Source organism: Caballeronia sp. S22, assembly GCF_964261745.1.
In the GTDB taxonomy this organism is placed as follows: domain Bacteria; phylum Pseudomonadota; class Gammaproteobacteria; order Burkholderiales; family Burkholderiaceae; genus Caballeronia; species Caballeronia jiangsuensis.
This window is the reverse complement of sequence record NZ_OZ180040.1, coordinates 57,672-173,014: the sequence shown is the minus strand read 5'-3', so window position 1 is coordinate 173,014 and position 115,343 is coordinate 57,672. Positions and strand designations below refer to the sequence as shown.

General features: G+C 62.1%; 84 protein-coding genes and 18 pseudogenes (1 of these 102 only partly in view). 31 read left to right on the top strand and 71 right to left on the bottom strand.

The window, feature by feature from the left end:
* From ACEN42_RS39075 to ACEN42_RS39055, 5 genes and pseudogenes are all read right to left on the bottom strand, one after another.
* Nucleotides 1–875, bottom strand: a pseudogene (locus tag ACEN42_RS39075) (response regulator); its annotated part reaches 672 nt to the left of the window's first position; the annotation flags it as partial.
* 77 nt (nt 876–952) lie between these two features.
* Complete coding sequence (locus ACEN42_RS39070) at nt 953–1,315, bottom strand: hypothetical protein (protein ID WP_371884436.1); 363 nt, start codon at nt 1,313–1,315, stop codon at nt 953–955.
* Between the two features lie 70 nt (nt 1,316–1,385).
* On the bottom strand, nt 1,386–2,255 hold the full coding sequence (locus ACEN42_RS39065; protein ID WP_371884435.1) for a glucose 1-dehydrogenase: 870 nt from the start codon (nt 2,253–2,255) through the stop codon (nt 1,386–1,388).
* Nucleotides 2,256–2,557: 302 nt separating this feature from the next.
* Nucleotides 2,558–2,845, bottom strand: coding sequence for a hypothetical protein (locus ACEN42_RS39060; protein ID WP_371884434.1), 288 nt, complete (start codon nt 2,843–2,845; stop codon nt 2,558–2,560).
* A 32-nt stretch (nt 2,846–2,877) separates the two neighbouring features.
* A complete protein-coding gene (locus ACEN42_RS39055; RefSeq protein ID WP_371884433.1) occupies nt 2,878–3,087 on the bottom strand; it encodes a hypothetical protein in 210 nt (69 codons plus the stop codon).
* A 214-nt stretch (nt 3,088–3,301) separates the two neighbouring features.
* On the opposite strand from ACEN42_RS39055, the gene ACEN42_RS39050 reads away from it, so the two are divergent.
* Together ACEN42_RS39050 and ACEN42_RS39045 are read left to right on the top strand one after the other, a co-directional pair.
* Entirely contained in the window at nt 3,302–3,436 is a 135-nt protein-coding gene (locus ACEN42_RS39050) for a hypothetical protein (protein ID WP_371884432.1), read from the top strand.
* Nucleotides 3,437–3,493: 57 nt separating this feature from the next.
* A complete protein-coding gene (locus ACEN42_RS39045) occupies nt 3,494–5,998 on the top strand; it encodes an ATP-binding cassette domain-containing protein (RefSeq protein WP_371884431.1) in 2,505 nt (834 codons plus the stop codon).
* Here the strand turns inward: ACEN42_RS39045 and ACEN42_RS39040 are convergent.
* The 9 genes from ACEN42_RS39040 to ACEN42_RS39000 all read right to left on the bottom strand — a co-directional run bounded on the left by ACEN42_RS39040 (nt 5,995) and on the right by ACEN42_RS39000 (nt 15,721).
* Nucleotides 5,995–6,975: a UDP-glucuronic acid decarboxylase family protein gene (locus tag ACEN42_RS39040; protein WP_371884430.1), complete on the bottom strand. Its 981-nt coding sequence runs from the start codon at nt 6,973–6,975 to the stop codon at nt 5,995–5,997. The genes ACEN42_RS39045 and ACEN42_RS39040 overlap by 4 nt on opposite strands.
* Before the next feature lie 27 nt (nt 6,976–7,002).
* Nucleotides 7,003–7,965, bottom strand: coding sequence for a glycosyltransferase family 4 protein (locus ACEN42_RS39035; protein WP_371884429.1), 963 nt, complete (start codon nt 7,963–7,965; stop codon nt 7,003–7,005).
* Nucleotides 7,952–9,025, bottom strand: a complete 1,074-nt coding sequence (locus ACEN42_RS39030) for a glycosyltransferase family 9 protein (RefSeq protein ID WP_371884428.1) — start codon at nt 9,023–9,025, stop codon at nt 7,952–7,954. The genes ACEN42_RS39035 and ACEN42_RS39030 overlap by 14 nt, the downstream gene beginning before the upstream one ends.
* Nucleotides 9,022–10,074, bottom strand: a complete 1,053-nt coding sequence (locus tag ACEN42_RS39025; protein ID WP_371884427.1) for a glycosyltransferase family 2 protein — start codon at nt 10,072–10,074, stop codon at nt 9,022–9,024. The genes ACEN42_RS39030 and ACEN42_RS39025 overlap by 4 nt, the downstream gene beginning before the upstream one ends.
* Entirely contained in the window at nt 10,071–11,816 is a 1,746-nt protein-coding gene (locus ACEN42_RS39020) for a carbamoyltransferase (protein WP_371884426.1), read from the bottom strand. The genes ACEN42_RS39025 and ACEN42_RS39020 overlap by 4 nt, the downstream gene beginning before the upstream one ends.
* A gap of 2 nt (nt 11,817–11,818) precedes the next feature.
* The gene (locus ACEN42_RS39015; RefSeq protein WP_371884425.1) at nt 11,819–12,994 is read right to left on the bottom strand and encodes a glycosyltransferase family 9 protein; all 1,176 of its coding nucleotides are present in this window, start codon (nt 12,992–12,994) and stop codon (nt 11,819–11,821) included.
* Nucleotides 12,991–13,590: a D-glycero-alpha-D-manno-heptose-1,7-bisphosphate 7-phosphatase gene (locus ACEN42_RS39010; protein ID WP_371884424.1), complete on the bottom strand. Its 600-nt coding sequence runs from the start codon at nt 13,588–13,590 to the stop codon at nt 12,991–12,993. The genes ACEN42_RS39015 and ACEN42_RS39010 overlap by 4 nt, the downstream gene beginning before the upstream one ends.
* Nucleotides 13,587–14,870 (bottom strand): glycosyltransferase family 4 protein, encoded by a 1,284-nt coding sequence (locus tag ACEN42_RS39005; RefSeq protein WP_371884409.1) that lies wholly within the window; start codon nt 14,868–14,870, stop codon nt 13,587–13,589. The genes ACEN42_RS39010 and ACEN42_RS39005 overlap by 4 nt, the downstream gene beginning before the upstream one ends.
* A gap of 689 nt (nt 14,871–15,559) precedes the next feature.
* Nucleotides 15,560–15,721 carry a DUF1328 family protein gene (locus ACEN42_RS39000; RefSeq protein ID WP_371884423.1) on the bottom strand — a complete coding sequence of 54 codons (162 nt, stop codon included), beginning with the start codon at nt 15,719–15,721 and terminating at the stop codon, nt 15,560–15,562.
* Nucleotides 15,722–16,115: 394 nt separating this feature from the next.
* Between ACEN42_RS39000 and ACEN42_RS38995 the strand changes: the two genes are divergently transcribed.
* Nucleotides 16,116–18,356 (top strand): PfkB family carbohydrate kinase, encoded by a 2,241-nt coding sequence (locus ACEN42_RS38995; RefSeq protein ID WP_371884422.1) that lies wholly within the window; start codon nt 16,116–16,118, stop codon nt 18,354–18,356.
* Nucleotides 18,357–18,759: 403 nt separating this feature from the next.
* Here the strand turns inward: ACEN42_RS38995 and ACEN42_RS38990 are convergent, their stop codons facing one another.
* Nucleotides 18,760–18,975 carry a DUF2795 domain-containing protein gene (locus tag ACEN42_RS38990; RefSeq protein WP_371884421.1) on the bottom strand — a complete coding sequence of 72 codons (216 nt, stop codon included), beginning with the start codon at nt 18,973–18,975 and terminating at the stop codon, nt 18,760–18,762.
* A gap of 593 nt (nt 18,976–19,568) precedes the next feature.
* Between ACEN42_RS38990 and ACEN42_RS38985 the strand changes: the two genes are divergently transcribed.
* Complete coding sequence (locus ACEN42_RS38985; protein ID WP_371884420.1) at nt 19,569–20,318, top strand: SDR family oxidoreductase; 750 nt, start codon at nt 19,569–19,571, stop codon at nt 20,316–20,318.
* Between the two features lie 144 nt (nt 20,319–20,462).
* Here the strand turns inward: ACEN42_RS38985 and ACEN42_RS38980 are convergent, their stop codons facing one another.
* From ACEN42_RS38980 to ACEN42_RS38965, 4 genes are all read right to left on the bottom strand, one after another.
* Nucleotides 20,463–20,810 carry a hypothetical protein gene (locus ACEN42_RS38980; RefSeq protein ID WP_371884419.1) on the bottom strand — a complete coding sequence of 116 codons (348 nt, stop codon included), beginning with the start codon at nt 20,808–20,810 and terminating at the stop codon, nt 20,463–20,465.
* Nucleotides 20,810–21,175 carry a hypothetical protein gene (locus tag ACEN42_RS38975; RefSeq protein WP_371884418.1) on the bottom strand — a complete coding sequence of 122 codons (366 nt, stop codon included), beginning with the start codon at nt 21,173–21,175 and terminating at the stop codon, nt 20,810–20,812. The genes ACEN42_RS38980 and ACEN42_RS38975 overlap by 1 nt, the downstream gene beginning before the upstream one ends.
* A complete protein-coding gene (locus ACEN42_RS38970) occupies nt 21,172–22,392 on the bottom strand; it encodes an NRAMP family divalent metal transporter (protein ID WP_371884417.1) in 1,221 nt (406 codons plus the stop codon). The genes ACEN42_RS38975 and ACEN42_RS38970 overlap by 4 nt, the downstream gene beginning before the upstream one ends.
* Nucleotides 22,393–22,724: 332 nt before the next feature.
* Nucleotides 22,725–23,813 (bottom strand): glycosyltransferase family 9 protein, encoded by a 1,089-nt coding sequence (locus ACEN42_RS38965; RefSeq protein ID WP_371884668.1) that lies wholly within the window; start codon nt 23,811–23,813, stop codon nt 22,725–22,727.
* 1,051 nt (nt 23,814–24,864) lie between these two features.
* Between ACEN42_RS38965 and ald the strand changes: the two are divergent.
* Nucleotides 24,865–25,973, top strand: a pseudogene (gene ald, locus ACEN42_RS38960) (alanine dehydrogenase).
* Between the two features lie 171 nt (nt 25,974–26,144).
* Here ald and ACEN42_RS38955 read toward each other — a convergent pair.
* The 4 genes and pseudogenes from ACEN42_RS38955 to ACEN42_RS38940 all read right to left on the bottom strand — a co-directional run bounded on the left by ACEN42_RS38955 (nt 26,145) and on the right by ACEN42_RS38940 (nt 30,986).
* Nucleotides 26,145–26,854: pseudogene (locus ACEN42_RS38955) on the bottom strand (MgtC/SapB family protein).
* A 137-nt stretch (nt 26,855–26,991) separates the two neighbouring features.
* Nucleotides 26,992–27,471 (bottom strand): NUDIX hydrolase, encoded by a 480-nt coding sequence (locus ACEN42_RS38950; protein ID WP_371884667.1) that lies wholly within the window; start codon nt 27,469–27,471, stop codon nt 26,992–26,994.
* A gap of 486 nt (nt 27,472–27,957) precedes the next feature.
* On the bottom strand, nt 27,958–28,389 hold the full coding sequence (locus ACEN42_RS38945) for a PRC-barrel domain-containing protein (RefSeq protein ID WP_371884416.1): 432 nt from the start codon (nt 28,387–28,389) through the stop codon (nt 27,958–27,960).
* 317 nt (nt 28,390–28,706) lie between these two features.
* Nucleotides 28,707–30,986, bottom strand: coding sequence for an FdhF/YdeP family oxidoreductase (locus ACEN42_RS38940; RefSeq protein ID WP_371884415.1), 2,280 nt, complete (start codon nt 30,984–30,986; stop codon nt 28,707–28,709).
* Nucleotides 30,987–31,172: 186 nt separating this feature from the next.
* Between ACEN42_RS38940 and ACEN42_RS38935 the strand changes: the two genes are divergently transcribed.
* On the top strand, nt 31,173–31,712 hold the full coding sequence (locus ACEN42_RS38935; RefSeq protein WP_371884414.1) for a low affinity iron permease family protein: 540 nt from the start codon (nt 31,173–31,175) through the stop codon (nt 31,710–31,712).
* A 76-nt stretch (nt 31,713–31,788) separates the two neighbouring features.
* Here the strand turns inward: ACEN42_RS38935 and ACEN42_RS38930 are convergent.
* The 8 genes and pseudogenes from ACEN42_RS38930 to ACEN42_RS38895 form a co-directional block, all read right to left on the bottom strand.
* Nucleotides 31,789–33,030: pseudogene (locus ACEN42_RS38930) on the bottom strand (cytochrome c).
* Nucleotides 33,031–33,038: 8 nt separating this feature from the next.
* Nucleotides 33,039–33,359 carry a cytochrome c family protein gene (locus ACEN42_RS38925; protein ID WP_371884413.1) on the bottom strand — a complete coding sequence of 107 codons (321 nt, stop codon included), beginning with the start codon at nt 33,357–33,359 and terminating at the stop codon, nt 33,039–33,041.
* Between the two features lie 51 nt (nt 33,360–33,410).
* The gene (locus ACEN42_RS38920) at nt 33,411–33,884 is read right to left on the bottom strand and encodes a cytochrome c oxidase assembly protein (protein ID WP_371884412.1); all 474 of its coding nucleotides are present in this window, start codon (nt 33,882–33,884) and stop codon (nt 33,411–33,413) included.
* A gap of 110 nt (nt 33,885–33,994) precedes the next feature.
* Nucleotides 33,995–34,156 (bottom strand): annotated as a pseudogene (locus ACEN42_RS38915) (cytochrome c oxidase assembly protein); the annotation flags it as partial.
* Between the two features lie 173 nt (nt 34,157–34,329).
* Nucleotides 34,330–34,665: a hypothetical protein gene (locus ACEN42_RS38910; RefSeq protein ID WP_371884411.1), complete on the bottom strand. Its 336-nt coding sequence runs from the start codon at nt 34,663–34,665 to the stop codon at nt 34,330–34,332.
* Nucleotides 34,662–35,976: pseudogene (locus ACEN42_RS38905) on the bottom strand (cbb3-type cytochrome c oxidase subunit I); the annotation flags it as partial. The gene ACEN42_RS38910 and the pseudogene ACEN42_RS38905, both read right to left, overlap by 4 nt.
* Nucleotides 35,977–36,089: 113 nt before the next feature.
* Nucleotides 36,090–36,374 (bottom strand): hypothetical protein, encoded by a 285-nt coding sequence (locus ACEN42_RS38900; RefSeq protein ID WP_371884410.1) that lies wholly within the window; start codon nt 36,372–36,374, stop codon nt 36,090–36,092.
* A gap of 295 nt (nt 36,375–36,669) precedes the next feature.
* Nucleotides 36,670–37,251 (bottom strand): hemerythrin domain-containing protein, encoded by a 582-nt coding sequence (locus ACEN42_RS38895; RefSeq protein WP_371884666.1) that lies wholly within the window; start codon nt 37,249–37,251, stop codon nt 36,670–36,672.
* Nucleotides 37,252–37,592: 341 nt separating this feature from the next.
* On the opposite strand from ACEN42_RS38895, the pseudogene ACEN42_RS38890 reads away from it, so the two are divergent.
* A pseudogene (locus ACEN42_RS38890) lies at nt 37,593–38,091 on the top strand (CinA family protein).
* Nucleotides 38,092–38,145: 54 nt separating this feature from the next.
* Here the strand turns inward: ACEN42_RS38890 and ACEN42_RS38885 are convergent.
* The 3 genes from ACEN42_RS38885 to ACEN42_RS38875 form a co-directional block, all read right to left on the bottom strand.
* On the bottom strand, nt 38,146–39,429 hold the full coding sequence (locus tag ACEN42_RS38885; RefSeq protein WP_371884409.1) for a glycosyltransferase family 4 protein: 1,284 nt from the start codon (nt 39,427–39,429) through the stop codon (nt 38,146–38,148).
* A 183-nt stretch (nt 39,430–39,612) separates the two neighbouring features.
* Nucleotides 39,613–40,560: a glycosyltransferase family 2 protein gene (locus ACEN42_RS38880; protein ID WP_371884408.1), complete on the bottom strand. Its 948-nt coding sequence runs from the start codon at nt 40,558–40,560 to the stop codon at nt 39,613–39,615.
* The gene (locus tag ACEN42_RS38875) at nt 40,553–41,248 is read right to left on the bottom strand and encodes a PIG-L family deacetylase (RefSeq protein ID WP_371884407.1); all 696 of its coding nucleotides are present in this window, start codon (nt 41,246–41,248) and stop codon (nt 40,553–40,555) included. Before ACEN42_RS38875 ends, ACEN42_RS38880 begins: the two co-directional genes overlap by 8 nt.
* 954 nt (nt 41,249–42,202) lie before the next feature.
* Between ACEN42_RS38875 and ACEN42_RS38870 the strand changes: the two genes are divergently transcribed.
* Both ACEN42_RS38870 and ACEN42_RS38865 read left to right on the top strand, forming a co-directional pair.
* Complete coding sequence (locus ACEN42_RS38870; RefSeq protein WP_371884406.1) at nt 42,203–42,964, top strand: lipopolysaccharide biosynthesis protein; 762 nt, start codon at nt 42,203–42,205, stop codon at nt 42,962–42,964.
* A complete protein-coding gene (locus ACEN42_RS38865) occupies nt 42,958–43,125 on the top strand; it encodes a hypothetical protein (protein WP_371884405.1) in 168 nt (55 codons plus the stop codon). The genes ACEN42_RS38870 and ACEN42_RS38865 overlap by 7 nt, the downstream gene beginning before the upstream one ends.
* A 24-nt stretch (nt 43,126–43,149) precedes the next feature.
* Here the strand turns inward: ACEN42_RS38865 and ACEN42_RS38860 are convergent, their stop codons facing one another.
* Nucleotides 43,150–43,734 carry a ParB-like protein gene (locus tag ACEN42_RS38860; RefSeq protein ID WP_371884404.1) on the bottom strand — a complete coding sequence of 195 codons (585 nt, stop codon included), beginning with the start codon at nt 43,732–43,734 and terminating at the stop codon, nt 43,150–43,152.
* Nucleotides 43,735–43,835: 101 nt separating this feature from the next.
* Here ACEN42_RS38860 and ACEN42_RS38855 point away from each other — a divergent pair, with 101 nt between their 5' ends.
* The 3 genes from ACEN42_RS38855 to ACEN42_RS38845 all read left to right on the top strand — a co-directional run bounded on the left by ACEN42_RS38855 (nt 43,836) and on the right by ACEN42_RS38845 (nt 48,069).
* Nucleotides 43,836–45,596: a SulP family inorganic anion transporter gene (locus ACEN42_RS38855; protein ID WP_371884403.1), complete on the top strand. Its 1,761-nt coding sequence runs from the start codon at nt 43,836–43,838 to the stop codon at nt 45,594–45,596.
* 182 nt (nt 45,597–45,778) lie between these two features.
* Nucleotides 45,779–46,675 carry an alpha/beta fold hydrolase gene (locus tag ACEN42_RS38850; protein WP_371884401.1) on the top strand — a complete coding sequence of 299 codons (897 nt, stop codon included), beginning with the start codon at nt 45,779–45,781 and terminating at the stop codon, nt 46,673–46,675.
* A 2-nt stretch (nt 46,676–46,677) separates the two neighbouring features.
* Entirely contained in the window at nt 46,678–48,069 is a 1,392-nt protein-coding gene (locus ACEN42_RS38845) for a hypothetical protein (RefSeq protein WP_371884400.1), read from the top strand.
* On the opposite strand, the gene ACEN42_RS38840 is transcribed toward ACEN42_RS38845, so the two are convergent.
* Nucleotides 48,066–48,221 (bottom strand): hypothetical protein, encoded by a 156-nt coding sequence (locus ACEN42_RS38840; protein ID WP_371884701.1) that lies wholly within the window; start codon nt 48,219–48,221, stop codon nt 48,066–48,068. The genes ACEN42_RS38845 and ACEN42_RS38840 overlap by 4 nt on opposite strands.
* Nucleotides 48,222–48,558: 337 nt before the next feature.
* Here ACEN42_RS38840 and ACEN42_RS38835 point away from each other — a divergent pair.
* Nucleotides 48,559–48,743, top strand: a pseudogene (locus tag ACEN42_RS38835) (transposase); the annotation flags it as partial.
* A gap of 5 nt (nt 48,744–48,748) precedes the next feature.
* Here the strand turns inward: ACEN42_RS38835 and ACEN42_RS38830 are convergent.
* A complete protein-coding gene (locus tag ACEN42_RS38830) occupies nt 48,749–52,858 on the bottom strand; it encodes a CheR family methyltransferase (RefSeq protein WP_371884399.1) in 4,110 nt (1,369 codons plus the stop codon).
* Nucleotides 52,859–52,920: 62 nt separating this feature from the next.
* Nucleotides 52,921–53,385, bottom strand: coding sequence for a response regulator (locus ACEN42_RS38825; protein ID WP_371884398.1), 465 nt, complete (start codon nt 53,383–53,385; stop codon nt 52,921–52,923).
* 159 nt (nt 53,386–53,544) lie between these two features.
* On the opposite strand from ACEN42_RS38825, the gene ACEN42_RS38820 reads away from it, so the two are divergent.
* Together ACEN42_RS38820 and ACEN42_RS38815 are read left to right on the top strand one after the other, a co-directional pair.
* Nucleotides 53,545–54,579: a chemotaxis protein CheB gene (locus tag ACEN42_RS38820; protein WP_371884397.1), complete on the top strand. Its 1,035-nt coding sequence runs from the start codon at nt 53,545–53,547 to the stop codon at nt 54,577–54,579.
* A 236-nt stretch (nt 54,580–54,815) separates the two neighbouring features.
* Nucleotides 54,816–55,055 carry a DUF6723 family protein gene (locus ACEN42_RS38815; RefSeq protein WP_371884396.1) on the top strand — a complete coding sequence of 80 codons (240 nt, stop codon included), beginning with the start codon at nt 54,816–54,818 and terminating at the stop codon, nt 55,053–55,055.
* A 44-nt stretch (nt 55,056–55,099) separates the two neighbouring features.
* Here ACEN42_RS38815 and ACEN42_RS38810 read toward each other — a convergent pair whose 3' ends face one another.
* Nucleotides 55,100–55,384: a hypothetical protein gene (locus ACEN42_RS38810; protein WP_371884395.1), complete on the bottom strand. Its 285-nt coding sequence runs from the start codon at nt 55,382–55,384 to the stop codon at nt 55,100–55,102.
* 316 nt (nt 55,385–55,700) lie between these two features.
* The gene (locus ACEN42_RS38805) at nt 55,701–58,091 is read right to left on the bottom strand and encodes a PAS domain S-box protein (RefSeq protein ID WP_371884394.1); all 2,391 of its coding nucleotides are present in this window, start codon (nt 58,089–58,091) and stop codon (nt 55,701–55,703) included.
* A gap of 280 nt (nt 58,092–58,371) precedes the next feature.
* On the opposite strand from ACEN42_RS38805, the pseudogene ACEN42_RS38800 reads away from it, so the two are divergent.
* Nucleotides 58,372–58,578: pseudogene (locus ACEN42_RS38800) on the top strand (electron transfer flavoprotein subunit beta/FixA family protein); the annotation flags it as partial.
* 961 nt (nt 58,579–59,539) lie between these two features.
* Here ACEN42_RS38800 and ACEN42_RS38795 read toward each other — a convergent pair.
* Together ACEN42_RS38795 and ACEN42_RS38790 are read right to left on the bottom strand one after the other, a co-directional pair.
* Nucleotides 59,540–60,809: pseudogene (locus tag ACEN42_RS38795) on the bottom strand (IS256 family transposase).
* Nucleotides 60,810–61,182: 373 nt separating this feature from the next.
* Nucleotides 61,183–62,217, bottom strand: a pseudogene (locus ACEN42_RS38790) (IS110 family transposase).
* A 56-nt stretch (nt 62,218–62,273) separates the two neighbouring features.
* Between ACEN42_RS38790 and ACEN42_RS38785 the strand changes: the two are divergent.
* Nucleotides 62,274–62,615: a hypothetical protein gene (locus ACEN42_RS38785; protein WP_371884393.1), complete on the top strand. Its 342-nt coding sequence runs from the start codon at nt 62,274–62,276 to the stop codon at nt 62,613–62,615.
* 114 nt (nt 62,616–62,729) lie between these two features.
* Here the strand turns inward: ACEN42_RS38785 and ACEN42_RS38780 are convergent, their stop codons facing one another.
* Complete coding sequence (locus ACEN42_RS38780) at nt 62,730–63,113, bottom strand: hypothetical protein (RefSeq protein ID WP_371884392.1); 384 nt, start codon at nt 63,111–63,113, stop codon at nt 62,730–62,732.
* A gap of 240 nt (nt 63,114–63,353) precedes the next feature.
* Here ACEN42_RS38780 and ACEN42_RS38775 point away from each other — a divergent pair, with 240 nt between their 5' ends.
* A complete protein-coding gene (locus ACEN42_RS38775) occupies nt 63,354–63,830 on the top strand; it encodes an Hsp20/alpha crystallin family protein (protein WP_371884391.1) in 477 nt (158 codons plus the stop codon).
* Between the two features lie 12 nt (nt 63,831–63,842).
* A pseudogene (locus tag ACEN42_RS38770) lies at nt 63,843–64,248 on the top strand (Hsp20/alpha crystallin family protein).
* Nucleotides 64,249–66,145: 1,897 nt separating this feature from the next.
* Here the strand turns inward: ACEN42_RS38770 and istB are convergent.
* Nucleotides 66,146–66,997: an IS21-like element helper ATPase IstB gene (gene istB, locus ACEN42_RS38765; RefSeq protein ID WP_371880030.1), complete on the bottom strand. Its 852-nt coding sequence runs from the start codon at nt 66,995–66,997 to the stop codon at nt 66,146–66,148.
* A complete protein-coding gene (istA, locus tag ACEN42_RS38760; RefSeq protein ID WP_371880031.1) occupies nt 66,994–68,481 on the bottom strand; it encodes an IS21 family transposase in 1,488 nt (495 codons plus the stop codon). The genes istB and istA overlap by 4 nt, the downstream gene beginning before the upstream one ends.
* A gap of 402 nt (nt 68,482–68,883) precedes the next feature.
* Between istA and ACEN42_RS38755 the strand changes: the two genes are divergently transcribed.
* Nucleotides 68,884–69,450 (top strand): hypothetical protein, encoded by a 567-nt coding sequence (locus tag ACEN42_RS38755; protein WP_371884390.1) that lies wholly within the window; start codon nt 68,884–68,886, stop codon nt 69,448–69,450.
* 708 nt (nt 69,451–70,158) lie between these two features.
* Here ACEN42_RS38755 and ACEN42_RS38750 read toward each other — a convergent pair.
* The 3 genes and pseudogenes from ACEN42_RS38750 to ACEN42_RS38740 form a co-directional block, all read right to left on the bottom strand.
* Nucleotides 70,159–70,572 (bottom strand): hypothetical protein, encoded by a 414-nt coding sequence (locus ACEN42_RS38750; protein ID WP_371884389.1) that lies wholly within the window; start codon nt 70,570–70,572, stop codon nt 70,159–70,161.
* 208 nt (nt 70,573–70,780) lie between these two features.
* A pseudogene (locus ACEN42_RS38745) lies at nt 70,781–71,053 on the bottom strand (NAD(P)-dependent oxidoreductase); the annotation flags it as partial.
* A 174-nt stretch (nt 71,054–71,227) separates the two neighbouring features.
* Nucleotides 71,228–71,401 (bottom strand): hypothetical protein, encoded by a 174-nt coding sequence (locus ACEN42_RS38740; RefSeq protein ID WP_371884388.1) that lies wholly within the window; start codon nt 71,399–71,401, stop codon nt 71,228–71,230.
* Here ACEN42_RS38740 and ACEN42_RS38735 point away from each other — a divergent pair.
* Nucleotides 71,348–71,498, top strand: a pseudogene (locus tag ACEN42_RS38735) (ISNCY family transposase); the annotation flags it as partial. The gene ACEN42_RS38740 and the pseudogene ACEN42_RS38735 overlap by 54 nt on opposite strands.
* Here ACEN42_RS38735 and ACEN42_RS38730 read toward each other — a convergent pair.
* A pseudogene (locus tag ACEN42_RS38730) lies at nt 71,489–71,920 on the bottom strand (helix-turn-helix domain-containing protein); the annotation flags it as partial. The pseudogenes ACEN42_RS38735 and ACEN42_RS38730 sit on opposite strands and share 10 nt — an antisense overlap.
* Nucleotides 71,921–72,159: 239 nt before the next feature.
* Between ACEN42_RS38730 and ACEN42_RS38725 the strand changes: the two are divergent.
* Nucleotides 72,160–73,033, top strand: a pseudogene (locus ACEN42_RS38725) (ISNCY family transposase); the annotation flags it as partial.
* A 1,459-nt stretch (nt 73,034–74,492) separates the two neighbouring features.
* Here the strand turns inward: ACEN42_RS38725 and ACEN42_RS38720 are convergent.
* The 12 genes and pseudogenes from ACEN42_RS38720 to ACEN42_RS38665 form a co-directional block, all read right to left on the bottom strand.
* Nucleotides 74,493–74,861 carry a response regulator gene (locus ACEN42_RS38720; protein WP_371884387.1) on the bottom strand — a complete coding sequence of 123 codons (369 nt, stop codon included), beginning with the start codon at nt 74,859–74,861 and terminating at the stop codon, nt 74,493–74,495.
* A 9-nt stretch (nt 74,862–74,870) separates the two neighbouring features.
* Nucleotides 74,871–78,005 carry a CheR family methyltransferase gene (locus tag ACEN42_RS38715; RefSeq protein ID WP_371884386.1) on the bottom strand — a complete coding sequence of 1,045 codons (3,135 nt, stop codon included), beginning with the start codon at nt 78,003–78,005 and terminating at the stop codon, nt 74,871–74,873.
* Nucleotides 78,002–78,235, bottom strand: a complete 234-nt coding sequence (locus ACEN42_RS38710) for a type II toxin-antitoxin system ParD family antitoxin (protein ID WP_371884385.1) — start codon at nt 78,233–78,235, stop codon at nt 78,002–78,004. Before ACEN42_RS38710 ends, ACEN42_RS38715 begins: the two co-directional genes overlap by 4 nt.
* Nucleotides 78,236–78,389: 154 nt before the next feature.
* A complete protein-coding gene (locus tag ACEN42_RS38705; RefSeq protein ID WP_371884384.1) occupies nt 78,390–79,664 on the bottom strand; it encodes a beta-ketoacyl synthase in 1,275 nt (424 codons plus the stop codon).
* Entirely contained in the window at nt 79,661–79,951 is a 291-nt protein-coding gene (locus tag ACEN42_RS38700) for an acyl carrier protein (RefSeq protein WP_371884383.1), read from the bottom strand. Before ACEN42_RS38700 ends, ACEN42_RS38705 begins: the two co-directional genes overlap by 4 nt.
* 123 nt (nt 79,952–80,074) lie before the next feature.
* The gene (locus tag ACEN42_RS38695) at nt 80,075–81,331 is read right to left on the bottom strand and encodes an NAD(P)/FAD-dependent oxidoreductase (protein WP_371884382.1); all 1,257 of its coding nucleotides are present in this window, start codon (nt 81,329–81,331) and stop codon (nt 80,075–80,077) included.
* Nucleotides 81,307–82,071: a hypothetical protein gene (locus tag ACEN42_RS38690; protein WP_371884381.1), complete on the bottom strand. Its 765-nt coding sequence runs from the start codon at nt 82,069–82,071 to the stop codon at nt 81,307–81,309. Before ACEN42_RS38690 ends, ACEN42_RS38695 begins: the two co-directional genes overlap by 25 nt.
* A 37-nt stretch (nt 82,072–82,108) precedes the next feature.
* Nucleotides 82,109–83,188 carry a type III polyketide synthase gene (locus ACEN42_RS38685; RefSeq protein ID WP_371884380.1) on the bottom strand — a complete coding sequence of 360 codons (1,080 nt, stop codon included), beginning with the start codon at nt 83,186–83,188 and terminating at the stop codon, nt 82,109–82,111.
* Nucleotides 83,189–83,320: 132 nt separating this feature from the next.
* Nucleotides 83,321–85,602, bottom strand: a pseudogene (locus ACEN42_RS38680) (FdhF/YdeP family oxidoreductase).
* Nucleotides 85,603–86,360: 758 nt separating this feature from the next.
* Nucleotides 86,361–86,870: a DUF2127 domain-containing protein gene (locus ACEN42_RS38675; protein WP_371884379.1), complete on the bottom strand. Its 510-nt coding sequence runs from the start codon at nt 86,868–86,870 to the stop codon at nt 86,361–86,363.
* 533 nt (nt 86,871–87,403) lie between these two features.
* Nucleotides 87,404–87,733 (bottom strand): annotated as a pseudogene (locus tag ACEN42_RS38670) (sorbosone dehydrogenase family protein); the annotation flags it as partial.
* A gap of 751 nt (nt 87,734–88,484) precedes the next feature.
* The gene (locus ACEN42_RS38665; RefSeq protein WP_371884378.1) at nt 88,485–89,747 is read right to left on the bottom strand and encodes a putative Na+/H+ antiporter; all 1,263 of its coding nucleotides are present in this window, start codon (nt 89,745–89,747) and stop codon (nt 88,485–88,487) included.
* Between the two features lie 287 nt (nt 89,748–90,034).
* Between ACEN42_RS38665 and ACEN42_RS38660 the strand changes: the two genes are divergently transcribed.
* Complete coding sequence (locus tag ACEN42_RS38660) at nt 90,035–91,069, top strand: IS110 family transposase (protein WP_371884376.1); 1,035 nt, start codon at nt 90,035–90,037, stop codon at nt 91,067–91,069.
* A 306-nt stretch (nt 91,070–91,375) separates the two neighbouring features.
* On the opposite strand, the gene ACEN42_RS38655 is transcribed toward ACEN42_RS38660, so the two are convergent.
* Both ACEN42_RS38655 and ACEN42_RS38650 read right to left on the bottom strand, forming a co-directional pair.
* Complete coding sequence (locus tag ACEN42_RS38655) at nt 91,376–92,641, bottom strand: IS256 family transposase (protein ID WP_371884377.1); 1,266 nt, start codon at nt 92,639–92,641, stop codon at nt 91,376–91,378.
* Between the two features lie 378 nt (nt 92,642–93,019).
* The gene (locus tag ACEN42_RS38650) at nt 93,020–94,054 is read right to left on the bottom strand and encodes an IS110 family transposase (RefSeq protein WP_371884376.1); all 1,035 of its coding nucleotides are present in this window, start codon (nt 94,052–94,054) and stop codon (nt 93,020–93,022) included.
* A 1,328-nt stretch (nt 94,055–95,382) separates the two neighbouring features.
* Here ACEN42_RS38650 and ACEN42_RS38645 point away from each other — a divergent pair.
* Both ACEN42_RS38645 and ACEN42_RS38640 read left to right on the top strand, forming a co-directional pair.
* Complete coding sequence (locus tag ACEN42_RS38645) at nt 95,383–97,068, top strand: peptidoglycan D,D-transpeptidase FtsI family protein (RefSeq protein WP_371884375.1); 1,686 nt, start codon at nt 95,383–95,385, stop codon at nt 97,066–97,068.
* A 95-nt stretch (nt 97,069–97,163) separates the two neighbouring features.
* Nucleotides 97,164–97,541 (top strand): hypothetical protein, encoded by a 378-nt coding sequence (locus ACEN42_RS38640; protein WP_371884374.1) that lies wholly within the window; start codon nt 97,164–97,166, stop codon nt 97,539–97,541.
* Nucleotides 97,542–97,751: 210 nt separating this feature from the next.
* Here the strand turns inward: ACEN42_RS38640 and ACEN42_RS38635 are convergent, their stop codons facing one another.
* Genes ACEN42_RS38635 through ACEN42_RS38605 form a run of 7 tightly spaced genes read right to left on the bottom strand, consistent with a single transcriptional unit; the run spans nt 97,752 to nt 106,662 of the window.
* Nucleotides 97,752–99,530, bottom strand: coding sequence for a glycoside hydrolase family 15 protein (locus ACEN42_RS38635; RefSeq protein ID WP_371884373.1), 1,779 nt, complete (start codon nt 99,528–99,530; stop codon nt 97,752–97,754).
* Nucleotide 99,531: 1 nt separating this feature from the next.
* Nucleotides 99,532–100,524: an SDR family oxidoreductase gene (locus tag ACEN42_RS38630; RefSeq protein WP_371884372.1), complete on the bottom strand. Its 993-nt coding sequence runs from the start codon at nt 100,522–100,524 to the stop codon at nt 99,532–99,534.
* Between the two features lie 12 nt (nt 100,525–100,536).
* Nucleotides 100,537–102,183, bottom strand: a complete 1,647-nt coding sequence (locus tag ACEN42_RS38625; protein WP_371884371.1) for a GMC family oxidoreductase — start codon at nt 102,181–102,183, stop codon at nt 100,537–100,539.
* A complete protein-coding gene (locus ACEN42_RS38620; RefSeq protein WP_371884370.1) occupies nt 102,173–102,820 on the bottom strand; it encodes a gluconate 2-dehydrogenase subunit 3 family protein in 648 nt (215 codons plus the stop codon). Before ACEN42_RS38620 ends, ACEN42_RS38625 begins: the two co-directional genes overlap by 11 nt.
* Entirely contained in the window at nt 102,817–103,722 is a 906-nt protein-coding gene (locus ACEN42_RS38615) for a hypothetical protein (RefSeq protein WP_371884369.1), read from the bottom strand. The genes ACEN42_RS38620 and ACEN42_RS38615 overlap by 4 nt, the downstream gene beginning before the upstream one ends.
* Before the next feature lie 18 nt (nt 103,723–103,740).
* On the bottom strand, nt 103,741–104,847 hold the full coding sequence (locus ACEN42_RS38610) for an enolase C-terminal domain-like protein (RefSeq protein WP_371884368.1): 1,107 nt from the start codon (nt 104,845–104,847) through the stop codon (nt 103,741–103,743).
* Nucleotides 104,848–104,865: 18 nt separating this feature from the next.
* Nucleotides 104,866–106,662, bottom strand: coding sequence for a thiamine pyrophosphate-requiring protein (locus ACEN42_RS38605; RefSeq protein WP_371884367.1), 1,797 nt, complete (start codon nt 106,660–106,662; stop codon nt 104,866–104,868).
* Between the two features lie 340 nt (nt 106,663–107,002).
* Here ACEN42_RS38605 and ACEN42_RS38600 point away from each other — a divergent pair, with 340 nt between their 5' ends.
* Nucleotides 107,003–108,316: a chloride channel protein gene (locus ACEN42_RS38600; protein ID WP_371884366.1), complete on the top strand. Its 1,314-nt coding sequence runs from the start codon at nt 107,003–107,005 to the stop codon at nt 108,314–108,316.
* Between the two features lie 48 nt (nt 108,317–108,364).
* On the opposite strand, the gene ACEN42_RS38595 is transcribed toward ACEN42_RS38600, so the two are convergent.
* On the bottom strand, nt 108,365–108,793 hold the full coding sequence (locus tag ACEN42_RS38595; protein WP_371884365.1) for a MarR family winged helix-turn-helix transcriptional regulator: 429 nt from the start codon (nt 108,791–108,793) through the stop codon (nt 108,365–108,367).
* 293 nt (nt 108,794–109,086) lie between these two features.
* Here ACEN42_RS38595 and ACEN42_RS38590 point away from each other — a divergent pair, with 293 nt between their 5' ends.
* From ACEN42_RS38590 to ACEN42_RS38570, 5 genes are all read left to right on the top strand, one after another.
* Nucleotides 109,087–109,746 carry a DUF4396 domain-containing protein gene (locus tag ACEN42_RS38590; protein ID WP_371884364.1) on the top strand — a complete coding sequence of 220 codons (660 nt, stop codon included), beginning with the start codon at nt 109,087–109,089 and terminating at the stop codon, nt 109,744–109,746.
* Nucleotides 109,743–110,810, top strand: coding sequence for a cytochrome c oxidase subunit II (gene coxB, locus ACEN42_RS38585; RefSeq protein ID WP_371884363.1), 1,068 nt, complete (start codon nt 109,743–109,745; stop codon nt 110,808–110,810). Before ACEN42_RS38590 ends, coxB begins: the two co-directional genes overlap by 4 nt.
* 9 nt (nt 110,811–110,819) lie before the next feature.
* Nucleotides 110,820–113,420, top strand: a complete 2,601-nt coding sequence (gene ctaD, locus ACEN42_RS38580) for a cytochrome c oxidase subunit I (protein WP_371884362.1) — start codon at nt 110,820–110,822, stop codon at nt 113,418–113,420.
* Nucleotides 113,420–113,896: a hypothetical protein gene (locus ACEN42_RS38575; RefSeq protein WP_371884361.1), complete on the top strand. Its 477-nt coding sequence runs from the start codon at nt 113,420–113,422 to the stop codon at nt 113,894–113,896. The genes ctaD and ACEN42_RS38575 overlap by 1 nt, the downstream gene beginning before the upstream one ends.
* Nucleotides 113,897–114,023: 127 nt before the next feature.
* A complete protein-coding gene (locus ACEN42_RS38570; RefSeq protein ID WP_371884665.1) occupies nt 114,024–115,232 on the top strand; it encodes a cytochrome c in 1,209 nt (402 codons plus the stop codon).
* Nucleotides 115,233–115,343 lie beyond the last annotated feature (111 nt).

The following is a 115,343-nucleotide window of genomic DNA, read 5'->3' as shown; positions in this document are numbered from 1 at the left end:
ATCGATGTGCACGCCGCTTGCGACCACGGCCAACGCCTGCTCGGCGTCGTTGGCCTTGAGCACCGCATAACCGAGGCCAGAGAGGAGTTCGACGACGGTCGACTGGACTCTCAAATCGTCCTCCACGACGAGAATCGTCTCGTTGCCGTGCCTGAGGCTACCGCTCTCCGAGCGCCCGCCGCAGCAGGTCGTCGAACGACCGGAGCTGACGCGCAGGATTGGTAACGACCCGGAGCGAGGGGTTGCTGGCGACCGAAGGCAAGCAGCTGTGATCCAAGCTTTGGCGCCGCGGTCGACGGCGTCAATCGCATTACCAAGCCGCTCGGCGCTCCAGTGGTCGCGGCCATGCCGGCTTTCGAGCAGTTCGAGATTGCCCCGCAGCACCTGCAGAACATTGTTAAAGTCGTGCGCCACACCGTCCGTCAGTTTGCCCAGCGCTTCCATCTTTTGCGCCTGGAACAGTTCGCTTTGCGTTTGCTCAAGTAGCTCGGCTGCTCGCCGTCGCTCGGTGATATCGCGGGTGACTTTCGCAAACCCGACGACCTGGCCATCCTCGTAGACGGCGTCGATGATGACGTGCGCGAAAAAGCGGCTACCATCGCGCCGTACGCGCCAGCCTTCAGCCTCAAAACGTCCCTCGCGTCTGGCTGTCTCCAGTCCCTGAAAAGGGACACCCGCTGCTACATCGTCGGGGGTGTAAAACCGGGAAAAGTGCGAACCGATGATCTCGCGTCGGTGTATCCCTTGATCCGCCGCGCGCCTGAGTTCCAGCTCGTGACGCGCCCGTCCGGCGAAATCATGAAAACGGCATAGTCGGTCACGCCCTGAACCAGCAGGCGGAAGCTCCGTTCACTTTTGAGCACCGCGTCGTGGGCTCACGACACCGAAGCCGCGCTCGTGGTGCTGAAGACGCTCGAGGACGTGCTCGGGGCCATGTACGCGCAGCGCGCGTTCATGAAGGGCTGCATCGAGCGGTTGAGGCGCGCCGCCTGAGCGCGGGCCGGTGCGCCGCATGCGTTGCACGCGGGGCACCCACGCCGCCATACTTGAAGGCGGCGATGCGCTCGCGCATGCGGGCCGGCACGAGCGGATTCACGCTCGGCGTGCGCGCCGCGCGCACCTTGCGGCGCGGATGGCGCAGCAGCGAGGCCCGCACGTCGTTAGCGAATCGTTGCAGGGCGTCGGTCGAGCCGCTCACGCTCATGTACGCTTCCTGTCCGATTTTGCCGTCGAGCAGAACCGTCATCCCCGATTTTCGGGCCATTCTCAACATGTCGGATTTCATGATTTCATGGGCCTTGGTGCCTTCTTTCACCGCGTCGGCTCCGCCGGACCCTGCGGAGCCCTTCGTACTTTCAATTGAGCATTCGCTATGCCGCCCGGCACTAGATGATGGGCTTGCCGCCCGTCACGGCGACCGTCGCGCCCGATATGTAACTGGCCTCGTCCGACGCGAGCATCACATAGGCGGCAGCCAGCTCGGCGGGCTGGCCGGGGCGCTTCATGGGCGTCTGCTTGCCGAAGTTCTCGACACTCGATGGCGGCATCGTGGACGGTATGAGCGGTGTCCAGATCGGTCCCGGCGCCACGCAATTCGCGCGGATGCCGCGCTCGGCAAGCAACTGTGCGAGCCCGCCCGTGAAGTTCTGGATGGCGCCCTTGGTGCTTGCATATGCGATCAGGCCCGGATTCGGCGCATCGGCGTTGACGGACGTCGTGTTGACGATCGCCCCGCCGGCCTTCATGTGCGCGAGCGCCGCTTTGGTGATGCGGAACATCGCACCAATGTTGGCTGAGTAGGTCTTGTCCCATTCGTCGTCGCTGATGTCCTCGAGCTTGTCGTAAGTCGCCTGATAGGCCGCATTGTTCACCAGCACGTCGATTCGGCCGAACGTCTCGGCCGTTTTTTCGACGATCTGCCTGCAATGCGCGCGGTCGGTGATGTCGCCGGGCAGAAGCAGCGCCCGCCGTCCCGCCTGCTGGACCCAGCGCGCGGTTTCCTCGGCGTCGGCGTGCTCGTTCAGATATCCGATGGCGACATCCGCGCCTTCGCGCGCAAAGGCGATCGCCACCGCCCGGCCGATGCCGCTGTCCGCGCCCGTGATGAGCGCCACCTTGCCCGCCAGCCTGTCGCTGCCCTTGTAGCTTGATTCGCCGTGATCCGGCGGCGGGTCCATCGGGCCGGTGAATCCGGGACGATTGTCCTGCTGCTGCGGCGGCAGGGGCGGGCGAGGGTATTCTGTAGGTGCGGTCATGAGATTCTCCTGGATGACACTGCAAGGTCAGGCGGCGGTCTCGAGCACGGAACCCGCGACGGCTTCGCTCGCTCCTGGACGAGTGCTTTCATGCTCGACCGCTGCTGATTGCTGACGGGGAAAAAGACGACCGCTTGCGCGGCCACGTCATGGGTTTAGCATTGGGTGTTCCCGAAAGCCGGCAGAGTGCGCTGTCGAGCCCGGAAAGTTCGGAATCCACGCCTTCTACACGTGCCTGGACGAGTACTCACGGTTGCAGTTCAAGGACGTCGCATGTAGCGGACGCCCATGAGACCGGCGCATCATTGGCCCGGTGTCTGAAGTTCGGTCATGACCGTCTTGCGAAGCCGGTGGAGCGCCCCCAGACTGCTGATCAGATTGTTCAGCAATGTTTCGGAGTCTCCGGTGTCATGCCCGCTTTGCCGCAGCCATTGCAGGCGCAGACGCTGTTCCGTGATGCGCAGCGCGCATTCGACGATGAACTGATCGAGCCTTTCGAGTTCGGCCTGTACCTTGTAGCGCAGCATGGCGTCGCCCGCTGACGGTCGCGGCACTGGGGCTGGATTGACGGTTTCGTCCTGATTGTCCATGGTGTGATGAGCCGGAAGTTTCAGTGCGGCGCCTATGCGTTTTCCGCGAGCCGCAACGATGATGCAAGAACCTCGGCGCTGATATTGGTCAGGACGCGCGCGTGGCCGGCGATGGGCGATTCGGCCGATGCCATCGTCGGCATGACGATGTGGCTCTGGAAGGTCACTTTCGGGACGTCGGCATGCCGACGGTAGCGCTTGGAAAACCGCGCGTTCCGGAATGATCTCGACAAGGTGAACATGACCGCGTCCGCGATTCGCGCACAGCTTGGTTTAGCATACGCTGGTTGGCATCCGCCGGTTATTTTTTGACTGCGCCAGTCCGCGTGAGCCGCCGCGCGCCTGACGCCCTTTGCGAACGGAACCGGCCATGAGGACTCTGCCTGCTCCGGTCTGGCGCGAGCTTTGCTCCGGGACACGGACGCAACGCCAATATCGATCGAAGGAAAGGACCAGATGAACTGCATTTTCCGAACCGTGACGATCGCAGCGCTCGCCGTTGCCTGCATGGCGGACGCGGCGGGTGCACGGGCGCAGCAGAACGGCGCGTCGCACTCTGTCGACGCCAAGCGCAAGGACTGGAAGGAGTGACGGCGCGGGTCTCCTCCGGCAAGGTGCGCGCGGCTCGCGGTCGTTTCGGTGCCGCTGATGCTGAAGCGCGTCATCGACGAGTTCAGTCATCCGGCCGCAAGCGTCGTCTTCCCCGTCTTCCTGGTGCTCGCGTACGTGCTGATGCGCTATCTCGGCGACGTGCTGAACGAGGCGCGCGACGTGGTGTTCAGCATCGTCACGCAGCGCACGGTGGCTTCATTTACCGAGCGAACCTTCGCACATCTGCATGCGCTGGGCGCGCGTTTCCATGCGCAGCGCGAGACTGGCGCGGTGGTGCGCGACGTGCAGAAGGGCGCGGACGGCATCGGTTTTCTGCTTGGCACCTCGCTGTTCACCATCGTTCCGGTGCTGATCGAAATCGGCACCGTCGTCGCCGTGATGGTGCGCTATTACTCGCTCGAATTCATGGCGATCATCGGCGTGACCTTCGTGCTGTACTCCGTGTGGACGATCATCTTCACGCGCTATCGCATGCGCTTCCAGCGCGCGGTCAATACGCTGGAGGCGCAGTCCGACAGCCGCCTCGTCGACAGCCTGCTCAATTACGAGACCGTGAAGTTCTTCGCGAGCGAAAGAACCGAAACGCGGCGTCTCACGGGCGTGCTCGAGGAATGGGTGCATGCGCGCGTTGCCAATCAGCGCGCGCTCACGCTGCTGCACGTGGCGCAGAGCACCATCATCGCGCTGGGCATCGCTGCGGTGATGCTGCGCGCGGCGCAGCATGTGGTCGCGGGGATGATGAGCGTCGGCGATCTCGTGTTCGTCAACGCGTATATCGTGCAAGTGGTCAGTCCGCTCAGCACGCTCGGATTCGTGTTCCGAGAGACCAACGACGCGGTAGTGAACGTCGAGCGCATGTTCGGCATTCTGCTCTCGCGCGGTCGCGTGCGCGAGGACGTGGACGAGCCGCGGGCGCGGCCGCTCGTCGTCGCGGCGGGCGAGATCGAATTCGATCACGTCGAATTCGGCTACGACCCGGCGCGGCAGATCCTGCGGGATGTCGATTTCCGCGCGCATCCGGGGAAGAAGCTCGCGGTGGTCGGCGGCAGCGGCTCGGGCAAGTCGACGCTCGTGAAACTGCTTTTCAGGCTCTATCAGCCGACCGCGGGCGCGATCCGCATCGACGGACAGGACATCGCGCAAGTGACGCAGAACAGCCTGCGCGCGACCATCGGCATCGTGCCGCAGGATACCGTGCTCTTCAACGATACGATTGCCTACAACATCGGCTGCGGCCGCCTCGACGCCACGCGTGCGGAGATCCTGCAGGCCGCGCGTGCCGCGCAGATCGACGGCTTCATCGAGCGCCTGCCCGATCACAACGACACGCGCGTCGGCGAGCGCGGCGTGCGGCTCTCGGGCGGTGAGCGTCAACGCATCGCGATCGCGCGGGCGATCCTCAAGAACCCGCGCATCATCGTGTTCGACGAAGCGACGTCCGCGCTCGACACGCGTTCCGAGCGGGCCATCCAGAACGAGCTCGACCGGCTCGCGAAGGGGCGCACGTCGATCGTGATCGCGCATCGTCTGTCGACCGTCGTCGATGCGGACTGGATTCTCGTGATGGAGCACGGGCGCATCGTCGAGCAGGGACAGCACGACGAGCTGCTCGCGCGCGACGGCGTGTATGCGCGCATGTGGTCGCTGCAATGGCAGCAGGGCGAGCTGGAGCACGCGCAGCGCAAGGTGTCCGCGCAAGCGATGGGACTCCATGCGCTCGTTGCCGGGGTGGTCGATGCGTTGCATGACGAGATCTCCGCGCGCGGCGTGAACCTTTATACCGTCATCACCGAGCCGGGCCTGCGCGTCTCGGGCGATGCGAGCGTGCTGCAGCAGATCGTGGCCGAGATGTGCCGTGTGCAGATGCGCGCGACGGTGCGTGGCGAGCGGATCGAGTTGCGCGTTTTTCGCGAGAACAATCATGCGAGCCTCACGGTCATCGGACAGCGCGAAACGCCGGCCGAGCTTTCCTCGCAGCAGATGCGCCGGCTCGAAAAGGCGCTCAACGAAACGGGTGGCAGCTTCGCGGCGCGCTACGTCGACCGGCACGTCGCTTATGTGGCGACGATGCCGCTGCGTCCGGTGCTCGACGAGCCGCAAATCTCGGAGACGGCGCACCGCGACGCGCTGAAGGGCGTCACGGTGATGCTGCTCAACGATCAGGAAGAAGCCCGCGATGCGCTCGAGTCCGTGCTCGAAGCGTTCGGCGCACATGTCGTGTCATGCGCATCCGGCGATGAAGCCCTCGCGCGCCTGCATGGCCTCGCCACCGTGCAATGGCCGGATGTCCTGCTCTGCGATATCGCGCTCGGCAGCGAGCAGGACGGCTACGAAGTCCTGCGGCTCATCCGCGACCAAGAGGCGAGCCGCGGCGCGACGCTCGCCGAGCGCATGCCCGCCATCGCGCTGACGGGCCACGCGCAGGCCGAAGCGCGTACGCGTGCGCAGGCCGCCGGCTTCCAGGCACGTCTGACCAAGCCCGTGCCCGCGCCGAAGCTGATCGCGACGATCGGCGGCGTGACCGCGCGCACGTCATCCTAGACGCCGTGCGCGGCGCGCGACTCGGCCGCTTCGATGACGCCGCGAAAATGCTGTACCGTGCGCCGCAGTCCTTCGTCGAGCGGCGTCGTCGGCGCCCAGCCGAGCGCATTGCGCGCGCGCGAGATGTCCGGCTGGCGATGCCACGGGTCGTCGAGCGGCAGGGGCTTGAAGACGATCTCCGACGACGACCCCGTCAGTTCGATGATGCGCCGTGCGATCTCCAGCATCGAAAGCTCGTGCGGATTGCCGAGATTCACGGGCCCCGTGAGTTCGTCGGGCGAGTTCATGAGGCGAATGAAGGCATCGACCATGTCTTCGACATAGCAGAAGGAGCGCGTCTGCGAGCCTTCGCCATAGACGGTGATCGGCTGCCCGGACAGCGCCTGCATCATGAAGTTGGAGATCACGCGACCATCCGACGGGTGCATGCGCGGCCCGTATGTGTTGAAAATACGCGCGATCTTGATGGAAAGGCCGTGCTGCCGCCGGTAATCCATGAAGAGCGTTTCGGCGCAGCGCTTGCCTTCGTCGTAGCAGGAGCGCGGACCGATGGGATTCACGTTGCCCCAGTACGCTTCCTGCTGAGGATGCACGCGCGCGTCGCCATACACTTCGCTCGTCGATGCCTGAAGAATCCGCGCATGAACGCGCTTGGCGAGGCCGAGCATGTTGATTGCGCCGTGCACGCTCGTCTTGGTGGTCTGTACGGGATCGTGCTGATAATGAATCGGCGAGGCCGGGCACGCGAGGTTGTAGATCTCGTCGACCTCCACGTACAGCGGAAAGGTGATGTCATGGCGCATCAGCTCGAAGTTCGGGCTGTCGAGCAGATGCGCGATGTTGTCCTTCGCGCCGGTATAGAAGTTGTCGACGCATAGCACGTCGTGGCCCCGCGCGAGCAGGCGCTCGCACAGATGCGAGCCGAGAAAGCCCGCGCCGCCCGTCACCAGAATGCGCTTTCTGAAGGCTTCTTTCATGTCTTCCCGTCCCCTTGATGAGGGTTGTCAGCTGCACACGTAGTGCAAGGTTTCGTCCCAGTCACGGGCGAAGCGCGCGATGTGGAATCGCTCGAGCGCGGTGCGCCGCGCGCCCTCCCCGAGACGCCGGGCTTCGGCGGGATCGCCCAGGAGGCGTTGCATGGCGTCGATGAGCGCCTGCGTATCGGTATGGATGTAACCGCTCTCCCCATTGCGGATCACGGTGGCGAGCTCGGTCGTGGCGAGGCCGATGACCGGCATGCCGATCGTCATCGCCTCGACGACGGCGAGTCCGAGACTCGTCCAGCGGATCGGATGGAAGAAGAATCGATAGCGCGCGATGAATCCCGCAAGATCCGGATTGCCGATCTCGCCAATGCCGCCCGCCGACTCCGCATCCATGCCAACGAGATCGAGCGGCACGCGGGCGGCGGCGTGCGCGTAGACATCGGGGCTGAGCCGCCTGCCCCGCTGGCGCAGATGATTGATCACCGCGATGCCGCGTTCGAGCTCGCCGCTGTAGCGCACGCCATCGGGCACGAGCACGCCGTGCTCGATCACGCGCGTGGGCGTCTCGCCGCTGTCCCACATCAGCCGGTTGAAGTGGGTGACGTGCACGAGCAGGGTGTCGCGCTCCTGAACCCAGTGCCGTTGCTCGAACGGATTCTCCAGCGGCGGATCGTGCTCGACGTAGATGCGCGGCAGGCGCCGCTGGGCATCAGTGAGCAGAGTGAGGCGGTCGTCGTCCCATTGGCGTTTGTGCTGGAAGAGCACGACATCGAACGATTGCGATGCAACTTCGCTTGCCGGCATTTCGTGCACGTTCGCGCCGAAAGGCAACGCGCCGGCCGTGCCCGCGTAACCCGGCGGATAGCCCGGCCGCGTGACGAGATAGAAGTCGTGCGGCGCCTGGCTCAGGTAGTACAGGTAGTTGCCGTGAATGTGCCACGTGAGCACACGCAGGCGGCGCCGGGAACTAGTCGTGGGCATAGTGAAACATCTCCTCTGCGACGGTCGATTGAAGCTGGGAGAAGGCCGCATCGAGCACGGCCTCCACGCTCACATTGAGCGCGCATTCGTGGCCGTAAGGGCAGTCGCGGAATGCGCAGGGGCGGCATGCTGGCCAGTCCGCCAGCACACGATGCCGCGCATGGTCGAGCGGCGCCCAGCGGCGCGTGTCGCTCCCCGACGCGATCACGACGCTCGGCGTGCGCATGGCCGCCGCGACATGCGAGAGCCCGGTGTCGTTGCAGACGATGAGCCTTGCCCGCGCGACGAGCGCCGCCAGCGCGCCGAGCGACGTGCGCCCCGCGAGGTCGATGGCGTGCGCGCCGGCGCCGCGGAGCACGCGGGCCGTGAGCGCCGCCTCGCTCGCGCTACCGGTGACGGCGATCTGCCAGCCTGCATCCGACAGCGCGCGCGCGACCACGCCGAAGCGCTCGACGGGCCAGCGCCGCGAAGGCAGTTGCGCGCCCGGATGAACGAGCACGAGCCGCTCGCATTCGATCGCGCAGCTGTGGATCAGTGCGTTGCATTCACGCTGGTCATGTGCGGTCAACGGGATTTCGAGGCCGAGGTCGCCCGCTTCGATGCCGAGCCGTTCCATCAGCGCCGTATAGCGCGCAGGTTCGGGCAGCTCGTCCGGCCAGGGCATGAAGACCCCCCGGCGCGTCGGCTGGGTCGGCTCGACGAAGCCAGCGTTGAAACGCGCGCCCATCCCTTCGATGATGTCGTTCGCCAAGCCGCCGCTGCCATGCAGTTGAATCGCGAGATCGAAGCGCCGCTCGCGCATGGTACGCAGAAAGCCCGGCAGATGCGCATCGGTTTCTTCCTGTTCGGGGAAGCCGCTCGCGCCTGGAAATATGATCAGCTCATCGAGCAGATGCGCGTATCGCTCGACGAAGCCCGCCGCCCACGGCAGCCCCACGAGGGCAATGTGCGCCTGCGGATACGCGCGGCGCAATGCCCGCAACGCGGGCACGGCGCACAGCATATCGCCGAGCTGTAGCGCCCTGAAGACGACGATGCGTTCGATCGGCTCGATGTTCATAGGAAGAACACCCTGAATCTGAACGCGCCGCGAATGCGCCAGTAGATCGACAGATACGGGATGATCGCGGACGTACACAGCATCTCCGCGATATGCGATGGCGTGCGCGCTGTCGTCTTCAGTCGTCGCGTGGCGAACCAGATCGTCATCGCGGCCCACGCGAATGCCGCTACGGCCGCCAGGCGCAAAGCGCCTGTGGCGAGCGATACGATCGTGGCGAGGATTGCAACAAGCATCGCGTAATAGAGCAACGGCGGACGGCGCCGGATGCGCGCACGAAACAGCACGGGATGCTTCTTGAAAAGCAGGGCGTCGAACTGGCTCTTCTTCTGCTGCGAGATGCTCACGCCCCAGCGCGCGGGGCGCACGGGATGCAGCACCTTCGCATCCTCGGCACCCGCGATGACGAGTCCCGCCTTCAACAATGCGAACTGCAGATCCGAGTCCTCGCGCCATGCGGACGTGAAGCGCGCATCGAATCCGCCCGTGCGTTCGAGCGCGGCGCGCGTGACGAACGTATTCGCGGTCGCGAATTCGGCACGGGCGAGGCCGGCAGCATCGAGTTCGTAATCGGTCGGGCGCGGACCGAGCGGCACGACGATGCGGCCCGATACCGCGTCCGCACCTGCATCGAGCGCGCGCATGCCGTTCGCGAGCCATTGCGGATCGGGAATGGTGTCGTCGTCCGTAAAGGCGATGCGCCGCGCAAGCGATGCGCGCCAGCCCGCGTTACGTGCGCCCGCCGGACCCTGTGTCGCCGTGACGGGCACATAGCGGATCCGCGGCCCGTACTCCGCATGCGCTTGCGTCAGGCGCTGCACGCACGCCCTCGTCGCATCTTCGGGGCCGTCGTCGCATACGATGATCTCGTAGCGCGCCGCATCGTACGCCTGCGCGGCGAGCGCGCGCGCGCAGCGTTCGAGCATCGCGGGACGGCGATATGTCGGCACGATCACGGATACGTCCGGAATGAAATCGCCGCGTGGCGTGGTGGGCGCATCCGTCGCGCTCAGCTCGCGGTTTTCGAAAAGGCCGGCGTAGGTGCTCATGCGCGCGGCCCCGTTTTTTCGACGAGGAACGGGCCGATCACGAGCGCATCGAGCGGCGAGGTCCAGAACGATTCGAGCGCATCGCGCGGCGTGTTGACCATCGGCTCCCCGCGCGTGTTGAACGACGTGTTGACGAGCACCGGCACGCCCGTGCGCGCCTTGAACGCGGCCAGGAGGTCGTAGTAGAGCGGATGCTGCGAGCGGTTGACTGTCTGCACGCGCGCGGTGCCGTCGATATGCGTGACCGCCGGAATGCGCGACTTCATCTCGGGACGCACGTCGAACACGAAGAGCATGAAGGGCGCCACGCGCGCATCGACGAACCAGTCGCCCGCGTGCTCTTCCATCACGACCGGCGCGACGGGACGGAAATCCTCGCGATCCTTGATCTCGTTCAGGCGCGCCTGCATCGAGGCATCGACGGGCGAGGCAAGGATCGAGCGTGCGCCGAGCGCGCGCGGTCCGAACTCGGTGCGTCCCTGATACCAGCCGATGACGCGGTTCTGCGCGAGCAGATCGGCGGTTTCACTGGCGACGTCGGCAAGCCTGCGATACGGCGCGCGCGTCCATTTGAGGAACGCCTCGATCTCATCGTCGTCGAATGCCGGCCCGAGATACGCATGATCCATGCGCCACTTGCGGCTGCGATCGCCGGCCTTCGCGCGCTCCCGATAATCCGTCCAGAGCGCGGCGCCGAGCGCCGTGCCGGCATCGCCCGCTGCGGGCTGCACCCACACTTCCGCGAACGGCCCCCGATCGCGCAGGCGCGCGTTCATCACGCAGTTCAGCGCGACGCCGCCGGCCATCGCGAGATTCGGCAGGCCCGTGCGCGCATGCAGCCACTTCACCAGTTCGAGCGCGGTCTCCTCGAGCACGACCTGCAGCGAATGCGCGATGTCGAAGTGATGCTGCGTGAGCGGACCGCCACGCTCGCGCGGAGGACCGAAGCGCTCGACGAGGCGCGGCGCATCCACGGTATAGCTGCCGTCGTTGCAGTACTTCACGATCTCGCGGAACCGATCCACATACGCGGGCTTGCCGAACGATGCGAGCGCCATCACCTTGTACTCGTCCGACGAATGCAGGAAGCCGAGATAACCGGTCACGGCTTCATACAGCAGGCCTAGCGAATGCGGCAGCTCGACCTGCTTGAGCCGCATGTATTCGCCGTTCACGAACTGGCCGAGGCTGGTCGTGACGCCTTCGCCGCGTCCGTCCATCGTGAGCACGGCGGTGTCGTCGAAGGGCGCGGCGAGAAACGCGCTCGCTTCGTGACAGAGATGATGATCGACGTAATGCCATGCGAAACGCGGCGCGCGCCCGCCGCTCGCAAAGCGCCGCTTCAGATGATGCGGCGCGCCATCGAGCAGCTGTCGCTTTGCATTGACGATATAGCTGAGAAACAACGGGTCCCACGGCGACTCGGATGGGTTGCTGCTCACGTGCTCCGACGGCACGAGGGGCAGTGCGATGCTCGCCTTCGGGTCCTTGGGCATACCCGAGAAAAGCTGCGGATCGTATGAATAGGCGACGTGGTCGACGTCGGCGAGCTCGATGCCCGCTTCCTTCAAACAATAGTCGATGGCATCGAACGGAAGCTGCCATGTCGAGAACGGCACGGGACGCTTCGCATGCTTGACGTGCGTGAAGCGCTCGTCTTCAGCCGCCGCGATGACGACGCCATCCCTGACGAGCGCCGCTGCGCTGTCGTGATAGACCGCATTGATTCCCAATGTGTACATGACTAAGAGGCTCGTGTTGTCGTGTTGATGGGCGATGGTTGTGCGTTGCTCAGTTCCAGCGCGGCCGCGACGACTTGCTCAACGCCGACGCCGCGAAGGCACGCGTGATGGCCTTCCGGACATACGCTGCGATAGCACCAGCGGCAGGGCACGTCGTGAGAGAGCACGCGATGCAGGGTCTGCCACGGCATGTGCTGTGGATTCGTGAGCGCGTAGAGATCGACGACAGGCGTGCCCAGCGCCGATGCGAGATGCACCGGTCCGCTGTTGTTGGAGATGAGCAGGCGGGCGCGCTGAATGAGCGCCGCCAGCTCGCCGAGTTCGAGTGCGCCGGAGAGATCGATTGCATGAGGGCTCGGGCCGCACGCTTCGCGGCATAACGCACTCTCGCCGCGCGAGCCGGTCACGAGCATCGGCCATTGAAGCTGCTGGCCCAGATGTTCGATCGCCTGCGCGAACCGCTCGGCGGGATAGCGGCGGGATTCGGCGCTCGCGCCCGGATGCACGACGATGAACGGCGCGTTCACATCGACGTTGCGTGCGAGCAGCTTGTGCGCGAGCGTCGCCGCATCGTCGGCACGCACGGTGAAGCGCATGCGGATATCGGTGGCTTTTGCGCCGACCTGAGCGACCAGCGCGAGCTGTCGTTCGACTTCATGCCGCGTGCCGTGCTGCGGCTCCGTTTCCTGCACCCAGTCGGTCAACAGGCCATACGGATTTTCACGGCAGTGCGCGAGCCGCAGCGGCACGCCCGCGAGATGGCAGAGCATCGCGGCGGGCAGAGGATTCTGGCTGTAGACGCTGAAGATCACGGCGGCGTCGAACTTTGCCGCGGCAAGGCGTGCGCGCATGGCGAGATCGGCGAGCGCATCGATGGGTGCATCCTGCTTGACCCACGGCGCGTCGTATTCGATGACGTCGTCGATCGCATCGATGAACGGCGCCGCGGCCTTGCCCGCGCGCGATGCAAGCAAGGTCAGATGCCGTCCAGGCTGCGCTGCGCGCAACGCGTGCAGCGCGGGCGTCGTCATCAATACGTCGCCGAGATTGTCGAGCCGGATGCACAGAATGCGCTTCACATTCGGGCCCCATTCGCGGGCCTGGTTCGCTGCGCTCTTGCGCGCGTGCGCCTCGATGACGGGCGGCAGTGTCGTGGAATTGACTGGATCGCGCTTCATGCCGGGTGCTCCGTGATGCGCGCCGGCGCCTCGACGATCGCGCGCGCTGCCTCGTGCAAGTCCTTCACGACGATATCCGGCTCGCGCCCGGCGCCCGCCAGCCATTCGGTCTCGTTGCCGTTGTCCACTAGCACACTGCGGCAGCCTGCGCGATGCCCCGCTTCCACGTCGTCGAGCATGTCGCCGATGAACCAGCTTCGCGCGAGATCGATGCCGTGCTCGCGTGCTGCGCGCAGCAGCATGCCGGGCGCGGGCTTGCGGCACTCGCAGCGCCGCGTGTATGCGGGCACGATGCCTTGCGGATGATGCGGACACCAGTACACGCCCGCGAGCTCGGCGCCGGCTTCCTTTACGAGCGCACGCAGGCGCGCTTCGACCGGATCGAGCGCTTCCCGGGTGAACTTGCCGAGCGCCACGCCGCTCTGGTTGCTGATCACGAACAGCGGTACGCCAAGCCACGCGAACACGCGCAACGCGTCGAACGTGCCTGGCGCGAGACGCATCCTGCGCGGATCGACATTCCAGGGCAGGTCGTCGAGCAAGGTGCCGTCCTTGTCGATGAAGATCGCGGGGCGAAGCGATTTCATGATCGTCATAGCGAGGCTCCGCCCATCGCGATGCCCATCGTGACGCGATTGGCCGCCCGCGCTTCGTCGCCGCTCAGGCGCGCATAGACCCGCGCGAGCGTCTGCGCGACGCCGGCCCAGGTGAACATAGCGTTGGCGCGCGCGAGGCCCGCTTCGCCCATCCGCTGCGCGAGCGTCGGATCGTGCTTGAGCGCGACCAGCGCATGGGCCAGCGCCGAGGGGTCCTTGGGCGGCACCAGCAAGCCGGTTTCGCCATGCGCGACCGAATAGCGGATGCCGCCGACATCGGCGCCGATGACCGGCGTGCCGCAGGCCATCGCCTCCAGCGGCGTGATGCCGAAGGGTTCATACCACGGCGTCGTCACGAAGACATCGGCCGCGTTGTAGAAGTGTTTGAGTTCGGCGCGGCCATGCCGGCCGACGAAATGCACCTGCTGCTCGATGCCGCACTCGCGCGCGATGCCGCGCAGCCGGCCGATTTCGGGCGTGGCGATCTCATTGGGTTCGTCGGAATTGCCGCCCACCACATAGAGCTCGGCACGTTCGCCATGCGCGGCGAGGCAAACGCCCAGCGCACGCACGACGTTATCGATACCCTTGCGCGGCACCATGCGCCCCAGTTGCAGCACGATGAAGCGGTCCTGTGGCCAGCCGAGGCGCGCTCTGGCGCGTGCCTTGTCGAGCGGATGAAACTCCGTGCGGTCGAAGCCGCACGGCACGAGATCGATGCGTGGGGGGTCGGCATCGTAGAGGTGGATCAGGTCGTTCTCGTCCTGCGGGCATTCGGCGATCACCGAGTCGGATCGCCGCACGAGTTCGTCTTCGATAGCGAAGCGGGCATCGGGAAAGCCGTCCGACTCGCCCTGATGCAGGCGCCTCACGCGCCCAAGCGCATGAAAGGTGGTGACCAGCGGCACACCGAGCGCGTCCTTGATGCGCAGGCCGACGAGGCCCGACATGAAGAAGTTCGCGTGCACGATCGCATACGGGCGGATTTCCTTCTTCATGAAACCGATCATGAAATCCGCAAACGCGTCCATGTGCGGCAGAAGCTGTTCCTTGGGCAGTTGCACGGGCGGTCCTGCCGGCACGTTGATCACGCGAATGTGCTCGAAGCGCGAGACGAGCGGCAGCAGCGAGCGATCGCAGCGCGTGAAGACATCGACATCGTGACCGATGCGCACGAGCTGGCGCGCGACATTCGCCACATAGATGTTCTGTCCGCCGCTGTCGACGCCGCCCGCTATCGCCAGCGGCGAGGCGTGTTCACTGATCAAAGCGATCTTCACGAGAGCCTCCCTGTTATTTGATCCGCATGGGCGTGTACCTGGCAGCGACCGGCTGGATCAGTAACGGGAGTTCAGCATTCACCGTGCCACTCGTTGTGCCGACCGGACGAATCACGAAACGAATTGCGGTTCGTCGCGCATCGAACCAAATTTCGTTATACGTTTGTCGGTGGAGGTAGGCATATGCCAAGGCTGCGCGGCGCCGTGAGACCGGCCCGCGGTCGTCGCCGCCCGGTGATCGCCGAACGGCAACTCAGGAAGACGAAGGTATCCGCGCACCGCGAAGGCAGCCGGCCTATGCCGGCTAAAGCAGTTGTTTCCAGTGATATCACGGACAGTGCTTCGGGCGATCCGTGTCCATCTCGCCGGTCTTGTTCGCTTTTAGCAGGCCTCGCCGTGAATTACTGATCTCAGCCGTGAACCCATGACGCACCCTCTCGACCCGAGGTTCGACCGGATCAAGAAAATGTCGGCGCAAGCATGGGACATCGTCGCCCTTTCGCGTAGGGCGGATGGAACTACCGCGGCAGCCGTTAGGATCCCGATGCTGCTCGTCTCAGTCTCAGTTGCCATCGCTGGTCTCGAGCAGGATCGGCTCCCGGGTGGAAGGAAAGCATGGCTGCGAGCAACGCTGATCCCTTGCATCGAGTCGCCGTTAGCCATCCGTTTCTCGTTCTCGCTGGGCCCCCTTATCGTCGCACGAGGCCCATTATCAGCGCGACCAAGAATATGACGACAAATATAAAGAAGAGGATCTTCGCGATACCCGCGGCACCCGCGGCGATGCCGCCGAAGCCGAAAGCCGCCGCAATGATGGCAATGATGAAGAATAACAGCGCGTAATACAGCATGACGTTATCTCCACATGGGCTGGAAAAGGGACAACCGCGCGCAGGACGGCTTCGCGGCCCGCGCGGCTTCCCGAGCAATCGCCGTACCCACGGGCGATGAACGCTCGTGTTTTACCGCGGACACCGACTGAACTCGCTCTTCTCGCCGGCCGGGCGGGCCCATCGAGCCATGGTGAGCGGCGGACTGGCATCTTGGTCCCGAACGCCCTTGCCTGCCCGGCGACCTTGCTAGAGCGAGCTTTTCGGAGCAGCGCTGGAACGATGCATGCGCGGATCGCATGCATCGACAGTCCGACCGGAGAACTTACATGAGCCCGATGTGGCAGCCGAAGACGCGCGATACCGCGTCCGACCGAAGGGCCGTAGGTACGACGCAGGATTCAGGAAGCTAGACATGGCGAATCTCGTCAGCTTCGGCAGCATCAACATCGATTTTCAGATGCGCGTGGACGAAACCGAGCAGCGCGAAACGCTCCGCGCCCGCGATTTCAGCGGAATGGCGGGCGGCAAGGCGGCGAACCGCGCGTATCTGGCGCGCAAGCTCGGGCACGACGTGCGGCTCATCGGCATGGTCGGCGACGACGACTTCGCGCGCGACGCGCTTCCGCCGCTGGGTTCCATCGGCGTCGATGTATCGGCGGTGGGCATCGCGCAGGGCATGTCCACGGCGGTCTCGTTCATCGTCGTGCCGCCGGACGGCAAGAAGCGCATCACGCTCGCCGGCAATGCCAAGGAAGCATGGAGCGCGGCGCAACGCGATGCGGCCGTGCGCGCGCTCGATTCCGCGCCGCGCGACAGCATCGTCTCGGCCGACGCGGAGATCGACGCGGACGCATGCGCTGCGCTGCTCGCGGCGGCCTCGCGGCGGCGCTTGCGCATCGTGTTCGATCCGTCGCCGCCTGATCACGCGCTCGGCGAGGCGATCCGCCGTCAATGGCCCGCGCTACATGTGCTCGCGCCGAACGTGGAAGAGGCGTCGAAACTCATACGCGTGTCGACTCGGAGCGAAGGCGATGCCCTGCGCGCGGCGCGGCGTTTGTGCGAGAGCGGCATCGCGCTTGTCTGCATCAAGCTGGACAACGGCGGGTGCGCGGCGGTGGCGCAGGGTCGCGCATTCGTGGTCCGCGTGCCGAAAATCGAGCCCGTCGATACCACCGGCGCGGGCGACGCTTTCACGGGCGCTCTTTCCGTGGCGCTGGCAGAGAATCAGCCGCCTGAGGCCGCGCTGTGCTTCGCGACGGCGGCGGCGAACATCACCGTGACGCGCTGGGGATCGCAGTCGACGGCGCCCGACCGCTATGAGATCGATGCGCAGGTCCTCGACATGCGTAACGCACGCGTCCTGCGCACGCTCGTTCTGCGCGCCGACGACGCGACGACGCTCATCGAGGAAGTCCGCTACACGAGCTTCGCGAATTGCTCTACCTTCGTCATCATGTGGCGCGTCACCGCATGCGACTGGAGCGGCGAACTGGAGGTTGCCGATGGCATCGACGGTGCAGTGCGCAACGCGATCATCGAAAGGGTCCGGCGTTTCGGCGGCCGGCATATCGGAAGCGTCGTGCACCGCGACGGACCCGAGGGCATGCTGCTGCTCGAGGCGAAGCTGACCGGCGCGAGCGTCGATATCGCGCTCGCCACGCGCACGCGGATCGACGGCCAGCCACGAATCCAGATCGGAGCCGGCCACACGTGGACCGAGTCCGAGGCGTGCTTCCGGTCCTCGCGCGTGCGAGTGGAAAAGGGCGTTCCCGTGGTCATCACGAAGACCGCGAGCGTGCATACGTCGCGCGATCCGCTCGCGCCGAATCCGGCCGACGCCGCGCTCGCCACGCTGAGCCGGTGCGGCGGCGCCGATGCGATGTACCAGGCGCATCGCCGCGCCTGGCTTGCCGCCTGGCGAAGCGCTCGGGTCATCTGCGCCGACAAGCCGCTTTCGCGCGCATTGAATTTGCGCGGGTTTAAAGTCGCGCAGACGGTGACGGCGCATTCGGCGATCGAGGACCTCGGCGTGTCCGCGCGCGGCTGGCAGGAGGGCTATCACGGCCACATTTTCTGGGACGACCTGTTCGTGCTGCCGACGGCGGGCCGGACTCAGCCGGACCACGCGCTTGGACCGCTGATGTACCGCTATCGCCGCCTGAACGCGGCGCGGCTTGCGGCGCGCGACGCCGGCCACGAAGGCGCGATGTATCCGTGGCGCAGCGCCGCGACCGGCGAGGAGGAGACGCCGCGTTATCAGTTCAATCCGCTCGACGGTCACTGGCTGCGCGACGACACGCGTCTCGAGCGTCACGTCGGCGCGTCGGTGGCCTGGAACGCATGGGGCTACTATCGCGCGTCCGGCGATCAGGAGTTCTTGCGGGCTCGCGGCGTGGAGATGATCGTCGAGATCGCGCGGTTCTGGGCAAGCGCGGCCCGCTTCGACGCGACACGCGGCCGCTATGTGATTCGCGGGGTCATCGGTCCCGACGAATATCACAACGAGTATCCCGGTGTTGCCTTGCCGGGCCTCGACAACAACGCCTATACCAACGTCATGGCAATGTGGACGCTCCGGAGCGCCGGCTACGCGCTCGCGCGGCTCTCGAAGGCGGACCACGCCGCGCTCGTCTACCATCGGGCTGCGGCCTGACGAACCGCACCGCTGGTGGGCCGAGATCGCGAGGCTCCTTTACGTGCCGTTCCTCGACGTACCGCTGATACTGGTGAGTTCGGCTACCCTCGTCTGGGATCGTGCACCGAAGAGTCGAGGGATTTCTTCGATGTCGTCGGGAAGACATCGATCAGGGTGTCCCGGCAACCGGTCCGGTGTTGATCGCATCGGTGATTGTTCCCAGCCCATCTCCTCGGCGCCGGCGCACGATACGCCGACCAAAGCAGAATCAGCATCACCTGTGCCGCATCGATTGATCGATTCAGACGCAATAGCCGCTGGCACCCCGGCGAGGCGAACCCTTGATCCGGATGAGTTCGCCTCGTGGGGCCGCCCTTGCTTAAGGGTGCGGTGAAGCGGGAGCACGATCTCCGGTTCGAGTCTATTCCTGTCCGACCGCCTTGGACACTTCCGCAGGCGTCTGGAATTGCTGATCAGGTAGCGCCTCCAGCGCGGACATCACATCCTTGCTCGCGCCATGCTCGCGAGCCGTCTTCACGATCGTCTCCTTATCGGCTGGATAATCGACGCCTTTCAACGCTTTCTGCATGTCGATGAACACGCTGTTCGAACCGCCGGACGATTTGTCTTGAGCCATGGCCTTTACTCCTTCGAAGTCGGTTGCGGTCGTATGCTGCAAGCAGTCTTTGTGCCCCGGCGCCGATGTGGTCTGCCGCCCGCGCGATTGCGCTTGCTGCCCGACTGGCGCACGCGGGCGTGTCGCTCGCGGCCTGGGACGCGCGGCCCCTGCGTGCGGATGCGTCGGAAGGTATCGCCTGCCGCACCTCTTGCCATGCTGGTTCATCACGCTTTCGAATGAAGTGATGCTGGCATGCCAAGCTGTCGTGCAAGGAGAAGATTCGCTTTTATGTTGCGGATATAGCGCAGTGATCGCTTGTACATCAATACGTCGGCAGCTATAAATAGAACAATCGATTTCCGACGAATCGTGAACCAGTCGCAACAGCGGTTGACTCAGTCACGATGTGCGTGCCGTATAGCGCCGCCTGAGCACAAGCACCACTTCACAATGCAACTCTCGGGATTTTGCCGAGCTATCGAGGTTATTGTCTTTTAGACTGGAAAGACCCCGACGCGCGGCGTGGATCGATTTCCCCCGCAGCCGGTGACTAACGGAATTCGCTGCTCATTGCCGATTTTCCTTACCAAGTCAAACCACGAGAGGGCACCATGGCCCAGCAATGTTCGGCCCGATCGGAGAGCCTGAAGAATTGGGTGATCTTGGTGACGGGCGGTGGAAGCGGTCTTGGCGCCACGCTCTGCAGGCGGCTGGCGAGCGAAGGGGCTACGCTTGTGGCCGCCGATGTAAGCCGCAAGCGCGCGGAAGATACAGCAGCCAGCATCCTGCTGACGAAAGGTCGGTGTCGTCCGCTTGAACTGGACGTGACTGATGCAGCGGCCACGGAGTCTGCCATAGACGATATCGTGCGCGAATACGGCAGTATCGATGTCGTCGTCAACAGCGCGGCCATTGACGTGACGGAAGCGCTCGATACCCTGTCGGTTGCGAACTGGGACCGCGTGCTCTCGACGAATCTGCGGGGCCCGTATCTCGTCACGCGGTATGCGGTTCCTCATATGAAAGCTGCGGGCCGAGGCCACATCGTCAATGTCGTATCGACCGCATCCAAGCGCGCCTGGCCAAATGCGGCTGCATATCATGCCAGTAAATGGGGATTGCTCGGCCTGTCCCATAGCATGCATGCCGAACTACGTCCGTTTTCAATCAAGGTATCGGCTATCGTCGCAGGCGGGATGAGCACGCCCTTCTTGCTGGACCGCTTTCCGGATATCGATCGCACAACGCTGCAAGACCCAGCTAACGTTGCGGAAGTGATTTACTTCATATTGACATTGCCAGGGGAAACCGTCGTCCCTGAAGTGATGGTTCTACCAATGCGCGAAACGTCCTGGCCTTAAGGAACGTCGCAGATATAGGTCGCGGACTCTGGCGCATTGCCGCGCCGATGAACTACCAAGAGCGAGTCGCGCCGACCATTCACCTTCCATAGAGATGAGCACGAGAGCGCGTGGTTTCGATGTCCCCGAACCCATGCCGAACGGTCAGGCGTCGACGCCGCCTTTTACAGCGCTTGCGTCCCTGCATTGCGAACCGGGTTTCGAATCGTCGCATATCAACCGTGGGTGTCGCGGATCCATGATGTCGATCTGATGCCACGCGATCCGATGGCGGCGGGAATGGCATGCGCGCTGCACCGCTTCGCGCAGCAGTCGCGGAAGGAACGTTACCGCGAGGCGCTCCAGTAACGCATCGGGACCGATGTGAAACTCGCTGATCACCCAGCTGTCCCCGTGACGGACTACATCGATCGCTTCGATGCGTCCGAGCGAGACGCCGTTTCGTGATCGCACCTTGCGGCCCAGCACAAGATCAACGTTGATCTTTGTCATCAGGATGCCCCGGGGATATGCTCAACGATGCGGTCGCGGAGCCACCGCTGAGAGTTGCCCAGCGGAGTGTCGTGTACGTCCGCGTCCACCTTGATGTCGACCTCGATGCGACGAATGCGCGTCCACGGAATGCTGTACGGCTGGGCGTATCGTTCGCCACCGATCCTGACGGCCAGTCGAGCAATCCACCTCCCAGCGCGTTCGCTGATGCGCCGCGCCATCGCTACCGATCCCGTTTCGATTGCAATGACTTTCGGCGGAAGGCCCGGCTGAAGCTCGACGACAATACCGTCGGCCCGGCCCATCTTCGCCCCGTGGCGATCCACCAACTGCTTATCGAGGACATCCCGCACGAGTTCCATCATCCGCCTCCGAGTATTTGCAGCGGCAGGCTCACCGTTGCCAGCACGAAGCTGAGCGCAATGATCGCGATGACCACAGCATTCGAGATTGCGCCGTTGCGGTGACGGCCGACATAGGTCTCGTCGTTCATCAGCACGAGAAACGGAACGACCGTGAGCGGCAGGCTCATCGCAGTAAGCGCCATTGAGAACACGGTCAGCTTGAGCGGATCGACGCCGGCCGCGATCGGGATCGCGCTGATCGCAAGCGCGCACGTGTACACGAGGCAGAACGCTGGATCTTCGCGCGGTTTGAGGTTCTTGCCCCAGTTCCAGCCGAAGCCCTGCGCAAAGAAATATGCCTGTTCCAGAGCGATCTCCAAGATCGCGCCGAAGCACGCGAAGGCGAGTGAAGCGACGAACAACACGAATCCCCAGAACCCGAAAACGGCGACAAGGACCAAGGGCAAGTGCTGATAGTCGTCAACGCGTGTTATGCCGTATGCGGGAAAGACACAGGCGGCGGCGATCAGCACTGAGAGCGAAATGCCGCCGCCAAAGGCCATGCCCGCAGCCGCGATTGCCCGGTTCGCACCGAGATACCCTCGGTTCCAGCCATCCTCGACGGCGCCCGACGAATAAAACAGAAACAGTGATGGCGTAATGGACGCGCCGAGAATACTGACCGCCGTGAACCAGTAGTTGGCTGAATTGTGATGCGGTACGGTGGGCAGCACGCCCGCCAATACGTGACGCCAGTCGGGCTTGAGCAGCACGGCCGCGACAGCGAAGCTCAACGTGACGAGGCCGAGCAGCGACATGCCTTTTTCGATGAGCCCGAAGGTACTTCGCCACAGCGTGAACCATGCGAGTATCGCTACAGGCAGCGCCCACCACGGATACCTTATCCCGGTGGCCAGCTCGAGCGCCACGCTGACGCCTCCTATTTCAGCCGCGAGAACGAGCGCGTTGACGATCACCGTCGCGACAAACGGTAACAGGAAGAACTTTATGCCGAAGCGGTCGCGGATACCGTCAGCGATCGTATGATGGCTCACTGCGGCGAAGCGGCCGGCCATCTCGGAAAGAAAGATGATGCACACAGTCCCGAGGACGATCGACCAGCCCAACTGGAAGCCGAACGCGGCACCGCCCTGCGCGGCCGTCGATAGCGATCCCATCTCCAGAAAGCCGCCGACGCTCGTGACGACCCCCAGAGATATTTCGAGCAGCTTTTTCACCTTATCCGGCTCCAGTCGGGGATGACTGCACGCAAGCATCATCCATTCCCATCGGTAATCCACCCTGACATTGGACGCCCGGGCGGGAATACCCGTGTGGTCCGCATTGGTCGACATCACGATGAACAGCGTGCAGCATCCCGGCCGCCTCGCGAAAACGTCTGCGACATGCGAGGCGCTTCAGGACAGAGTCCGGTGTTAGCGGGAAATGCGGCAAAAACGCTCGCGGTTTTATTTCCGGTCAGCGCACTCCCATCGACGGATAGATCGACCCAAACAGCATCACGGAAAGTCGCACTGGCGTGCAACGCTGCCGGCGAGAGGCAGCATCATCATGAGTGTCCCAATGAGCCTCGTTCCGTGTGAGTCTCGGCTTCGTCGGTGCGCGTCTGCGCGAGACGCGTGGGATAGTCTGTCTCCTTGATGAGATCGAGCGTCGCCTCTGCGACCTCAACGGACGGTATGGCTTTCGAAGACGCATGATGTCGTGGGGCGAAGGCGGTCCGATAGCGCCACGGGCCTTCGACATCGTTAAACAGAACTCGATTTGGCGTTTGCCATGGCCCGTGCTGCTGGTTGCCGAGCGCATGCAGATCGACGACAGGCGTGCCGAGTGCCGAAGCGACGTGGACCGGCCCGCCGTTGTTCGAAACGACCACTGTCGCACGTTCGATCAGCGCGGCAAATGCGCCGAGTTCGAACGCATCCGTAAGGTCGCGGATGAAAGGCTGAACGGATGGACCGGCAGCACGGATCAGCGTCCTGACAAGCGGTGCTTCGCGGGCGGTGCCCGTGACCAACACATTCATGTGTGTCGCGCGAACGAGTTGTGCGGCCGCCTCTCCAAAGCGCTCGGCCGGATAGCGAAGCCATTCGGCGCTCGCCCCGGGATGAACGACGATGTACGGCCGGTCCAGCCTGATCTTGCGCCGCAATAAAATTGCCGCGAGCGTCCTGCGATCCAGGTCGCGCAACTGCATTCGCATGCGGGTTTCGTTCGTGACGGCGCCAATCGCGCTCACGAGCGTCAGATGCCGTTGTACTTCGTGCTGCATGCTTTCTCCCGAATCCGTCTCGCGCACCCAGTCATTGAGCAGCGCGTAAGGATTTTCGCGGCAACGCGCGAGCCGGCGGGGTATTCCGGCCAGATAGCAGAATGTCGCGGCGGGCAGTGAGTTTTGGCTGTATCCGGTAAAGATGGCGGCGGCATCGAAGTGGCGTTCTTCGAGCAGCACACGCATGGCGAGATCGGCGGGATGAGTGCGCGGCGGTCTTATATGCGCCCACGGTGCGTCGTAGCGGATTACGTCGTCGACATCGGCAAGAAAGGGCGCGAGGGCCGCGCCGGCGGCGGAGGTCAGTAGCGTCAAATGCCGATCCGGGAAAGCGTGGCGTAGCGCATGAAGCGCAGGCGTCGTCATCAGCACGTCGCTGAGGGTATCGGTGCACACACAGAGAATGCGTCGGATCTCGCCGCCCCATGGCGCCAGCGGTCTCGACGCCAGAAGGCGCGCATGCGCGCTCGTAGGCTGAGGGAGCGGTGCCAGGTCTTGCATCATGCCGCCTCCACGGACAAATGCGGTTCGGACAGCGCTCCATCGGGCCAAAGCGCGTCCATTGAGGATCGCCGCGAGCGTTCTTATCGAGCAGCGCCTGAATCCTGTCGAGAAAGACGGACCCCGTTCCGTGCGCCCGGAGGGATGAACATCGCAATGTCGCCCGGAACGAGCTACGCACGCCGTGACCAGTGCGTGCAGCGCCGCACGGTTCTCGCACGTACGGACAAGAAGCGCGGAGCATCCATTGTGCCGCCGTCTGAGGTCTGCCAAGGTGTCCCTCATCTCATAAACGGGCAAAGACACCGGGTAAGGCGTTTCCCTGATCGCACGTGTCGATTTCACGAAGCCTTTCGCTCGAGCGTCCGGCATCGCTCAAATCGGGCGGCACGCGCTACGCCAGGTCCTATCCTTCGATGGCGAAAAAAATGCCGACCTCGCGGTCGGCAGAAAAGGCCTCTGGTCTAGAGATGATGGCTTCAATTCTGTACGCAAGCCCACCCTAATGAGACAACGGCACGAAGAAGAAATCGATTTCCGTGCGCCGGCCAACCGCCGGCAGCGCCTGGCCGGTGCCTGAGCGGCGAGGGATCGAGCCGAGCGAGCTCGAGTAGTCGCTGGCGGTGTTCCAAATCCGGTCTGCACGCGCGGATGCGGCCGCCTGCTGCAAGCGATCGCGCCGTATTCCTTTCGCGGCCGGGCATGCGATGCCCACTCGACGTTGGGTTGTCCGGCGCACGGGTCCGATCTCCATCTGCGCGATAAGATTAGCGATGCGATCGCCGCCACCCTCGATGAATGGACCATTTCGCGGCTGTCGCTCGAATGGTTTCGCGTCGACATAACACCGAGAAATAAATCGTCAGGCGAGAGGCGAAGCGTGATCGCGTCAGCCGCCTGGTCACAGGAGACTGCCATGCGTATCGGCGTACCCAAGGAAGTGAAGATTCGTGAGTATCGCGTGGGCCTCACGCCCGCCAGCGTCCGCGAACTGGTTGCGCGCGGGCATGATGTCATCGTTCAAACGGACGCGGGCGACCCGATAGGTCTGACCGATGAGCAGTACCGTACTGCTGGTGCGGAGATCGTGGCCAGGCCTCGGAGATTTTCTCGTGCGCCACATGATCGTAAAGGTCAACGAGCCGCAGCCCGCCGAGCGCGAGATGTTGCGGCCCGGCCAGATCCTATACGCATATCTGCATCTCGCGCCCGACCCGGCGCAGGCCCTGGCGCTGGTGGACTCGGAGCGATCTGTATCGCATACGAGACGATCACCGGAGAGGGCGGCGGGTTGCCGCTGCTCGCGCCCATGAGCGAAGTTGCCGGACGCATGGCAGTACAGGCTGGCGCGCACTTTCTCGAGATCGCGCAGGGCGGGCGGGGCATGCTGCTCGGCGGCGTGCCGGGCGTGAAGCCGGGCCACGTCGCCGTGCTCGGCGCCGGCGTGGTGGGCACCAACGCGTTGCAGATGGCGGTCGGGATGGGCGCGCGCGTCACCGTGCTGGATAAAAACCTCGACCGTCTTCGTCAGCTCGATCTCGTGTTCGGCAACCGGATCACCACCGCGTTTTCCAACGCGCAAAGTATCGAGGATGCCGTATTCGACGCCGATCTCGTGATCGGCGGTGTCCTGATTCCGGTGCAGCCGCGCCCAAGCTCGTCACACGGCAACACATCGCGAGCATGAAGAAGGGAGCGGTGATCGTCGACGTGGCAATCGATCAAGGTGGCTGCTTCGAGACCTCTCATGCCACTACGCATGCCGATCCGGTCTATCTCGTCGATGACGTCGTGCATTACTGCGTCGCAAATATGCCGGGCGGCGTCGCGCGCACGTCGACGTTCGCACTGAATCACGCGACCATAGGCCACGCGCTCACGCTGGCTGATAAAGGCTGGAAACGCGCGATGAAGGATGACGTGCATCTGCGCCGCGGCCTCAACGTGTGCGACGGACACGTCACGCACGAGGCGGTCGCGCGCGATCTCGGATACGAGTACGTCGATCCGGAAACGCTTCTCTGAGCAGAGCCAGGCGTAGTCATCGCGTCGGACGGTCGGCACGCGGCAAGGGGGCACGCTCGTGCGCATGGCCGCGATGGACCAGACGAGGACTCTCTTCGAAGTTCTCCGGCAGCGACAAGCTGCAAGCGTGCCGAGCGGCCGTCATGCATCACAAGAACGATCGGGACATCTCTAGCGACGCGCACGAATCAACGTGCCGTTGCCTTGCTTACCGCGCCGGCATTCGGGAACGCCCGACAGTTCCGCGAGGCGCATGCAGACTGCCGCGAAATCGCCATCGCTGACGCGTGACAATGCAATGTGAATCTCGTCGAGCTCCGGGTCATCCTCGGACTGTTGAAGAACAAACTGCTTTATCCGTACCGTCCCCATGCCGAGCGCCATGTAAAGGCTTTCGAATGTCACGGTCCCGTGCTCGCCCAGCAGCTGTATGCTGCGTTGCTGCTTGACGGAGATAAACTTGCGCTCGATTGGCTTCACGCCCGCAAGTATGACAAGAATGATGATGGTCGCACCGACTGAAGCGATGTACATGCCGCCACCGACGGCCAGGTCAATGCCGGCTACGGACCAGAAACTGGCTGCGGTTGTCAGCCCTCGTACGATCTCGCCGCGTAAAAGAATCGATCCGGCGCCGAGGAAGCCAATACCGGACACCACCTGGGCGGCGACCCGGGAGGGGTCCAGCACGACGTTCTTTTGGTCGGAAACGTCCACGAAGCCAAACGCCGACACGAGCATGATCAGCGTCGAGCCCACGCACACCAGCATATGTTGCGCAGACCCGCCGCCTAGTTCAGTCGCCCCCGTTCGAACCCGATCACGCTTCCCAACACAGCGGCGAGCAGCAGGCGGCAAAGAAGTTCGATGTTGGATATCATGCTTGCCCCTTGTAAATCTGCGGCTCGCGGGTTTCGCAACAACACTATTCCACGCGACCGACGACTGCGCTTGCATTGCTCCTTCGCAATCTCCGTCTGTACGTGCGGGATCGATCTGCGGAAGAGCCGTTCGGCGCTCAGGAATCGCTGCTGCATCGATGCCAGTCGCGTAGGCGGTCGGCAGGTGGCTCATCGGGCGAGAAACGGGTGCGACAGACCGACGACGAGCCGGCTTCGTGCGAGATATCGTGAGCGTCGATCGGGCCTCGTTGAAAGAGCGGGACGCGTGCTCGTACCGGGTATTCGGCTATGCCCTTGGTCGAGACGCTCGCAGGCAGTCTTTTGACGTCGCACAGCTTGACCCATTTGCAGCACGCAGTTTCATTGGCGGGTTTCGCTTCGAGATCGGGCGATACATGCGCGCTGAATACAAAGTGCTGTGTATTGAATCCCCAGAACTGGAAAAGGTAGTCGACGCGATGCGCAGTCAGTCGCGTCTCTTCGGACAATTCGCGTACCGCGGCCTGCGACAGCGCTTCGCCCGGTTTGCGCCGGCCGCCCGGCAATGCCCATCGGCCGTTCCGTTTTGCGACAAGTAATATGCGGTCCCGTCTCATGCTTAGAACGGTTGCACGATGTTTCATTGCGCTTTCTCCACCGGATATATCGGGCTAGAGCAGTCGGCGTGCCGCGAGCCAGTCAATCTCACGAGCCGCATTTGCGCCATAGCGCATGCGCTTGCAACGGACAAAGACGGTGCGTCGGACGCGGGTCCCTTCGAAACGTCCAGACGTCGGTCACTACGATATCGGTGCGGGAGTTCCAATCGGGACTGTTTCGTCATTGCATCGCTACGTCGACCGTGCGGCATTCGATGCGCCGTATGTGCGATAGCACGGCCGCCGGTCACGGGGCGGTTTCCGAGCCTATGCGGTACCGGCTGGATGCTTCGGGCGCGGACGAGGCGGCGCGCGATGCCTGCGCAGTGCTCGCGGGCAGCGCGATGGACGCCATCGGCAAAAGCAGACAAGCCGGCCCCGACGACCCGGCTCTCATGCCGGGCCGTCGGGGCCGGTGCATACGATCAACAGAAAAGCGTGCCGCTATAGCGTGTCGCTTACGCCGCCAACACTGCGGCCCCAGTACGGATCACGGTTGTAGTAGCGGTGGATCTCCGCTCCGTACTTCTCGTCCGCCATTGCGGGCCAATGGTCCTTGTCGAATCCCGGCTCGTCCTTTATCTGCTGCGCGGTCATATCGACGTGAAAGCACTTCTCCGCGGTATCCAGCGTGAGGGCGCTCCACGGAATGGCATGCAGCTTCGTTCCCACGCCAAGAAAGCCGCCTTCGGAAAGCACTGCATAGGCGATCCGCCCGCTTCGGACGTCGAGCATGATGTCTGAAATCTTTCCGATGTCCTGGCCGTCCGAGGATCGAACCTCATCGCCGTCGAGTGTCGCTGCCGCCATGACGTCCGGTCCGGGCCCTTCTCCCACGCCGCCGCCGACGATATTCCCGCCTTGTCCTGTGTTCATCGCATCCTCCTTGATAGATGGTGACCAGTACATGCGCAACGACCGTACCCGGGGAAGCGAAGTGCGATCGCGCGTTTGGCGACATCGACCGGAAAGGACCGGGGATTGGATCGACGCTGCCCGGGTCGGATCGCGCAAGGCTTGCCGCTAAAGTCGCATACGCGCCCGTCGTTGGGCGCTCCTGCTGGCCCGATACGCTTCAGTGCCCAGCGCGACTGCCGAAACAGCGCAAGCCGCCACTCCGCGCCTATGGCAATGGCTTCGAGCGCTGTTTCGGCGCCAGCAGAAGAATGCACGTTCGTGATGTCGGTCCGACGTCAGACGATGCGCACCGGAATCGACTTCGCGCCCGGCACCTTGCTTTCCTTCGCGTGATGCCATAGCGGCAGCAGCACGTTGCATTCAGGGTAATAGCCGCCGATGCAGCCTTCCGGAATGTCATACGCCTTGATTTGCAGCCCTTCGAGGCGCCGCTCGACGCCATCGTCCGCGAGCGTCTCCAGCGTGACCTTCTGCCCTTCCCGGAGCCGGCGCTTCTCGATGTCGGCGCGGTTCATAAGAATGACCATGCGGTTACCCTTCACACCGCGGAAGCGGTCATCGAGGCTGTAGATGGTCGTGTTGAACTGGCTGTCGCTGCGCAGGGTCATGAGGCGCAGGGCGTCCGGCGTCTTCTCGGTCATGTCGGGGTCTTCACCGAGCGACTCGGGGGCGAGGAACCCCGCCTTGCCGGATTTCGTCTTCCATACGCGTTCGCGGGCCGGTAGCGGACGATGAAAACCGCCCGGCTGCCACATGCGCTCATTGAAGTCGTGGAAGATGTCGGGATAGGTTGTCGCGATCTCGTTCCTGACGATGGAATAATCGTCGCGCCAGGCGTCCCAGTCGACGGTGGAGCGCTCGCCGAGCGTCGCCTTCGCGATCCCGGCGACGATGAACGGCTCAGAGCGCGCCTTCTCGCTCGCGGGCTCGGCCACGCCGCGCGAGCCGTGCATGCAACCGGTGCTGTCTTCCATCGAGACCGCCTGCGCGCCGCTCGCCTGTCGGTCGATCTCGATCCGGCTCAGGCACGGAAGAATGTACGAGACCTCGCCGTGCACGAGATGGCTACGATTCAGCTTGATCGTCACGCTCACCGTGAGGCGCAGCCGGGACCATGCCGGCTCTGTTTGCGAACGGTCGGGAACCGAGCGCACGAGATTGCCGCCGAAATTGACCACGGCTTTCACATCGCCCTTGACCATCGCCTCGAAGGCTTCCACGGTATTCAAGCCCTTGTTGCGCGGCGGCTCGAACGAGAACTGCTTGGCGAGCTGGTCCAGCGGCGCGAGCTCCGGCTTCTCGGTGATGCCGACTGTTCGCTGGCCCTGCACGTTCGAGTGGCCGCGTATTGGCGACGGCCCCGCGCCCGGCTTGCCGATGTTGCCGCGCAGAAGCAGCAGGTTGCAGATCATGCGCACGTTCTGCACGCCGAGCCGATGCTGCGTGAGCCCCATGCCGTAGTGCGCGATGACCGCATTCGCCCTCATGTACTCGCCGGCGGCCTCCTGCAGCGCGGCGCGTGGCAGGCCGCTCACGCGCTCGATCTCGCTCCATTCGGCGTTGCGGGCGAAGCTGGCGAATTCTTCAACACCGGTCGTATGTTCCTCGATGAACGCCACGTCGATGATGCGCGCCTCGCCCTGCGCCTTCGCGCGATCGTCGGCTTCGATCACCGCCTTGCAGATGCCGAGAATGGCGGCGGTATCGCCGCCCGTTCGGAGTTGATGGTATTGCGTGCTGATCGTCGTTTCGGCCGGCGTCAGCATCTGCACGGGCGACTGCGGATTCACGAACGCGACGAGCCCCGGCTCGCGCAGCGGATTGAACGTGATGATCGGCACGCCGCGCCTGCGTGCGTCCTGCAGCTGATGCAGCATGCGCGGGCTGTTCGTGCCGACGTTCTGGCCGAAGAAGAACATGAGATCGGTCTTCTCGAAGTCGTCGAGCGTGATGGTGCCCACGCCGACGCCGATCGCCTCCTTGAGCCCGACGCTCGTGCTTTCGTGGCACATGTTGGAGCTGTCGGGCAGGTTGTTGCAGCCGTACATGCGCACGAACAGCTGGTACATGTATGAAGCTTCGAGCGAGGCGCGGCCCGACGTGTAGAAGACGACGGACTGCGGATCGAGCGCGTTCAGCTCGCGGCCGATCTCGTCGAAGGCCTGCTGCCAGCTCGTTTCGACGTACTTGTCGCTCACCGGATCGTACTTCATCGGCGCGGTGAGGCGTCCGGCGTCCTCAAGATCGTGATCGTGCCAGTTGCGCAGTTGCTTCACCGTGTGCAACTCGAAGAACTCGGGCGTCATGCGCTTGGCGGTGGTATCCCATGCGGTGGCTTTCGCGCCGCTCTCGCAGAATTCGAACGTATGAGGATCGGCGGGCTTGGCCCACGAGCAGCTCACGCAGGCGAAGCCCTCGGGCTTGTTCTGCTTGAGCAGAATCGCGCTGTCCTTGAGGGCGACCTTCTCCTTCGCGAGGATCCGGGTCACCGCTTTCAATGAGCCCCAGCCCCCGGATGCGAAGGGATAGGCCGGGCTCTTGGTGTCGTGTCTCATGAGTCGGGTCCGCGGAATAGGAAGTCGTGGTGTTTCTGCTTCAGCAAAAGCTGTTCCTTCGTCTTCGACCGTTTGCGGACATCGATGACGTATGTCCTTCGAAAACTATCGTTGATGAATTGATGACTTCCGTATCCCACAGTACGCCGACATGAACGACAAGAACCCACCCCCAATGCCGATCCCATGGACACGGTCCCGTCGACGTCGAGCCCGGGATACGCCAAGGCGCATCCGGTCACGCGCGCATTCGACGCCTTCGCGAGCACCGTCACCCGCTGGGCAGGCTCGCCGGTCGCTTTCGGGCTTTCGGTCATCGCCATCGTGATCTGGCTGTTGTGCGGCCCCGTCTTCAAATTTTCAGATGGATGGCAGCTGGTCATCAACACCGGCACGACGATCATCACGTTCCTGATGGTGTTTCTCATCCAGCAGAGCGCGAACAAGGACAGCGTCGCCGTGCATCTGAAGCTGAACGAGCTGCTTGCCTCCCACAAGCAGGCGAGCAATCAGTTGATCGGCATAGAGGACGCCACCGAAGACGAGCTGCGCCGGCTTGCCGCCGCCTATCTTCAACTCGCGGCGGAAAAAGAGCCCGATGGCGAGCCGTCGCAGGATCACGGCGCCGCGGCGGAGATCGCGCGCCGGCCCGCGAGAACCATGCGCGCAAGCAGGGCAGCGACGAAACGGCTTCGGCGAAGTGAGAACGAGTCAGCCGATCGATGAAAAGATGCTCATGGCGCTTCCGTCGGTTCGGGCTTTTCGAAGCCACACGCAGCGTGCCGGAGTCGCTTGGCACGACTCACTTATGCAGTGTGCTGCGCATCGTGGTGACGTTGTTCGTGGTAACGGGGCGCGCATCGTTGCCCCAGGACGAACGCACGTATGTGAGCACCTGCGCGATCTGCGCGTCGGTCAGGCGTCGCGCGAATGGCGGCATCGCCTGTCGCGGCGGCCCGTGGATCGTCGCGGGACTGTTTCCGCCCTCGACGACGAGCCGGATGAGCGACGTCGTGTCCTCGGCGATGACGGACGGATTGCCGGCAAGCGCCGGGAACGCATTCGGCACGCCGCGTCCGTCGGCGCGATGACACTGCGCACAGAAGCCGGCGTATATGGCCGCGCCCAGCTCGGATGGAACATCGGGCGCGCGCGTCTTTAGCCGGCCCGCCTGCGCTAGGGCGGGATCGAACGCGCCGTCCGCGGCGCCCGTGGCGGGCAGGCTCTTGAGATAGACGGCGATCGCGCGCGCGTCGTCGTCGCTCAGGTACTGCAGGCTGTCCTCGACAGTTTCGACCATGCTGCCGTAAGCGACGATGCCCGCGCCGTGGCCGGTTTTCAGAAACGAGGCGATATCGTTCGCGGAAATGCGCCCGAGCCCCGATCCGGCATCCGCGCGCAGATTCGGCGCAAACCAGTTGTCGTTGATGCCGCCCGAATTAGAAAGCTCTTCGACGATTCATCGTAGCCACGCTCATGATAGGCCATCCCTCGCGGCGTGTGGCATGAGCCGCAATGCCCGAGCGACTGCACGAGGTACGCGCCGCGGTTCCATTGCGGGCCGCGATCGGCTTGCGGCACGAACGGCCCCTTCGGCGCAAGCACCATGCGCCATATGCGCAGCGCCCAGCGCTGGTTGAAGGGAAACGGCACTTTCGTCGGCGGCGGCCGGTGCTTCACGGGCGGCACGCCGTGCATCATGTAGGCGTAGAAGGCGCGCATGTCTTCGTCGCCAATCTTCACGAAGGCGGGATACGGCATCGCGGGATAAAGCCCCATGCCGCCCGGCGCGACGCCTTCGCGCAACGCCCTCGCGAAGTCCTCGTAGCTGTATTCACCGATGCCAGTCTCCCGGTCCGGTGTGATGTTGCTGCTGACAGGCGGCGCCATTCTTCGCTGCCGTATGGCAGCCGGCGCAGTCCGCCGCTTTCGCGACATAGGCGCCCCGCGCGAGCAGTTCGGGCGAGGGGCCGGGCGATTCGGCCATGACGGCCGGGGGCCATAGGGCGGCGAGCAGGAGCCAACGCGAAACGGCACGCATCATGATCGTGGTCACTGGTGATAGAGATACGCGGCGATGTCGCGCGCGTCGATCTCGCTCACGCCGAGATCGGGCATCGCACTGCCGGGCGCGATGCGTTGCGGGAAGCGGATCCACGTCTGCAGGTTCTCCGGCGAATTGGGCAACTTGCCTGCAACATAGGCGCGCTCGCCGATATCCTGCAGCGTCGGTGGTCCGACCGTGCCGAACGCGCCTGGTGCGCCGTCGATGCGGTGGCACGCGCCGCAGCCATAGCGCTGGATTGCTTCGAGGCCGTGCTGCGGATTTTGCCGCTGGTGACGGCGTCGGACGAAGGCGGCGTGCCCGGGCACGCGGCGAGCGCGACAACCGCGAGGCACACGATTGCGACATGGCGCATCCCGTCATCCTCCGCGCGCGACCCCGGCGCCAACGCTCGACGGCGGACGCCGCGTCAGCCAGCGCGCGCCGACGATGAGCCCGCCCACCAGATACGCGAGGCCGCCCGGCACCCACATCAGGAGACTGCCGAGCTGCTGATCCTGAAGCGGGTCGAAACGGAGCGCGAGCGTCGTCTCGATGCAGGAGGGATACCAGACGCCCGGCGCGAGCGTGAGGAGTGCGCCGAGCGCGCCGGTATGGACCATCGTCGTAAAGAGCGAGAGCATCGCGTGTGCGCTGTCGCGGACCTGCGCGTTCGCGGCGCGGCCGAATATCGTCCACCAGAAGAGCAGCGCGCTCGCGAGGAAACTCGCGTGCTGCAGCGTATGAATGCCGGGACTGGCGAGCGCCGCCTCGAAGAAGCGCGGCGCGTGCCAGCACCAGAGCGCGGCGGCGTGCAAGGTCCAGGCGACCGCGGCAGCGTGAGCCAGCGCCATGGACGCCTGATCCAGCGCGAGCGCGTCGCCGCGCCGATGCGGGCGCGAGCGGTGGCGGGAAACGCCCAGAGCCAGATGGCGAGCGGCCGGCCAATCACGAGCAGCGGCGCTGCCACCAGCATGAAGATTTCATGCTGAAGCATATGGGCGGAAAAAAGCCATTCGCTCAGGGCATGCAGGGGCGACACGAGCGCGACGACGAGCGCGAGCCATCCCGCGACAAATGCGGCGAGCCGCGCCGAACGCCCCGCGCGGCCTTGCGCACCACGCATGCGTAGCCGCCGGTAACCCGCGAGATAAAGCAGCAGGCTCGCGGCCAGCACGATGACGACCCACGGCTCGAAGGTCCACGCGAGCGGCGCGGCGTCGGTGGCGCGCGACGCCGGCGCGGCCGCATGCGCATGGGCGTCGGCGCACGCGGCGAGGGCGCAGGGCAGTGCGCAGTTCAACAGGCGGACAGTAGCCATTGCGGTATCGATATCGCGATCACGGACAGTACCGACAGCACGCCGACGCCGGCCGCCACCGCCGCGACGAACGCGGCGCGTGTGGGCCGCTCCGTCATCTCGGGCGTCGGCTGCCTGGGGGGGCGGCGGGCATCCTGCCAGCGCTGCCACGCGAGCAGCGTCGCGCCCACGCAGACGAGCAAGCTCGCGGCGCTCACGCCATCGAGCACGGCGTGGCCGCCCAGCCGGCAGGCGGGCGTCACCAGCGCATAGTTGATGCTGAGGCAGCCGAGCACGATAAAGGGAGCGCCGAGCAAGGCGAGCCAGGTTTTCATATGCGCGATGCCCCATAGATGACCAGGTAGATCGGCAGCCAGCTCAAGGCGACGAAGTACCAGTAGAGCGCGTTCTCGGTGACATCGACGAGCCGCTTGCCTTCGACCGGTCCCGTGAACAGCAGCACGGCGAGCACGGCGGTATCGACGGTATCGGTGATGAGATGCGTCGTGTGCAGGCCGAGCAGCAGCCAGACGGCCGATCCATACGCGTTCGTGTACCAGCTCACGTTGAGTGCGGCGAACTCGAATCCGCGTATCGCGAGAAATGCGAGGGACGCCGCGAGACAGATCGCGAGCCACAGCGCCGCCTTCGCCCGATCGCCTCGCTCCGCCGCATTCTTCGCGAGCTGATTCGGCCACAGGCTCGCGAGCAGCACGCCCATGTTGAGCGTGCCCCAAAGCAGGCGGGGCGCGTCTGCGGCCATCGGCCAGCTCGGTGCGCGCGTGCGCAGATAGAAGTACATCATCACCGCGATGGCGAACACCGTGCCTTCGATCAGCATCAGGCCCATCGTGCTCCACCACATCAGGCTGCGATGGCTGAACGCGAAAGTCGGGAGTGCGCGGACGTCGAGCACGAGTTTCGAGGTGTCCCGATCGTCGGGACGCGGGGCGGCCATGCGTGTGCCGGCGTTCATGGCTGGCTTGCGCGCGACCGCGACCCGGTTTTCGCCGCGATTCGGCCAGAACCAGCCGATCATCGCCACCACGACCGGCGGCGACGCCCAGACGATCGCCCACGGCGTATAAATGGAGCCGATGAAGAGAATCGTGGTCGCGACGGCGCTCGCAAACGGCCAGATCGACGGCGTCGGAAGCATCGGACGATGATCGGGCTGCGCATCGAGCACGGTCGTCACGAGCACTTCGCGCGCGTCCGCGGCGAGGCTCGCAACGAAGGCCGGCTGCGCGAAGGGCTCCCACAGCGGGTCGCGGCCATGCACGACGGGCACCGCATCGAAGTTGTGCGGCGGCGGCGGAGACGGCACGCTCCATTCGAGCGTGCCCGCGCCCCATGGATCGGCACTCGCGCGCTCGTCGCTGCGCAGGCTCCTCACCACATTGATGATGAACAGGAGCACGCTCACGGCGATCACGTAGGCGCCGATCGTACCCGTGAGATTCATGCCGTCCCAGCCAAGGCCGTGCGGATAGGTCCACACGCGCCGCGGCATGCCTTCGAGGCCGAGCAGGTGCATTGGAAAGAAGGCCACGTTGAACCCGATGAAGCAGCCAGAACTGCCACTTGCCGAGCCGCTCGCCGAGCATGCGACCCGCGAACTTGGGGAACCAGTAATAGAACGCGCCCACCGGCACATGCAGCTCGTTCGCGAGCGTGAAGCCGGGCGTGCCCCCGTCCGGGAGATAGCGCGCCTGCCACCACCATTGATAGCCCGTCATCTCGATGCGCAGCGCGTCGCTCACGGGCAGCCGCGATAGCGCGCGGTCGGTGAGCACGTCGCGAGCACGAGTCCGAACAGCAGAAACGCTGACACGCCGGTCGCGGCGCTGACACGGAAGCGCACGGGAGCTTGCGCACGGCTCACGACCGGAATGTCCGCGGGCGTTGCTCGGTTCGCACGCGGGGCGGGCAGTATCGCGATGAGGCACGCGACGAGAATCGCGGCGAAGACGACGCAGCAGACGGCCAGCGTCAGATTCCACAGATCGGGGATGCGGCTGGCCTGAATGCCTGCTGGGCTCAATGCGCTCTGCATGTCGTTCGATGATGCTTCCGTTGTCGTTCGCGCGCGGTGCGCACCGAGCGGCCGTAAAGGGGCGGAAGCCGGACAGCGCACGCGGCCACCCTTTAGCAATCATCGTTCCGCAGGATGCCACGCGGCGGGTTCTTCCTGCAGGCGCGCACGCCTGCGCCGAAAGCTGCGAGGCCAGCGCGCAATCGTCAGCGGGGCAGCGCGGTCATCGTCCGTCATGAGGCGCGCGCTTGGCCTGCCCGATCCGTAATCGATATCGAGCGGCCGGCACGCGCCGTTCCGAATGCTAGGTCCGCCGAGCGCGTCGCGCGGGCGCTGGCCGCAGACAATGCGCGATGGCGAACACGCCGAGCGACACCACGGCGAGCGATGCCAACGGAAAAGTGCCGGCCGTATTCGCAGCAATCGCCGCCGGCCGCTTCTGCGCGACGAGTTGCAACCTTCGTCGGGTCATGCGCGCGCCAAGCTCCGAAAGCTGTGAGGCAAGCGCGCGTTCAGCGGTCGGTATCAGCACCGTTTCCTCGTCCGCGACGTGATGAATCACTTCCCGCATGAGCTTCATGAAGCGCGCATCGAAGGCGGCGTCGTGAGGACCCATCGCTCGCAGTTTCGCGATGTCCTCGCGCATCTGGTCATGCTCGGGCTTGCTCTTCTGGAGCGTGTCGTCGCCGGACAACGCGATCCCGAGCGCCGGATAGAAAATCTCTTCCTCCAGCTGCGCATGAATTTCGAGTGCCGTGCAGGCCAGCTCGACGATGGCCCGCTTCCTCCACCACGGCGTGTCGGCGTGATATCGATGGAACGCAGCCATGACGTGCGTGTGATCCGTGCGGATCATCGTTGTGATCGACGGCGAGCAGTTTCGCATTTCCACTCTGGCTCCTTCGCGCGATGCGCTGTGTCGTGGGATCCGGCCTCTCGTTCTCGAGAGTCGACCGGGTATTGCTTTGGTGGTGCAGCAGCCTCTTCTTTTAGCGTCACGGCCGCTGTGGAACAGCGGTGCTTCGCGCCGTGCAGCAAGACGGACCGCACCATCGATGCGAGCACGATAAGCGCAGCGCGGCGCCCGCCGCGAAGACGGCGGTGAAGGCATCATCTGCGGGTGCGCCGTTGTCGGCCTTTGCCGCAGCAATCGCTGTTCCCATCCGATACGCGAAGGCACGCAGCCTGCTACGGCTTGCGTAACATCGCACGTCGGGAGACTGAACCATGGATATTCCCCGGCAAGTGGTCTCTTTTCTGACCTCTCGCGGGCTCAAGCTCGCCACGGCGGAGTCCTGTACCGCGGGATATATCGTCGCTGGTCTCTTCGGTACCGGGGAGCGGGCATTGCCTCGACGTGGGCTTCGTTACCTATTCGCCGACTGGCAAGACCGGCTTTCTCGGCGTGCGTAAGGAAACGATGGATCGCTACGGGCTGACGAGCGAATACGTGGCGCGGGAAATGGCAGAGGGCGCGTTGCGGCAGGAAGCGTGTTGCGCGGATATCGCGATCGCCAACACCGGCGTCGCCGATGCCGTGCCGGGCGGCGGACCTCCGCCGGGCACGCAATGCTTCGCATGGTCATACCGCACGCGCGACGGCGAGATAAACACGTTCACCGAGACCCGCGTCTTCCATGGCGAACGTAACGAGATCCGGCGCGCGGCGGCCCTGTATGCGCTGTCGCGAACCGAACACTACTTCGACCAGCAATGGCGGCGCTGATCGCTGCGTACCGGCGCGGCGGATGGGTGCCGACATGCGCGTTCTTCATGATCGTCATAGCGAGGCTCCGCCCATCGCGATGCCCATCGTGACGCGATTGGCCGCCCGCGCTTCGTCGCCGCTCAGGCGCGCATAGACCCGCGCGAGCGTCTGCGCGACGCCGGCCCAGGTGAACATAGCGTTGGCGCGCGCGAGGCCCGCTTCGCCCATCCGCTGCGCGAGCGTCGGATCGTGCTTGAGCGCGACCAGCGCATGGGCCAGCGCCGAGGGGTCCTTGGGCGGCACCAGCAAGCCGGTTTCGCCATGCGCGACCGAATAGCGGATGCCGCCGACATCGGCGCCGATGACCGGCGTGCCGCAGGCCATCGCCTCCAGCGGCGTGATGCCGAAGGGTTCATACCACGGCGTCGTCACGAAGACATCGGCCGCGTTGTAGAAGTGTTTGAGTTCGGCGCGGCCATGCCGGCCGACGAAATGCACCTGCTGCTCGATGCCGCACTCGCGCGCGATGCCGCGCAGCCGGCCGATTTCGGGCGTGGCGATCTCATTGGGTTCGTCGGAATTGCCGCCCACCACATAGAGCTCGGCACGTTCGCCATGCGCGGCGAGGCAAACGCCCAGCGCACGCACGACGTTATCGATACCCTTGCGCGGCACCATGCGCCCCAGTTGCAGCACGATGAAGCGGTCCTGTGGCCAGCCGAGGCGCGCTCTGGCGCGTGCCTTGTCGAGCGGATGAAACTCCGTGCGGTCGAAGCCGCACGGCACGAGATCGATGCGTGGGGGGTCGGCATCGTAGAGGTGGATCAGGTCGTTCTCGTCCTGCGGGCATTCGGCGATCACCGAGTCGGATCGCCGCACGAGTTCGTCTTCGATAGCGAAGCGGGCATCGGGAAAGCCGTCCGACTCGCCCTGATGCAGGCGCCTCACGCGCCCAAGCGCATGAAAGGTGGTGACCAGCGGCACACCGAGCGCGTCCTTGATGCGCAGGCCGACGAGGCCCGACATGAAGAAGTTCGCGTGCACGATCGCATACGGGCGGATTTCCTTCTTCATGAAACCGATCATGAAATCCGCAAACGCGTCCATGTGCGGCAGAAGCTGTTCCTTGGGCAGTTGCACGGGCGGTCCTGCCGGCACGTTGATCACGCGAATGTGCTCGAAGCGCGAGACGAGCGGCAGCAGCGAGCGATCGCAGCGCGTGAAGACATCGACATCGTGACCGATGCGCACGAGCTGGCGCGCGACATTCGCCACATAGATGTTCTGTCCGCCGCTGTCGACGCCGCCCGCTATCGCCAGCGGCGAGGCGTGTTCACTGATCAAAGCGATCTTCACGAGAGCCTCCCTGTTATTTGATCCGCATGGGCGTGTACCTGGCAGCGACCGGCTGGATCAGTAACGGGAGTTCAGCATTCACCGTGCCACTCGTTGTGCCGACCGGACGAATCACGAAACGAATTGCGGTTCGTCGCGCATCGAACCAAATTTCGTTTTGTGCGATGAGAGTCTGCGCGTGCTTTACGTGGCGCGTGTAGAAGTGAAAGAGCCAGACGTGCCCGCCTGCACGGCGCGCCGCGCATCGTCCTCGTGCACGATGCGTCGCATTTCCCGAACGCGCGCGGGAATCACGCGGCGTCTGCGCAGCGCCCAGCCGAGGCCCGCGACGAGCACGGGAAGGTCATACCGCAGCGAGCCCTCAGCACGCATCACACGCAATGCGCAGCCCGTGACGCGAAGCGCTTCGGCGAGCGGCAGTCGCAGCCAGGCGACCCACGCGGCATTGCGCGCAAGTAGCCTGCGCCGCTGAGCGCTGTCGCGCAGGGGCGAGGGATGATGATGGAGCACGAGTTCATCGACATAGACGATCTCGTGTCCGCAAGTGAGCACATCGAGCGAGACGAGGGTTTCCTCGCCGCCGATGAAGAGCCGAGGCTCATAACCGCCCACCTGTCGATAAACGTCCGTGCGAAACACGCACGCTCCCGCCATATAGCCGATGAGCGAGCGACCGGGCAGCCCGTCGTCCCGCAAAGGACTTTCGCGCATGCGTTCGCAGGTTTCATCGGGGGTGCCGTGCTCGCCGACCACGACGCGCGCATTCAGCACGGCAACGCGCGGCACAGCATCGAGGATCCGGACCGCGCGCGAGAGCGAACCGGGACTCCACCATGTGTCGTCGTCGCAGAACGCGATGTACTCGGTCGTCACGCGCTCGACGCCCAGGTTGCGCCCCGCCGCGCCGAGATTTGCCGGCGCGGTGACCAGTTCGACGAAAGGAAAGCTTGCCGCGATGCGCTCCGCGGTTCCATCGGACGAGGCGTTATCGACCACCACGATTCGTATGCGGTCGGGCAACGCGGCAAGTCTTGCGACCGTGTCGAGCACCTGATCGGCACGGTTGTACGTGAGCACGACTACCGTGAGACGCGCCGCATCGGAATTCGAAAGGGTTGGCTGTTCAGTCATCCTGGTCGGCGGCATGAAGGGTCCAGAAGCGTTCCGGCGCCCGCACGTCGTCGTAGCCGTGCGGGCCGAAAGCCTTGAGCTGGCTCGTGTAGCGCGCGACGGCGCGCTGCTTCGCCTCGAAGCGCGAGAGCGTGTCCGCGCCGATGGGATCCAGAAGCGGCGTCGCTTCGATGCCATCGCCTGAGAGTTCGGCCAGCCGCCTCTGCACGAGGCGTTTCATGCGCCGATAAAGACAGTCTTCATACGCAATGCACGCCATCGACCCGACGGAACGCCAGGCCGCAAGCGATGCCGCGTGCGTGAGCGAATGATCGGAATGAAAGAGGCCGAGCGGAATGAGCAGCGTGTCGAAATCGCCCGCGCCGATTGCATCGCGGATGGCCGATGCGATCTCCTTCGTCGTGCTGCTGTTCGCATACTGGGCGTCGAGAAAGCGAAGGTGCACCGCGCGGGCGGCGAGCACGTCCAACGCGGCCGCGTCTTCCGCGCGGCGCGCGTGCATCGCCTCATGCGCGTTGGCGAAGCCGCACTGCAGATCCCAGTCCGTGACGAGCGCATCGTCGGGCGTGCCCGCGAAGACGGTGCAGACCGTCGCGCCCGGCGACGCGGCGAGCATGGCGCCACAACTGAAGACGGCATCGTCGAGATGAGGCGACAACACGAGCAGTCTGCGGGCAGCTTGCGGCATGATCGGCATGTCCTTTGGCGACTGAGTGACAAGCGCAATGGACGTGCCTCGACGCGGACCTCAGTGCGGCGCGCCTCCGCCCACGGCATCGCGCATGCGCTGCACGTCGCGCGTGGTGACCGGAGGCGCATGGTTGCCCCAACGCCGAACGAACGACCGTCAGGACGCGGGCGATTTCGGTGCCGTTGAGTTTGTCGGCGAAGGTCGGCATTTTCTGCGGATCGGATCTACCTTGCGGGATCGCCCGCGAGCCGCGGATACCTGCTCCCGTCGGGAGAAAGCGTGAAACCGGATCGATCTTTCGATATCCGGGTTCGACGTCATTATTTACTCTGACTTCGGGCCGCATCGTTGCGCGTCGAATGCGAGGTGCATAGGGTCTAAAGCCGTCAGGCGAAGTCCTATTTTGAAGGACTTTCGCGTGTCAGTATGTTGGGTGTAAAGGTCTCTCCGGGTTCGCCTTGCAGTAAGCCAGTTTGACCCGCCGAGCAGGCGCTGCAGCTGTAGTCCCGCGCGTGTCACTCCGCGATCCCTTGGATAATGCGCATCGCCCAATTGGGGGCCACCTTTCTTTGATTTGCTCGTTCTGTACGGAACCCGGAACTACACTGACATGGCGCGGTCGCACCGTTCGCTCCTTTTCTTATTAATCAACTCAGCGAACTTATCGAATTGACACTTTCAAAGACGCGCGTGACCGAAATCATTTTAATAATCTCACTCTGCATAGCCTGCTTTCTCGCCTGGTTATCCATTGCGCGGCGATCCGCAATGCGTGCGGCTTCGCGCGCGCATTGCGGCGTTGTCTGCCTGCGCAATGTGCGTGCTGCTGGCCGCTTGCGGCGGCGGTGAAGGCAGTTCGGGCACCGGCAATCCAGGCGGATCGCAGGCGGCGTCCGGTGCCTCGGCCGCGAGCGCGCCGACACGGCGTCCGGCACGAGCGGACCCGCTGCCGTGATTGCGCCCACGGGCAGCATCTTTTACGGCATGAACGGCCATATCAACGTCGGCGGCGCCTATGCGCTATCGAGCCCCGCACAGCAGTTGGCGCAACTGAAGGATCTCAACGTGAAGATGTACCGGAACGACGTGGCGAGTCAGGCGCAAGCAGTCAAGCTCGCGAGCCTCGCGCAGATGATGCAGCAGTCCCGCGTCACGGTGTATCCCGTGCTTCTGGAGATCGTCAAGAACTTCCCTGATGAGGACACCGCCTATCAGGGCTCTTATGCACTCGCTCAACAGGTCGTCAATGTGCAGAAGTACGCCTACTACGAGGTCACGAACGAACTGGCCCCGCAATGTCTCGTCGGCTGGGTCGACGGCGTGCACAGCACCGACTACGACAACCACTGCTTTCGGGTCGCGCGCGGGATCATTCGCGGAATGATCGCGGGCATCAAGTCCGTCGGTCCGGGGGGCAAGATCATCATCGGCGGGAACACGTGGATGCATTACGGCTTCGACCAGATGCTCGCAAACGGCACGCAGCCGGACGGCACGAGCGGCCATCCCGTCGTCACATGGGACATCACCGCGTGGCACTGGTATTCGGAGCAGGGCGACATCCGCCATGCATGCGGAGGTTCGGGCTGGTCCGACGTGATCGGCACCCTCAAGTCCTTCGGCAAGCTGTCTGGATCAACGAAGTGGGCATTCGCCCGGACTTCCCCGGGACGCCGGAGCAGGCAGCGACCTTCCTCTACAACGACATGCTGAAGGCGCTTCTGTCGATTGCGCCGCAGTACGGCATCGAATCGCTCCAGGCCTACGAACTCTACGACGATCCCCCGACCGGCCAGGGCCCGTACGGCATCATGCTGAACGACGGCACCACGCACAAGCCCGACTATGCCGCGCTCGAACTTCATCGCCGATAACCCGGAATAGAAGCAGAAGCCGGCTCAGCCGGTGAAACCCGGAAGGCCCGCGGCCGCAGCGCTGCGAGCGAATTCGAGGGCGGGCTTCAGCAGCGCGTCGAATTCCGCATCCCCTTGCGGCTGCGGAAAGTGCGCGTGAAACAAGTCCGCCCAGCGAAAATCCGCGAGCGGCACGTCGGTCTTCTCATAGCCGCCCGCAGCGCGCACGATGGCCGCGAGGCTGCGGAATTCGTCGTCGACGGCGTCCCACATGCGCGGAGGCATGTCCCGGAAGGGCACGCGCCGGCGCGCGGCATCGTAGGGATAGACCCATGAACGATTTTCCAGCGTCAGCCAGAATTCCGCGGGCGACAGCGACGAAAAGTCGCCGAGCAGGACGTAGGGCACGCGCTTCACTCCGATGCGCGACAAGGCGCATGTGACATGATGATGGTCGATGACGAACGGCTCATCGCCCGGACCGAGCACGATTGCGATCGGCTTTTCCGCGATCGCCATCTCCAGATCGTGCGAATTCAGTGCCCGATACGCCGCCTCCTTCTTCCGTATCTGACGCTCGCCGTGCGTCATCTGGGTCGGGTGCAGGCGATCGATCTTCAGCATGTTCATGAGCCGATTTCCGTGGTGCAATGTCGTCGCGGAGTGTTCAGGCAAGCTTCGTTCCCGGTCTGGAACCGCTCTTGCTTTCCGTAAGAAACAGGGGCGCGACGATGGACACGAAAACCGGCCACGACGGCCGCACGACGCGCAGGCGCGCGACGGACCCGCTTCGCTGGATCAGCGGGCTCGCCGTGCTGCGCGCGTACCGCGCGCAATGGCTCGTGCACGACTTCATCGCGGGCCTGTCGCTGAGCGCGGTGCTCTTGCCGGCGGGCATGGCCTATGCCGAGGTCGCCGGGCTGCCGGCCGTGCACGGCCTCTACGCCTCCTTCGCCGCGATGCTCGCCTATGCGGTCTTCGGCCCGAGCCGCTATCTCGTCATCGGTCCGGATTCGGCACTCGTCGCGCTGATCGCGGCGAGCATCGTGCCATTGAGCCGCGGCGACCCGCATCGCGCCATCGTCGCGGCCGGCGCGCTCGCGCTGCTGGCGGGCAGCATCTGCATCGTCGTCGGTCTGCTGAAGCTCGGATTCGTCACCGAGTTGCTGTCGCTGCCGATCCGCCATGGCTTCCTGAACGGCATCATGCTCACGATCCTCGTCGGGCAGTTGCCGAAGCTGCTTGGCTACAAGGGCCGGGCCGAAGCGTTCTTCGATCAGGTGAAGGATCTGATCGACGGACTCTCCGCGTGGAAAGTGAACCCGACGTCGTTCGGCATCGGCATCGGCGCGCTCGCGCTGATCCTGCTGTGCAAGCGATTCTGGCCAAGGCTGCCGGGCGTGCTGATCGCGGCGGGCCTGGCCACCGCGCTCGTCAGCGCGTTCGACCTCGGCAAGCGCGCCGGCGTGGCGACGATCGGCAACATCTCACGCGGATTACCCTCGATCGAACTGCCGCTGCTCCCGCCCCAGCAATGGTGGCAGCTCGCTGGTCCGGCGGCGGCGATCGCGCTGGTGGCGTTCACGGATGTCGTCGTTCTGTCGCGCACTTACGAAGTGCGCAACAAGCAGACCATCGATCGCAATCAGGAATGCGTCGCGCTCGGTCTGTCGAATATCGCGGCCGGGTTGTTCCAGGGCTTCGCGGTGAGCGCGAGCGGCTCGCGCACGCCCGTTGCCGAAGCGGCCGGCGCGAAGACGCAGCTGACCTGCGTGATCGCCGCGCTCGTCGTGGCGGCGCTGCTCATGTTCGCGCCGCATGCGCTCGCGAGCACGCCGCAATCGTCGCTCGCGGCCATCGTCGTCGCGGCGTGTCTGGGCATGCTCGAAGTGCGCGGCATCGTGCGGCTCTGGCGGCTGCGCAAGAGCGAGTTCGTCCAGGCGCTCGTGTGTTTCGCGGGCGTGGCGGCGCTGGGCGTCGTCAACGGCATCGCGCTTGCGCTGGCGCTCGCCGTGCTGTCCTTTCTGTGGCGTGCCTGGCGGCCCTATGACGCGGTGCTCGGGCGCATCGACGGACGCAAGGGCTATCACGATGTCTCGCGTCATCCCGAGGCGCGGCGCGTGCCCGGACTCGTGCTGTTCCGCTGGGACGCGCCGCTCTTCTTCGCCAACGCGGAAATCTTTCGCGAGCATGTGCTGGGCGCGATCGAAGCATCGGATGAAACCGTGCACTGGATGGTCATCGCCGCCGAGCCGGTGACGGACATCGACCTGACGGCCGTCGAAGTGCTGGAGCGGCTGCATGAGGAACTCCTCGCGCGCGACATCACATTGTGCTTCGCCGAGCTGAAAGGGCCGGTGAAGGACAACCTCGAGCGCTATGGCGTGCTGCCGCAGATTGGCGAGGAATGGCTGTTTCCGACGATTGGCGAGGCGGTGAGCGGCTATCTCGCGGCGCATGATGTCGAATGGCACGACTGGGAGGACGCGTGAGCCGCGCGCGTCGGCGGGCCTGCGCATTGCTGAAGCGGCAATCCATGCCGCATGGACACTGGGAACCTCGACAAGGAGCATGCGATGAAAGCGTTGGTGTTTCATGGAAGAGGCGGTATCTCGCTCGAGGACGTGCGGGACTGTGCCGTCCACGTGGTGCGCGGCACGCAGCCGCCCGCCGCATGAGCTCCGCGCGGCCGAACTGGCGGGTGCTCGCGGGCGTTGGCGCGGGGGCGCTCGCGGCGTGGGCGGCATTCGAATGGATGCGTCTGAAGCGCACGCCCGCGCTGAGCGATGAAAGCGCTCGCGCGGGCATCACTGTGCGCTACACGCAGGCGGGGCCGTATCGCATGTTCTCGCGTCATGCCGCATGCGCGGGCGGACATGCCAGCCGCCTGCGGGTCGTGCTCGTTCACGGACTCGTGATTTCGAGCCGCTACATGGAGCCGCTCGCGCTCGCGTTGCGCAACGACTTCGACGTCCACGCACCCGATCTGCCCGGCTTTGGCGAAAGCGCCATGCGCGGTTCCGCGCTGTCCGTGCCGGAGCTCGCCGATGCGTTGCGCCTGTGGCTCGGGGCACGCGGCATCGAGCGCGCGATGTTCGTCGGCAACTCGTTCGGCTGCCAGATCCTCGCCGATTTCGCCGCGCGTTATCCGGAAGCGGTGGACCGGCTCGTGCTGCAGGGCCCGACCGTCGATCCAGATGCGCGTTCGCTGGTCGCGCAGATCGCGCGCGACTGGCGCAACGGCAGGCGCGAGCAGGCCCGCTCGTCGGCATCGATCGGACGCGTCGATTATGCGAAGGCCGGTATGGTGCGCGCACTCGCGACCATGCGTGCCCTCATGCGCGACCGCATCGAGCGCAAACTCGCGCGCATCGCGGCGCCGACGCTCGTCGTCGCGGGTTCGCGCGATCCGGTCGCTCCGCTCGCGTGGGCGAGCGAAGTGGCGGCGCGCATCCCGAACGGCGCGCTCGTCACCATCGAAGGCGGCACGCACACGCTCAACTACGTGTATCCGCACAGTTTTGCGCTGGCGATCCGGCCGTTTTTGCTGCAGGGCGGCACATCGTCATGACAATGACGAAGCCTCCGCGCGGCATCGCCCGCTTCGATTCCGCCGCCGGCATGGCGCAGGCGCTCGCACTGTGCCTGCGAGGCGAGCCGTTCAGCAGCCCGAGCCAGTCGCCGCTGCTCGATGCCGTCATGCCTGCGATCAACCGTTTGCCGCAGCGCGCCCGCGAATGGGTGTACGCGGTGGGCGGCATGTCCGAAGGCATTGCGGCGCGGCAGGCGCGCACGCTCGATGTCGAAGGCATCGGCGAATGGATCGCAGGGCTATACCCGCAGCGAAGCTACGACGCGGCGTTTGTCGGTTCGTCGAACGGCGCGCTGCTGCATGCCGCCGCGGCGCTCGGCGTTCCGTGGCTGCCACAGACGATTCTGTGCCCCGTGCGTGCGCCGTTCAGCGATCCCGACGACGCCTGCAAAGGCTTCGACGACGGCCTGCGCATCGTCGATGCCCTGTTGCGCGCGGATCCGCGCATCGCCGTGCATCACATGCAGGACCCGAATCAGGATCGTTTGATGCTTTCCGCGATGAGCTACTTCCGCCTGAAGCATCGCGCACTGCCGCTCGCGTATCGCGAGTTCCTTCTGCGCGCGCTCGCGCCCGGCGCGACCATCCATATCAGCCACTGCACGCGCGACTGGCCCGTCACGCGCACCGGCGATCGCTCGTTCTATCAGTTCGGCGCGGTGGGCGGCGCATCGGAGGACGAGTACTTCAACGACGGGCCGCGCGTCACGGAGTATCTCGCACGCTACGGCGTGACCCGCCCGCGATGGACGCCGCCGCCGCCGACCGAGCGCGCGCCCGAAGCCGAATGGGGTTACGACGACGCGCTCACGCGGTCGATCGTCGGCCTCGCGGCGGAGAAGGGCTGGCGTGTCGTCGAATGGCGCTTCGAGGAGCCAGAAGCGTTTAGCTTCGCGACGGCGGCGCTGTATCGCGCGTGGTATCGGAGCATGGGTATCGACGCGCGACGGCTCGTCGTCGACTCGTTCCTCTTGATGGATCCGCACACGACGCTGCGTCTGCACGCCATTCCGTTCTGGCTCGTCTTCTGCACGGAGCCTTCGGCGGAATCGCTGCGCCGCTTTCTGGACAGCGAATCGTTCGACGAAATCGACCTGCTGCTGTTTTCGCATGGCACCGAAGGCGTCGGCGTGACGGCCATCGGCACATGGCGCGGGCTGCTCGCGCGCGCGCGGCGCGAAGGGCGCTTTCTTGGTGTCGATGTGCGGCTATATCCGCGCGACTTCGCGACCTTCGTGCGCTTCGATCGGGCGCTCTCGAGCCTGGGTCCGCAATACGAAGTTCCGCCGCTGATGCCGCCCGCGTTCTTCGAGTCCTTCATGCGCGAGCACGGACCGGCGCATGGGATCGTCGCGCACGATCATCCTCGCTAACGGCGCCGCAGGCCCTGCAGGACACATGCCGTGATCCCAAGCGCCGCGCACGCAAGCAGGCCGCGATGCGTGCCGGCCCAGAGCGCCGTGCGCAACGCGATCGCCTGGATCGTCAGCGACGGATTCACGCCGCCCACGGTCGGCGCCGACATCCATTTCGCGCGTGCCGCGCACGCGGCCGATGCGGTATAACTCCGGACGCTCGGACAGGGCGTCGGTCTTCTTTTCTATCTCGTCGTCCAACCCGAGCGCGACCGTGGGTCGCCCTCTGCGATGCAGTCAAAGAGTTTTCTGCGGTCCTCGTGCGCGCGTGCGCGCCACTCCAGATCAAGATTTAGCCCCGGTCGCCGCGAGTCGCTTGCGCAAAGAGACCTTCTTGTCGGCCATCTCCTTTTGACCTGTGCATGCGACGCGCTCGGCCGTGGGTCGTCTAGCGACTCATCAGTCGTCCAACTTTCAGGGTGCGGTTCAACAACTGCGGACGCAAACATGACCCCAGACGATCTTGATTTCCTCCCTCCCAAATTCACGCATATCGATGAAGGCGGCCGGCGCTGCTTTGATCCAGAGGACAAGCTCCGGCTGATCGAGGCATGCCGAAGACCAGGGGCATCGGTGTCCGGGCTGCCCTTAAGGCTGGCGTGAACGCCAACCAGTTGCGCAAACGGGTCCAGCACGTTCAACCCTCCGGTCGTAGCCTTTGGATAACGTCAGCCAGCGCCTGGAGATTGAATGGCTTCGAAAGGCAGGCGTCGCAGCCGGCCTCATGCGCAAGCGCCTCCTCTTGCATTACTGGTCGGCCACTCACCGCTACTATCGGAACACCGGCGCAAGTTTGCAGTTGCCGCAGTCGCGCGACAAGTTGATAGCCGTCCATATCCGGCAAATTCAGATCGGTGACGATAACGTCGAACTCGGACGCCTGCGCCGCGCGTAACGCCTCGGCTGCGCTCGGCGAAGCCGTAACCCGTGCGTCGTACAGGGAAAACAGCTCTGCCATCGCCTGCAACGACTCTTCGGAATCCTCGACCAGCAGCACGCGGGCCCCCGCGAAGATCGAAAGGTTTGCCGGCTTGTCACCGGCTTGCCGATGAACGAACGAGGTCTCGGCCGGAAGCAAGACGACGAAGCGAGCGCCTCGACCCTCGCCTTCGGAAAATGCCTCGGCCTTTCCGCCGTGCAGGTGAGCCAGTTGGCGCACCAGAGATAGACCGATGCCCAATCCGACAGCTCGCGCACGCGGAGGCACGTTGGGGGCTTGCTGGAAGATATCAAAGATCGACTCAAGCAGATTGGGGGCGATGCCAACGCCCGTGTCGGCCACCTCCAGACACACCTGATTCGCTTGGTGCTGCAACCGGATGGTGACTGTTCCGCCCGGCGGCGTGAACTTCAATGCATTGCTGAGCAGATTCCAGACGATCTGTTCCATGCGTATGGCATCGGCCTCGATAACGACCGGTGTCGACGGAATGTGCACCTGTAGCTCGATCTTGTTTGCGGCGAAATCGTCGCGTACCGCCTCTGAGATCGACCGAACGACGTTCGTCAGATCCGTGGGTGCGAAGCGTAGAGAAAGCTTGCCTGTCTGAATTCGCGAAAAATCGAGCAGGTCATCGATGATCTGCGCTTGCCCGAGCACTGACTTCTGTATCGCATCGGCGACTTCGCGAACACGGCTGATGTGTCGCGCTTCCGGAAGACGAGCGAGGATCTCCGCTTTCATATGAATGAGATTGAGCGGGTTTTTCAGTTCATGAGACAGCACCGCGATGAACTCATCTTTCAACCGGCTCGATTTTCGAATCTCGGTGTAGTCGGCGCGCTGCCGCGCCAGCACAAGGTCTCGCTTTCCCTGTACCAGCTTGCGTCTCGTCGCATCGTGAACGATCTTGGCAAAGCCCGAAAACCCGGGCACATCGATGCGACTCAGCAAGCCGCTGCAAAAGACGCGCTCACCGCTTTTGGTCGCATGCCAGCGCTCGTCTTCGGCACGGCCGTTATGGCGGGCTTTGTCGCGCTCTCGCGCCGGTACGCCAGCCGCGAGATCGTCGGACGTAAAAATGGCGTCGAGGGGGGCGCCCAGCATCTCTTCGGCCTTGTAACCGAAAATGCGACTCGCGCCTGCGTTCCAGCTGACCACTACGCCATCGTCGTCGAGGACAGCAATGGCGACATCATGCGTCTCCTGTGCAGCGAGCTTGAGCCTCTCTGCGCTCGCGCGCGCCTGGTTTTGAGCGGCTTTCTGTTCTGAAATGTCGATCAGTGCGAGCACGGCCCCATCGATACGATCATCGTCCGTGCGATACGGGAGGACCCGGGCGAGGAAGGTGCGACCGTCCTTGCTCCGCACTTCCTTTTCGATCTTCTTGAGCGTCTCGAACGCGGCGCGCAGATCGTCGATCATGTCCGGATAATCCAGTTTGTGCGTCAGATGCTGAAGCGGTCGACCGGTGTCACTGGGCAGGATGTTGAAAAGCGTGTCGGCCGGAGACGTGTACCGGTTTATGTTGAGCGTACGGTCGACGAACACCGTCGCCACGCCGACCAAGGCGATGAGGTTTTTAAGATCATCGCTCACGCGGGCGGCCTCCTGGACCTTCGTCAGGAGCTCCGAGTTCACCGTGACCAGTTCCTCGTTAAGCGACTGCAATTCCTCGCGACTCGCTTCTAATTCCTCGGTTGCCGAGCGCAATTCCTCGTTCATGGCCTGCAGCTCTTCGTTCGATGCTCTGAGCTCCTCGGCCGATTTCTGCGCGTCGTGCAAGGTGTTGCGCACGCGGCCCTCGCTTCCCGCCAATGCATGCCTAAGCGAGTCCAGCGTCTCGTCGGCAGGCTCGCCGCTCGCCGCGGGATCGGTCGCTGGAAGTGGCGTCAAAGGGTCACATGTGAGGGAGATCAGATCCTCGTCCCGTACGGGGTCGTGGTAGGGCCAGAAAGACAGATCCACCGCAATCTCGCCTGATGCGGTCGAGAAAGGCAGCGCCTGTTCGTCCTGGCGTCGCCCGGTCGTGGTACAGCGCTGCATCGCTTGCCGGATGCGAGGATGGGCGTCTTCACGGGTGATGTCGAAGAGATTGAGGGCACGGGCACGCCGCACGTCCTCGGTCAGCCTATGGGCATTGGCCGAACGATGGACGATGGTGCCGTCGGTGCGTACCACAATGACTGGTGGCCCAAACAGGTCGAGCGATCGTGCCGGGTGGGGCGCTTCGACAACGATCGGTTGGCTGCTGATTGGCGAAGTAAAGAACGCTTGACCGCCGCCATCGTGCGGGTGCTGCTGAATGTTGACGTAGGTCGGCAAGGGATTAGTTGCGGCGTTTGGCACCACTCGGTAGATCTTCTTGTACTTATCCACCGGCGCAAAGAGCTCGTGGGCGAAGTCAGCCGATTCGGCCGAGCCGAGAAAAAGCAGACCGTCGGGACGCAACGAGAAATGGAACGCTTCGAAGACGCGTCTCTGGGCGCGGCGGTCGAAGTAGATCAGGACGTTGCGGCAGGAAATCAGATCGATGCGCGAGAAGGGTGGATCGCGCAGCAGATTATGGGCAGCAAAGATCACGGTGTCGCGCAGCGATTTCACCAGTCGGTATCGGTTCCCCTCCTGGGTGAAATACTGCGTCAGACGGGCAGGCGACAGGTCATTCGAAATGGCCGAAGGATAGCTGGCCGCCCGTGCGATGGCGATCGCGCGTTCATCGATGTCGCTGGCGTAGACCGTTATCCTCGGCCGATGGGGCAATCGACGTACTGCTTCGTCCAGCAGCATCGCGATCGAAAAAGCCTCTTCCCCTGTTGCGCAGGCCGGCACCCACGCACGCACTTCGTCACGGTCTTTGAGGCTTTGTATGAGTTCCGCCGGCAAGGCTTTCTCGAGCGCATCAAACGCTTCGGGATCGCGAAAGAAGTTCGTGACGCCGATCAGCATGTCCGCCAGGAGTTTCGGCGTCTCGTGCGCGTTCTCAGTCAGAAAGTTCTTGTACGCAGCCACCGACGTCAGCGCATTGACCTGCATGCGGCGCTCGATGCGTCGCACGATCGTGCCGCGCTTGTAATTGGAGAAATCGTGACGGGTCCGCGCACGTAGTGTGTCGAGCACCTCGTCAATTGCATGGGCATCGGGAATGAGCGATTCGATGCTGCCGATCTCTTCATCGGGATCCGACGGCGCGGGCAAGGCGATTCTCGCCGCGCTTGTGACTAGTTCCAAAAGCCTGGGAATAATCTGCGCCACCGGCAATATCAGATCAACGTCGCCGGTTGCAATCGCGTTGCTCGGCATTTCGCCGTACTGCGCTTCTTCCGGACGTTGAGCGATGGTGATGCCACCCTGTTCGCGGACGCGCGCAATACCTACTGAGCCGTCTGCGCCCGAACCGGACAAGACGACAGCGACAGCGCGCGCACCATGAGCGTCGGCCAGGCTGCGAAAAAACACGTCGATGCTTGTGGGCGGCAGCCGCGGCGGTTCCGGGTCGCTCAGGCACAGGTGTCCATCCACCATCGATAGGAGCTTGCCAGGCGGAATGACGTAGACGTTATCTTTTTCGAGCGGCACCGGGGTACTGACTTGCCGCACGCGCAAGGGGGTCACGTTTTGAATGACCTCGTGCGCGTGGCTCGTATGATCGGGCGACAGATGCAGGACCACCACGAAGGCGATGCCCGGCGCCGGTGGGGCGGTTTCGAAAAGCCGCAACAGCGCTTCGACACCGCCAGCGGAGGCGCCAATTCCGACCACCGCAAAGTCGGGGCCCGCAGGTTTGCGTTGTTGTTTTGGGGTCATACCAGTAGCCTATTTCCTCCGACCGACTGCCGCGCGTCCGATAAAGGTTCAAGCCGGTTATCTCACGTTAAAGCGCCACGCACACAAGACGTGGCAATGCCCCCATTAAGCGCAGCAAGCCGTGCAATGATATCCAGTAAAGGCCCGGTTCCTGCACCTTTCTGACAGAAGGCGTCGAAGCCTGCCGCGACGCCCAGAGGCTGGACGGCTTGTTCGTCCATCGAAGTGAACGCGATGAGGAGGGCCTCACCGGCGCCATCGAGCGCACGCAAACGCGCGGCGAGCTGGAAACCATCGGGCGACGGCATATTGATGTCCAGCACGGCGATGTGCGGCGTCCACGATGCGATGCGTTCAAAGGCGGAGTCTCCATCAAATGCGAAGCGGGTTTCATGACCCACGAAGGAGAGCGCAAGCGCCACGGCTTCAGCGCCAAGCGCGTCATCGTCGACGACCAGAATGCGTAGCGGACGGTGCGGGGACGCTTTCCTATCGGTCCAGATTCCGGTCCAAGTTCCGCTTTTCATGTCGGTTCAGGTGGTCTTCGTCGGCTGGGATGCTGGCGCAAGCACCATTCCCAGGTTCGCTGCTTGCTCGTCTAGGCCATGCGGTCCGGACTCCGGAACTGCAATGAAGAATCAAGGGCAGCGACGCGGCCCGCCGCAGCCACAGCCTGGAGGTACGCAGTGCGTCACGATCAGCCTATCGAGAATCGGATCGTCGCGGTCGGTACGTCGCTGGGCGGTCTCGACGCACTTCGCACGCTGCTGTCGTCACTGGCGACGGATTTTACCGCTCCAGTCCTGATCGTCATGCATATTGGCGCGCATCGCAGTCTGCTGCCTGAGCTACTGGCGCCGGTTTGCTGTTTGCCGGTTGCCCATGCGATAGACAACATTCCGCTCGAACCGGCGCGGATTTATGTCGCACCCTCCGATCGGCATATGCTGGTTCATGATGGACGAATACGGCTGAGCGCTGGCCCGAAAGAAAACTTCGCGCGTCCCGCCATTGACCCGTTATTCCGCTCAGTGGCCGTCGAGTATGGCGCTCGCGCCGTCGCAGTGGTCTTGACCGGGGACCTTGACGACGGGGCGGCGGGCGCTGCCGCAGTCAACGCCTGTGGCGGTCGTGTCATCGTACAAGCGCCGCAAGACAGCGTCGCCCAGTCAATGCCGGTCTCCGCGCTTCGCGCGGTCCCCGCCGCTACGGTGGCGTGCCTTGACAGGCTTGCGCAGGCCATCGTGGATGCGGTTCATCAACCCATAAAAGGAGGTCCCATGGGTGCCGATAAGCGACCGATCGAGATCGAAGCGCAGATCGCGCTCACTGGTATCTCTTCGCCGGCACTGCTCGATCAGTTGGGCAAGCGCAGCACACTCACCTGTCCGGACTGCGGGGGCATCGTTTGGGAAGTAGGCGATACCGCGCCCCTTCGGTACCGATGCCATACCGGACACGCTTTCACTGAAGCTTCGCTGGACGCCGCGCAAAAGGCGGATCTTGAAGACGCGCTGTGGACGTCGGTGCGTCGAGTAGAGGAACGCGCGGCGCTCGCCGCCAGCCGCGCTCGTGCAGCCGAAAGACAAGGCGATGAAGCGCGCGCGCAATCGGAGCGCGCGTTATCCGAAAAATTGCACAGGCTCGAAGGGTCCCTGCGAGAATTCATCATGGGAAGCGCCAGGGCAGAGGATGATCAGACAGCCGCGGGTCAGAAATAGGAAAAGAGGGCGAGGGCGAACGAGCCGTCGTTGCGTTCACTCGCTTTCCGTTCGGGAGCGCACTACACGTTCGCGCATAGCGGCACTGCTTCAGAAGCCGTCCTCGAGCGAACCGGCGACGCGCATCCCGGTCGTTGCGGTTAAAGCCAACCCCTGATCAATGGGCCACTTGGGAACGTATGGGACATGTTAATGGGAAGCGTCCGAAACTCGTTCTGTTTCCGACGAAAATCGTGGTGCCAACCCGCGGCGCGACTGGAGATGACTTCGAGATTTATGCGTCTTATCGGGGCGCCAGTACAAGCGGCTACTACGGCACCTTGAAGGTCGTGAGGAAGACCGACGGCAGGCTACTGTATCCGTTTGAAGGCGCGGCGCAAATCGGCCCGTTCGAAACCAAAGCCGACGCGATTCGCGCTGCGCATCAGCGCGGCGACGAAATCGTTCGCGGCGACCTGGAAAGTCCGGAATTATAGTGGGCAGCGCCGAAGCGATCAGCATCAGTGGGTCCATAACGTCGTCAAGCATGACCTTGAACGCCCTGGTTATGGCCGGTGAAGCCACTGCGGTAGCGGCTCGTCTGCGACGGCGAGGCGAAAGGTAGCGGTAGGTGAAGCGGACTACTGAGTTGGCAGGCGCTCGACCGCTGTTGGGCATTGGCGTTTCTCGGTAAAACGACGTCAAACACCGTCCTTCCATTGGCTGACTTCACCGTTACAGCTCCGTTGTGAGAGCCGATGATTTGTTTGGCGATGAACAGGCCAAGCCCCAAGCCTGCGCCCGTGCCGGCGCGCTTCAGGTCCATGGGGCGCGCGCAGTCGTTCGCTACCTGGCCGATAACGATGATTCGTTCTCCGGCCGGCTTCGCCGTCTCCCGACGCTGACAGGCGGCCGGACTGGACCGGCTACTGGCAGCGCTGCCGCCTGCACCTGCCACGTCGCCTAAACGAAATCTGACCGCCTATGGCGGGTCGAAGGTCACGCGTACAAGGTGTCACCGCCGCGGCCAGTTCGCCGCGCCAGTCGTGGCGCTCGTGCATTGATGCACGGCAACTTTAGCCATGTCGTGCTATTGCGAACGTGTACTTCTGCTCGTGCCGTCGGTCGTCGTGGACTGGCCATCACCGGCGGGACGGCTCGCCTGCCGGTCTGCTGACCGGCTGCAGCGCCATGCGCAACTGATCAAGTGTGAAGGGCTTGCGCAGCGCCGCCCATTCGTATCCGAAGCTCTCGTCGTCCGGTACAGCGTTTCCTGAGGCAAAAATGATCCGGAGCTCCGGACGGGTTGCAAACGCGCGTCGTGCCAGTTCGGTGCCCGACATATCTGGCATGACGACGTCAGTGAACAGGATGTCGAAGTCGTTCCCGTCGAGCGCGTTCAGCGCCTGCGCCGCGCTTGCTGCGCGGTGCGGCCGCATCCCGATCAGCATCAGCAGTTCGCAGGTTGCGTCGAGCGACGCGGCGTCGTCTTCCACGACCAGGATGCGCAGGCCGTCCTCCTCTCCAGTTGGCCCGAGTCCGTCGCCAGCACACGTGTTCCCCGCAGACGCTTCGCTCGCTTCGACGTCGCTGGTGCCAAGCACCTGCCGCACCTTGTCGGCGAGCTGCTGGCGGCTGTATGGCTTGCTCAGCAGTTCGACGCCCGGATCCAGTCGGCCGCCATGCACGATGGCGTTCTGTGTGTAGCCCGAGGTGAACAGAACCTTCAGCCCCGGCAGCATCTCGACTGCGCGACGGGCCATTTCGGAACTGCGCAGCAGGCCGGGCATCACCACGTCCGTGAACAGCAGATCGATGTGCACGCCGCTTGCGACCACGGCCAACGCCTGCTCGGCGTCGTTGGCCTTGAGCACCGCATAACCGAGGCCAGAGAGGAGTTCGACGACGGTCGACTGGACTCTCAGATCGTCCTCCACGACGAGAATCGTCTCGTTGCCGTGCCTCAGGCTACCGGGCGTGGCCGTTCTAGTTTCAACTGCCGCGCCGGCCGAACGCGGCAGATAGATCCTGACAGTCGTTCCTTCGCCGATCTCGCTGTAGAGGCGGATATGCCCGCCGCTCTGCTTGACGAAGCCGTAGGCCATGCTGAGGCCGAGCCCCGTACCTCGGCCCTCAGGCTTCGTGCTAAAAAATGGATCAAAAGCGCGCGCCATCACGTCCTGGCTCATGCCGGTTCCGGTGTCGGTGACAGCGAGCATCACATACTGGCCGGCGGCGACGTCAGGGATTGACGACACGTATTGGTCGTCGAGCGTCGCATTCGATAGTTCAAGAGTGAGCTTGCCGCCACCGGGCATTGCATCGCGGGCATTGATCGCGAGATTGAGGATCACGTTTTCGAGCTGATGCGGATCGACGATCGTATTCCACAGCCCACCCGCCACCACGGACTCGATCTCAATGGCCTCTCCCAGCGCCCGCCGCAGCAAGTCGTCGAGCGACCGTAGCTGACGCGCAGGATTAATAACGACCGGAGCGAGGGGTTGCTGGCGACCGAAGGCAAGCAGCTGTGATGCAAGCTTGGCGCCGCGGTCGACGGCGTCAATCGCATTACCAAGCCGCTCGGCGCTCCAGTGGTCGCGGCCATGCCTGCTTTCGAGCAGTTCGAGATTGCCCCGCAGCACCTGCAGAACATTGTTAAAGTCGTGCGCCACGCCGCCCGTCAGTTTGCCCAGCGCTTCCATCTTTTGCGCCTGGAACAGTTCGCTTTGCGTTTGCTCAAGTAGCTCGGCTGCTCGCCGTCGCTCGGTGATATCGCGGGTGACTTTCGCAAACCCGACGACCTGGCCATCCTCGTAGATGGCGTCGATGATGACGTGCGCGAAAAATCGGCTACCGTCGCGCCGTACGCGCCAGCCTTCAGCCTCAAAACGTCCCTCGCGTCTGGCTGTCTCGAGTCCCCGGAAAGGGACACCCGCTGCGACATCGTCGGGGGTGTAAAACCGGGAAAAGTGCGAACCGATGATCTCGCCCTCGGTGTACCCCTTGATCCGCCGCGCGCCTGAGTTCCAGCTCGTGACGTGCCCGTCCGGCGAAAGCATGAAAACGGCATAGTCGGTGACACCCTGGACCAGCAGGCGGAAGCTCCGTTCACTTTTGAGCACCGCGTCGTGGGCGGCTTTCTTGTCACTCACGTCGGCGATCACCGTGCCGAAACCAAGGAGTTGGCGCCGGCTGTCGCGCAGTGCCGTCGTGACGACGTTCGCCCAGAACGGGGTGCCGTCCTTACGCAGGCGCCAGCCTTCCATGACGGAGCGACCGGTCCCGGTCGCGGCCCGCAGCGCCGCCTCCGGTGCAGCCGCGGCGCGCTCCGTCTCCGGAAAGAAAACAGAATATGGCTGCCCGATAATCTCGCGGGGCCGGTAACCGTGGATGCGCTCGCCGCCGGGGTTCCACGTCAAGACAATGCCCTCGGGTGAGAGGGCGAAGATAGAGTAGTCCTGGGTGGATTCGGCCCATAGCCGGAGCCACACAGAGCTGAAGGCGGCCGGTGCTGGGTCAATGTCGCTCATTTGCTGGATTTATATAAGCTCTGTAACGGCGCGTCGCGCGTCAAGGGTTATGTGTTGAGCAATAAACGTGCCCATGGCGAGCCTGTCGGCACGTACCTATCATTATTACGAAAACCATCGCAGGCGGTTGGAACGCCGGCACTTTAACCCACAGGATAGCCAGAGTGGCTTCCGCAGTTTATTTAGGCACGAGCGCTCGAGCGGAAGGCAAGCTTCGAGAAACTGGCGAGCGCGGCAATCCCTTCGCTCGATCGGTGGCCCCAGCTTCGAAGCTGGGCGACCCCTGGCAGTGGCGCAGATCCTGAAGGCGCTGGTCGATCAACAGAAGCCCAAACTTGTCATTCTCGGCAAGCAGGCCATCGACGACGATTCAATTCAGACCGGCCGGATGCTTGCAGCGCTGGCCAGATTGCCGCAGGCGACGTTCGCATCGAAGGTCGTGGTCGTGGTCGCGGACGGCAAGGCCACGGTATCGTGCGAAGTCGACGCCTAACAATGGAGCGAAAAACTGGCCGCGCCCTGCGCGCCTCACGTAGCGCGGCTTGTTCAGGCGCAGATCCGTCGTATCAACGTGTACGTGAAGCGCAATCGCTTCCAGAGGGCTCAGAGACCGCTCTTCGGGGATGCAGATCCGGGTCGCCGTTGCTCGCCGCTTGGTGTGCTGTGATCGTGACGTTCATGGCGAATTGGGTAACTTTTCGCCACCGGAGCATGGACCGGCCTGGCACTTAGGTTTCGCAGTCGTGGAGTTTGTGGTCCGTAGAAGTCCCCTTCTCGGAGCAGCCCCCGCCGACTAAATTCTGAAAAGGCGCACGTTGTCACTGTCAAAGGAGGCAGTCGAAGTGCGACGCCCGAACGCGCCGACGACGCCGAAATCATCGTCGGCCCCTGCGCGGGCGGGAGGTGGCAGATCCAAATTCCGAGCAAGGAAGGAAAACACGTTACCGCGGTAAGCAGCGAGCAAGAGGCATTAGCCTAGGCGCGTGAGTTGTGGCCCGATGCTCAAATTCGCATTCTTCCGGCAACTGAGTCCACTGGGTCTCTGCGAGATTGCGCATCTGACGGAAGGTGAAATTATCACATCGTTACCGCTCGCCGAACTGCGTTTCGCGGACGACGTGCGCATGCATATGCAGGGGCGATCGAAGCAGCGCAATCCTTGGGGACCGCAGTGGTCGTCGCAGACATTGATTGTCTTGAATCTTGATGGCCTGGCACACAGACTTGGCGCTGGGCGTCGACGCTGCTTTCCCTTTGGGGCAACGCACGAGGATTCGTGGCCGCCAAACACCACGCCGCGAGCACGCCCTCGTCACCGAGTCCCTGCGAACTACCATTCATCGGGAGGGTCCGAAGCATCAGGCCTCAACGGAGAACATCATGCTCGAACTTTCTGGTACCGCCGAAGGAGATAAAGTCAAATGTGGTGTTTGGAGAGTTTGGTCTGATCAGGCGGCAAGCGGTTGCTGAGCCGGTGTGCTGTCAGTCACCGGTAGCCCGTCTTTGAAAGGAACTCCTTCGAGCAGGGAGGCGACTTTTTCGGGCGCACGAATGCGCCGCCACGATTTTTCCGCCGACTCAATCAGCTTGAATGCGAGGCCAAGGAAGGTCGGACGCGAAACGCAATTGCGCGTGCGAGTTGTTCGATGCCGAACGGTGGCAAAGGTCGACTCAATGGGATTGGTCGTTCGCAAGTGCTGCCAGTGTTCGGCAGGAAAGTCATAGAAGGCAAGCAACTCATCACTGTCTTTTACGAGTTTCTCCGTCGCCTTCGGATACTTGGCCGCATAAGCGTCAATAAAGCGGTTGAAGGCCGCGAGGGCTTCCTCGCGTGTGGCGGCTTGCCAGATCTCCTGCAGGCCAGCTTTGGCCCGACCATGCTGGGATTTAGGCAAGGCGCTGAGAATGTTTCCAGTCTTATGGAACCAGCAGCGCTGGTGCCGGGTCTTTGGAAACACTTCAGCCAATGCCGCCCACAGACCCATTGCCCCATCGCCGGCCGCGAGCAGCGGACCGCTTTGCAGGCCTCGTGCCTTCAGATCCAGCAAGAGCTCGCACCAAGCGTCCTTCGACTCGCGGAAACCATCGCCGATCGACACGCGTTCTTTCGTTCCATCAGGCTTGACGCCGATGATGACCAACAAGCATTGGCCGTCCGAATCGTCGCTGCGCAGCCCCGTGTGGATGCCATCGGCCCACCAATAGACCCACCGCGCGTTTGACAGATCACGCTGATTCCACAAAGTGTGCTCGTCGGCCCACTGAGCCTTTAGACGGCTGACCACATTGGGCGAAAGACCTTTGGCCTCTTCGCCCAACAGCACGCTCAGCGCCTCGCCCATGTCGCCGGTCGACACGCCACGTAGATACAGCCAGGGCAATGCCGCCGACACGCGGGGCGACTTCCGAATGTAGGGCGGCACGATGTTCGAATTGAACTTCACGCCCGAGCCCGAGCGATCGCGGACCTTCGGCACCTTCACGGTGACCGGGCCAATCGCGGTCACAACCTCGCGCTCAGGCAGGTAGCCATTTGCGAATCACGGCCCGTCTTCCATCGAGAGTCTTCACGTTGTCGTAGCATTCGAGCAATGTCGTCAACTCCGCCTCGATCGCTTGCTGGATGATCTGCCGGGCGCCTTGTTGAATCAAATCGTCAAGGCCGCTGGGCCGTGCTTCCGATTTACCCGCGCTCGTTTCTTCTGTAACCTTCTTCATTGGTGGTGGATTCCGGTTTGGCTGGTTGTTACTCTGGACAAGCAACATTCTCAGCTAAACCGCCACCGCCTTCAAATCCCTGCCTCAGCCAAACACCATGCATGGACGCCCCCGGTTTGCCAAGCTCTCATCTGCGACGGTGTGAAGGTTAAGATTGCAGCCATGCATCCGGACTTCGCTGTCCGGCGCAAGCCGGCGGTCCCTGATGGAATTTGCTGGTCGGGGTCTCATCAGATTTGCGTGCTGTCGCGCACACCGGTGTTTTCAGACTTTCCGGACCACGGTCTAACCTGTTCTGCCATCACGTAATGATTGCCCAGGCAATCGGCTGAAGTCTCCTGCTGTTCGTTATTCGATGCGGGTATTGCTGAGGTTAAACTGCCATTTTTGCCGCCGCGTAATCGCTCTCGAACTCGCGACTGCGGGCCAGGAGTGCCCATACGATCCGTGCATTTTTGTTTGCGAGTGCCACGGCTGCGACATTCGGGTTTCGCCGCTGTAACAGGCGCTGCAACCAATCCTCTTTCTGCTCCTTGCGACTGGCAGCCTGAATTACTGAACGCGCGCCGTGAATCAGCAACGTTCTCAAATAGGTGTCGCCTCTTTTACTGATACCGAGTAGCACGGTCTTGCCGCCGCTGGAGTTCTGCCGGGGCACCAGACCAAGCCATGCCGCGAGCTGACGCCCGTTTGAAAAACTCTTTGCGTCGCCGATCGAGGCAATCAATGCACTCGCGGTAATCGGCCCGATGCCGGGCACCTTCGCGAGCTTGCAACTGGCTTCGTTCTCGCGGTGCCACGTTTGAATCTGCACCTCCAGCTCCCGGACCTGACAGTCGAGTTCTTTAAGGTGTTCCATCAGGCGCTGAATCAGCAGCCGGAACGATCCCGTCAACTCGTTGGTCGCATCTTCGAGCAACTCGGGTACCCGTCGGGCAATGTGGGAGATCCCTTGCGGGACAACCAGTCCGAACTCACTAAGCAGACCGCGTATCTGGTTGGCTTGCGCAGTACGTGCCCGCACGAAGCCTTGCCGGACACGATGTAGCGACAGCACCGACTGCTGCTCAATGTTCTTGACCGGCACGAAGCGCATATTCGGCCGCGCGACGGCTTCGCAGATCGCCTCGGCGTCGGCCGCGTCGTTCTTGTTCGTCTTCACGTAAGGCTTGACGAATTGCGGTGCGATCAGTCGCACGGCATGCCCCATGGTCTCGAGTTTGCGAGCTCAGTAGTGCGCGCTCCCACAGGCCTCCATCCCGATCAGACAGGGCGACAGGTTTGCGAAGAACGTCGTAACCTGATCGCGTTTCAGTATCTTCTTCAGTACGGCTCTGCCATGCTCATTCACGCCATGCACGGCAAAAACAGTCTTCGCCAGATCGATGCCAATTGTCGTAATCTTCATGGTGGGCGCTCCCCTCGTTCAGGTGGTTGCTTTAACACTTCCACTTTGGCACATCGATGCCGTTTCGGGTGGGGGCGTCCATTCCATTAGATCCGACCATAACTCCCGCCGAAGTAGTGGTCGTCGAAATAGACACGCAACAAGAAGAACGCTTCGTTGTGACGGCCAAGGACTTCGACATCGAAAAACGTTCGATGTTGGACGACGATGTGATGCGCGAAGACGAAGAGGGCGAATACGTCGCCTACTTGAGCGCCCTGGGTTTTGATTTCCGACTCGTTGCGTCGCCACCCAATCATCTGGAAATCGAGGACGACCCGGAAGAGATCCGCGTTGAAATCGTCGAGAACAATATCGAGTTCATCGAGGCCGTGGGAGAGGACGAAGAACTCGCGTGACGCATAAACAAGTGCTACGCGCCGCAACGGCATAAGCGAACAGCGCCAGCGAAGGGCGAGCGCCATATGCTCCGACGAAGTGTCCCGCGCGGCGGGACTGCGCTTCCGAGCGAATTATTGCAAGGGTGGCGTTGTACCAAGCTTCTCGGCAAGCATGCGCTCGTAGAGTCCGAAGTGAAGATCGACTTCTTCCTGCGCCACGAGTTGCGCAAAGATGTTCACCTGCCGAGGCAGAAGCCCCATCACGGTCGCGATGGCTGCCTCGAGCTGAGACGCGCATATGCGGTCTTCCGGCAACGTCGAGCCAACGCTGATGTCGTAGGTTTTCTCTCGCCTCGCCGCAATCTCCACAATCCGGGCTCTGGCGCTCATGTTGTTATCGACCCCCAGACGAGCGACATCAGCGAGTTGATACATTGCCTCAGTCGAAAATCCTTTTAACGAGCGCAGGCAAACGCGATGTTTGCCGAGCGTGCGCCAATCAGTATCAAAGTCCACCTAGCCATCTCCGGTAACTTTCCGGCGTCAGACATAAGGGCAAACGTGAGAGTTTCAAGACAAAAAAATCGCGCGCAGCGCTCTTGAAAAATTTTCGGCGACCACTATCTCGAATTTCGCTCAGGCAGCGATCGCTGGATTTCAGTGGCGCCGCGTGTTTCAACTTGTTTGTCGCGAGCAGGCAGGCGAGACTGGAGCGCGTAAGCCCGTTCGCCTCCTCCCGCGAGAGGAGATTCGATCATGAGTGACGTCTACTTCGAAACAGATTTTTTGCCGACCTCGAGCGCATGCAGCGGCAGTTCTCGGGACTGTTCGACGGTCTGCCGTCGAGCCTACGGTCGACCAGCATCGGCACCTTTCCCCGCATTAACATTGGTTCGACCGACGACTCCATCGAGATCGTCGCATTCGCACGGGCTTGATCCCTCGCAACTGGACATCACGGTCGACAAAGGGATGCTTTCGATTGCGGGTCGCCGCGACCTGCTTGACGGTCGCGAACAAGCAACCAAAGCCACCGGTACAGGGACACCCTCGTCCCAAGGCGGGATACGGCAATACGCGCGCGAACGGTTTAGCGGTGCGTTCAGGCGAGTCATCGAATTGCCGCAACAGGCTGATCCCGACAAGGTAAACGCGCGTTATGTCGACGGCTGCCTGCTCATCTCGGTCGGCAAACGCGAAAAGTCCAAGCCCCGTGCCGTTCTGGTTCAGTAAATGAGGTGCATCATGAGCGAGAACACGCAAGTTGCAAATCAGCGTCGTGACTCCGCGGACCACCGCGAGGTGGATGCCGTCCGTCGTGCGGCGGTAACGCCGCCGGTTGATATTGTTGAAAACGCCCATGCGATTACGCTTTGGGCGGATCTTCCGGGCGTGTCACGGGAGCGCCTGGAAATTAAAGTCCACGATGGTGCTCTGACGATCGAGGGTGAAGCGACGGTTCCGGTCCCCCAGGACCTTCTGGCTATCCCACGCCGAAGTCCGTTTACCTTATTTTTCTCGTCGGTTCTCTGTGAGCGACGATTTCGATACAGCAAAGATCGAGGCCCTTCTCATAGACGGCGTCCTCAAGCTAACGATTCCGCGTCGCGAAGAGGCGAAGCCACGAAGGATCGAGGTTCAAATAGGTTAGCGTCTTATCACGGAGCCGGGGATACGGCTGATTCAGGGGCATAGCGTCGCATGCATTCAAAAACGCTGTCCGCTTGCTCGTCGACCTCATTGCTGCCTTGGCACGGCTTAGATCTTACTGTGTCGCTGCAAACGAGGTCGATTATGCGAGGGCGGAGCGTCGGCGCATGCTGGAGCCTGCGGCGCGCTACTACGCTGACGAGCGAGGGATAGGGCCGCCATCCGCGCCCACGTGCGTCGCGTTCATGCCGGTGTGGAGCAGTGCGAGCCAACGGTAGCGGGAGGCAGAAAGTTGCCCGCGCCGATTTGTCTCGATCAGTTGGACTACGGTTTGCTTCATCCTCCGTGGGACAAATGTCCGCCCTCGGCTCCCTTCTCGCGCAGCCCGCGCGAAAGAACGAGCCAATTACTCGACGGTGCCGAAATGATAGAAATGACGGTGGTCCTTGTGCTCCTCGGCGGGGCACTCGTCGTTTATTTGAACGGCCAAAACGGCGACGATGGCGTATGGGAAAAATGGGAACGCGAACTGAGAGATACTCGAGAAGACAGGTGAAAACACGTGAATCTCAAGGAACAAACGTGAGAGCTTGCTGCCGCGGGGCATCCGAGACGAGAACTGCGCGTCAATCGTTGGAACGAACGAGAGGCAACCTAGCACCAACGCCGGCGACGCCTGCCTGCTGCCGAATGCCGAAATTGGCTGCCTGAACGTTTGCTGTGACCCTCGCGAGCGTCCGTCTTGTATCTTCGAAACGCATGTTCATGTTTTTCGCCGGATCAAAGAAAGCCCGCAAAAAGAAAGCCCGCCTTAACGACGACGGGCGAAATTCAGGACGGCGCCGTCGACTGGGATGACAATGCAATGACACTGCAGCCCAGCGACGCGAGGAAGATGCTCTCCTTTACGCAAGCGTAATGGCCTCCCCTTGCGCACGGTAGGCCTGTTCGCATGTCCAATCGCCTCTTGCCCGAAGGATCACGCGCTGCGAGGTGGACCCGCGGGGAAGCACCGCTGGAAAGGAGTTCACACCTGTCGTCACCCCGAGCCCTGGATTGCCTAGCGTTCCAATTTGATCGGCTCACGCGGTAGCTACGACAGGAGGTGTCGGTCCTGATGAGGCACGATCGATGCTCGGATGAAGATTGCTGACCAAAATATGGAGACAGCCATGAAGCACGTCGCAACCCTGTTAAGCGTCCTCTTCATAGCTACGAGCGCTAGCGCGTTTGCGCAAAACACGCAGAGCGCTCCATCACTCGCGACTCAAGGCGGTGCCGCAACGGGCAAGGCGGCCAGTGCCGGTTAAACACATTTCTTCAAATGTAAACAGCCTCTCGGGTAAATGCGTTCGCGGAATTATCCAGTTCGGTATACGTATGGATATGCTTTAGCCGAGCGGCATCGAGCCGTGCGGATCAGCGAGTGTGCTCGGAGTACCGTCGTCCACGGGAGCGAAACTGTGGAATACAACAGCGACACCAGAAAACCGATGGGGTCCGAGAGACCTCACACCGAGGCAAGCGAAGTTCAGGACGCAGCGGCGTTACTGTTGGCAAAGGTGGTCAACTTGTGGCGCGACAATCCGGATGAGAGACGCGCGACAATCAAGTTGAGAATGTCGCGGCAGAAATGATGATGCCGATGTTGATTGACGCTGGCAAGCGTTTATTGATTGACGCGCGGCGTTGATTGACGCGGGCGAGTGGGTGTCGCGCGACAATCAAGCTGAAGCCACCAGTCGTTTTGGATTGCTGTGTAATGGTGACGCCGCAGGTATTCTGGCTGCGCGACAATCAGGATGAGAATGTGTTGGCGTGGAAGATGATGCCGGAGTTGATTGACGCCGGCTAGCTTTGCCTACGAGCCGCGCGTCAATCAGGATGAGAACAGTGGGTCATTCGGTGAGGTCGATGCCGTGCTGATCCTCCTGTGTCGGTGGCACGCCAACGTTCTTTGGGGTCGCTCTACTGGCCGGGCGTCCCGGTCCCTGCTGCTTGCGCTGCAGGGCAGTACGGCGACGGTAGCTTTCGACATTCAGCTCAAAGATGGTCGAGTGATGTACCAGCCGGTCGACGGCGGCCACCGTCATGGCCCGGTCGGGGAAGACCTTGTCCCATTCGCCGAATGGTTGATTTGCTGTTATGCAAAGAGAACGGCGCTCATACCTAGCGCTGATGAGCTCGAACAGCACCGACGTCTCTGCCTGATCCTTGCTGACATATGCGAAATCGTCCAGGATGACCAGGTCGAAGCGATCCAGCCGGTTGATGGCTGACTCCAGCGCGAGCTCGCGGCGCGCGAGCTGCAACCGCTGCACGAGGTCGGTAGTGCGAGCGAAGAGGACCTTCCAGCCCTTCTCCAGCAGGCTCAGTCCAATGGCCGACGACAGGTGGGATTTGCCACCCCCACTCGGCCCCAGAAGAATCAGGTTGGTGCCGTTACGCAACCAGCCATCGCCCGCGCAAAGCGCCGAGACGTGCGCGCGGGATACCATCGGCACCGCGTCGAAATCGAAGTTCTCCAGTGTCTTGCCCGGCAGCAGCTTGGCGTCCCTGAGGTGACGTTCGACTCGGCGTCGATCGCGCTCGGCGATCTCGTGTTCGGCCAGCGCCATCAGCAGGCGCGCTGCCGGCCAGCCTTCCGTGTCGGAGCGCTCGGCAAAGCTGGACCAGATCTGCTTGATGGCGGGCAGCCGCAAATCGTTGAGCAGCAGCGACAGGCGGGTGGCGTCGATGTCGAGACTCATGCCGTCACCTCCGTTGCCATGTCGTCAAGCAGGGCTTCGTAGTCGCTCAGCGGTGCTAGCTGGACGTTCACCTCCGGCATGCTGTTCGTGCGCTTCGCTTCGAAACGCGAACGCAGTGCGTCCAGGTCGGGTAACTGTCCATCGTCCAGGCACTGCTGCAGCGCCTGGGCCAGTTGCGCTTCGCAGTTGTGCTCGTGGGCCAGGCTGAGCAGTTCAACCGTGGTCCTGCATGCCTGACGCTCCGGGAGCTGCTCGAGCAGGCGATCGAAGGTCAGTCGATACGCCTCGCGCGGAAAGACCTGATCGCGATAGACCAGGTTGAGCAGCGCCATGGGCTTGCGGCGCAGCGCGTGGATGATGTGCCGGTAGTTGATGACGTGGCCGTGCTTGCCATTGGGACCCGCACGGCCGCGCTGTAGTGTCATCAGGGCCGTACTGCCCAGAAACAGCTCCAGCCGGTCGTCGTACAGGCGCACGCGCAGGTGATGGCCGATCAGCCGGGACGGGACGGTATAGAACACCTTGCGCAGGACGAAGCCGCAGGTGGTCGTGACGTATACGCGCGTTTCCTCGTAGTCACACGTACGCTGGGCCGGAAGCGGCTGAAGCAGTGCCCGCTCGGCCTCAATGCGTTTGCCATTACGCGCGTTGATGCGACCGACGATCTCGTCGATGAAGCAGCGATAGAAACCGAGATTGTCGAAGTCGCGACTGCCGCGCAGAAGCAACGCATCACGCACTGCGCTCTTGAGGTGGCCATGAGGGCTCTCGATGGAGCCGTTCTCGTGGGCAACGCCACGGTTGTTGCGTGTGGGCTGCATGCCGTAGTGGGCGCACAGTGCATCGTAACGCGTGGTCAGATCCTTGCGCGCGTCGGCATCGAGATTGCGGAACGCCGCCGACAGGCTGTCGCTGCGGTGCTCGCGCGGCGCGCCCCCGAGTGCCCAGATGGCATTCTGCAGCCCTTCAGCCAGCGCGACATAGCTCTCGCCGCCGAGAATGACGTGAGCGTGCTCAAAGCCCGAGCAGGCCAGCCGAAAGTGATAGAGGCGGTGGTCAAGCGCGACACCCGCCACGGTGACGCCCAGGCTGTCCATCTCTGTGAAGTCGGACAACCCGAGACGACCGGGTTCGTGAACCTGACGGAACATAACGTCATGCTCCTCGCCATGGAGTGCGCGCCAGTCGCGAATACGGCGCTCCAGTGTGCGGCGCACGTTGCCCGGGAGGTCGGGATGGCGCCGAAGCATCTCGTCCAGTACGGCTATAGGCCGGATGCCGGGAGCGGACTGGAGCAGCGGCACGATGTCGGTGTCAAAGATTGCCGCCAGGGGATCGGGACGGCGACGCGCACGTGGCGCCTTCTTCTGCGATGGCAGTCGCCGGTCCTGATCGATGCGATACCCCGTGGCGGCGCTGAACCCGGCGCGCGCAGCCGCTTGAGCTGGTCCTTCCTTGAGTCTGTACTTCATGTAGAGCCTCATCTGATGGTCGTTGATGTGTCGGCCGGGCAACTCAGCCTCCCTTCGCTACATGGAAGAGCTGTTCATACCCGATTTACCGCGACCACCGACAAGGCACCCCGGTAGCGGGGTGAACTCCTCGGCGCGGCGTTGCGGCAGCGGTTCCGGGCTACGCCCTCCACCGCTGCCGCAACGCCAGTACTCTCATCCTGATCGACGCGCTGCTCTCATCTTGTTTGACGCGCGGCATCAACTTAAGGTTTCTCCAATAAAGAAATGTTGCTCGCGTTGCAGCGCTTACATTGAGTCCGAGGATACCACTCCTCCAAAATTCACAATGATTAGGAAGCCCGAAATGCGCTATCGGGAAGCGCTCAGGGGTAGAACTGGCCTTTTCGCATTTACCAACGAGGGGAGCGGGCCGTGGCACACGCCTTTCCGCCGGATCACGAGAAAAACGACGGGACAAACGGCTTTGAGCGGTGGGCCGCCGAGGCGCCGACCGCCGCAGTCGCGCGCGTGGTGCTGCGGCTCGACGAAGCGATCACGCTAAAGCGGCGCGCTGCCGCCGCGCGGCTCACCGCGCAGGGCTCCGCGGTGCCGCTGCGGCCGATCAAACCGTCCCGCCTCGAACTGGCGGTGATCATTGCGCTGGCCGAGATCTATGGAGTTGCGCTCTATCGGGACGCGCGCTTTCTACCGGTGATCGACTTCATCGCCGACGAGGGCGCCGTGGCGCTGGTGCAGCGCGTGATGTATGGCGCAGTGCTGGATCACGACAACAGCGACGATCGTCCGCCGGTCATGGCCGAAGACAACGCGCGGCCTGCCGACCTGCTGCCCGAGGCACGGGTGGCCTTCCAATTCCTCTGCGCGAGCCGGCCCGATGTCTTTATCGCCCAGGCAAACGCGGCGCTCGCCAGACTCGGCCTGCCGCGACGGCAGCTGCCCCCGTCGGCAGGCAGCCACGAGGAGGGCGATGATGACTGACGCGCGGCGCTGCTCACCCGACGTTGCCCGGAAAAGCTCACCGCAGAGAAAGCCTACTCGGTGGTGGCGAAAACTGCGCAACGAACTCGATGCGCGGTCGACCGAAGCGGGGCGCGCAAGGCCGCGGCGTGCAGTGACGCGAGTCCCAAACCGGCATTGGCGCGCCGTACGCGCGGCGATTCTGGTGATGGGCGATTCCGGTCTGCGACGCGAAGAAGCCGCGAGTGCGCGGCGCGAACGTCGAAGTTACGATGAAGAGAGGCGAAGTGGTGTTCGCCGCTGCCCGAGCCGCATGCGAACTCGCTGCCAGTTGGATCGATGATACCGACGTGCCGGTCGCGACGGGACGATCCACGCTCTGAGGAACAAAGGAACTCATGGCGACGGTGGGGAGGTTGTTTTCGGGCTCCTGCCGCGCTTCGCTCTTCTTGGGCAAGCGCTCTTGGCGGCAGTCGTCCACTTGAATCGAACCCGCTCGAACGGCGCCCCGGATCGATCGAGGTCGGGGAGAGCGGGGGCAGCGTCGCCGCGGCGTGGCGCGACCGCGTTCTTCGCAGCTTGAGAGAACAACCGCTCAAAATAAGCCGTGATCAAATTAAATAACCATAGCTTGTTGTCGAATGTATATGAACGCCAGCGAACTTAGAATAAAAGAGCTTTCGCATATCCAGGCAGTCGTGGCGCTGAGTGCATGGCAAGTCCGTGTAATCAAAGGGTAAAGACGATCAGGACCGCGCCTTTGATGACTGCGAGAACGATAACAAGGCCGATAAACCACCAAACCAGACGCCAACCGGTGCGCCAGAAGGTAATGAGAAGCATCCAGGCGGTTCCCAGGGCCGCAAAGAAGTACATGAAGCCGTCAGGGCTGCGGGGCTGCAGCGTCGAGGCTGCTTGCTGACACCCCCACACCATGCCGAGCCAGACTAGGACCCACAGGGCTGCCTTGAATTGATCCGTGAAGCTGTCGCGCCGATGCTCGAGGTTTGCTTCCTGCCTCCGCTCATAAGCGACCTCGGCACGGCTGATGGACCGGCCGGTGTTCCGTGGCATCGTCGCCTCCCTTGCAGCCCCCATGGTCGGCTCGCGCCGTTCGGCGTATTTCCCTCGAAACTGGTTCATACTGTTCCCCGGTTGTGACTCTGTTCTGTCTTTATCTTGGCGGCACGTGTCGTCCTCACCCAGTCCGCGCGAGTTTATCTCGACTCGGGTTTCCAGAGATACCCCGCTATGTGCGATGGCCGTCACTTCAAAAAAGCCCAAATTTAAGTCGAGTGGTAGTTTGTTGTTCAGACCGGTGTATGAGAGACGCCCTTTAATGTTCGAATGTTCGAAACGCGTTTTCCGATTGCACGGCGAGGCCGCGCAGATTGTTTCGGCTGATCTCGGGCAGCGGACGCTCGACCCACGTGCCGGCGAAGTGGATCAACACTTCCACGCCTTCGAGCAGACGATCCACCGCCCCAGGATCGCGCAGATCGCCGTGCATGACATCCACGCCTTCGATGAGAGGCTTCAGCGCCTTGGAGCGTGCGGCCGAACGCAGCGGCGGCGTGCCGCGCGCGACGAACGCAGCGCGGACGACCGAGCCGAGTTGGCCCATCGGCGCTGCTGAGGACGTCGAAGCCCAGGTACAGAACCCCATAGCCACCCTGCGGGTCGTCGTATCGATTCGCAGAGCTTGTACCAAAATAGAGCGGCGTGGCGGCGTATTCGATTCGGCTAATGTGTTGGAGCAGTTCTCCCGCCGCAATGACGCGGCTTGGCATCGACAAAATCAAACTCGTTCCTCACCGTGGATACCGACCACGCTCAGCACAACCTCGACAAGTTGATCGAAGTTGCCTGGCGTCACGGCTTCGATAGGTGAGCGACCACCGAGCGAATCATTTCGAGACGACAGCGCATGATAGGTTTCGGTGAGCTCGTACAAATCGACGGCAGCGATCATTACTGGTTTGAAGACCGGGGGCCCGCGTGCACACTGCTGGTCTTTGTCGACGACGCGACGGAGCCGGTTGATGCACTTGCACTTCGCGCCGACCGAGGCTCGTCGGGCACGCGGCTGGTAGACCTTCGGCGGACGTTGCTTGCGCGGCACCCAAAGGCCGGCATCCGTCATCAGGTGCCGCACGGTTTCCTTCGACAGCACGAGGCCATGGCATTCACGCAGTTTCTCGCACGCCAGCGTCGGTCCGAAATCCAAGTAGCGCTCGCGAATAAGGGTCAGCGCACGTAAGGCCAAGCCTTCGTCAAGCTTCCGATTGCCCGGCTTGTTGCGTTTGCGTGACGTAAGGCCCGCCGCGCCCGACTCGCGATATCGCCACACCAGCCGCTCGACTTGGCGTACCGTCAGGCCGAGACGCTCCGCGGCTCGACCGGGTTTGAGTCCCATATCCACCACGGCTTGGATTACCTTCAGACGGTCGAGTTCGCGCATGTTCAATGTCACCAACGTTGCTGGCTTCATGGACGGCTCCTGCAGTGGTGCAGTCAGTCGCCAGCTTGCCAGTGGTCGCAAAACACGACATTTGTATCTTGCTATGATCCACCGAAGCTAAAATTCACGCGCGAAGCGCTCAGCCGAGCGGCGTCGGTTGACTCATGGAGGTCCGTGGTGAGCTGGAGCGGCGAGGGCGCGGCCTCCGCAAATTTCTCTCGAATCAACGCGTTCAGCTCGGCGATGAAGGCATCCTCGTCATCGATGCGTACGGCGCATTCGAATCGACTTTCAGTTATTTCGAGGCCACGCGCGCGTATCTCGAACGCCACGGCAAGCCGGTGGCATTCTATAGCGACCGCGCGAGCGTGTTCTACGTCCACAAGCGCGAGGAGACCGCGGGCAAAGGCGTCACCCAGTTTGGTCGTGCAATGTACGAGCTAAACATCGACACTTTTTGCGCCAACAGCAGCCCCGCCAAGGGACGCGTCGAACGGGCTCATCTGACGCTGCAGGATCGCCTGGTGAAGGAGCTGCGCCTGCGTGATATCAGCACCATTGCAGCTGCAAACCCGTTTGCCTGCGTTTTCATGGCGGCCTATAACGCCCGCTTCGCAAAGCCGCCAAGAAGCGCGTACAACGCCCACCGGCCGCTGCGCGATGACGAGAATCTCGACGCGGTTTTGACTTGGCGGGTACAGCGCAAGGTATCGGATGCGCTGACGTTGCTGAACGATCGCGTACTCTGGCTGCTCGATGACACGGCAGCGAACCGCAGGCTGATCGGCCGCTACATCGACGTGTGGGAATACCCAGATGGGCGCCTCGAAATCCGCGCTGACGGCAGCGTGCTGCATGCTGTGCCGTACGACAAGCTCGCAGACATCGACCAAGGCGCGATCATCGAGAACAAGCGTCTCGGTCATGCGTTGCAGGTCGCGCAAGCGTTACAGGCGCAGCGCGATAACCGTCGGATCTCAGGCTCGCTGTCTCGCACAAACCGAGGTGCTGCGGTGCGCACTCACAAGCACGAAGAAGTCGCGCGCATTCACCCGAGCCGATCTGGATCAAGCAATCATGCAGGTCGCGCAGCAGTCTAAGACGCCTTCAACACCTGGCCGACGGTCTGTTCGCACTCGCTGAACAGTATGAAACGCCCCGGTCCGATCAAGGCCGTCCTTCAGCACTACGTGCTTTCAAACCGTTGAAAACAGAGCCAATCACACATCAAAAACACGACATCTGTATTTAGCCGGCGGTACGACATTTCAATTTTGCTTTGACATCTTAGAGGCACTAACGTTCGTGGAACGTCCACGCCGCGTGGCAGCTTCAGCCTTGCCCGCCCGTCTCGCGACCTTGGCTAATTGCTGGCCGGCGGCCACCAAAATCCGCCGACGACTATAAACGCGAGCGGCACGAGCTGGTCGGCCGGCTCAGGAATGACCAAACTGCCAATAGGCGGCATCCACAATGCACCGTATGCGATCCCTGCTGCCAAAAGCGATCCGCCCGACCAAGCGCCGAACAGACACGCATGCCTTACGGCCTTAAACGGTCCGCTCTTTAGAGGGGCACGGGTTTTCCTGATGCCGTTCTTTTGCTAGCTAACAAGCTAACAGAAAGCCTTTGATCTTTCACGCGAGCCAACGGACCGGCGCAGGCCTCAGGGCGCGAACATCCGAGACCGAGCGCGGGGCGTTCATTGGCACAGTCCGGCCATCTACGGCCGAAACGCTACGCAGTTGAGCAAACATTGGAACGTCGGCTCGACCGAGGACAGCGGACTTTCGATGGACCATCAACAGAATCGGGTTTATGGAACCAAACACGGATCATTCGGGAACACGCTCACGCGGATTTACGACCACCGCTTCGGCAACGATGGAGCGACCAACTGCCCGCCGCAGTGCTTGAGGGATGGCATCGGGTGTTTTCCCTATTTGCCCCTCCCGCGATGAGAGGGGCGGCAAAGAACGAAGCTTCCTAGACTTCAATCTGAAGCAAGAAGGGAAAGGCCGAGACCTTGGCCAGGCGGGTTTTCCGGTTGACTCGGCGCCTGACAGGCGTTGTGACGTTTCAGGGAGAGCGAGATGCAAAACGGTGAGAATTCGTTGCGGCGCCTGGTCGACAAGTGGTTTGGGCACTGTGCGCTGGGAACGGTGCACGTGATCAAGTGCGATCGTACATCCGCCGATCGAAACCGCTATGTACGCGTCGGCGGCGGGAGGAAGCTGGCAATTGTTTTCTTCCGACACAGCGACGGGTCATGGAAGGTTTTCCCGCCGATGGGGGGCATGCCTACGATGAGCGCATGCAGGTTGGCGGCATAAACGAGTGTGTCTTCGCTGATGCCAGTTTGGCCCGGATGCCGGATGTCAGCGGACCAACAAGATTGGGGTGGAGTCGCCCTTGCTGGATTTCTTTGGGCTGGGGGCAGTCCTCTCGAGGCCGATCCACCAAAATACTTGGCCTTGTCCCCAGCGAGTGGCGAAGAGCCCTATGATCAATTGAGCCGAATCAGGCGTTCGAGTCAAGATCCCTCGCCGAGCCTCGGAGCGATGTAGCTAGTAGTGCGGTTTGTATCGGTGATTCATGCGCTTTAGCCTTTCAGTGCTTTGAAGATCGCACGGTGGTCGAACGGCTTCTGGCAACGCGGGTAGTGTCGATAGCCTTCGGCCACGGCATCGATGCCATAGCCCGTCGCAAAGACGAACCGAATGTCCCTCGACGCGAGCGCATCAGCCACCGGATACGACGTTTCGCCGTTCAGATCCACGTCCAGGACCGCGGCATCAACCCGTTCGCGACCCTCCTCGAGCAGCGCGACCGCTTCCTCCGCGCTAGCAACCGGCCCGACGACGTGAGCTCCGGCCTCTTCCAGTACAGTCGAAAGTGCGAGCGCAACCAGATAGTCATCCTCGACGACCAGTATTCTTCGACCATCCAGTATTTTCGCCCGTTCGTTCATGTTTGCCTTTTAAACATCATGCGAGCTCGCCGACGGTAACGGTATTTCGATGTGACACGAAACGCCATCCCGAAGAAAAGCCAGTTCCGTGCGCGCGCGCAGCGTAAATCGCAATGCTCTCTCGATCAACTGTCGCCCGAAACCAATCTTCGAGCTGTCTGGTGAAACCGATACACCGGTTTCGATCCAGTTGATGACGAGCGAAGCGGCATCGTGCCCTTTAGGCTCGACGTTCCAGCGGACCTCCAGTCGGGCCGCTTCATCCTGCAGCGCACCGTACTTCACCGCGTTAGTCGTCAGTTCGTGTAGGACCAGCGCGATTGTTTGTACATTACGAAAACCAAGCGGCACTACAGGGCCCCCCAGGACGATCCGGTCACTACCGGCGACGCCGAGTGCGTCGAACTCCAGCTTCACGATGTCGCCAAGGTTGATCAAATTACCGTCCGCTTCACCGATGAGACCTTGCAGCCGACCAAGCGCGCCCAGGCGGCTGTTGAAGGTTTCGAGTGCGACGTCCTGCGCGAGCGTCTGCTGCGCGATCGACTGAATCACAGTGAGCAGATTGCGCGTGCGGTGCTGCAACTCGGCGATCAACACGTTTTGCCGCTCTTCGGCGTGGATCATCCCGGTCACGTCGACGAAGGCGATCACGACACCGTCGGATTTTCGCTCGCCGTTACGATACGGTGCAAGGCGCACCAGGAAATGCGTCAGCTTGTCCCTGCTGCACACATGACGTTCCCGCGGCTTGTCCGTATTGAGCACGGCCTCGATATCTGCCTCCAGTCCGTGCAATTCCAGCCGGCTTACGAGCTCCGTGATCGGTCGGCCTCGATCGATGGTACGAATGTGGAAAATGCCGTCCATGGCCGGCGTGAACGAACGGATTACCAGGTTACGGTCGAGAAAGACGGTCGCAACCGACGTGCTCTCGAACAGGTTCTGCAGATCGCTGTTCGAGCGATCGAGCGCCTCGATCTTGCGGCCCAACTCGAGATTGACCGTGTGCAACTCTTCGTTGAGCGACACCAGTTCTTCCTTCGACGCCTCCAGCTCTTCGTTGGACGACTGCATTTCCTCGTTGACCGACACCAATTCCTCGTTCGATGACTTGAGTTCCTCGAGCGCAGTCTCGTACTCTTCGATCATCGACTGAAGGCGTTCACGGGTGTCGCGCAACTCCTTTTCGACCTGCACGGCCGTCCCGTCGTGCGTGGCCTGGGCGCGCACGAGCGCCTCTTCGCGTGAGAGCACGGGGCCCTGATCGTCGAAGACCACGAGATACATGCGCTCGCCGTTGGTCTGGTCGGTCAGCGGTTCGATGGTCAGGCTTATCGTTTGTACGCGGCCGTCCTCGCCCTCGATCACCACCCCTTCGCGTGTGACCGGCCGACCCGACTCGACGGCCTCACGAAACACCGAGCGCAGATCGAGCCCCAGGCCTTTTCGCGCCATGGCGAATAGCTGGCGGGTCGGCGCACCAGATGCAGCCTCCAAATATTTGCCCGTGCGTGCGGAATAGTAAAGGACGTCGCCATCACGCGAAGCGAGCACATGGGGCGGTGTGAACCGCTCCAGCATGTGGTTGTCGACCACGTGGCGCAACGCCGCGCCTGTCAGCGCGGGACGACCAGGTGCGAGCCCGGCGATGTGACCGATTTTCAGCGAAGACACTGACAGCGGCACGCGAAGCTGCGGGGAAACATCGGCGCGGCGCCGGAAGATCCGGTGCTTTTTCTCAACGGGTACGAAAAGCTCATCGAACTGGCTGACGCCTTCCGACGTGCCGAGGAACAGGTAGCCATCCGGGCGAAGCGCGTAGTGGAAGGTCGGGATGACCTGACTTTGGATCTCGGTGCCGAAGTAGATCAGCAGATTGCGGCAGGAGACGAGGTCGATCCGGGAAAAGGGCGGGTCACGAATGACACTGTGCGGCGAAAAGATGCACAGATCGCGGACTTCCTTGGCGAGCACATAACTGCTGCCATCAGGAACGAAGAATCGCTGCCGCCGCTCCGCCGACACGCCGTCAAGCAACGGTAGCGGATAACGTGCTGAACGCGCCACGCCAAGCGCCGCGTCGTCAATATCGGTCGCGAAAATCTGCACGCGCGGCGGGCGGTCGAATCGATCGATGTGTTCGCGCATGAGCATGGCGATGGAATAGACTTCCTCGCCGGTCGCACAACCAGGCACCCAAACCCGGATGGTGTCGTCGACGGCGCGCGCTTCGAACAGTTTAGGCAAGACGACGTCCGAGAGCGCTTCAAATGCCTCGGCATCGCGAAAGAAGCTGGTGACGTTGATCAGGAGGTCGCGAAAAAGCGCCGTGACCTCTTCTGCGTCCGTGGACAGTCGTGCGACATACGCTTCGGGCGTCTCCATTTCTAAGACTTGCATGCGCCGCTGCACACGGCGCAGGAAAGTCTTTACTTTGTAGCCGCTGAAGTCATGCCCGACCTGGTGACGCAGGATTGTATAGATTGCATTGCGAGCTTCACTGAAGGCGGCACTCTCGGTTTGCGCATCGGCATTTCCGGCCAGCTTGTCCAGCATGAACCTACCGGCTGCAAAGCGAGCCAGTTTGGCGCCCATCTGCTCCGCGGGGACGGCGAAGTCGACCAGACCGCTCGAAATTGCGCTCTCGGGCATGTCCGCGTGATGAGGACCAAACCCGTCGGCTGCCTGCGCCAAAGTGAGTCCGCCGCGCTCCTTGATGGCTTTGATGCCCAGTGTCCCGTCAGAGTCGCCACCGGACAGCACTACCCCGGCGGCCAATTCGCCAACGTCGGCCGCTAGTGCGCTGAAAAAGAGATCTATGGGTTTGCGCTCTCGCCGGTGCGAATCCTGCGCGTGGACGTGAAGCGTACGCTCCTCGACAGTTACGACCGCGTCGGTCGGTAAAAGATAAACGGTGTCGACTTCGATAACGGTGTTATCGGTAATGACGTGCACCGGCATCGCGGTGAAGCGCGACACAATCTCCGGCAGCATGCTTTCGCGATTGGGGCTCAAATGGGTGATGATCACGCATGCCAGGCCGGGCTTCTCCGGCATGCCGCGGAAAAACCCTTCCAATGCCTCAACGCCACCGGCGGAGGCGCCTACGCCCACGATCGGAAAATCCGCCGCTGCTGTCATGCTTTCTCCAATCCAGCGCGCGCGTTGCCGTTCGCCCGTGCCGGTCGCTTGGATCGCGCAGTCGCTCCGCGGCCCGACGAAGCGCGGTGCGACGTCTGCTCCTCCAAGAGCCGCAGCCCCGCACGGACGACTTCGCTCGCCGAACTGTAGCGACCGGTAGCAACTTCCGATCTGATGAACGAGGAGAGGTGTTCCGTTACGCTGATGCTAAATGCATACTTGCTTGGCATGGGCGACTCGTTGATAGATGGGTAACACCCTATAGTATCCCCTTCAAGGTCCGCGCGCTGGTCAATAAGTTTTAACTGCCGAGCGAGCGGCGAGCGTGCCCGACCGAGTCGTATGCTTTTAGATAAACCCAGCCATGTGCCCGGAATTATCAGCTCAGATGCAGAGGGGGCTTTTCAGCCGCCTCAGAATTCTAGCCGACCCTGCTGCGCGAAGAACGAGAACTGCATTCGTGCCGCCGAAGGCGAATGAGTTTGACAGCATCGTGAGTAGCGATGCGCTTTTGCGGGCAGCGTTGGGCACATAGTCGAGGTCACAAGCCGGATCGGGCGTGCTCAGATGCATCGTCGGAAGCAACGTCTGATTCTGCATTCCCATTAAACATAACAGGCATTCAAGAGCGCCAGACGCGCCGAGCAAGTGGCCGTGGACAGACTTGGTCGAGCTGATCGCGATGTCGTATGCCCGAGCGCCAAACACCGTTTTAACGGCAGCGGTTTCAGTCACGTCGTTAGCCGGGGTTCCGGTACCATGGGCGTTGATGGCATCAATCTCCGATGGATCGAGTTGCGCTGCAGCGAGCGCTGCCGTCATTGCCGCAGCCTGACCTTCGACGCTCGGCCGGGTGATGTGTCCGATGTCGGTCGCGATGCCGTATCCCACCACTTCACCGTATATCGGCGCGTTGCGAGAGATCGCGTGTTCCCATTCCTCCAGGACCAGGATCGCTGCACCTTCCGCAAGCACCATCCCGCTGCGGTCTTTCGAGAACGGCTTGCATGAAGCCGAAGGGTCGCTTTTGTCGACAGCGGCAAGCGTGTGGAGCGCCTCCCAGGCCTTTAGGGAGCCGTATGAGAGCGGCGCTTCCGAGCCGCCCGCAAGCGCCAGGTCGAGGTCGCCTCGCGAGATCCGCAGCCATGCTTCACCGACGGCAACGGTGGAGGACGAGCAGGCTGACGAGTAAGTGAGGCTAGGACCGCGCAGGCCGTATTCAAGGCTGATCCATGCCGCCGGAGCGTTGTACATGCCCATGAGCACGGTAAAGGGTTTGACGCGCTCTGAGCGCTCGCCATAGAGCGCCGCGTACCCTTCGTCCATGGTGTGCGCGCCACCCATACCTGTTCCGATGAAGACACCCGTGCGCGCATGATCGATCTGAGTTACCTCCAGCGCCGCCCGAGACATGGCCTCGCGGCTTGCAACCAGCGCGAACTGGCTGACCCGATCGAGCATCCGCGATTTCGCTGGATCAAAATGGTCGGCGGCGAACAATGTAGCGATGCCACCGATCGGGGAGCCTAGGCGACTCACCAACGCCTCATCAAGACAATGGATGCCCGACCTGCCGGCAGCGGCGCTGTCGTACGCTTGTTGCGCATCGCTGCCGAGCGGGCAGATGGCACCTAGCCCGGTGACCGCTACACGCCTCATGGCGAGGAAGGGGATGTGGGGTACGTCGCCCCTGCCTCGACGTCATCAACTCGCGGCTTCGCGACGTGCTCGTCGATGACGCGCGCCACGTCACCAAGCGTCGTTAGCGAAGCCGATTGGACCCCGAGGGTGATATGAAACCGATCTTCGACCTTAAAGAGGAGTTCCGCGAGGGCCAGCGAGTCCAGGCCGAGTGATTCCAACGTCGCCGCAGGCGTCAATAAGGCGGGATCCAGACTGTATTCGTTTTCTAGCGTCGTGCTCAACCAATCGAAAGTAGTGCTCATAGGAACTCGCGAACGTTTTGTTGTGTGAACGCGCTACGACCTGCGTCGTTAGCTCGTCAGAGGAACCGTGCCACAGTAGCAGATCAGTCGTACTTCATCGCGATACGGGCGTGCGCGCAGGCCCTATTGCGAATGCATCGCTCCTCCGATCAAGGCGACGGCGTCAGGATTGATTGCACACCGGGTCTTCCCGACCCAACGCGCGCCTTCAGACAATAAACCAGGCCAGAGGCTAGCGAGCGCCAGAAAAAGTGCGCCGCTACGCGCACGCATGCATGCGTGCGCGAATGCGAAAGCAAGCCTCATGCGCGGGAGGAACACATGGCGCCATTCGCGTGCGTAACGCCTTGCCGCGATGCGCTGCCATGACACGTCGCAATCAGGGCCGCCCTGCCATGCTCTCGCGCGAAGTAACTCCATGCACAGCAGCCAAGCCGATTGCACCGCCATGCTGATGCCTTCGCCCACGATGGGATGCGCTTCGCCCGCCGCGTTGCCGATGCGAAACAAGCCCTCGTCGGCGCGCAGTCGAATGCCCGGATCGATCGGTCCGGCACCGATCCAAGAACCTTCTCTGAAAGCTTGATCGAGAACTTCGCTTACGCCTACGCATTCTGTTCGAAGCATAGCCTCGAAACAATCGCCGGCACTTGCCCCGGTCTGCTCACGACGCAGTGCTTCAAGCCGGTCACGGCGAAGACAGCCCGCAACGGTGGTAACGCCACCACCCGTGTCGACCATGCCTCCGTAACCCCCTTCGAACGAGAAGATTGGAAGGAGTCCCGGCTCCAGCGGCGCCTCGTGGAAGTTCGCCTTGAACGCCAGTAGATCCGCGGGTCGCTGTTCTCTGCGATTCTGTGGGCCAGCAAGCGGGAGCGCTTCCCAGGACCCATGCGCTGCAATCATGACGGGCGTAGACAACGTGGTGATCGAAGACTCGGCCTGCCGTCGAATGCCGCAACGCCAGGCTCCGGGCCCGCCGACAACTTCCCTTGCCGAGTACGGCTGCAGGATCTCAACCCCGACCGTGCGCGCCTGTTCGACCAACACGGTATCCAGCGTCTCGCGCCCGATTGCTCGTCCCCAAGGATAAGTGCTATTCCGCGCCTCAGGAAAGTCGGCCACGACATTGCGAGAGCCTCGTATCAGCGCAACGCGACGCAAATCCGGGCCCGCGCGCAAGTCGAGTTGCTGTTCGATACCAAGGGCGGCAAGCAGAGACAGGGTGGGCGGCGAAACGCATTCACCGCAGACTTTTCGACGGGGGAAAGTCTGCTTCTCGACGAGGGCGACGGACCAGCCCGCCAGCGCGAGCAGGATCGCCGCCGTTGAGCCGGCTGGGCCCGCCCCAATAATCACGGCATCAAATGTTGTTCGCACGATTCTTTCCCGACGACACGCTCCGCGCTGAAGCAATGGCCGAAGAACCCTGCGGGGAACTCCGTAAGCTGCCACTCTGCTCCGTGCATTGGCCAGACCGCGTGCAGTTCCAGACCACGGAATCCCGCATGCACACTCAAAACGGCGTCATTGCGCGTGACAGCGTTGGCCCCGAGCACGCCGATTAAGTGGCTTCCGAACAAGGCCGGCAAGCTGCGCCGGGGCTCACATGCAAAGAAACGGTCCGTCGCCGATTCGATCACCTTGAACAACAAAGCGAGTTCGTCAGCTTCTAAATGGTGGAGGAAAAGCGTCGTGAAAATCATGTCCCATCGTTCAATGCGTGCTCCCTGTTCGTTGGCGCTTTCACGGATCCAGTCGCTCACGTCCGTTTTCGAGAGTTGGACGCTCCAACCGAGACGTGCATAGGCCTGGATGGTCTCGCGGGTCATGAGATTTTGACGGTCGAGCGACGTCAATTCAACGCCGTTTAGGGCAACGCCGAACTGTCGCGCGACCCGCAGTAAGAGCGTACCGTCACCCGCGCCAAGTTCGAGTATCTTGATCGGCGCTCGAGATCGACGGCAATTGACCATCGGAGCAAACGCGCGGCCGACGATCGCAGCAGTGCCCATGACTTTGTGGACGCGCTGCAAATCCCGCCGCGAGCGTTTCGCCGCCGGGTCGCCTGCGTCCAGCGTATCGAGGGTTTCGGCGACTACGATTCGCTGTAAGGTCATAAGGCTCAGCAAGTGATGGTGCAGGATGTCTTGCGCGTCATTCGGGTTCCACCTTAAGCAGCGCCCCATGGCAGCTGAAGCCCGCGCCAAATGAGGACAGCCACCACCATCCGGCAGGCGCTTGATCGGCCAAGGCTGCCTGCAATACAAAATAGACGAAGGCGCTTGACATATTGCCGTACTCACGCAGCATCGCCGCGCTATAGCGTAAGTCGTGCGCCGCCAGATCGAATTCTTTCTGAATCGCGAGTAACACGTCGCGTCCGCCGGCGTGCATGATCCACGTTGCGACGTCCGCTTTGTGCAAGTGCGCCCGCTCGAGCGCAGACTCCAGCACTTGCCACGCGTATCTGGCGGCAAGCGACGGAACGGCGCGCGTCAAAACGTTTCGCAACATACCTCCGCGCTGCTCGAACATCAGCGATCTTCGTTCGCCGGGGTCGATCAGCGATGTGCTCCCTACCCATTCGATCTTTCGCGACGTTGTGCTTGGATGACGCGACAAGACGGCGGCGCCAGCGCCGTCACCAAACAGACAGGCGCTAATGATCACGCCGGGGTCATTGTCGAGATACATCGCCGCACTGCTCACTTCGACGCAGACGGACAGGACGTTTTCGCAAGACTGGGACGCGCGGGATGATGACTGCAGCAGCGCGTTGCCGAGCTGAAGGTTTGGTAGCGCAGCAGCGCAGCCTTGACCCACTAAATCGAAGGCTTGCACGTCAGGTCGCAGGCCGGCGCGCTCGATGAGGTACCCGGACAATCCGGGGCACAGGTATCCGGTGCAAGTACTTACGACGACGGCATCGATCTCGCCCGGGTCGACTTTCGCGTTCCTTAACGCGCGGGTCGCTGCGGTCGTGGCTAGCAATGGGGCGTGATCAAGAAAGCGTTGAGCGAGCGTGCCTGGGTCGATCTTGAATACTTCACTGAGTGAATCGAGTGCAAGTCGTCGCGCTTCGATGCCGTTGTCTCGCTGCAAGACGGTACGAGCGACGAGGTGCGCACGAGCGTCGAGGCGAGAGTACCAGTCGGAGTCTTCGAACGCCGCGAGACATTCCGATTTCGTATAGCGCCACGGAGGATTGGCGGTGCCGATGCCACGAAGAAACATAAAACTCCTATTGGCGGATGTGCTGTACCGCGGCGGGTCCTCGTCCGCGGACGGAATGGCCCCCAAGCGCGGTGCATGTCGCCTCCGAGGGCATCGATTGGCTCTGGATCGCTTCGTTTCGCTGGTAGTCGTTCATGAGATGATACGAACAGGGATTGACTTCGCGCCGGGAACTTTGCTCTCCTCCGCGTAATGCCAAAGCGGCAGCAATATATTGCATTCGGGATAATATCCGCCGATGCACCCCTCCGGTACTTGGTAAGTCTTGACTTTGAGCCCTGACAGCCGGCGGTCGATGCCGTCATCCGCAATGGTCTGCAACGTAATTTCCTGACCTTCCTTGAGATGATGCTTCTTGATGTCGGCCTCGCTCATCAGGACGACCATACGAGAACCCTTCACGCCTCTGAACCGGTCCTCAAGGTTGTAGATGGTCGTGTTGAACTGGCTGTCGCTGCGCAAGGTCATGAGCCGCAATGCGTCCGGCGTCTTCGCCCGCATGTCCGGGTCTTCGCCGAGCGAGTTGGGCGTCATGAATTCGGCTTTACCGGACTTTGTTTTCCACACGCGTTCGCAAGCCGGCAAAGGCCGATGGAAACCGCCGGGCCGCCACATGCGTTGGTTGAAGTCGTGAAAGATCTCCGGATAGGTTGCCGCGATCTCGTCTCTGACGAGCGAGTAGTCGTCGCGCCACGCGTCCCAGTCGACCGTTGAACGGGAGCCCAGCGTTGCCTTGGCGATGCCCGCCACGATGAATTGCTCCGCTCGCGCCTTCTCGCTTGCGGGTTCGGTAACGCCCTTCGAACCGTGCATGCAACCCGTGCTGTCTTCCATCGAAACCGCCTGACCCCCCATGGGCGTGTGATGGAACTCGATGCGGCTCAGGCACGGCAACACATACGAGACTTCGCCATGCACCAAGTGGCTGCGATTGAGCTTGGTTGCGACGTTGACCGTCAGGCGCAAGCTCGCCCACGCGGGCTCCGTCTGCAGCCGATCCGGCACCGAACGCACGAGGTTTCCGCCAAGGTTCAGAACCGCCTTCACTTTGCCCTTGACCATGGCCTCGAACGCCTCGATGGTGTTCATGCCTTTCTCTCTCGGCGGCTCGAACGAGAACTGCTTCGCGAGCTGATCGAGGGGCGCGAGTTCCGGCTTTTCAGTGATGCCGACCGTGCGCTGGCCTTGCACATTGGAGTGGCCGCGTATGGGCGAAGGCCCCGCGCCCGGCTTGCCGACATTGCCACGTAAGAAGAGCAGATTGCAGAGCATGCGTACGTTCTGTACGCCGAGCCGGTGCTGGGTGAGTCCCATGCCGTAGTGCGCCATGACGGCGTTCGATTTCATGTACTCGTTGGCTGCCTCAAGAAGTGAGGAACGCGTTAAGCCGCTCACCCGTTCAATTTCGCTCCATTCGGTCTTGCGCGCATAGGCGGCGAACTCTTCGAATCCGGTCGTGTGCTCCGCGATGAACGTGACATCGATTATGCGCGGTGTGCCTTCTGCTTTTGCGCGGTCATCGGCCTCGATCACTGCCTTGCAGATGCCGAGAATCGCAGCCGTATCGCCCCCGGTCTTGACCTGATGATATTGGGTGCTGATTTGCGTTTCAGCCGGCGTCAGCATTTGCACCGGCGACTGAGGATTGGCGAACGATACAAGACCCGGCTCACGAAGCGGATTGAAGGTGATGATCGGCACGCCGCGGTTGCGAGCGTCCTGCAACTGGTGCAGCATGCGCGGACTGTTGGTGCCGACGTTCTGGCCGAAGAAGAACATGAGGTCGGTCTTCTCGAAGTCCTCCAGCGTGATGGTGCCGACACCGACACCGATCGATTCCTTGAGGCCGACGCTCGAGCTCTCATGGCACATGTTCGAGCTGTCGGGAAGGTTGTTGCAGCCGTACATGCGCGCGAAAAGCTGGTACATGTAAGCCGTTTCGAGCGACGCGCGCCCGGACGCGTAGAACACCACGGTCTCGGGGACCAGCGAATTCAACTGATCGGCGATTTCGTCGAACGCCTGCTGCCAGCTGACTTCGACATACTTGTCCGTAGCTGCGTCGTATCGCATCGGCGCGGTCAGTCGTCCTGCTTCTTCAGATCGTGGTCGTGCCAGTTCAGCAACTGCTTGACCGTGTGCATTTCGAAAAACTCGGGCGTCATTCTCTTGGCAGTCGTGTCCCAGGCAGTCGCTTTTGCGCCGCTCTCGCAGAATTCGAACGTGTGTGGGTCGGCGGGTTTCGCCCACGAACAGCTTACGCACATGAAGCCGTCAGCCTTGTTCTGCCTGAGCAGAATCGCGCTGTCTTTCAGCGGCACTTTCTCTTGCAGCAGGATCGTAGCGACCGACTTCAGCGATCCCCATCCGCCAGAAGCGAAAGGATACGATGGGTTCTTCGTTTCTTTGCTCATCAGCGCGCTCACGGGGATAAAAGGCACATTGTGACCAAAGCAAGCTTTGTTCCCCGTCGAGATCACAACCGTCGTTTCAACAGTCGGCAGGCGTAGGTTGGCGGCCTGCATTCACTAGCGCTTGCAGCGAAGATCAGCCGCGTCCGACGACAGCCGCCTTGCGACGCATTCGATCGTGAGACCTTGCGCAAGTACTGAAAAAACGACCACGGCATAGTAAGCATGACAATCGTGTCGCGTGCGTTCCTGAGGGGTGACAGGGCCAGGGCGATGAGATCGATCAAACCACGATCGCCGCGGACGCAGGCGACAGGCGAAGCAATCTGGGAAAGAGTTGAGGTTCACTGCTTCCGCTAGCGGCTCACTAGTTCCTCCAATGTAGGTGCCGCTGGGGCATATCAGCTTTTTGCCGGTAGCGGCTGATCAGCCTCGGTAGGCTCCCATGTTTGTTGTCTGCCGCATCGTCGACGCACGTTATTGTCTGACGGCTCAAGTGGTCGTCGCAGCGCGCTGCCGGGTCGAGCCACGTCCGCTTCGAGCGAGGTGCACTCAATCCCGGTGGAAATCACAGGTACTTGCATGCTTGCGCTCGGCTTCGCCGACTGTTCTTCCGTCGCGTTGACTTACTGTAAGCGTCACGCATGCCGTCTCGTCCGGCTGCGACGGCTGCTAACTGTAACCACCCGAATTTGCGTTGTCAGAAAGCTCATGGCTGTGAAACCCGGGAATGCATCAGGTGCGCACGACCGTACATCCAGTCAGGAGCTCGATGTGGGCGCTTTGCGCTCGTTCTTCAGAAAACGGTACTCGTGCCATGTAAGAGCGATAATGATGATGTCCAATGCCGTTATCAGCAGCAACCAGATCGATTGCGTGAACGTGTACCGGTAGAGCTGATAGCCAATGAACATACAGAAGACGAGCATCGAGACGGGGCAATACCAAAGCCGCTCCCGCAACAGGCCGACGATCAGCCAGAGCTTGATCACGCCGTGCCCCAACAGGTAAATGGCTGCGAACGTCTGCGTGCCGATCGAGAGGTGCTGCACGGAATGGAGAAGAAAGTTGGCTACGAGATCGTGGGGATCTTGGGCGAACTCATCTTTTGTGACCCAAAGGACGAAAATAAGAAAGAGCCGCTGCGGGACAAAGTACGTGACGACGCCCCCGACAATCTCTGCAAGCGCGAAAACCGCCTTGAACCATAGGCTCAGCTGAAATATCAGGTGGAGCTTCTTTTCGTCGAGATACGTGCGCAATCTAATCATGAGTGCCCGTCCAAGAGTTATCTTCGTGGACTTTACGACGGGACATCGGCATGGTAGCGTCGGCCGTCTTCGTAGATCAGTCCGTCACCCACTGCGCGGACACTGCAGACGGGGCGCGAGCCAGACGTTGATTGCGTCCGCGCTGACAAGACGACGTGAACGCATAGATGATTCTCATGGCGATCCGCTCAAGGCCTGTCCGCTAGGATGTGAGTGCACTCCGAGTGGCGTCGCCGGTTGCACGGGTGCGGACTGTGGCGACGGGCGCGGGTGCCCGTCGAGATCGTCTATGGCCGGATGAACACGATTTTCCGGCGTGAAGCATCCTCCCAAGGCGGCAGAGAGTATGACGATAAGCAATCTCTTCATGCTCAGTACTCGCTCGTGGTTCACTTGCCCGCTGTCTGTCTTGGCTTGATGTCGTCAGCAGTGACGGCCGATGCATGATTCGAAGGTATGTCTTGCGCGCCGGCCATAGCACGTGACCAAGCGCGGTTAACTCTGGGCGAGACCGCCGGTCCGACCTGCTCGCGCGGTGCGACCCGCCAGACAGCATTGCCGACGTTGTCGGCCACGAGCAAGGCGCCATTCGAGTCAAGCGCGACGCCCGCAGGTCGACCCACTGCGTGACCGTCCGCCAACAGGAACCCGTCGAGGCAATCTTCGGGCGCGCCGGCCGGCTTCCCATCGATAAACGGAACGAACACCACTTTGTACCCAGTGGGCGGCTTGCGGTTCCATGACCCGTGCTGGCCAATAAACGCACCTCCGCGATAGTGAACGGGAAAAAGTTTTCGGTCGTAGAAAACCAGACCCAGCGAAGCCGTATGATTGCCAAGGGCGTAGTCGGGAACTGCGGCTTTCTCTCGGGAGGAGTCTCGATTGCGGAGGTGGAATGGACGGTGACGCGCCTAGGCCAGTATCGATTGAACTTGACTGTCCAATCGCGCAGGCTGTCAGAGGTAAAGCCATTGCGACAGCTAGGTAATTGAGGAAGCGCATGCGATTTCCCTGGCGAAGAGAGCGTCAGTTGAAGAGGCCCAAGCCTCTCAGCAAGAAGCTTGCCTCTTACCGGTTGTGCTATCCACGCAGTCGGGGCGATTGCTCGCCCAGCTTCGTCGGCCCTGATGCCACATGCCGTTCTACGCTACCAGAACCAAGCCTCTTCTGACTAGCGGCGTCAGCGAGTGGACCTCCCATGATGAATCCTGTCTCACAAACCAGCGGCCATCGCTCTAGCGTTCGTCTCATTTTTTCGTCGGAGCCTTCGCTAGCGAGAAGCTCGTCGAACAGCTTGCCAGTGAGACCGTCGACGCGCTGTCGCCTTGGAGCGCCGAAGGTAGGCGATCGACGAGCGCGAGTACGAGTCGCGATGACCGGAGTCCGGCCTTGAAGAGGACCGCAGCGCATGACTGCGGCAGGGTTCGACGCGAAGCTAACAGGGCCGATTGACCTGTCAGAGCTCGGTTGTGAACTTGCGCTAGCGCGCGCTCGATGCGCAGAGGCCTAAAGTATTGCCGGAAGAGGACCCTGTCGCACTCAAAGAGTCTGCGTACTCAGGCTTGGAGCGGGGACCGTGCCTGAGCGCCACGACCGCCTCCTGCCGTCTGAAATTTACAGGAACAGGAAGGCCGCACCTGCGGTGATGGTGGGTAGCAAGGCGGCGCCGAGCAATCTCAACGGGCTCACTGCGCCTCCGGAGAACCGATGGCCCACTATCGCTAAGCCTGCCGGATTAGGCGCGTTGGCAATTACGGTCAATCCGCCCCCAGTAACAGCGCCGGCCACAAGCAGGTACTTTGCGCTGTCGGACAAACCGGGTATGAGGGATCCCAGATAGGTGATGGCTGCATTGTCCATCACAGCCGTCAGCCCTGTCGCGCCGAAGTAAAGGGCAAGCGCGTCCATCGAACTCACGACAGGACGCAGCCACCATTGCTGCAACCCGCCAAGCACAATTAAGCCGCCAAGGAAGAACGCAACCAAGAGACTTTCACGGAGCATGAGCGGCGATTGATGGCGCTCGTAGGCCTGCGTGTATCCGAGGAAGAAGAGAAACGCTCCAATGAAGACGACGGCATGATGCGAATTCATGACGACCAGCGCGAGGAATGCGATATGGACGAGCGTAACACCTAGAGGAATGCGCTGCGTTGGCGAAACACCAGCGTCTTCGCTGATCGACAGCGTCGGTACGCTCTTAGCGATCAGCGCAACGAAGATGGTTGCGTTGAGGAGCACGGCGAGCGCTGCTTTCCAGCCGAAAGTCGCTGCCATAAAACCCGTATTCCATTCCCAAGCACTTGCGACCATCAACACCGGCGGGGCGGCGTACGCGGTCATAACGCCGCCGATCGAAACATTGACGAAGAGCAAGGCGAGCCCGAAGTACTTGACTCGTTCCGACACCTGCTCGACAAACAATCTGTCACGCAGCAAAAGCGCAGCGAGGGTCATCGCAGCGGGTTCCGTAACGAAGGAACCGAGAAGCGGAATGGCGGACAGCGAAAACCAGACAACCGCCACTTCTGTGCGCATCGGCAAGAACCGAGACGACCGAATCACAATGTTTGTTGCAAGCACTAAGATTGGTCGACTCGCTGCAATGACCATGATGACAAAGACGAACAGGGCTTCTGTGAACTCGCGATGCTCTAGATAGCCGACAGTCGCTTCGGATCCGACAAGCACCCACATGACCAGACACAGGACAAGGGCCCAAAATCCAAAAATGACCTCGACCTCTGCAAGGAAATGGAAGAGGCCTGAGTGCCGAGGAAAGCGGTGGCCAAGCGTCTCGATCCGTGCTACAGCGAACGTATGGATGAGTGCAAGTGCGAAGATAACAGCGGCAGCGATTTCAACGGAATAAGGCATTGAAGGAGGGCGCGTGCGGATGCGAACCGCGAGTTTGTTGGACCGTTATATTACAACAACCCTTCATTGCAAGTTGATTTGAGCGGATAGGCTTTGGCGATAAAGCTTCCTGCGAGGGAAGGGGCGGTATGCGGACAGGGACTGCAACACACCAGAACGCAGGCGTCGGGGGACGGAGCGCTGGAGATACGGTCAAGTCTAATGGAATGGACGCCCCCACCGAGGCGGCATCAATGTGCCAAAGTGGAAGTGTCGAAGCAACCACTTGAACGAGGGGAGCGTCCATCATGAAGATTACGACAGTTGGCATCGATTTGGCGAAGAACGTTTTTGCCGTTCATGGTGTAAATGAGCATGGCCGGACGGTGCTGAAGAAGGTGCTCAAACGGAATCACGTTGCGGAGTTCTTCGCCAATCTTCCAGCCTGCGTGATCGGGATGGAAGCATGCGCCAGCGCTCATTATTGGGCTCGCAAGCTCCAGGCGATGGGCCATACGGTGCGACTGATCGCGCCGCAGTTTGTCAAACCGTACGTAAAGACAAATAAGAATGACGCGGCAGATGCCGAAGCAATCTGCGAGGCAGTTGCACGGCCGAACATGCGTTTCGTGCCGGTCAAGAGCATCGAGCAGCAGTCGGTGTTGTCGCTGCATCGCGTGCGCCAGGGCTTTGTGCGGGCGCGCACTGCGCAGGCCAATCAGGTTCGCGGACTACTCGCCGAATTCGGGCTCGTCGTTCCCAAGGGAATCGGGTATCTCGAGCGTCAGGTACCCGAACTGATCGAAGACGCAGAAAAGGAGCTCACTGGCTCGTTTCGATTGCTCATCCAGCGCCTCATGGACCATTTGAAGGAGCTTGACAGGCAGGTCCGGGAGCTCGAGGCGCAGATTCAGGCCTGGCACCGCAGTGATGAAGCGAGTCGACGGCTGGCGCGCGTCCCCGGCATCGGGCCTCTTACCGCGAGCGCGCTCGTCGCATCTGTCGGCGACGCAAAGAGCTTCGGGAGCGGCCGGCAACTTGCGGCATGGCTCGGTCTGGTGCCCCGGCAGAACTCCAGCGGCGGCAAGAACCTGCTGCTGGGCATCAGTAAGCGCGGTGATACCTACCTGCGAACATTGCTGATTCACGGCGCACGCTCCCTGCTGCAGGTTGCCAAACGCAAGGAGTGCAAGAACGGCTGGCTACATGACCTGCTACAGCGGCGAAACGCGAATGTCGCGGCGGTCGCGCTCGCGAACAAGAACGCGCGGATCGTCTGGGCGTTATTGGTCCACGACCGCGAGTTTCACCCTGATTACCAAGCGCCTGCCGCAACCGCGTAACCGTTAGCCGCATGTTCACCGCGTAACTACCAGCAGGAGACTACAGCCGATTGCTAAGGCGATCATAACGTGATGGCGAGACAGGTCAGACCGTGGTCGGGAAACTCTGAGTACACCAGTGTGCGTAAAGCACGCAAGTCTGATGAGAGTCCGACCAGCGCATTCCATCAGGGACCGCCGGCCTCGCGCCGGACAGCGAAGTCCGGATGCATGGCCGCAATCATTACCTTCTCTCCGTTACAAGTGAGCGCTTGGCAAGCCGGGGGCGTCCATGCATGGTGTATGAGCGGTTGATGAACGGCGACGTCAGGCGGCGAGTTTCTGCTGACCGGGTTGATCGTCTTGCACCGGTTCGCCGTCCTTGAAGGCAATGCCTTCCAGCAACAGCGTGATCTGTTCGGGGCCGTTGATGCGCCGCCATGTTTTCTCAGCTTCCTCGATCAGCTTGAATGCTAGACCCAGGAAGGTTGGTCGCGACACGCAGTTGCGCGTGCGCGTAGTACGGTGGCGCACGGTCGCGAACGTCGACTCGATCGCATTTGTCGTTCGCAAATGCTGCCAGTGGTCGGCCGGGAAGTCATAGAAAGCAAGCAGGCTTTCGCGATCCTTCTTCAACGTCTCAGTAGCCTTCGGATACTTTGCCGCATAGATCGTCACGAACCGATCGAAGGCGGCATGCGCGTCGGCGCGCGTCGCGGCCATCCATATTGCTTGCAGATCTGCTTTAGCTTTGCCTTGCTGTGACTTCGGCAGCGCGTTCAGGACGTTGCCCATCTTGTGGAACCAACAGCGCTGGCCTCGCGTCGCGGGAAACACTTCCTCCAGTGCGGCCCAGAAGCCCATCGCGCCATCGCCAATGGCCAGCAGCGGACCAGCCTGCAGGCCTCGCGATTTCAGGTCGAGCAGCAACTCCTGCCACGACGCCTTCGACTCCCGATACCCATCGCCGATCGCCACACGCTCCTTGCGCCCATCCGGCTTCACGCCGATGATCACCAGCAGGCATTGCCCGTCCGAATTATCGCTTCGCAGCCCGGTGTGAATACCATCGACCCAACAGTACACGTAGCGCGACTTCGACAGATCACGCCGACTCCAGTTCGTATGTTCGTCGGCCCACTGGGCCTTCAGGCGACTCACCACATTCGCCGACAAACCCTTTGCATCCTCGCCCAGCAGCACGCCCAACGCCTCACTCATGTCGCCCGTTGAGATGCCTTTCAGATAAAGCCACGGCAACGCGGCACTCACACGCGGCGACTTGCGCACATACGGTGGCACGATCGATGAATTGAACTTCACGCCTGACCCTGAACGATCGCGAACCTTGGGGACCTTCACCGCAATCGGGCCGGCTGCCGTCAATACCTCCCGCTCCGGCAAATAGCCATTGCGCACGACCGCGCGTTGTCCGTGCAACGTCTTGACGTTTTCGAACCGCTCCAGCAGCGCCTGCAGCTCTGCTTCGATCGCCTGTTGAATCACCTGACGGGCTCCGTGACGGACCAATTCGTCCAGACCCAGACCGCTTTCTGATAGACCGATAACCGCTTTTTCCGTAAACTTGCTCATGGTGGATGGTTTGTTGTTTGCTGGTTTCCGACTTCGACAATCAGATTCTCAGCTAAAACCTCCACCGCCTTCAATCGCCCGCCTCAACTCCCCTGTACACCATGCATGGACGCCCCCGGCTTGCCAAGCGCTCACTTGTAACGGAGAGAAGGTAATGATTGCGGCCATGCATCCGGACTTCGCTGTCCGGCGCGAGGCCGGCGGTCCCTGATGGAATGCGCTGGTCGGACTCTCATCAGACTTGCGTGCTTTACGCACACTGGTGTACTCAGAGTTTCCCGACCACGGTCTGACCTGTCTCGCCATCACGTTATGATCGCCTTAGCAATCGGCTGTAGTCTCCTGCTGGTAGTTACGCGGTGAACATGCGGCTAACGGTTACGCGGTTGCGGCAGGCGCTTGGTAATCAGGGTGAAACTCGCGGTCGTGGACCAATAACGCCCAGACGATCCGCGCGTTCTTGTTCGCGAGCGCGACCGCCGCGACATTCGCGTTTCGCCGCTGCAGCAGGTCATGTAGCCAGCCGTTCTTGCACTCCTTGCGTTTGGCAACCTGCAGCAGGGAGCGTGCGCCGTGAATCAGCAATGTTCGCAGGTAGGTATCACCGCGCTTACTGATGCCCAGCAGCAGGTTCTTGCCGCCGCTGGAGTTCTGCCGGGGCACCAGACCGAGCCATGCCGCAAGTTGCCGGCCGCTCCCGAAGCTCTTTGCGTCGCCGACAGATGCGACGAGCGCGCTCGCGGTAAGAGGCCCGATGCCGGGGACGCGCGCCAGCCGTCGACTCGCTTCATCACTGCGGTGCCAGGCCTGAATCTGCGCCTCGAGCTCCCGGACCTGCCTGTCAAGCTCCTTCAAATGGTCCATGAGGCGCTGGATGAGCAATCGAAACGAGCCAGTGAGCTCCTTTTCTGCGTCTTCGATCAGTTCGGGTACCTGACGCTCGAGATACCCGATTCCCTTGGGAACGACGAGCCCGAATTCGGCGAGTAGTCCGCGAACCTGATTGGCCTGCGCAGTGCGCGCCCGCACAAAGCCCTGGCGCACGCGATGCAGCGACAACACCGACTGCTGCTCGATGCTCTTGACCGGCACGAAACGCATGTTCGGCCGTGCAACTGCCTCGCAGATTGCTTCGGCATCTGCCGCGTCATTCTTATTTGTCTTTACGTACGGTTTGACAAACTGCGGCGCGATCAGTCGCACCGTATGGCCCATCGCCTGGAGCTTGCGAGCCCAATAATGAGCGCTGGCGCATGCTTCCATCCCGATCACGCAGGCTGGAAGATTGGCGAAGAACTCCGCAACGTGATTCCGTTTGAGCACCTTCTTCAGCACCGTCCGGCCATGCTCATTTACACCATGAACGGCAAAAACGTTCTTCGCCAAATCGATGCCAACTGTCGTAATCTTCATGATGGACGCTCCCCTCGTTCAAGTGGTTGCTTCGACACTTCCACTTTGGCACATTGATGCCGCCTCGGGTGGGGGCGTCCATTCCATTAGATCCGAGCATATCTCGGAGCGCTGCAATCAATCCCACGGCGCAACAGCGCGCTTCACCGCCGGCGGACGCTGGCGACGTCAACCGACGCTGGTGGCTTTAGAAAAACTCAATCAAACGCACCTCCCGGGTCGAGCTCCGGCAGGCGGATTCGGCTTTTCACGCCAACCTTAACAACTCGCGCATTCAATCCGCCGGGCCGTTCAACCTTCTCGACGGCTACGCATCTGCAACCTTCCATAGGCAGGCAAGTTTTGATTCGCGCGAGAAATGAGCCGTGGGCAAATTTCGGGCCCTCATCAACTAAGACCCGCCGTGAAGTGCACGAGCAGTTCACGGCAGGTGCTCACATGGATCCGATTGCCTCCGCCATTAATGCTCTCAGCATCTTGCCATCGTTCACGTTGGACGGCATACAGAAGTTGGGGTCCCGAGCGTTGTGCTAGAGGTCGGGAACTCGAGCGCCAAATCGTTGCTGCGCGTGAGGACGAAGTTCGAACCTCATCGCTTTCATGCCGGATTCGTCGCGTGCGTGTGGGACGAAACTTTGCCACGACAGCGTACGAGTTGGGAACGCGTCGCTCTCGTCACGAGAGGGAAGTTAGATGCGTTTATGGCACAATATGCCAATTCCGGAGCTGGTCTCCTTGATGGGGATCTGCCCGTTTCGACCAGCGTGTCGCTTCACCGAGATCAGTTCGGCTACACGGTGGCTTCGCTCGGCGGGGTGCAATTGGTCTGGATCTGAGAGTCTACGCACGGCTGATCGAAGCCATCCATGCCCGACCATTTCGGCACATACCCAATGAGGCCTGTCGGAGGTCCGATTTGAGTGGGCGTAGTGCGCAAGAGGACGTTTGGACGAAATTGGTACGAGGCAGTCAGGCCGCCGGGATGTTGCCCGAGCATGACTGAACAGAATCTTCAACCGGGACGAGAATAATCAAGGGTGGGGCACTCGTGTCGTCTTATATCGCACTGTCGTTGGTCTTGAAACACTGCGTGGAAGCCCGCGCGTCCCCGGTTACGAGGCGCTAGCACATCGCACGGCAACGCATCGTTGCGCAATGTGTGGCGAAAAAATCTCTCTCTCAAGGTATCAGACGGCAGATCATTTCAAGCTTGTTGCTTCCTAGATATGAGAACGTCCAGAAAATTTGTGCGCCTGTCAAGACACACACTTGATCCGCATACGCCTGCGCGCTGGCGATCGCGCGCGCTCAGCGGCGGATTTTCCGTGTTGTTTGTCGCGCTGATCGCGCGTGCTTTCTGGGTACAAGGCATCAACGATGCGTTTTACCGCCAACAAGGCGAGTTGCGGCAGGTGCGCGATTGGCCATTGCATGCTTCCCGCGGTCGAATCCTAGATCGTAACGGCTTGGCGCTCGCCATCAGCAGCCCGACGTCTTCGCTGTGCGTGGATGCATCCGGCACCGACGACCGGATTTCGCGACAGCAGACCGACGCGCTTGCACGACTTGTTGACGTGGAACCGGCCACGATCGAACAGATCTACGCTGCACATCGCGGATTCGCCTATCTAAAGCGCGAAGTCCCGCCTGATGTCGCTGAACGCGCACTACGCCTTAGCATTTCGGGGCTCTTCACGCAGGACGACTATAGACGCTCGTATCCGGAAGGGGAGATTGCCGCACAGGTCACCGGATTCACGGGCAGTAATGGTAGCGGCCAAGAAGGCATGGAGCGTTTCGCCGAAGGCTGGCTGCGAGGCGCGGACGGCCATCGGCGGGTGCTTCGCAATGCGCACGGACAAGTGATTGACACGCTCGCCATTCAAGCGCCTCGCAACGGCCGCGATCTGACACTTTCGATCGACCGTTCAATGCAATATGCTGCGTTCGATGCCTTGCGCGACGCGGTGAGCCGATCGCATGCGAAGTCGGGTTCGGCCATCGTCCTTGATGCGCATACCGGCGAGGTTCTCGCGATGGCCAACTGGCCAAGCTACGATCCGAATCAGCACGACGGGCGAAGCGGCATGGGAGTGCGCAATCGCGCGGTTGCAGACATCTTCGAGCCGGGATCGGTGATGAAACCCTTAACTATTGCCCTCGCGTTGCAGCGAGGACAGATTGCGCCCGACACGATTGTTCCTACCGATGGCGGAAGACTGCGACTCGACGGTCGAACCATTCACGACGATAAAAACTTCGGCACACTGACCGCGGCAGGGGTCGTTCAAAAGTCGAGCAATGTGGGCACCACTAAGATCGCGTTGCTACTTTCGGCTGCCGACATGTATGAAAACTTTCGGGCTTTGGGGCTTGGTCACGCGCCCCGGGCGGGTCTGCCCAGCGCGGCGGCAGGACGGGTGCGCCCTTATCGCCACTGGCGTCGGATCGAGCAGGCGACAATGGCCTACGGATACGGGCTTTCTGCGTCCCTGCTGCAGCTCGCACAAGCCTATACGAGCTTTGCAAACGACGGGCGTATTGCGCCCGCCACGATCTATCGTCGCGATCCCGCACTAGCTATGTCCGGGCGACGCGTGTATTCAGCGCGAGTCGCGCGCGAAGTCCGCGGGATGATGGAGAGCGTTGTATCGCGCGACGGTACTGCGCCGCAGGCTGCCGTTCCTGGCTACACTGTGGCGGGCAAGACTGGCACCGCATACAAATGGACGACAAAGGGCTACGACCATCAGCAATATCGCGCCTCGTTTATCGGCATCGTGCCCGCTAAGCGGCCGCGAGTGGTGATTGCGGTGTCGATTGACCGGCCGATGCGGGGATCGCATTTCGGTGGTGCCGTTGCGGGGCCGCCATTTGTCGCTATCGCAACGCAAGCGATGCAAACTTTAAATGTCGCGCCAGACAAGACTAGCGAGACGAAAGCGGAAGCCCCTGTGCCGATGGACCCTCAGGGTGCAAAGCAAGATGGTGAACACACGGTAGGAAGCACCTAAGATGTCACTGAGCGAGCGACATGATGCGGTGTCGCTGGGCATGATTGCTGGACTCATGGAAACTGAACTGTCCAACTTGTTCTTCGTTACGACACATGCATATTCGAATTTCGCAAAAAATCCAAGCAATGGAACCGAGAACGCGCACGCTGTTTGCGTTGCTATTTCTTGTCAGTTCAGCGAGCACGCATGCCGAGCCTTGCAGCGAAGCGCATAGAGTGCGCATTGTCGGTGATGCGCCTGCCGCGATCAGTTACGACATCTTCAAGGAAAGTCGCCCCGTCGACGCAGGCAATCTGGCATCGTTCATCGCTGCGCAGCAGGTCAAAATGCTTCGCAATGGAACGGCGGCATGTATCGTTTCCGACGACGGTGTCACAGATCCGACCGCCCTTTTGATTCGAGTACCCAACGAGCCGGTGAACTATTGGGTGAGGAACTGGAACGTTGAGTCGGTCGGCGTCGCGAAGTAGAGACCGTGACGATGCGGAAGCGGACGACTTTGATTGCGTACATTGCAACCTGCGTTGCCAAAGAGATTGAGATGCACCGGGATTTTATGCGTCGCGCGCTTGCTTCCGATGGACAGGCAGTCGATCGGAAGCGAGCATTGCGGGGGCCGTAATAGGGCCCAAAGCTTCGGACTTTGCCGTTGGGCGCGAGCCACTTTGTTCAGTCGTTTTTCAGCCACCACCTCTTTGGAGAGTCGGCCCACACAGGCCGAGTGCGGTGTTGATGACGGCCAGATGTGTGAGCACCTGTGGAAAGTTTCCGGCGAGTCGCTCGCTCAGGACGTGATATTGCTCCGAAAGGAGCCCGAGATCGTTCGCGACAGAAAGTACGCGTTCGAACTGCTCTCTGGCTTCGGTTGTGCGGCCCTGCATTTGAAGACAGTCGGCCATCCAGCACGAGCACGCGAGGAACGCGCCCTCGTCCGGGCCATTGGGAGTCTTCCGGTGCCGGCGTATCAACCCCTGATCGCTCAGGTCGCGGCGAATCCTGTCTATCGTCGACGCCATTCGGGGTTCGTTAGCCGGAAGGAAGCCAACAAGCGGCATCAAAAGCAGACTTGCATCCAGCTCTTCGCCCCCATAGTATTGGGTGAAGGTTCCGCGTCCCTCGTTCCAGCCTTCGCGAAGTATCTCAGCGTGGATGGTTTCACGCAATGCGGCGAGCCGGGCAGTGGTCTCGGAGTCTATGATTTCGGACGCGGATTGGCGCGTAATGAACCGATCTAACGCGACCCATGCCATTACTTTTGAGTAGGTGTAATGTCGTGGCTTTGAGCGCGATTCCCAGATGCCCGAACCGGGCGTGTTCCAGACGGTCTCGAGGTGTTCAACGATGCGCCGCTGTACGACATCATCCTGTCTTTCAGCCGGCAATCCCGCGCGTCGGGCTAGGGCAAGGCAATCGATGACTTCGCCAAGCACATCGATCTGGTGCTGACTGGCGGCCGCGTTGCCGACGCGAACGGGGCTTGCATAACGAAAACCCTGCAGCCAGTCGATGTTCCATTCGCGCACATGTCGCCCGCCGTCGACCCGATACATGACCCGGATGTGTTCTGGTGCCCCGGCAATTGTCCGCAACACCCAATTGCGCCAAGCACACGCTTCCTCGTCAAAGCCGGCGTTCAGCAGCGCTACCATTGCGAAACTTGTATCGCGCAGCCAGCTGTACCGGTAGTCCCAATTGAGTTCGCCCCCGGGCGCTTCGGGTAGCGAGGTAGTCGGCGCGGCAACGATCGCGCCCGTGCTATGGTGAGTCAACGCGTTCAGTGTGAGAAGCGAACGTCTTACGGCCCTCGGCCACTCGGTTCGCGTGTTGTCGAACTTGCCGATCCAACGGCGCCAAAATGTTTGAGTGTCGAAAAGCGCGGATTCCGCGTTGACGGGGCTCGGTAGCGGCCCATACGAGTCGCCGTAGCTCAGCACGAAAGCGATGCGAGCACCGGCTACGACATCGAAGACGGCTTGAACGCTGTCGTCGACCATTGACAGCTGCACACCGGTACGAAGGAGCACGCGGTCGGGGCCAATGCAAGCCTGCAGGAGGCCGTCAATTTGCTCGGTCCATGGCGAAAGGCGGCCATAGTCGAAGCGCAGCCTCAGGATGGAGCGCATCGTGACGGTTCCCCGCAACCCGACGACGAGGCGCACCACCGAGCTTGGAAGATCGCCGACCGGCATGAAATCGATGATGCGTACTTGACCGCCGCACGTTTCAAAATCGGTTTCGACGATCACGGTGTCGTCCTGGTAGCGGCGGTCCTGCCCGACCACCGCTTCGTGCGGAGCAAGTGACCAGCATCCATTTTCGGGCGTTCCCAGGAGCGCGGCGAAGCACGCGTCAGCGTCGAAACGTGGCCAGCAAAGCCAGTCGATCGATCCGTCGCGGCTTAGCAAGGCCGCCGTCTTGCCGTCGCCAAGCAGGGCGTAGTCTTCGATCTGACGGCTCATCTCACGAGCCCTTGCGCCTCATGAGGGCCGCCAGACCCAGGGCACCGACGCAGGCGAGCGACCAGAACATCGTCCGATGGCGGTCGGTGAACATTTCCCAACTGCGCGGCTTTGCCTGGTCATCGAAGCGGCCGTGCGCGCTGAATTCTCCCGGTACCGGCTCGAACAGATTGCTAGGCGCGTCCGGCCCCAAAGGCTCATCGGTCAGTTGGCCACTGTAACCGGTTCGTGCAAGGTAATGATCGATCAGCGCAGGTGCGACGCGGTTCGCAAGGATTGCTTTGACCGTCGGAAAGCCCACCCAGACCTCGCGCCGGCGGTGCGTCGCGGCGAAATAGATGGCGCGTGCGGCGACTTCGGGCTGAAAGATCGGTGCAACCGGTCGAGCACGCTTGCCCATCTTGTTGAGCGCCCAGTCGAACTGCGGCGTATTCACGGCGGGAAGATTCACCATCGTCAGATGAACATCGAGCTTGTCATGGATGATCTCCGAGCGCAATGAATCCGTAAAGCCGCGAATGGCGAACTTGGCGCCGCAATAAGCAGACTGCAGCGGTACCGACCGATACCCCAAAGCGGAGCCGACATTGACGATCGTCCCTCGATTGCGCCCACGCATGCGCGAGAGCGCTGCCATCATGCCATGCACTTGTCCGAGATAAGTGACCTTGGTAGCGCGTTCGATTTCCGCAGGAGTCAGCTCGGAGACCGGGGCGAACGCCGTCGCCATTGCGACGTTCGCCCATACATCGATCGGACCGAGCGTCTCTTCCACCTGCGTCGCGGCGGCCTCGACGGCACCCGCATCGGCGACATCGGTCGGAATGGGAAGCGTGCGCACCCCATAGGCGGCGCTGAGTTCGCTGGAAGCGCGGTCGAGCCGTGCGGAATCGCGCGACAGGAGCGCGACATCGTAACCATGACGGGCGAACTGTTCGGCGGCGGCACGTCCGACCCCCGCGCCAGCTCCCGTGACGACAACCACTTTGTTCATAGGGGCCTCATATCAAAGCTCGCCGCGCGCCGCAAGCGCTTCGATGCGATCGGCGGTGCGCAGCGCGATGGCCTGAATGGTCAGCGACGGATTCACGCCGCCGACCGTCGGAAACACAGAGCCGTCGCAGATCCACAGATTGTCGATGTCCCAGCTTCGGCAATTCGCATTCACGACACTTTTCGCCGGATCGTCGCCCATGCGCGCGGTCCCGTTCAGATGACACGTGTCGTCGGTTTCGCGCCAGACATCGCGCGCGCCCGCGGCTTCGAGCGCACGGCTCATGAAGTCTAGTGAATGGGCGACAAGGCGCTTGTCGTTATCGCACAGCGAATACGTGACGCGCGCGATGGGCAGGCCGTACTGATCCTTTTCATCCGCGAGCGTGACGCGGTTCTTCTCTTGCGGCATGGTTTCGCCGACGATCTTCAGGCCCGCCTGGTGGTTGTACTTCTGCATCTCGTCGAGTAAGGCCTGGCCCCAGAGTCCGCGTCCGTTCTGCGTCGCGGACCACGCGATCGGCAGCGGACCCTGACTCATGTAGCAATAGCCGCCGAAGAAATCCTTGCCCTTGTCCTCGTAATTCCAGTGCTCGGTCATCGCGAGCGACGGCGGTCCTTTGTACCAGCGGATTTCTTCGTCCATGGTGCCCCACGCGGCCTGATTGGTCTGCACCATCAAATTCGTCCCGACGAGGCCGGAGCTGTTGGCGAGACCATCGGGATAACGATCCGTCGCGGACATCAGCAACAGACGCGGCGTTTCGATCGCGTAGCCCGCGACGACGACATTGCGCGCGCGCTGAAAGCGCCAGCGTCCTTCGCGGAAATATTCGACGCCTGTCGCGCGTCCATCGTCGCCCATGACGACGCGGCCGACCATCGCGAGATCGCGAATCTCCGCGCCCGCGCGCACGGCGCGTGGTATCCACGTGACGAGCGCGCTTTGCTTCGCGTTGGTCGCGCAGCCCGACACGCAGAATCCGCGATACACACACGGATGCGCCTCGCCGCGCGGCGCGGAAACGGTGGCGAGCGGCGTCGGCGTCCAGTCGATGCCGAGCGCTTCGCAGCCGCGCGCGAGCACGAGCGCCGCCGCGTTCAGTTCATGCGCGCGATACGGATAACGCGGCCGCTTCGGTCCCCACGGATAGTTGACCGGGCCGGAGATCTTCAACGCGTTCTCGACTTCGCCGTAGTAGCGCCACATCTCGCGCCAGTCGAGCGGCCAGTCCGCGCCATAGCCGAGCAACGTTCTCGACTTGAACCATTCGGGGCGAAAGCGCAGCGACACCATCGCGAAGTGCACGGTGCTTCCGCCGACCGCCTTGCCGCTGTTGTTGTTGCCGAGCTTGAGCGGGTTGTCGCCGTCGCAGATGCGCTCGTCGGTCCAGAAGAGTTTCGATTGATGCGTCTCGTCCGATGCGAACTCTTCGAGCGGACGCCACCACGCGCCCGCATCGAATCCGACGACGCTGAAGCCTTTTTCCGCGAGCCGGCATGCAAGCGTGCCACCGCCCGCACCCGTGCCGACGATCGCGAAATCGACTGCTTTGTTTTCGTCGTATTGACGCATCGGCAGCCAGGCGCCCTTGTGGAAGACGTCGGGCGCGCGTCCGTGCTTGCCGCGTGGGACCTGCTGGGCGTCGTCATCGGACACGGCGGTTCTCCTTCTGCGCTTCCTGTTCGTGGCCGGGCGCGGCTTCGGCGGCTTCCCACGGATCGCGTCGATCGAAAACCATACGCACGTAGCCGCGCGGATTCGCCGGCCCACCGAAGCCGATCTCGCTCCATGCATGTGGATGCGAGTAGTACGCGCCGCAGATATCGTGGAGCACGCGTTCCTTGAAGAAGAGATCGGGCGGCATGCGTTGCCATGCTTCGTCGTGTATCTTGCCGTGCTGCATGTCTTGCACGAGTGCGTGCCGAGCGTTCACGTCGATGCTCGCGAACGGCAAGCCATCATGACGCGCGCGACTCTCCGCATCGAGCGCGGCAAGACCGATGCGCCACGCATCGGGCATCGAAGGAAGGCGGGCATCGCGGTAACCGTCGCCAACGCCTTTCATCAGCTTCGCGTCGAGCAATTCGGGCAAGGGCACCGGCTCGCGCGTGACGTCTTGCGGCACGATGCATTCGCACAGCGCGCACATGGCTTTCCATTGCACGGCATCGAAGAAGCGCGGTTCTTTCGGCGTCGCGAGACGTTCGTCGATGACTTCGCGCGTGACGTCGTCCCACGAAGGCGTATCGCGCTTCATCAATACGTCGTAGCCGGGATAACGAGGCAGCGTCATCGTTCCGTCTCCCGCAAGCGCAAAGCAGCGAGGCCCGCAAGCGCGAGCGCCGAAAAACTCGGCGGCGCAGGCAAGGGCGGTCCGTTGAAAAGATTCTGGCTCCAGTTGCGCCAGCCGCCCTGGTTGCGCGCAATGCCGCGCGCATGGAAGCCCACGCCGATGAAACCGAGCGCCGTCGTCATGCGCAGCCAGAGGCGCGTGAACCAGCGCGGACGCGGCGCGCCAATCGCGGTATTGACGAGCAACGCGGAAGCGATCGGTGGAATGACGATGGGCGCATACATCGCCGGATTCTGGAACGAGCCACGAAAATGCAGCAGCGCGACTTCACCGAGCGTGCCGACGAGTCCCGCGCTCGTCAGCAGCGCGAGCGACTGACCGGCCGGCATGCCGAACAAGCGCGGCTCGTGGCGCGGCTCATCACGCAGTCTTTCGGCAACAGCGCCGAGCGCGCCCGACAGCAGCAACGCCATTGGCGCACCGATCGGCGCGGCATAGAAGAGGTTGTGCCAGCTCCATCGGCCGGGGCGCTTGGTAATGTTGTAGAGATGAAACGCCGTGCCCGCGACGCCCGCGAGCGCCGCGCCGACATACACCGAATCGCGTACGCGATGACGCTGCGGATCATGATCGCGTCCGCCGTGCAGACCCGCCAGCAACGACAACGCGGAAACGACGAGTGGCGTATACATCGCGGGGTTGTCGAACGAGCCGCGATAGTGCTCCATCGCGCTGTCCGCGAGCACGGAAAGCGCGAGCAGCGCCGAACTCCGATTGAACGTGCGTGCAGTGTCGATATGCGTGTGCACCGACGTCTCATGCTTCGCTCTGTTCTTCCCGATCAAAATCGCGCCCACGGCGGCGATACCGCATGCAATCGCGATGTTTCCTGTCGTTTTCATCGATGCTTCCGTGGTTGTTCACACCGCATAACGTTGCGCGTCCGCATGCTTGAAATCGAGGCCGCAGCCGGGCCGCGACAAGTCCGGCACGATTGTTCCATCGATCGCGCGCGGGGCGCCGTCGAAGAGCATCTGTTCGATGCGGACGTGATCGTGAAACCATTCCTGATGCCTCAGGCGAGGCGTGGCGCACGCGACGTGCAGATGCATCGCGGGCGCGCAATGCGCGGAGAGCGGGACATGGAACGCATCGCACAGCGCCGCGACGCGCAGAAAGCCGGTGATGCCGCCGCAACGCGTGACATCGGCCTGGAGAACATCGACGGCTTCGTTGGCGAGCAGCGAGCGGAAGTCGTCGAGCGTATAGCCGTATTCGCCCGCCGCGAGTTCCATGTGCGCGGGCAACGCGTTTCGTATCGATGCAAGCCCGGTGATGTCATCGGATGAGACCGGCTCTTCGAGCCACGTCACGTCCTCATGCGCGAACACTTGCGCATAATGAAGCGCGTCTTTTCGATCGAGTGCGCCGTTCGCATCGACGAAAAGCCCTGCGTCATCGCCGATCGCTTCACGCGCGACGCGCACGCGATGCGGATCGCGTTCCGGGTCGCTGCCGATCTTGATCTTGACCCAGCGGCATCCGTTTTCGTGGACCCAGTGCGCGAGCTGATCGCGCATTTCGTCGTCGCTGTAAGTCGTGAAGCCGCCGCTGCCATAGAGCGGCACGCGCGTACGCATGACGCCGAGCAGGCGCGCGAGCGGCATGTCGAGCAGGCGCGCCTTCACGTCCCAGAGTGCACAGTCGAGCGCGGAAATCGCGGTGGCCGCGAGACCGGAACGGCCAACGTTGCGCACGCGCTGTTGCAGGCGCAACCATAGCGTGTCGATGTTCCACGCATCCTCGCCGATGAGCACTGGCGCGAGCGTCGCGTCGATCAGCTTCGCGGCGCTCGCATCCGTGTACGTGTAGCCGATGCCCGTCTTGCCCGCCGCGACGCTCTCGACGATGACGAGCGTCGTCGAGTTCCATGCGAACGTGCCGTCCGCTTCGGGCTTGTCGGTCGGAATGGTGTAGGCGCGCGTTCGAATCGATTCGATCGGCGCCTCGCGCTTGGAAAGGTGCATGGCGGCCCGGTTCGTGCGTTACTTGTCCTTGTGGCCCGGCAATACGGCGCCAAGCACTTGTTTCGCCGTATCGACGATCACGTTCCCCTGGCTCGGATCGCCTTTCATGAGCGTGGTCGCGAAAGCCTTCGCCTGCTGGAGCGTGATGTGCGGCGGCAGCGGCGGCACGTTCGGGTCGGCCTTCACTTCGATCACGACCGGACGATCGGCGGCCAGCGCTTCGTCCCACACGGCGGCCATGCGCTCGGCGTCATCGACATAGAAGCCCTTCAGCCCGATCAAATCCGCAAACTTGTGATAAGGCACCGATGGAATGTCCTGCGACGCTTCGAACTTTGGATCGCCTTCCATCACGCGCTGCTCCCACGTGACCTGATTCAGATCCTCGTTATTGAGCACCATGCAGATCCAGCGCGGATCGGACCATTGCTTCCAGTACTTCGCGACCGTGATGAGTTCGGCCATGTTGTTCATCTGCATCGCGCCATCGCCGACGAGCGCGATCACGGGCCGCTCGGGATGCGCGAACTTTGCCGCGATCGCGTACGGCACGGCGGCGCCCATCGATGCCAGGCCGCCCGAAAGCGAGCACATCATGCCGCGCTTCACCTTCAGATCGCGTGCATACCAGTTCGCGACCGATCCCGAATCGCTCGTGACGATCGCGTTCGCGGGCACGCGCGGCGACAGTTCCCACACCGTGCGTTGCGGATTGACACCTGCTTTCGCCGGCTCTATCGCGCGCTTTTCGAGCTTCTTCCACCAGTCTTCGATCCAGCCACCGATGTCCTTGCGCCACGCGGCATCCGTCTTCTGTTGCAGCAAGGGCAGGAGCGCGCGCAAGGTCTCGGCGCTGTCGCCGACGAGATTCGCTTCCATCGGATAACGGATTGACAGCATGTCCGCTTTCAGGTCGATCTGCACGCCGCGCGCGGCGCCTTCCTTCGGCAGAAACTCGGCGTAGGGAAAGCCCGAGCCGATCATGAGCAGCGTGTCGCATTCGTTCATCATCTTGTAGCTCGGTTCGGTGCCGAGAAGGCCGATGGAGCCTGTGACGAAGGGCAGATCGTCGGGCAAAGCGGCCTTGCCGAGCAGCGCCTTCGCGACGCCCGCGCCGAGCTTGTCGGCGACAGCGATGACTTCATCGGTTGCTTCCAATGCGCCCGCGCCGACGAGAATTGCGACCTTCTTGCCGGCGTTGAGGACATCGGCGGCGCGTTGCAAATCGTCGGCATAAGGCACGATCTTCGGCGCACGATAACCCACGCCCGAATGCAGCGTGCCGTGCTTGCGGCCCGGCGGCTCGTATTCGAGATCCTGAAGATCGTTGGGCAGAATAAGCGCGGTCACCTTGCGCTCCGAGAGCGCGATGCGAACTGCGCGATCGACGAGATGGCGAATCTGCGACGGCACGCTCGCCTGTTGCACGAAGGCGCCGGCGACATCCTTGAACATGGCGGGCAGATCGACTTCCTGCTGATAGTGACCGCCCAGAGCGGCACGGGCTTGCTGCCCAGCGATAGCGAGCACGGGCATGTGATCGAGGCGCGCATCGTAGAGACCGGTGATCAGATGCGCCGCACCCGGCCCCGACGTAGCGATGCACACGCCGAGTTCGCCGGTGAATTTCGCATGTGCGGACGCCATGAAGGCGGCCATCTCTTCGTGGCGTGCCTGAATGAATTCGATTTTGCCTTTGGCGCGATTGAGCGCGCCGAACACGCCGTTGATGCCGTCACCGGGATAACCGTAGATGCGGCGTACGCCCCAGGCATGCAAACGGTCAACGAGGAAGTCGCCTACAGTCGCGGCCATCGCTTTCTCCAGAATTTGGTCTTGTGACGTGCCTGTGCCTGCATACCGCTGGGCGAGCTTGGGCAACCGGTCCCAACTACGCAATACCTATGCCGCTGCAAGAGCTTGCGTGACCCTGCCTTTCCCATGCCGGGAAGGGCGCTGAGCCCCTGAGCACTCATCCGATTGGGCTGGCGCGTCGAGCGTCCAAGTGTTTGTAATGCCTTTTGCAAATCTTCCAAATATTTGTAACTTAGGCATGATGTGACATGTTTAATCGTCGCCCGGAAATCGAAAGCTATGTGTCGGGCGCGGGCTGTTTGTGTCACAATCTGCGCAGAATCTCACACCGTAGATCTCAATGAAATTTCCGCGCTGGATCGACCGTAAAACCATACTGCACGGCAGGCGACTCTGGCTTCACTACGGGGTGTTCTGGCTCGGTGCGGTAGCGACGGGACTGCTCGCCGTGCTGTATGCGCGTGTAATTGATTTCGGCTACGAAACTTTCCTGCGCTATACGCAGCAGTTTTGGTGGTTGCCGCTCGTGCTAACGCCAACGGTGGCTGCTGCGGGCGTCTGGATCACGCGCAGATGGTTTCAAGGCGCGGAGGGCAGCGGGATTCCCCAGGTGATCGCCACACTTCACGGGGGGCATGAGATGGGCCCGCGTCTGTTGAATCTTCGGATTCTCATCGGCAAGATCGCCGTGTCGTTTCTTTCGATTTTGGGCGGCCTGACGATCGGACGGGAGGGGCCGACTATCCACGTGGGTGCTTCACTGATGTTCACGCTGCGCTGCCTCTATCCGGCCCGCCTGCGACGCATGGGCGGAGCGAGCTTAGAGCGTAGACTGGCGCTCGCAGGTGCCGCCGCGGGACTCTCCGCGGCATTCAATGCACCGCTGGCAGGCGTTGTCTTCGCCATCGAAGAACTCACGCGCAGCTTCGAGCAGCGCACCAGCGGCGTCTTGATCACGGCAATCATTTTTGCCGGTATCGTATCCCTCGGCCTGCAGGGGAACTATACCTATTTCGGCTCGATCGATGTGGGCAGCCACTTTCCAGACCTGCTGGCCGCGGCGGTAGTTCTCATTGGTGTGCTCGCCGGTGTCCTGGGCGGCGTCTTCTGTTGGCTCTTGCTCAACACTCGCCGGTGGATGCCGGAGGCTCTCCTTGGCTGGCGTGCGAGGCACCCCGTGCTTTTTGGAGGTCTTTGCGGGCTGGTCATTGCCGTCATCGGCGTCGTAACTGCGAACCATACCTTCGGCAGTGGCTACGCGGAAGCACGCGGCATGCTGGAAGGGCGGGTGCAGTTAGGCGTTGAGTATCCGATCCTCAAAATGGTGTCGATGATCGGTTCCTACCTGCCCGGCGCTCCGGGCGGACTCTTTGCCCCGTCCCTCGCGATCGGCGCCGGCATCGGTAACGCACTGCATCTGCTCTTCGGAGAGATGCAACTGCCGATGCTGGTCGCTCTGGGTATGGTGGGCTATCTAGCTGCGGTCACGCAGAGCCCGATCACTGCATTTATTATCGTCATTGAGATGATCAATGGGCACGCACTGGTGATTTCTCTGATGGCGACTGCATTGATATCGAGCCAAGTTTCGAAATTTTTTGCTCCGCCACTTTATGAAGCACTGGCTCAAAGATACGAGTCAGCAGGCCGATGATGCCGAAGAGGCTGAGGTTGGCCAAGGCGCACTGAGCGGCGAGCGCGCCTATCCGTGCGCCTCGACGCTGCTGGCAAGCCAGCCGAAGGCACGGTACTCCGCGAAATGCAAGGAGGCCAGTTCCAAGAGGCAGCGTTCGCCTTTCGGTGTCAGATGAACTTCCACCAGTCGACGGTCAGCTTCACCGGGCTTGCGAACCACAAGTCCCGCTGCCTCGCATCGATTGACCAAGGCGGCGGTGCCGTTTGGCGCAGCCTGAAGGCGTTCGGCAAGCTCACCAACGGTCGCCCAGCTCTTTCCCGGTATGCCCTGCACGTGGAGTAGCAGTTGATACTGGAGCGGCGTAATGCCGGCTGCGTGGGTGATTTCCTCGGAGTATCGAAGGAACTTCCGGAGCTGATACCGGAAATTGGACATCGACTCCAAATCCTTTTTTGTGAGCAGGCCGCCCTGAGCGCGACTCTTTCGTTGATTCATGAAGGTAAATCTCGTTTCGAGACAATCGACACATTGGCTCCGATCATTCAACTGGCGACATGGTAGCAGAGGCCGAACCGTTATTGAGCAAACTGTCACCTGGCGAGTAAAAGTAGCAGGATGTGACGTATTAGGCCGTCGGCTTGCACCGAAGTCGCGCTGGCTCGCTGTGGCTCCCCAAGCTACGTCGCGGAACAGTGCTTGCTGTACTTTTGCAACCCTGAGGGCGGACCTTTCAGGGTGCGCAGGGAAAAGCGAGCGTTGGAAGACCTACGCATCACGGAGAATCCACGATGCCAACATATGGATCGCCCGCCGCGGTGTCGATATGGCTTGCGCTATCCGCGCTCTCGGCCATTATCGTTGCTTTCGATGTATGGTTGGGCGGACACCGGCAGCCGATGGTCATTATGTCCGTCGTTTGGCCGTTGACGATGCTCTACTGGGGTCCCGTTGGTTTGATCTTTTATTTTTGGTTTGGACGGTCAGCGTCGGGCGCTGACAAGTCCGAACCTCCGATGTGGCAGGCCACCTTTCTCGGTGCGACCCACTGTGGCGCCGGATGCGCCTTGGGAGATTTCATCGGGGAATGGCTAGCGTTTGGGTTTGGAGTGACCATTGCCGGATCCGCTCTAGCTGGGAAACTGACCCTGGCCTTCGTTCTCGCCTACCTGCTTGGCATCGCTTTCCAGTACTTTTCCATCGCACCGATGCGTAGCCTAGGACTGCGCGACGGGATCGTTGCGGCTGTCAAGGCCGACACGCTGTCCTTGCTCGCCTATGAGATCGGTATGTTCGGCTGCATGATTGCGTTCTCGGAATGGGCCGCGCCGTTGCAGCCGACGAGCGCTGCGTATTGGGTGCGGATGCAGGTGGCGATGGTCGCAGGTTTCGTCACGACGTATCCGGTCAACTACTGGCTCATTACACGTGGCGTAAAGGAGAAAATGTGAGCTGCGCACCTCGCTTCGCCGCTTGGTTCACCCGCTGCGGCCTGGCGCTGACGATTGCATCGGTCCAGGCCGAAGCACGGGCAGGGTCCGACGCGTCGGCGAGCGTGGCGACGTCCCTTGCCGGTGCACAAACGCCGCTCGCGTATTTCCTTCACAGCAAAGGTCCTGCAACCGAGCCGGTCCTTTATCTTGGGTGGGTACTCGCCGCAATCTGCATTGCGGTATGCGCGATTATCGCCGTCATGCTGATCATCGGGATGTTTCGGCGCCGTAAGCCTGAGGATCCAAGGGCGCTCAGCGCCGGGGGAGGCACGAGCTTTGTCTATATTGGCACGGCTGTTTCCACGGTCGCCCTTCTGGGTATCGCAGTGTATATGCTCGTCGTGCTTGCGCGGGTCGCTGAGCCACCGAGCGAACCTGCGATGACGATTACCGTCACGGCATACGACTGGTGGTGGAAGGTCGACTACGGCGATGGCCCAACTCACTTCTCGACGGCGAACGAACTGCATATTCCGGTGGGCGTGCCGGTGCTCGTCTTGCTGAAAAGCGCAGACGTCATTCACGCCTTCTGGGTGCCAGACTTATCGGGCAAGACACAAGCCATACCCGGCGTAATCAATCGCCAGTGGATACAGGCTGACCGCGCCGGCGTCTTCCGCGGGCAATGTACGCAGTATTGCGGCGTCCAACATGCGCACATGGCCTTTGAAGTCTACGCCCAGCCTCAGGCGGATTTTGAGCGATGGACGGCGGCGCAGCGAATGCCGCCTTCCGCCCCGATCAGTGCCCAAGCGGTGAGGGGCGCAAAGCTGTTCGAGAAGCGCTGCGCGGGCTGCCATACAGTTCGTGGCACCGGCGCTACTGGTGTGCAAGCACCCGATCTTACCCATGTGCTCTCCCGCCGATTGCTTGCGGCCGGCACGGTCGTTAATTCGCCGGAGAGCTTGATGGACTGGGTCCAACACGTTCAGGAAATCAAGCCGGGGGCGCTTATGCCCGACATGAAGCTTTCGCCTGCCGAGGCGGGCGATCTTTCGGCCTATCTCGCTACTCTTAGGTAAGGAACAACGATGTCCGCGACGAGTGATCACAACGTGGTGCAGTCGGGGCAGGTGGCTTTCCGACGAGAACCGGAATACGGCAGCGTGCCCGAAGATTCAGACGCGGAAAAACGCCTGCACGAAATATGGGAAGGGGAGGCCGGCTGGCGCGGCTTTCTTACGACGGTGGACCACAAGAAGATCGGCTTACGCTACATCGTCACAGCGTTCGCCTTCCTCCTCATCGGCGGGGTCGAGGCCTTGCTGATGCGCCTTCAACTGGCACGACCGAACGAGACGCTCCTATCCCCAGAACAGTACGCGCAACTGTTCACCATGCACGGCGTGACAATGATATTTCTTTACGCCTTGCCGGTGCTGAGCGGCTTCGCTAACTTCCTCTGGCCGCTCATGCTCGGTTCGCGTGACATGGCGTTCCCGCGCCTGAACGCGCTGTCCTACTGGTTGTTTCTGTTTGCGGGACTCTTCCTCTATTGCAGCTTCCCGTTCGGCGAGGCGCCGAATGCGGGTTGGTTCAATTACGTACCGTTCTCCTCGCTCGAATATAACCGGGGACCCAATATCGATGTTTACTCGCTCGGCATGGTCCTGCTGGGCATATCGACGACCGTAGGCGCGGTGAACTTCGTGGTTACGCTATTTCGCATGCGTGCGGTCGGCATGTCAGTGGATCGTCTGCCCATCATCGTGTGGGGAACGCTCACAATCTCGTTTGCCAATCTGTTCGCCGTGCCGTCTGTGAGCCTTGCGTTTCTCCTGCTGTGGATGGATCGTAATGTAGGCACCCACTTCTTCGACGTCGCCGCCGACGGCCGACCGCTCCTTTGGCAGCACTTGTTCTGGATGTTCGCGCACCCATGGGTGTACGTGGTCGTGCTGCCAGCGATGGGCATCGTCTCCGACGCATTGCCGACTTTTTGCAGGCGTCCGCTGGTTGCCTACGCCGCGGTGGCGATGTCAACGGTCGCCACGATGATTATCGGGTTTGAGGTGTGGATTCACCACATGTTTGCGACAGGCATCGCGCCGCTCGCACTGGCCTTTTTCGGCGCGGCGAGCGTGCTTATCTCGATTCCGAGTGCGGTGGCGGTGTTCGCATGGATCGCGACAATATGGATGGGGCGTCCTGTCTTCACAGTTCCTTTTCTCTACTTCGCAAGTTTCGTCCTGATGTTCGTTCTGGGTGGTGTTTCCGGCGTGATGACCGCCGCCGTGCCGCTTGACTGGCAACTGAACGAAACGTACTTCATCGTCGCGCACTTGCACTACGTTTTGCTCGGGATCAATGTCTTTCCCGTGCTCGGTGGCATTACGTACTGGTTCCCCAAGTTTACGGGTCGCCTCATGAATGAGCGGCTTGGGAAGATCGCCTTTTGGATCGTCTTCATTGGCTTTAACGTCGGCTTTTTTCCGATGCACATATCGGGTTTGCTTGGCATGCCCCGACGCGTTTATACCTATCCAGAAGGAATGGGCTGGGACACATCGAATCTCATCACGACCATCGGCTCGTTTCTGCTCGGTATAGGCATCGTACTTTTTGCCATCAATGCGTTGCTCTCATCCCGCCGCGGAAGGAAAGCGCCGCCTAATCCTTGGGACGCCCCGGGTCTTGAGTGGTCCGTCGCATCGCCGCCGCCGCCGTATAACTTCGCGGTGCTGCCCGTCATCGAATCACGCCATCCCATGTGGGAAGATCGCATTCGGCCAACTGGACGGCGTTCGCGATTGAAGGAGGGTTATCTGCTGCATCACGGCCGGGAAGCATTGGGCGTCCATCCATTCAGCGGCGCGCCGGACGTAATCTTGAAGATGCCGGATGACGCATGGTCTCCTTTCTTCCTTGGCGTCTTTGCCGCGTTCATGTTTCTCGCGTTGCTGCTGCGTTCGCCTTCATTCACGATCATCTCTTTCGCCGCTAGCGGCGCGACGCTGATTGCATGGATGTGGCCGCGGCGGTCATTAGCGCAGCGCGAACCGCCCACACCAAAACAGGTGACTGCGGCCGCAAGTCCGCGAAAGGATGATGCACTTCCCGTCGGCAGCGCCGGCGAACATTCCGGCGGATGGTGGGGTGTCCTCGCGCTGGTGGCCACGGAGGCAAGCCTCTTCGGTTATCTCCTCTTTAGTTACTTTTACTCGCAATCTCAAACGCAGCTGCCATGGCCTCCCGAAGGCATGCCGAAGGTCGGCGTTGGCGCAGTGAGTACGAGCGTGCTTATCTTGAGCAGCGTGTTTGCCTGGTTGTCCGAGCGCACGTTAAAAAACAACAAGAGATGGAGGGCCTTCACATGGATGCTGGTCGCAATCGCACTCGGGTGTCTTTTCATCGGCATACAACTGAAGGAATGGCACGACCATCCGTATGGATTGACTGCGCACCTCTACGGTTCGCTGTACTTCACCATCACCGGCTTTCACTTGGCGCACGTTCTAGTGGGGCTGGTGATCCTGATTCTGCTTGCAATTTGGATTGCATTGGGTTACTTCGACCAAGCGCGCAATGCGCCCATGCGCATCGGCGGCCTGTATTGGCACTTCGTCGACGTGGTGTGGCTGTTCATCTTCACCGCGCTCTACGTGACGCCTTTTTGGCTCAGGGGTCAGTGATGCAAACCCGCGTCCCCACTGATGAAGGACTGACACAGGCGGAAAAACGCCGGCTTTGGATTTATGCCGGTGCTGGATTCTTCATCTCACCGGGTGCGTGGCTTTTGCAGGTCATCGTTTCTGAGACCGTTTCAGCGCAGACGTGCGATGCAACGACGACGCCTCTGCGATCGCCCGGTGTCTCCCACATGCACGCATGGCTATATGCCACATCGGCGCTGGCGCTTGGGATTTCGATCGTTTGCGCGGCGCTCTCCACGTACGGGTTCGCTCTCCTGCGCGCAAGGCACAAACGTATCAGAGAGCAGGGCGGTCCTCACGAACTGAACGAGCAGCCGCCGCGCGAACACGAGGAGATTAGTCGGAAACGGTTCATCGCCCTATGCAGCACCTTGATCGGGTGTGGCTTTGTGGTGGGACTGGTGTTCACGATCCTTGCGGAAGTGTTCCTCGATTCTTGCAGTCAATGGCACTGATATGAACGCGCCGAGAAGCTTAAAGCCGACCATCCTCCTGCTGATGCTTGTAGCGGCACTCGTCCTTGGCGCGTGCAGTGGAAGCGCTGATGATCATCTGCCGACCGACGTTACTGCACAGTCGCCCATGACGGGCGATCCAACGCTCATTGCGCGTGGCGAATATCTGGCAAAGGCGGGCGACTGCAGTGCGTGCCATGACGCGGCTGACCACACACCGCTGGGCGGGGGCATGCCCGTGGACTCGCCTTTCGGCCCAATCTATGCGAGTAACGTAACGCCTGATCCCACGTTCGGTATCGGCCGCTACTCGTTGAAGGAGTTTTCCGATGCCCTGCGCTACGGCAAGCGCCGCGACGGAAAGCGCCTTTATCCAGCAATGCCATACGCGTCATTCGCCAAGATGACCGACGCTGACGTGACGGCGCTGTATGCGTACCTGATGCATGGCGTGACACCTACAGCGAAACGCGCGCCGCAGACGCACTTGCCGTTTCCGTTCAACCAACGCTGGGGTATGTTGTTCTGGACCTTCGCTTTCGGTAACCGCGATCAGTTTTCGCCAGATCCCAAACGAAGTGCTCAATGGAATCGCGGCGCGTACTTAGTCCAAGGGCTTGGGCATTGCGGCGCCTGCCACACTCCGCGCGGTCCGGCCTATAACGAGCTCGGCTATAGCGAGAGGTCGCCGTTATACTTGACCGGTGGGGTAGTCGACCATTGGTTAGCACCTAACCTCACTGGTGATCGGGGCAGCGGGCTGGGGCGGTGGTCGCGGCAAGACATCGTCAATTTCTTACACACGGGACACGGCGCTGGCGCGATCGCGTTCGGCGCGATGGCACCCGCCGTGGAGGATAGTACGCAGTATCTTACCGATTCGGACCTGAACGCCATTGGCGAGTATCTCAAATCGCTGCCCGCGCACCAAACGTATGGTGCCTACGACAACGACGCGCATGCAAGGGTACAAACCGCGCGCAGCCTGGAGACCGGGGAAAATGAACGGCATGGCGCAGGAATATACCTGTCATTCTGCGCCCGTTGCCACCATGCCGACGGGCGAGGCGAACCAGGGAAGGTGGCGGCTTTGGCCGGCAATCCCCTCGTGCTGGCTGAAGATCCGACCTCAATCATGCGCATAGTCATTGAAGGCAGTAAGAGCCCTGTCACCGAAACAGGCCCCGCGCCGAAAAAAATGCCTGGTTTCCATCATCAACTGACGTCTCGCGAGATTGCCGAGGTGGTCAGCTTTGTCCGAAGCACCTGGGGAAACCATGCGGCGCCGGTCTCCGACCGACAGGTCGAGCGGCTTCGCGCGAAGATTCATAAATAGCCGGCTCGCTTCGGGAAGTTGCGCGCCGCGGTCTTGCGCGCAACGCTCAAGAAGTAAATCCTCGAAACCAATCAAGAACCCTTGGCTGATCCATTTCCTGCCGAGAATCGC

Coding starts and splice junctions, on each gene's coding strand:
- ACEN42_RS39065 (WP_371884435.1), bottom strand. CDS start 2,255: ATGACCGCACCTACAGAATACCCTCGCCCGCCCCTGCCGCCGCAGCAG.
- ACEN42_RS39060 (WP_371884434.1), bottom strand. CDS start 2,845: ATGGACAATCAGGACGAAACCGTCAATCCAGCCCCAGTGCCGCGACCG.
- ACEN42_RS39055 (WP_371884433.1), bottom strand. CDS start 3,087: ATGTTCACCTTGTCGAGATCATTCCGGAACGCGCGGTTTTCCAAGCGC.
- ACEN42_RS39050 (WP_371884432.1), top strand. CDS start 3,302: ATGAACTGCATTTTCCGAACCGTGACGATCGCAGCGCTCGCCGTTGCC.
- ACEN42_RS39045 (WP_371884431.1), top strand. CDS start 3,494: ATGCTGAAGCGCGTCATCGACGAGTTCAGTCATCCGGCCGCAAGCGTC.
- ACEN42_RS39040 (WP_371884430.1), bottom strand. CDS start 6,975: ATGAAAGAAGCCTTCAGAAAGCGCATTCTGGTGACGGGCGGCGCGGGC.
- ACEN42_RS39035 (WP_371884429.1), bottom strand. CDS start 7,965: ATGCCCACGACTAGTTCCCGGCGCCGCCTGCGTGTGCTCACGTGGCAC.
- ACEN42_RS39030 (WP_371884428.1), bottom strand. CDS start 9,025: ATGAACATCGAGCCGATCGAACGCATCGTCGTCTTCAGGGCGCTACAG.
- ACEN42_RS39025 (WP_371884427.1), bottom strand. CDS start 10,074: ATGAGCACCTACGCCGGCCTTTTCGAAAACCGCGAGCTGAGCGCGACG.
- ACEN42_RS39020 (WP_371884426.1), bottom strand. CDS start 11,816: ATGTACACATTGGGAATCAATGCGGTCTATCACGACAGCGCAGCGGCG.
- ACEN42_RS39015 (WP_371884425.1), bottom strand. CDS start 12,994: ATGAAGCGCGATCCAGTCAATTCCACGACACTGCCGCCCGTCATCGAG.
- ACEN42_RS39010 (WP_371884424.1), bottom strand. CDS start 13,590: ATGACGATCATGAAATCGCTTCGCCCCGCGATCTTCATCGACAAGGAC.
- ACEN42_RS39000 (WP_371884423.1), bottom strand. CDS start 15,721: ATGCTGTATTACGCGCTGTTATTCTTCATCATTGCCATCATTGCGGCG.
- ACEN42_RS38995 (WP_371884422.1), top strand. CDS start 16,116: ATGGCGAATCTCGTCAGCTTCGGCAGCATCAACATCGATTTTCAGATG.
- ACEN42_RS38990 (WP_371884421.1), bottom strand. CDS start 18,975: ATGGCTCAAGACAAATCGTCCGGCGGTTCGAACAGCGTGTTCATCGAC.
- ACEN42_RS38985 (WP_371884420.1), top strand. CDS start 19,569: ATGGCCCAGCAATGTTCGGCCCGATCGGAGAGCCTGAAGAATTGGGTG.
- ACEN42_RS38980 (WP_371884419.1), bottom strand. CDS start 20,810: ATGACAAAGATCAACGTTGATCTTGTGCTGGGCCGCAAGGTGCGATCA.
- ACEN42_RS38975 (WP_371884418.1), bottom strand. CDS start 21,175: ATGATGGAACTCGTGCGGGATGTCCTCGATAAGCAGTTGGTGGATCGC.
- ACEN42_RS38965 (WP_371884668.1), bottom strand. CDS start 23,813: ATGACGACGCCTGCGCTTCATGCGCTACGCCACGCTTTCCCGGATCGG.
- ACEN42_RS38950 (WP_371884667.1), bottom strand. CDS start 27,471: ATGAGACGGGACCGCATATTACTTGTCGCAAAACGGAACGGCCGATGG.
- ACEN42_RS38945 (WP_371884416.1), bottom strand. CDS start 28,389: ATGAACACAGGACAAGGCGGGAATATCGTCGGCGGCGGCGTGGGAGAA.
- ACEN42_RS38940 (WP_371884415.1), bottom strand. CDS start 30,986: ATGAGACACGACACCAAGAGCCCGGCCTATCCCTTCGCATCCGGGGGC.
- ACEN42_RS38935 (WP_371884414.1), top strand. CDS start 31,173: ATGGACACGGTCCCGTCGACGTCGAGCCCGGGATACGCCAAGGCGCAT.
- ACEN42_RS38920 (WP_371884412.1), bottom strand. CDS start 33,884: ATGGCGCTGGCTCACGCTGCCGCGGTCGCCTGGACCTTGCACGCCGCC.
- ACEN42_RS38910 (WP_371884411.1), bottom strand. CDS start 34,665: ATGAAAACCTGGCTCGCCTTGCTCGGCGCTCCCTTTATCGTGCTCGGC.
- ACEN42_RS38895 (WP_371884666.1), bottom strand. CDS start 37,251: ATGCGAAACTGCTCGCCGTCGATCACAACGATGATCCGCACGGATCAC.
- ACEN42_RS38880 (WP_371884408.1), bottom strand. CDS start 40,560: ATGACTGAACAGCCAACCCTTTCGAATTCCGATGCGGCGCGTCTCACG.
- ACEN42_RS38875 (WP_371884407.1), bottom strand. CDS start 41,248: ATGCCGCAAGCTGCCCGCAGACTGCTCGTGTTGTCGCCTCATCTCGAC.
- ACEN42_RS38865 (WP_371884405.1), top strand. CDS start 42,958: ATGCTGAAGGCGCTTCTGTCGATTGCGCCGCAGTACGGCATCGAATCG.
- ACEN42_RS38860 (WP_371884404.1), bottom strand. CDS start 43,734: ATGAACATGCTGAAGATCGATCGCCTGCACCCGACCCAGATGACGCAC.
- ACEN42_RS38855 (WP_371884403.1), top strand. CDS start 43,836: ATGGACACGAAAACCGGCCACGACGGCCGCACGACGCGCAGGCGCGCG.
- ACEN42_RS38850 (WP_371884401.1), top strand. CDS start 45,779: ATGAGCTCCGCGCGGCCGAACTGGCGGGTGCTCGCGGGCGTTGGCGCG.
- ACEN42_RS38845 (WP_371884400.1), top strand. CDS start 46,678: ATGACGAAGCCTCCGCGCGGCATCGCCCGCTTCGATTCCGCCGCCGGC.
- ACEN42_RS38840 (WP_371884701.1), bottom strand. CDS start 48,221: ATGTCGGCGCCGACCGTGGGCGGCGTGAATCCGTCGCTGACGATCCAG.
- ACEN42_RS38830 (WP_371884399.1), bottom strand. CDS start 52,858: ATGACCCCAAAACAACAACGCAAACCTGCGGGCCCCGACTTTGCGGTG.
- ACEN42_RS38825 (WP_371884398.1), bottom strand. CDS start 53,385: ATGAAAAGCGGAACTTGGACCGGAATCTGGACCGATAGGAAAGCGTCC.
- ACEN42_RS38810 (WP_371884395.1), bottom strand. CDS start 55,384: ATGGACCTGAAGCGCGCCGGCACGGGCGCAGGCTTGGGGCTTGGCCTG.
- ACEN42_RS38805 (WP_371884394.1), bottom strand. CDS start 58,091: ATGAGCGACATTGACCCAGCACCGGCCGCCTTCAGCTCTGTGTGGCTC.
- ACEN42_RS38785 (WP_371884393.1), top strand. CDS start 62,274: ATGCCGTTTCGGGTGGGGGCGTCCATTCCATTAGATCCGACCATAACT.
- ACEN42_RS38775 (WP_371884391.1), top strand. CDS start 63,354: ATGAGTGACGTCTACTTCGAAACAGATTTTTTGCCGACCTCGAGCGCA.
- istB (WP_371880030.1), bottom strand. CDS start 66,997: ATGAGTCTCGACATCGACGCCACCCGCCTGTCGCTGCTGCTCAACGAT.
- istA (WP_371880031.1), bottom strand. CDS start 68,481: ATGAGGCTCTACATGAAGTACAGACTCAAGGAAGGACCAGCTCAAGCG.
- ACEN42_RS38750 (WP_371884389.1), bottom strand. CDS start 70,572: ATGAACCAGTTTCGAGGGAAATACGCCGAACGGCGCGAGCCGACCATG.
- ACEN42_RS38740 (WP_371884388.1), bottom strand. CDS start 71,401: ATGATCGCTGCCGTCGATTTGTACGAGCTCACCGAAACCTATCATGCG.
- ACEN42_RS38720 (WP_371884387.1), bottom strand. CDS start 74,861: ATGAACGAACGGGCGAAAATACTGGATGGTCGAAGAATACTGGTCGTC.
- ACEN42_RS38715 (WP_371884386.1), bottom strand. CDS start 78,005: ATGACAGCAGCGGCGGATTTTCCGATCGTGGGCGTAGGCGCCTCCGCC.
- ACEN42_RS38710 (WP_371884385.1), bottom strand. CDS start 78,235: ATGCCAAGCAAGTATGCATTTAGCATCAGCGTAACGGAACACCTCTCC.
- ACEN42_RS38705 (WP_371884384.1), bottom strand. CDS start 79,664: ATGAGGCGTGTAGCGGTCACCGGGCTAGGTGCCATCTGCCCGCTCGGC.
- ACEN42_RS38700 (WP_371884383.1), bottom strand. CDS start 79,951: ATGAGCACTACTTTCGATTGGTTGAGCACGACGCTAGAAAACGAATAC.
- ACEN42_RS38690 (WP_371884381.1), bottom strand. CDS start 82,071: ATGACCTTACAGCGAATCGTAGTCGCCGAAACCCTCGATACGCTGGAC.
- ACEN42_RS38685 (WP_371884380.1), bottom strand. CDS start 83,188: ATGTTTCTTCGTGGCATCGGCACCGCCAATCCTCCGTGGCGCTATACG.
- ACEN42_RS38675 (WP_371884379.1), bottom strand. CDS start 86,870: ATGATTAGATTGCGCACGTATCTCGACGAAAAGAAGCTCCACCTGATA.
- ACEN42_RS38665 (WP_371884378.1), bottom strand. CDS start 89,747: ATGCCTTATTCCGTTGAAATCGCTGCCGCTGTTATCTTCGCACTTGCA.
- ACEN42_RS38660 (WP_371884376.1), top strand. CDS start 90,035: ATGAAGATTACGACAGTTGGCATCGATTTGGCGAAGAACGTTTTTGCC.
- ACEN42_RS38655 (WP_371884377.1), bottom strand. CDS start 92,641: ATGAGCAAGTTTACGGAAAAAGCGGTTATCGGTCTATCAGAAAGCGGT.
- ACEN42_RS38650 (WP_371884376.1), bottom strand. CDS start 94,054: ATGAAGATTACGACAGTTGGCATCGATTTGGCGAAGAACGTTTTTGCC.
- ACEN42_RS38640 (WP_371884374.1), top strand. CDS start 97,164: ATGCATATTCGAATTTCGCAAAAAATCCAAGCAATGGAACCGAGAACG.
- ACEN42_RS38635 (WP_371884373.1), bottom strand. CDS start 99,530: ATGAGCCGTCAGATCGAAGACTACGCCCTGCTTGGCGACGGCAAGACG.
- ACEN42_RS38630 (WP_371884372.1), bottom strand. CDS start 100,524: ATGAACAAAGTGGTTGTCGTCACGGGAGCTGGCGCGGGGGTCGGACGT.
- ACEN42_RS38620 (WP_371884370.1), bottom strand. CDS start 102,820: ATGACGCTGCCTCGTTATCCCGGCTACGACGTATTGATGAAGCGCGAT.
- ACEN42_RS38615 (WP_371884369.1), bottom strand. CDS start 103,722: ATGAAAACGACAGGAAACATCGCGATTGCATGCGGTATCGCCGCCGTG.
- ACEN42_RS38610 (WP_371884368.1), bottom strand. CDS start 104,847: ATGCACCTTTCCAAGCGCGAGGCGCCGATCGAATCGATTCGAACGCGC.
- ACEN42_RS38605 (WP_371884367.1), bottom strand. CDS start 106,662: ATGGCCGCGACTGTAGGCGACTTCCTCGTTGACCGTTTGCATGCCTGG.
- ACEN42_RS38600 (WP_371884366.1), top strand. CDS start 107,003: ATGAAATTTCCGCGCTGGATCGACCGTAAAACCATACTGCACGGCAGG.
- ACEN42_RS38595 (WP_371884365.1), bottom strand. CDS start 108,793: ATGAATCAACGAAAGAGTCGCGCTCAGGGCGGCCTGCTCACAAAAAAG.
- ACEN42_RS38590 (WP_371884364.1), top strand. CDS start 109,087: ATGCCAACATATGGATCGCCCGCCGCGGTGTCGATATGGCTTGCGCTA.
- ctaD (WP_371884362.1), top strand. CDS start 110,820: ATGTCCGCGACGAGTGATCACAACGTGGTGCAGTCGGGGCAGGTGGCT.
- ACEN42_RS38575 (WP_371884361.1), top strand. CDS start 113,420: ATGCAAACCCGCGTCCCCACTGATGAAGGACTGACACAGGCGGAAAAA.
- ACEN42_RS38570 (WP_371884665.1), top strand. CDS start 114,024: ATGACGGGCGATCCAACGCTCATTGCGCGTGGCGAATATCTGGCAAAG.